Source organism: Streptomyces sp. WMMB 714, from assembly GCF_900090125.1.
Classification (GTDB): domain Bacteria; phylum Actinomycetota; class Actinomycetes; order Streptomycetales; family Streptomycetaceae; genus Streptomyces; species Streptomyces daqingensis.
The window spans coordinates 1-112,243 of the sequence record NZ_FMHJ01000016.1 but is presented as its reverse complement, the minus strand read 5'-3'; the positions used below and the strand labels follow the sequence as shown (position 1 = coordinate 112,243).

Genomic DNA, 112,243 nt, shown 5'->3' with positions numbered 1-112,243 from the left:
GGTGTAGTGGCCGCCCGGCCCGCCGCCGACCTCGGTTCCCCCGCCGTACGTCGCCAGCCGCGGCCACGAGTCGATGGCGATCCGCCAGCCCTGGTCGTCGGAGAGGTGCAGATGCAGCTTGTTGACCTTGTAGAGGGCGAGCTGGTCGATGTAGCGCTTGACCTCGTCCACGCTGAAGAAGTGGCGGGAGACGTCGAGCATCGCACCGCGGTAGCCGTACCGGGGTTTGTCGGTGATGGTGCCGCCCGCGACCTGCCAGGGCCCCGGCTGCTCCGTCCTCGCCTCGACGCGCGGGGGCAGCAACTGGCGCAGCGTCTGGACGCCGTGGAAGAGCCCCGCGGTGGTCGGCGCGCTGACGACCGCCGCCTGCTCGGTGACGTCCAGGCGGTAACCCTCGCCGCCCAGTGCGGACTTGCTCTTCCCGTCGTCCTCCAGTCTGAGCTGGATGCCGTCCGCGCCCGGCTTCGCGGTGACGGGCAGGGCGAATCCGGTGGACGGCCGCAGCAGTTCGGCGAGCCGGTCGCCGACCCCGCGCGCCTTCCGCGACGCGCGGTCCGTGCCCGCATCGCCCGCCGACGACGCGGAGCTGCCGGACGGGCCGTCGGAGGCGCTCTTCCCGGACGCGCCCGGGACCCGGATCACCGTCCGCTCGTCGATCGTGAAGGGAGCACCTTTCTCCTCAACGGACAGGGGTGCCGGGATGACCTGGCCCAGCGGCGTCGGCTCCTCCCCCGCGGGCCCGGACGGTTCCGCGGCAGCGGCCGGGTACGCGCCCGGCGTCGTGGCGGTGGCGGTGGCCGCGAGGAGGACGGCGCAGATCAGCAGTGGCCGGATTCGTCTCACGAGCGATCCCTTCGACGGGGCTTCGTCCATGGAGGCGCACGCGGCGGAGGCCGCATGGCCGGGCGTGTGCGTGGAGCGACGGGACGGTCACACTCGTACCGTGCGGCTACGGGCCGGTCAAGGTGTAGACCAGTTCGGAGCGCGGAGCCCGCTCCCTTCCGGCCCCGCCGTTCCAGGGCTTCCTCCCGCGCACCGCACCTTGATCGACACGCTTGCCCGAAATCGGGCAGGTTTCTTGCGTTCCTCGCTCCGAGCCCGCAATATCAAGATGTGCTCGAAGTCCGTACGCCCGTCCACGACGACCTCGTCGACCATCTGGTCCGCACCACGCCGCTGCACCGCGGCGAAGCGGCCCGGATCGTCCTGGACGTCCTGGCGTACTTCGACGAGACGACCGAGGAGTACGTACGCCGCCGCCATCGCGAACTGCAGTCCAGGGGCCGGAGAAACCCGGAGATCTTCGCCCTGATCTCGTCCGAGCTTCCACGCCGGGCGGTGGCGCCTCCGGAACTGTCCCTGCGGCAGCTGCGCCGCATCGTCTACGGATGACACCCCTGACCCGCACCCGGCGCGTACCGGGAGCAGCACCGCAGACACCGCAAGCACCGGCAAGAGCGGGCACACCCCGGGCCTGAGACCGCAGCAGCACCGCGCCCGGACGCACCGGCCCCGGCGGAGTCCGGGACCCCGGCCGGCAGAGGACCGGCGAGGACCGGCGGAAATACCGACAGACAGCAGAACGACAGCGAGCCACCATCCGGTGGACAGCGACGAGGGAGAGGCGACAGCCAACATGTGCGGAATCGTGGGATATATCGGTCAGCGTGATGTCGCGCCGCTCCTGCTCGAAGGTCTGCAGCGCCTGGAGTACCGGGGGTACGACTCCGCCGGCATCGCCATTCACAGCAGTGGCACGGGCAGGAGCGCGGGCCTGAAGACCGCCAAGACCAAGGGGCGGGTCCGCGACCTGGAGGAGCGGGTCCCCGCCCGCTTCGAGGGCACGACAGGGATCGCCCACACCCGCTGGGCGACGCACGGCGCGCCCAACGACGTCAACGCCCACCCGCACCTCGACGCCGCCGAGCAGGTCGCCGTCGTGCACAACGGCATCATCGACAACGCCTCCGAGCTGCGGGCCAAGCTCACCGCCGACGGCGTCGAGTTCGTCTCCGAGACCGACACCGAGGTCCTCAGCCACCTGATCGCCCGCGCGCAGGCCGACCGGCTCGAAGCGAAGGTCCAGGAGGCGCTGCGGCTCGTCGAGGGCACGTACGGCATCGCCGTCCTCCACGCCGACTTCCCCGACCGCATCGTCGTCGCGCGGAACGGCTCGCCCGTCGTGCTCGGCATCGGTGAGCACGAGATGTTCGTCGCCTCGGACGTCGCCGCGCTCGTCTCCCACACCCGCCAGGTCGTCACCCTCGACGACGGCGAGATGGCCACCATCAAGGCCGACGACTACCGCACGTACACCACCGAGGGCTCCCGCACCTCCACCTCGCCGGAGACCGTCGAATGGGCCGCCGAGTCCTACGACATGGGCGGCCACGACACGTACATGCACAAGGAGATCGCCGAGCAGGCCGACGCGGTGGACCGGGTGCTGCGCGGACGCATCGACGAGCGCTTCGCGACGGTCCACCTCGGCGGCCTGAACCTCGACGCCCGCGAGGCGCGCCGCATGCGCCGCGTGAAGATCCTCGGCTGCGGCTCCGCCTACCACGCGGGCATGATCGGCGCCCAGATGATCGAGGAGCTCGCGCGCGTCCCCGCCGACGCCGAGCCCGCGAGCGAGTTCCGCTACCGCAACGCCGTCGTCGACCCCGACACCCTCTACATCGCGGTCAGCCAGTCCGGCGAGACCTACGACACCCTCGCGGCCGTGCAGGAGCTCAAGCGCAAGGGCGCGCGGGTGCTGGGCGTCGTGAACGTCGTCGGCTCCGCCATCGCCCGCGAGACGGACGGCGGCGTGTACGTGCACGCGGGGCCCGAGGTGTGCGTCGTCTCCACCAAGTGCTTCACCAACACCGCCGTGGCGTTCGCGCTGCTCGCCCTCCACCTGGGCCGCATCCGCGACCTGTCCGTCGCGGACGGCAAGCGCATCATCGAGGGGTTGCGGCGGCTGCCGGGCCAGATCGACGAGATCATGCGTACGGAGGACGACATCAAGAAGCTGGCGGCGGACTACGCCGAGGCGAAGAGCATGATGTTCGTCGGCCGCGTACGGGGCTACCCCGTGGCCCGCGAGGCCTCGCTGAAGCTCAAGGAGGTCTCGTACATCCACGCAGAGGCGTACCCGGCCTCCGAGCTCAAGCACGGCCCGCTCGCCCTGATCGAGCCCGCCGTGCCGACGGTGGCGATCCTCCCGGACGACGAACTGCTGGACAAGAACCGCGCGACGCTGGAGGAGATCAAGGCCCGCAGCGGCAAGATCCTCGCGGTGGCGCACCAGGAGCAGGAGAAGGCGGACCACACGATCGTGGTGCCCCGCAACGAGGTCGAACTCGACCCTGTCCTGATGGGCATCCCGCTCCAGCTGCTCGCCTACCACACGGCGCTGGCGCTCGGCCGCGACATCGACAAGCCGCGGAACCTCGCGAAGTCCGTGACCGTCGAGTAAGGCGGCGGGCCCCCGTCCGCGGTCCTCTCCGGAGGACGCGGGACGGCGGTGGGCGGAATCCCGCGCGGGCCACCATCCACGCGGGATTCCGCCTCCCCTGCACCGGCGTCGCCCATAACGCCGGCGGGTTGCCGCCCCGCGGGACCGTCACCTCCCGCGCGGCGGCGCGCCGTTGGAGTCCGGGCGCGGATGCGCCCTGCGTCCTGTGCCACCTATATGCCCCTCACAAGCGCACAAGTCACCTCGTGAAGCGAGGAGATTCCGTGCTGGACAACTGCGAACTCGCCCCGCAGACAAGGGCATTCGAGGCATCCCGAGGGCGGGGACCGCTACGGGATCACCACGACCGGCCGCTCCGCACGCCGCGCGAGACGGCCCGCCACCGAGCCGAAGATGCGGCCCGCCAGACCGTGCGTGGACCCGACGACGATGGCGTCCGCCTCGTACTCGTGCCCCACCTCTTCGAGTTCGTGGCAGATGTCACCGCCGCGCTCGACGAGGATCCACGGAACCTCGGCCAGGTGCTCCGCACACGACAGTTCGAGGCCGAGGACCTCGGTGCGGTGGTCGGGGACGTCCACGAAGACCGGCGGCTCGCAGCCCGCCCACACCGTCGTCGGCAGCCGGTTGGCCACGTGCACGATGATCAGGCCGGAACCGGAACGGTGGGCCATCCCGATGGCGTACGCCAGGGCCCGCTCGCTCGACATGGAACCGTCGAACCCCACGACGACACCGTGCTGGAACGCCGGGTCGCACGAGTGGCGTGCTTCTTCCGCCGCTTCAGGAGTCGCTGTCGGATCGGCGACCTGCTTGCGGTCCGCTGGTTCGGGGATCTCTTTTCCGGCCATCGGTGTCTCGGCGAAGGGAGTCCTCTGTGCGGAGGGAGCGGCGGTTGACTTCGATCTTCCAAAGGGGAGACGGGAGGAGCTTCGGGCGCTGAGGGGAGAAGGAGCCCGCGGGGGTTCACGGACGCACAATCCCGGCCAAGGCCTCATCAGCCCCTTACCCGTAAGGGTACGACCGCACTCCCGCCTTGCCCAGAGGCGCCGGGAGGCACTGACCGTCACGGGCTGACCCCGGAGCATGCCTGAGGAAGTGCCTTCACGCAACGCCCCTCTGCGCCCCTTACCTCCCCCGCTCGCGCCGCCGTCGTCGGACAAGGCCGGGTGCGCTCACCGAAAGGCAGCGCCCCGCGACGTTCGGTGACCGCCCCGGCGCCCTCGCGTTAGCAGTGCGTGCCAGCACCCACCACAGGGACGGGCCGCCGGCGGCGCGTCCCCGCCGCCGCCCCGCGGCCCGGATACCGCAAGGATTCGGACACCCGCGTCCGACCCGACGAGACCCCCGACGAGGCTTCGGAGCGCGACCCCGAGGCCGCGGCGCACGCCTCCGCGGCGGCGGCTGAGATCGTCCGCTGGGGGACCTTCGCCTGCACCCTGGCCCCGCTCACCCTGCTCGTGTGCGGTTCGCCGTTGCAGACGGTTGCGTTGACCGCGGTCGGCCTGGCCGCGGTCAACGCGTCCTGCCGCGCGCTGCTTCGCTGCTCAGAGCGCATGTACGCCCGCCGGACGACCGGCCGTTGGCCCGTCGGCAGGCCCGAGCCGCACCGCGGACGCCACAGCCGCACCGGCACCGGCCTGCACAGAGGCGGACGGCACACCGGCCGTACCTGACCGTCCGGAACGCCCGACTTCGCACCGGCGCACGACAGTAGGCAGGGGCGCACACCGGGGGTGTGTCCGAATCACGCATGTGATCCCCACTTTTTTCGGCCAACTTTCGCCCCTACAAGGGCCGTTGACGGCGTGACAGCCCAACCGCCCACGACCTGCGCGGAAAGGACCGACGGGCACGTGTGGCCGCATCGGCAGCGGGGCAGGGACGGCATGCGCACTTCCCAGTGGCGTCACCGAATGCGACGCTTCGTGATCGAATGCTTCACGCCAAGTTGCCTTGTCGACATAGCGGCGGGTCTGGAACTCGTCCCGCCGACCTCGTGCGACACAGTAGATTCGATCTTGGCTATCGCCGCGGGGGAAACGTGCAGGACCGAGAAGGACGCGACGATTGAGGGGGGCTGACATCCGGTGAGCGTTCCAAAGAGCCATCAGGACTCGACGAACGGCCCGGCAACGACCCGCAAGCTGGCCGCACGGAGGCGCCGCGAGATCGTGGCGGTGCTGCTCTTCAGTGGCGGACCCATCTTCGAGAGCTCCATACCGCTCTCTGTCTTCGGCATCGACCGCCAGGACGCCGGGGTCCCCCGGTACCGGCTCCTGGTGTGCGCGGGTGAGGACGGGCCGCTGCGGACCACCGGCGGGCTGCAGTTGAGCGCCCCGTACGGACTCGACGCACTCTCCCGCGCCGGGACCGTCGTCGTACCGGCCTGGCGCTCCATCACCCAGCCGCCCCCCGCCGCGGCGCTCGAGGCCCTGCGCCGGGCGCACGAGGAAGGCGCCCGCCTGGTCGGCCTCTGCACCGGAGCGTTCGTGCTGGCGGCCGCCGGCCTGCTGGACGGACGTCCGGCGACGACGCACTGGATGTACGCGCCGACGCTCGCCAAGCGCTACCCGGCCGTCCACGTCGATCCGCGCGAACTGTTCGTGGACGACGGCGACATCCTCACCTCCGCCGGAACGGCGGCGGGCATAGACCTGTGCCTGCACGTCGTGCGCAACGACCACGGCGCGGAGGCCGCGGGTGCGCTCGCACGCCGCCTCGTCGTACCGCCGCGCCGCGGCAGCGGCATGGAGAGCGGGGGTCATCCACGCCATCTGGACCGCTCTTTACCCGAGGAGATCGGTGCGGACCCGCTCGCCGAGGTCGTGGCGTGGGCCCTGGAACACCTGCACGAGCAGTTCGACGTGGAGGCCCTGGCGGCGCGCGCGTACATGTCGCGCAGGACCTTCGACCGCCGCTTCCGCTCCCTGACGGGCAGCGCGCCGCTGCAATGGCTCATCACCCAGCGGGTGCTGCAGGCGCAGCGGCTGCTGGAGACCTCCGACTACTCGGTCGACGAGGTGGCGGGACGCTGCGGCTTCCGCTCGCCGGTGGCGCTGCGGGGCCACTTCCGGCGCCAGTTGGGCTCCTCCCCCGCCGCGTACCGCGCGGCGTACCGGGTCAGGCGTCCTGACAGCGGCAACGGAGGAGGGCACTCGGGAGGGCTCGGAGAGGGCGGACGAGCGGAGGGAGGCCAGGGAGGCTCCGGTACGGCGGGCGGTTCCGGCGGGACGGGCGGCGGCGCGCACAGCGCGGCGGGAGGCTCCACCGGCGGGACGCAGGGCGGCGGCACCGCGCACGGCATGGTTCCGCACCCCGGCCAGTACATGGCCCGCGACCTGCGGGACGCGGCCCGTCCGCACCGTGAGGCCCGGGACGCGCACCAGCCGCGGGAGCAGCGCGAGCACCGCGAGCCCCGTTCGGAGGCCGGGGAGCCGGGGAAGCCGGAATCGGACGCCTGGGCTCCGAGGCTCCCGGGACAGCGGGGCCGGGGCTGAGGGTGTCGACGTAGGGTGAAGCGCATGAATGACCGCATGGTGTGGATCGACTGCGAGATGACCGGCCTCTCGCTGGCCGACGACGCGCTCATCGAAGTGGCCGCCCTGGTCACCGACTCGGAGCTGAACGTACTCGGCGAGGGCGTGGACGTGGTGATCCGGCCTCCGGCACGTGCGCTCGCCTCGATGCCGGAGGTGGTCCGCGAGATGCACATCGCCTCCGGCCTCCTGGACGAACTCGACGAGGGCACGACGCTCGACGAGGCCGAGAAGCAGGTGCTGGCGTACGTGCGCGAGCACGCGCCGGAAGCGGGCCGTGCCCCGCTCTGCGGCAACTCGGTGGGCACCGACCGCGGCTTCCTCGCCCGCGACATGGCGGAGCTGGAGACGCACCTCCACTACCGCATCGTGGACGTCTCCTCCATCAAGGAGCTGGCCAGGCGCTGGTATCCGCGCGCCTACTTCAACAGCCCGCCGAAGAACGGCAACCACCGGGCGCTGGCCGACATCCGCGAGTCGATCGCGGAGCTGCGCTACTACCGGGAGGCGGTCTTCGTCCCGCCGCCGGGTCCCGACTCCGACACCGCCAAGAAGGTCGCCGCCAAGCACGTGGTGCCCCCGGCGTCCTGACCGGGACGGTGTTCCGGCCCCCGGCAAACCCGTGCGCAAGCATCCCGGCCGACCCTGTACACTCTTTCTCGGCCGGTGGGAAGCGCGCCGGTCCGTGGTGGATGTAGCTCAGGTGGTAGAGCACCTGGTTGTGGTCCAGGATGTCGCGGGTTCAAGTCCCGTCATTCACCCTTGAAGATCAAGGCCCTCGCCCGGGTTGCCGGGCGGGGGCCTTGTCGCGTGTGCGGCCCCGCCGGACGGACCCGGTCGGCTCGGTACGGGAGGGGCGCGGCGCCCTCCGAGGACCGGTCCGCCCTGAGCGGCACCGGGTACCCCCATGACCGCCGTACGGCGAGCGGCCGGCCGTGTCCAGGTCGAGGCAGAGGGGGTCGCCCGCGCCCGCGTACAGGTAGCGCCGCACGGGTGAGGGCGTCCGCCGTCGGCTCACCGCCGCCGGGCTGGAGATGCGGGCGCCGTCGCGCGGACCGAGCCTGAGGGAACCGGCGGTGGTCCGGGGAGGCCCAGGAGAGGACGCGACACCGATGGCAGGTACACACGGCCCGCAGGAGCCGCAGGAGCCGGAGGACCCGCGGGGGCAGGGGGAAAGGGACCACGACGGGCCGTTCGAACGTTTCGACCCGGTTCCGGGCTACGGGCCGACGAAGCAGTACCCCGATCCGTACTCCGGCCCCGTGACGGAGCGCCGCACCAACGGCTACGACCACGACCGGCGCCCGCCGCGCAGCGCACGCCGGCGCTTCAGCGCCGTGCGCCTGTGGGCGGGCGGGACCGCCGTCGCGCTCGTCGCGGCGCTGGCGGCCGCCGTGGCGATGCTGCTCGTACGAGGAGTGCTCGACATCCCGGTCTTCGCACCCGAGACGGAGGGGATGCTGGTGGCGGCCTCGACGTGGCCCCTGGCCCTCGGTGCGGCCCTGGCAGCGCTGGCGGCCACGGCGGTGCTGCATCTGCTGCTGCTGGCGACGCCGCAGCCCGGCCGGTTCCTCGCCTGGATCATCGCGCTCGGGACGGCGGCGGCGATGCTGGCGCCGTTCAACTCGACGGCGACCTGGGAGGCGAAGGGGGGCACCGCGGGCGTCTATCTGGTGATCGGCCTGGTCATCGGCACACTCATGTCGACAGTCGCACGCAGCGCCTCTTCCGGACGCGACTGAAGCGCGTCGCTCCCCCGGCCTTCTTGCGACCGCTCGCCGGCCACCGCGCTCCGTGGCAAGGTCCCCACCGGGACACCTCTCCGGTGGGGACCTCTTACTGGCTCGCCGCCGTCCCGCGCCCTAAGCGATCCGGACGCCGTGCCGAGCCAGGTACGTGACGGGGTCGACCTCGGTGCCGTAACCCCGCTGAGCGCGTACTTCGAAGTGCAGATGCGGTCCCGTCGACCGCCCGGTGTTGCCGGATTCGCCGAGCACGGTGTTCGCGCGTACGACCCGTCCCAGCCGGACCGTGATCTTCGACAGATGGGCGAACAGGACGTGCTTGCCGTCCTTCATGTGGACGATCACGGCCTTCCCGTACGACCCCGCCTCCCCCGCGAGTTCGACCCGCCCCGTCCCCACCGATCGCACGACCGTTCCCGGCGAAGCGGCGAAGTCGACGCCTGTGTGATGGCCTGCCGCCCAGCCGCCGGGAACTCCCCACCTGGCCGTCACGGGGGCGGCTCGGGAGATCGGGCGTGTGTAGTCGTCGACAGCGGGCTCGCTCGGCACCTGCTGTCCCTTGCGGACACTTCCGGCCTCGTGGGCCACCGGTTCCGCTCCGCGGTTTCCGCCGGCCGGCGCGGTGCCCGCGAAACCGCATATGGACACGGCCGCGGCGACTGCTCCTGTCAGTATTCGGCGGACGGTACCCGGCTCACGTCGCGTCTCTGAGGTCATACCAGGCAGCAAAGGGCAGCACCGGCAGGGCCGCACGCGGGAGTTGTCCGGAGGGGTGACCGGCTCACTCCCCGTCACATTCAGGGGCGGGCTTCCGGCGCGTACGGATTCCGCCCGCTACCGCGATCCCCCGCCGAGCGCGGCTCAGGACGAACCGCGCCGCACCAGTTCGGTGGGGAGCACCACCGAGCCCGCGGCCGCGCGCCGGCCGTCCCGCGTGGCGGCCCCGCCGGCCCCACCGGCTGAGGGGCCCCGCTCCCGCGCCATCAGGCCCAGAAGCGTCCGCACCATCGCACGTCCCATCTCCTCGATGGGCTGCCGGACGCTGGTCAGCGGAGGGTCCATGTGGCGGGCGACCGCCGAGTCGTCGAAGCCGACGAGCGCCACGTCGGCCGGAACGTCCCGCCCGGCTTCGCGCAGCGCCAGCCGGGCACCGGACGCCATCAGGTCGGAGGCGCAGAAGACGGCGTCCACCTCGGGGGCCCGCTCCAGCAGCTCGCGCATCGCGCGCTTGCCGCCCTCCTCGGTGAAGTCGCCGTGTGCGACGAGCCGTTCGTCGTCCTCACGGCCGGCGGCGAGCAGCGCGGCACGGTGGCCCTCGAGACGGCACTGGGCCACGTACATGTCGAGCGGGCCGGTGATCGTGGCGACGGCGCGGCGGCCACGGCCGATCAGGTGCTCGACGGCGATCTGCGCGCCGCCCACGTTGTCCGAGTCGACGTAGGGCACGGTCTCGGCGCCGCTGCGCCTGCCGCCCAGCACCGCGGGCATCCCCGACTCGACGAGCTGGTCGGGCAGGGGGTCGTCGGCGTGGACGGAGACGAGGAGCACTCCGTCGACGCGGCGGGCCGCCGCGTACTGAGCGAAGCGGTCCCGCTCGTGCTCGTCCCGGATGAGGGTGAGGAGCAACTGCATGGAGCTGTCGGCGAGTTCGGCGCTGACGCCGCGCAGGATGCCGGAGAAGTACGGCTCCGCGAAGAGCTTGGTCTCGGTCTCGGGCACGACGAGCGCGACGGCGTCGGCGCTCCCGGCGGCCAGCGCACGGGCGGCGCCGTTGGGCACGTAGCCGAGTTCGGCCACGGCCGCCTCGACCGCCGCCCTCGTGCGGTCGCTGACACTTGGCGAACCGTTGATGACACGGGAAACGGTGCCCCTGCCGACACCCGCGCGCGCGGCGACCTGTTCGAGGGTCGGCCTGGGCCTTCCCCTGCCCGCGGAACGGGACGTGCGTCCGAGGTGGGCTGCCGCCATCGATCCCTCCCCTCCCTGGTCGGGCCCTCGCCGTGGCGGCCGCCGCCCCTGCTGCTGCGGCCCGCCCGGCTCGGATCATTCAACTACACGAGGTACGGGGCACGTTGCCGCCGTATCTCTTGACACCCCGCCACCTCTCGTGGACTCTTCAACTCATCAAGTATGGGAGCGCTCCCATGATAGCCGCTCCCTTCACAGCCCGTAAGTACGGGAGGGGATGGCACAGCCATGCACACCAGCAGGAACACTTCCCCGCTCCACCGCACCAGCCACCTGCGGCACCGCCCGGGTTCCCGGCGCCTCACCGCCTCAGGGCTCGCCGCCGTGCTCGCCGCGGGTCTTCTCGCGGGCTGCGCGCAGGACGGCGGGGGCAGCGGCTCGGGGACGAGCGCGGACGGCAAGACCGTCGTCTCCGTCGGGGTCTTCGGCGTCTTCGGGTACAAGCAGGCCGGGCTCTACGACGAGTACGAGAAGCTCAACCCCGGCATCAAGATCAAGGAGAACTCGACGGAGCGGAACGAGGACTACTACCCCGCGCTGCTCAACCACCTGACGGCGAACAGCGGTCTGAGCGACATCCAGGCCGTCGAAGTCGGCAACATCAACGAGGTCGCGAACCTGCACTCGGACAAGTTCGTCGACATGGCGAAGGCGGAGGGCGTCGACAAGTCCGCCTGGCTGCCCTGGAAATGGGACCAGGCGAAGGCGGAGAACGGCAAGGTCGTCGGCCTCGGCACGGACATCGGCCCCATGGGCGTGTGCTACCGCAAGGACCTGTTCGAGAAGGCCGGGCTGCCCACCGACCGCAAGGACGTCGCCGAGCTGTGGGCCGGCGACTGGGCCAAGTACGTGGAGACGGGCGAGGACTACATGAAGGAGGCCCCGAAGGGCACGACCTTCACCGACGCCGCCGCGGGCCTCTACAACGGGTCGGTCTCCAGCTACGCCGTCAAGAACTACGACCGGGACGGCAAGCTGATCTACAAGAAGAGCGAAGCCGTCGAGAAGTCCTGGGACCTGGCCATGCAGGCCGTCGAGGGCAAAATGACCGGCAAGCTCAAGCAGTTCGACAAGGCGTGGGACCAGGCGTACGCCAACGGCACCTTCGCCTCCGTCATCTGCCCGCCCTGGATGCTCGGTTACATCAAGGAGAAGTCCGGGCCGAAGGGCGCCGACGCCTGGGACGTGGCCGCACCGCCGCGGCCCGCCAACTGGGGCGGCTCGTTCCTCACCGTCCCGGAGCACGCCAAGAACAAGGACGAGGCCGTCAAGCTGGCCAAGTGGCTGACCGCGCCGGAGCAGCAGGCGAAGCTGTTCGAGAAGCAGGCCAGCTTCCCCAGTTCGAGCAAGGCGCTCTCGCTCCCGGCCGTCGCGGACGCCGAGCACGAGTACTTCGACGACGCGCCCATCGGCGAGATCTTCTCCGACGCGGCGAAGGACATACCGACGGCCGTGCTCGGCCCGAAGGACCAGCTCATCCAGGAGAACATCGGCAACATCGGCATCCTCCAGGTCGAGCAGCAGGGCAAGTCGCCCGAGGAGGGCTGGAATTCGGCGGTGAAGAAGATCGATGACGCTGTCGAGGACTGAGCCCGCGACCGGCTCGCGGAAGCCGCCGGTCCGTCCCGCCGCGAGTGGCGGCGGCAGCCGCGCCGAGGAGCGCCGCAGCCGCCGCTACCGCCGGGACGCCCGGTGGAGCCCGTACGCCTTCATCGCCCCCTTCTTCCTGTTCTTCGCCGCCTTCGGCCTGTTCCCGCTGCTGTACACGGGCTGGGCGTCGCTGCACAACGTCTCGCTGCACGACCCCACGCACATGGAGTGGGCGGGCCTGCACAACTTCTCCCGGCTGTGGGAGGACGAGTTCTTCTGGAACGCCCTGCGCAACACCGCCACGATCGGCGTCCTCTCGACGGTGCCCCAGCTGGCGATGGCACTCGGCCTGGCCCACCTGCTCAACTACCGGCTGCGCGGCTCGATGTTCTTCCGCGTCGTCATGCTCACCCCGTACGCGACCTCGGTCGCCGCGGCGACCCTCGTCTTCGCGCTGCTCTTCGGGCGGGACTACGGGATGATCAACTGGGCGCTGGGGCTGGCCGGTTTCGAGCACGTCGACTGGGAGAACGGCACGTGGACGTCGCAGATCGCGGTGTCGAGCATCGTGATCTGGCGCTGGACGGGCTACAACACCCTCATCTACCTCGCCGCCATGCAGGCCGTACCCGACGACCTGTACGAGTCGGCGGCGATCGACGGGGCCTCGCGGTGGCAGCAGTTCTGGCACGTGACGATCCCCTCGCTGCGGCCGACGATCCTCTTCACCGTCGTCGTCTCCACGATCGGAGCGACCCAGCTCTTCGGTGAACCCCTGCTGTTCGGGGGCTCCCAGACGGGCGGCGGGTCGCACCAGTACCAGACGCTGGGGCTCTACCTGTACGAGCAGGGCTGGTTCAACTTCCACCTCGGCCGGGCCTCCGCCATCGCCTGGACGATGTTCCTGATCCTGCTGGTCATCGGCCTCGCCAACTGGCTGGTCGCCAGGCGCCTGCAGAGGAGCTCGAGCCAATGAGGGAGGTCGGCACGGTGCAGACGGAGACACGGAACCAGACGCCGGAACCGCCCACGGGCCCCGGCACGGCGCAGGGCACACCCGCACCGGGCGAGGGCCCGTCCGGCGGGCGCGGCGGCAGGACCGTCACGACGAAGCGGGCGGGCACCGCGGGCAGGCATCTGCACGCGGGGCGGCTGACCTACGCGGTCCTCTCGCTCTTCACGCTCGGTTCGCTCTTCCCGCTGGTGTGGACGGCGATCGCCGCGTCCCGCGACAACCAGCGGCTGGCCGAGACGCCGCCGCCCTTCTGGTTCGGGTCGAACCTCGTCCCGAACATGACCACCGCGTGGAACGACGCCAACATGGGCAAGGCGCTGCTCAACACCTTCGCGGTGGCCGGCACCGTCGCCGTCAGCACGGTCGTCTTCGCCACGCTCGCCGGCTACGCCTTCGCGAAGCTGCGCTTCCGCGCCAGGAACGCGCTGCTGCTGACGGTGATCGGCACGATGATGGTGCCGCCCCAACTCAGCGTGGTGCCGCTGTACATGGCGGTGGCGAAACTGGAGTGGGCGAACCAGCTGCAGGCGGTGATCCTGCCGTTGATGGTGAGCGCCTTCGGGGTGTTCTTCATGCGGCAGTACCTCGTGAACGCCCTGCCCACCGAACTCGTCGAAGCGGCCAGGGTGGACGGCGCGCACAGCCTCCGCGTCGTGTGGCACATCGTCTTCCCGGTGGCCCGGCCCGCGATGGCGGTGCTGGGGATGCTGACGTTCGTGATGGCCTGGAACGAGTTCTTCTGGCCGGTCATCGCACTCACCCAGGACAACCCGACCGTGCAGGTGGCGCTGACGGGACTGGGCCGGGGCTACATCCCGGACGAGTCCGTGATCATGGCGGGAGCGTTCCTGGGGACGCTGCCGCTGCTCATCGCCTTCGCCCTGTTCGGCAAGCAGATCGTCGGCGGCATCATGCAGGGCGCGGTGAAGGGCTAGGACGTGTCCTAGGGCCTGTCTGACACATGGCGCCGTCCGCCGCAGGCGGTGCTCGCGGCGGATGGTGCGTGCAGCCGCAAGGCGGAGGATCGCCCTCGTAGTGGGCTACTCGGTCGATGCGACAACGCAGCGGATGTGCGTGCCAGTCGTCGCGAGCAAGGCGAGATGTGTCAGACAGGGCCTAATACGTACCGGCGGCGGGGTCCGGGCTCCCCTATGGCCCGGGCGGGCCCGCCGCCGGCCGCGACCCGCCGCCCATGGCTCCGGCACACCTGTCCCGATGTGCGCCTCACCCCACTGACCGCACCTCTTCACGTCCTCGAATGGGAGCGCTTCCATGACCACGTCCCCCCTGTCCCCCGACGCCGCCCCGCAGCCCTCTCCGCAGTCCCCGGGCAGCGTCTCCCCCGCGGCCGGCCCGGCCGTGGCGGATCTCCGCTTCCCGTCGGGCTTCATGTGGGGCTCGTCCACCTCCTCGTACCAGATCGAAGGCGCGGCCGCGGAGGACGGGCGGACCCCCTCGATCTGGGACACCTTCTCGCACACCCCCGGCCGCACCGAGGGCGGCGACACAGGCGACGTGGCCTGCGACCACTACCACCGCTTCCGCGACGACGTCGCGCTCATGTCGCGGCTGGGACTGGGCGGTTACCGCTTCTCCGTCTCCTGGTCCCGCGTGCAGCCCACCGGGCGGGGCCCGGCCGAGCAGCGGGGCCTCGACTTCTACCGCTCCCTCACGGACGAGCTGCTGGAGGCGGGCATCACCCCCGTCCTCACCCTCTACCACTGGGACCTCCCGCAGGAGCTGGAGGACGCCGGCGGCTGGCCGGAGCGCGACACGGCGCTGCGCTTCGCCGACTACGCCCGCCTCGTCGCCGACGCGCTCGGCGACCGGATACAGCTGTGGACCACCCTCAACGAGCCCTGGTGCAGCGCGTTCCTGGGGTACGGCTCGGGCGTCCACGCCCCCGGCCGCACGGACCCCGCCGACGCGCTGCGCGCCGCACACCACCTCAACCTGGCGCACGGCCTGGCCACCCAGTCGCTGCGGGACGTCCTCCCGGCGTCCGCCGAGGTGATGGTCAGCCTCAACCCCGCAGCCGTACGCCCTCGTTCGGAGTCCGCCGAGGACCGGGACGCCGCCCGCCGCATCGACGCGCTCGCCACGCGCGTCTTCACCGGGCCGATGCTGCACGGCCGTTACGACGAGGACCTGCTCGCCGACACCGCGCGGATCACCGACTGGTCCTTCGTGCGGGACGGCGATCTGGCCGCCGCGCACCAGCCGCTGGACGGGATCTGCGTCAACTACTACACCCCGTCGGTGGTTTCGGCGGTCGAGCCCGACGAGGACGGGCCTGCCCCGGAGCGCCGCGACGGGCACGGCGCGAGCGAGCACTCGCCCTGGCCGGGCGCGGACCGCGTCGTCGCCTTCCACCAGCCGCCGGGCGAGCAGACGGCGATGGGCTGGAGCATCGACCCCGGCGGACTCACCGAGCTGCTGCACCGCTTCCACCGCGAGGCCCCGGACGTGCCGCTCTACATCACGGAGAACGGTGCCGCCTACGCCGACGAACCGGACGGCGAGGGCCGGGTGCACGACCCGGAGCGCATCGCCTACGTCCACGAGCACCTCGCCGCCGTGCACCGTGCGCTGGAGGAAGGAGTGGACGTGCGCGGCTACTTCCTGTGGTCGCTGATGGACAACTTCGAGTGGGCGTACGGGTACGGGAAGCGGTTCGGCATCGTCCACGTCGACTTCGCCACCCAGGTGCGCACGCCCAAGTCCAGCGCCCACTGGTACGCGGACGTGGCCCGTACGGGGCGGCTTCCGGCCCTGTGACCCCGGCGGGGAGTGGACGCAGGCGGGCGTAGGGCCCCGTGCCGGGCGGGATGTCCGGCACGGGGCCGCTCCGGCCGGGGGAGGGAGGACGGGTGGGGCGCAGGGATGTGGGGGGAAGGTCTGCGCCCCACCCTGACCGGGGGCGGCCTGGTGGCGTGCGGCCCTGAGGACCGGGCGGCACCACGGGCTCAGGACCGCGAACCGCGACTGCCTATCAGCCCGTGAAGGCCCTCGTGAAGTCGTTCTCTCCCTGCTCGATACTCGAACAGGTCGCATCCGCCTCGTCCTTGGGCCCTCCGGGGCAGGGCTTGTCGCGAGTGGCAGACCACATCGACAGCCACGCGAGGTTCTTCTCCCGGGCGAACTGCGCGACCTCGGCGGCGTCTTCGGGGGTGAAGACCTCCACCACGACGTCGTTGACACCGATCATCGGGGTGACCGCGACCGTCCGCCACGCCTCGGCGTCGTCCTCGATCCCCAGCGCCGTCTTCACCTGCGCCTGGGTCGCTGTGGCGGCTTCGAGTGCGTACTCGCCCATGTCGCCGTCGTAGGAAGGCCCGTAGTCCATCGCCATGATGTTGACGGCGGAGACGTCGACGCCGTTCGCCGCGGCGTTCTCCAGCAGCGCGGTACCTTCCGGCGTCAGGCCCTCGGGGAGCACCGGCAGGGTGACGGAGACGTCCAGGTCCGGGTGCGCCTCCTGGAGTTGTGCGATCGCCTGGGCGCGGCGGGTGTTCGCCGCGGTGTCGGGGAGGGCGGCGCCCTCGATGTCGAAGTCCGCCTTCTTCAGGTCGAACGCCTCGACGACCTCTCCGTACGCCTTCGCCAGCTCGTCGGCCGATCCGCAGACCAGGCCGAGTTCGGAGCCGCTCGCACCGCCGAAGGAGATCCGCACGTCGCCGCCCATGGCACGCAACTCCTCCACCTGCTGCGCCACGGCGTTGTCGCCCAGCTCCTGCACCCCTCCCCACTTGGGCGTGCAGCCGCCGCCGGACGTGACGAAGGCGAGGTTGTACTCCTTCACCCCTGTCTCCCCGGCGTTCCCGAGGAGGTCGTAGGAGGGTTCGAGCGAGACGTCGACGTACGGAGTGAACGCGCCCGCTGCCGTGCGGCTCCCGTCTGTACCGCTCGCCACCTGCGCGCCGCTGCGGTCCGCTCCGGCGGCGCTCGCGCTGCCTGCGGTCGTCAGCGCGGAGCCGAGGACCATGACGGCGACGGACACCACCGACGCGAACCTGATGCGGCTGGTGCGACCGATACGACTGGTGCGGCTGGTGCGGCGTCTGCCGCGCCGGGAGTGTGCTGATGCTGCCTCGTGGGTCATCCTCGACCGCCTCGTGTGGGGGGTGGGTGTGACTCGGACGAGGAGCAAGCTAGCGACGGCGACTCGGGCAATTCCCCCGTACCGGACGCACGCCGGAGGAGTTGAGCCACGCTTAAGCCACGGAAATGGCCTGGTTAGGGAAGGGCGGGAGCGGCAGGGTGAAGAAGCCGACACGTACCGTCAACGTCCGCCGGGGCGCCGCCCGTTCGGCCGGACACGTCCGTCCGCGGCTTAGCTGTCAGGTCATGGTGCCGCGCCGCGGCGAATACCTCAGCCGCCGCTCCGACTTGCGGCGCCCGCGGCGCCTGCCCGTCTCCTCCCCGGCCCCGTTCAGGGTCAGCCACACGCGCACTTCCGTACCCCCGAGCACCGAGGGGCCGATCCGCACGTCGCCGCCCGTCGACTCGGCCACCCTGCGCACGATGTCGAGTCCCAGCCCCGTCGAACCGGGTTTGCCGTCGCCGTGGCCGCGCAGCAGTGCCGCGTCCGGGTCCGCGATGCCGGGCCCGGCGTCCGAGACCAGCACGATCACCGAGTTGCTGGCGGCACCGCCGTGGTGCACGTCGACGGAGAAGGCCGTCCCCTCGGGGGTGTGCCGGAAGACGTTGCCGAGCATCGCGTCGAGCGCGGCGGCGAACTCGGCCCGGGCCACCGGCACCCGTACGGGGTGCTCCACACCGGCCAGGCGCGCCTCGCGGCCCTCGTCCTCGGCCAGCGCGGACCAGAAGGACATGCGGTCGCGTATCACCTCCGCCGCGTCGCAGGCCGCGGACTCCAGTCCGCCCGTCGACTGGGCGCGCTGCTCCCGCTGTTCGCGCGCGGTGCTGATGATCTGGTCGACCTCGCTCTCCAGCTTCGCGACGGCCTCGCGGGTGTGTGCCGCGGCGTCGCCGTCGCCGAGCGAGGCCGCGTTGAGACGGAGCACGGTCAGCGGCGTACGCAGCCGGTGCGAGAGGTCGGCGGCCAACTCCCTCTCGTTGGCCAGGAGTTGTACGACCTGATCCGCCATGGCGTTGAACGCCACGGCTGCGCTGCGCAGTTCACGCGGCCCCTCCTCCTGGACCCGCACGCCGAGCCGTCCCTCACCGAGGGAGCGGGCCGCGGCGGCCAGGCGCCCCGCGGGACGCACCATCAGCGTCCCCAGCCTGTCCGCGACGGCCACGGAGCCCAGGATCAGCGCGATCCCGACGCCCGCGATGATCAGCCAGGAGGTGGTCACACCGTGGGTGACCTCCTCGTTGGAGATGAACACCTCCACCACGGCGAACTCCCCGCTCGCCACAGCCGTCGGCCGCAGCAGCGTGTAGCCGCCGGGCACCTGGACCGTGGAGGCGCGTCCCTTGCGGCGGGCGGTCGCAACCTGCTCGTCGGTGGCCCGCTGCCTGCCGATCTCGACGGGCGGCCTCCCGGCCTCTCCGGTGGCGGTCTGCTTCGAGGACGTCGGCACGTGGACGGCGATCCGCCCGTCACCGCCCGCCTCCGTGCTGGCGACCGCGATCTCCAGCTGCTGCTTGTCCGTGGTGATCGCGAGCACCGGCCCCACCGTGGCGGCCTGACGCTCGGCGTTGGAGTACGCGCGGTCCCGCGCCGTCTCCTTCACCACCATCGCGAGGGGCACGGCGAAGGCGATCACCACCATGGCGGTGACGGCGAGGCACACCTTCACCAGTGCCCATCTCATGCCCGCGGTTCCTTCCTCATGGCTGCCGCTCCCTCGGCGCTTCCAGCTTCACGCCGACTCCCCGCAGCGTGTGCAGGTAGCGGGGCCGCGCGGCGGTCTCCCCCAACTTCCGCCGCAGCCAGGAGAGATGGACGTCGATCGTCTGGTCGTCCCCGTAGGACTGCTGCCAGACCTGGGCGAGCAGATCCTTGCGGGCCACCACGACACCCGGGCGTGCGGCGAGGAAGGCCAGCAGGTCGAACTCGCGCCGGGTCAGATCCAGCAGCGTCCCGTCCAGCTCGGCCTGCCGGCGCAGCGGGTCGATGACGAGCCCGCCCACCCGCAGCACCCCGGCGTTGTCACCGTGGCCGGATCCGTTCCCCGCCCCTCCTCCCCGCGAGCGGCGCAGCACGGCCGACATGCGGGCCGAAAGATGCTCGACGGAGAAGGGCTTGACGAGGTAGTCGTCCGCACCGTCGTTGAGCAGCCGGACGATCTCGTTCTCGTTGTCGCGCGCGGTGGCGATGATCACCGGTACGTCGGTGATGCCGCGGAGCATCTTCAGCGCCTCGGATCCGTCGAGGTCGGGAAGGCCCAGATCGAGGATGACGACGTCGAATCCGACCTGCGCCACCTCGCGCAGGGCCTCAAGTGCCGTACCGACGCTGCGCACCGCGTGCGAGGCGTCAGTGAGGTGCCGGATCAGAGCGGAGCGGACGAACTGGTCGTCCTCGACCACGAGCACACGAGCCATGGCGGCACGTTACGCCATCCTCCTTCCGAGTGAACGGGACAGCGCTATGGTGACCGGGATGGGACGACCACTGGTGCACGCGGCAGCGTGGTTTCTGGCCACGAGCGCGGCGGTGACACTGTCCTGGTTCGGGGTGCACACGGTCCTCGCCGGGACGGAGTACGACCCGCCGCGCACGCTGCCCCTGTCCGACGAGGCGTCGACGGCCCGCCCCGGTGCTCCCGGCACCCAGGAGCCGGAGCCCCCGCCCTCGCGTTCCCCGAAGCCGCCCCCGGGTTCGCATTCCTCGAAGCCGCCCGAGAAACCGTCCCCCAGCGGTACCGGCGGCACCGGAAAGCCGCAGCCGCAGCCCCCTCAGACCGAGGAGCCGGCGCCCGAGGGCGATGTCCGCGGCACCGATGTCCCGGGCGGACGCGCCGTGTTCGACATGAAGGACGACTACGCGACGCTCGTCTCGGCGACCCCGGACGACGGCTGGGACACGCAGGTCTTCAAGGACACCACGTGGATCCGGGTGACCTTCTCCAAGCACGGCGCCCCCTCCCATTCCGTGTTCTGCCGGTGGGACGACGGGCCGCCGCGCATCGAGACCTTCCAGGGCTGAACTCCGGCTGATCCACGGGGCCGAACCGGCGGCGCACGCACGCCTGCTTCCGGCCCCGCGTCCGGCCTCAGTCGAAGACGCCCTCGGGCGGCGTGGGTGAGGGGAGCGCCGTCGCGTCCGTGACGGCCGCGGCTCCGGCGGCGAACCCCTCCAGCGCGGCGCCGTGTTCGACCCTCGCCGACCGGGGGTCCGCCGCGGCGCGGCGCGTGAGTTCGGCGTACGGCAGCTGACCGTCCGCGCCGACGAGGATTCCGTTGCCGAAACGGCGCCCGCGCAGCACCGCCGGCTCACCGATCAGCGCGGCATGCGTGAACGAGGCCCGCACGGTGGCGACTTGGGAACGGAGATGCGCCGGCGGAGGGCGCCGCCCCCCGGTCCCGGCCTGCTCCCGCGCGTCGGAGGAACCCGGCCCGTCGGCGATGTTCGCGACGTACAGCCCGCCGGGCGTCAGTACCCGGCGCACCTCCTGGAGGAACTCGGCGCTCGTGAGATGGGCGGGAGTGCGGGCGCCGCTGAAGACGTCGGCGACGACGAGGTCCGCCCACTGTCCGGGAAGCTTCCCCAGCCCCTCGCGGGCGTCGCCGCCGCGCACCCGTATGCGCCAGCCGCGCTCCAACGGCAGTGCGTCGCGGACGAGTTGCGTCAGCGCGGTGTCCTGCTCGACAACCTGCTGCGTGGAGCGCGGCCGGGTCGCCGCGACGTAGCGGGCGAGGGTGAGGGCGCCCCCGCCGAGGTGCAGCACGTGCAGCGGACGTCCGGGCGGGGCGGCGGCGTCGATGACGTGGCCGATCCTGCGCTGGTAGTCGAACCCGAGGTACTCCGGGTCGGCGAGGTCGACGTAGGACTGCGGGGCGCCGTCGAGGAGCAGCGTCCAGCCGTCCGCGCGGTCGGGATCGGGCCGCAGCTCGGCGGTTCCGCCGCCGACGCGCTCCGTCAGCGCCTGCCGTGCCCGACGCCCCCGGCCGCCGCGCTCCTGGCCGCCGCCCTTTCCGGTACCGCCCCGGTTGCTCCTCGCCACACGGCCAGTATCGCCGAACGGGCTTCGTGTCCGGCGTGGTGGACCGTCCGCCACCGGCCCTCACCCTGTGGCAGGCGCCGGCCGGCGCGGGATCATCCGCGGCGGCCGCGCCTCGGCGCGGATCTCAGCCGCAGCTGTCGGCGGCCTTGATCGTGCGGGCCGCCTCACCGAGCGCGGCACGCAGCAGCGACGCGTCCGTGGCCACCCCGAAGGCGCCCTCGGGCGGCACGAGCCACCCGGCGTCCGGTGCGGGGAGTTCCTGCGCGGCCGTCCGGGGACGTCCGGGTGTCTGGGTGCAGGAGCTGCCGGGCAGGTCCCAGCACGCGGCGGTGCCCGGAGGTACGAGGAAGCCGAGGGTGTCGCCCGCTCCGTCGCACAGCACCGGGCCGAGTCCGTCCCGCAGCCGCAGGATGTCCACGGCCTCCAGACCCTGGCGCACGGGCACGGTCACCAGATCGCACGGCACACCGCCGGCGGCAGCTCGGACTACCGGGCCGCTCTCCTGCATCGAGACCCCTCCTTGGACCTGCTCCGCAGTGGTCATGCAGGGATAAACGTCTCGGAACGTCAACAGGTACGGCATATGACGCCCACAAAGGATGGCACTTCATGGCAGATCACGGGTGAGATATCCGGTTTGCCGCCGAACAGTGCGTGTTGACCATGTCACAGCCTGTACCGTCCGGCCATGGCGTCGTCACCTTCTGCGTCACAGGGCCCGCCCCGCGTGCCCAACACCGCGTTCCGGCGACTGCGCGGCACACGCTCGCCGGCCGAGTTCGCGGCCGCCGTGCGCCGGGCGGCGCGGGCCATCGGCGAACAAGTCGCTTGCGACGCCCGGTACATCGGGCGCGTGGAGGCCGGCGAGATCCGCTGCCCCAACTACGCCTACGAACGTGTCTTCCTGCACATGTTCCCGGGCCGCACGCTGACCGACATGGGCTTCGCCCCCCGAGAGGCCGTCCGCGGCCGGGGGGCACGCCCCGGAGAGGCTTACGGAGGTGACAATTCAGCGCCACAACTGACGCCCCGTCAAGGGCAATCCCGTACCCTCTTCGGCCACAGGAGCCCCTCTGGTCACACTGGCCCCAGCGACACCGGTTTCACCAGCGATGCCCCTGACGAGTGCCACAACTCGCCTGCCTGCCAGATCTGTTCAGAATGTCCCGAGATCCACGAGGAGAGCGACGTGCTACGTCGCGCGTTCATGATCAACGGCCCGGCGGCCGCCCTGGCCGCCATGCCCGCGACCACCGGCGGCCGCCCCTCGGCTGCGCGCCCGCACCGCCGCATCGGCGAATCCGAGGCCGAGAGCCTGGAGCACGCCGTACGCCGCATCCGCCTGCTCGACGACCGGCACGGCGCCGGCAACCTCTACCGGCAGGCCGGCGACTCGTTGCGCGCCGCCTACGAACTCCTCGACGCGGGCGTCCCGCAACGCCAGTCCGTCACCGACCGCGTCCATCACGGCGCCGGTGAACTCGCCATCTCCGTCGGCTGGTTGGCTCACGACTCGGACCGGTACGGCGACGCCCGCTCCCACTACGCCGAAGCGCTCGCCACCGCCCGGGTCGCCTCCGACCCCGCGCTGGAGGCCCACGCCTTCTGCAACACCGCGTTCCTCGCCCGCGACGCCGGCCGGCCCCGCGAGGCCGTACGCGCCGCGCAGGCAGGGCAGCAGGCGGCCAAACACCTCGGCTCGGCGCGGCTGTTGTCGCTTCTCACCATGCGGGAGGCGGGAGGCTGGGCCGGCCTGGGCGACACCTCCGCCTGCAACGAGGCTCTGGGCAGGGCGCACACCCTCTTCGACCGCGGCACCTCGGACACCGACCCCGCGTGGATGAGCTTCTTCGGCGAGGCCGAACTCGCGGGCCTCGAAGCGCAATGCCGCTCCGCGCTGCACGACTGGGAGCGCGCGGCGGAGGACGCCCGTCGCGCCGTCGACCTCCAGGACCCGCATTTCGTGCGCAACAAGGCCCTTTTCACAGCCGAGTTGGCGGGCGACCTCGCCGCGATGCGCCGCCCCGAGGAGGCTGCGGACGCCGGCAGCAAGGCCCTGGCGCTGCTCGGGCCCGTGCAGTCCTCGCGCATCAGCTCGATGCTGGACAAGACGGCGGAGCGGCTGCGCCCGTACGCCGGCGAGAAGACCGTCGGTGATTTCCTCGCCCGGCAGGAGAAGAACAGGCAGGAGAACAGGGTTCCCCGCCCGCGCACGGCCTGACGGTACGCGGCACGCGGCGCGACGAGCCGGCGGGCCCGGCGAGCGGTTCGCGGGCTCCGGCCTCAACGCTGAGGGGCCGCGGCCTGCGAGTGGCGGGTGCCGGGTGGCGGGTGGCGGGTGGCGGGCCCGGGGCGCGCGTCAGTCCAGGTGGCCCGTGTCGTTCCAGCGTTCGACGGCCGGCTTCCCGTAGGCCCAGCCCAGCACCGACAGCGACGCGGGCGAGAGCGTCAGGCAGTGGCCGAAGTAGGTCTCGTGCCCGAGCCAGCGGGCACCGAGGACGCGCAGCACGTGCCCGTGGGCGAAGAACAGCACGTCGCGGTCCGCCGAGCGCACCCACTCGACGACGCCGTCCACGCGTGAGGCGATGGCGGCGGGGCTCTCGCCCTCGGGGGCGCCGTCCCGCCAGATCAGCCAGTCGGTGCCCGTCCGCTCACGGATGTGCTTCGTCGTGAGCCCCTCGTACGCGCCGTAATCCCACTCCCTGAGCGCGTCCCAGGTGACGGCCCGGTCGCCGAAGCCCGCCAGGTCGCAGGTGTCGCGAGCCCTCGACAGCGGGCTGGTGCGCACCTCTGCGCCGGAAAGCCCGTCCCACGGCGGGTCGTAGAGGCGGCGGCCGAGGCGTTCGGCGTCGCGGCGCCCCGCGTCGAGCAGCGGGACGTCGGTCGTCCCCGTGTGCTGTCCGGTGGCCGACCACTCGGTCTCACCGTGCCGGACCAGCAGGATGCGCGCTGCCATGGGACTCCTCTTCCACCGTCGATGGGAACGTCCGGACGCCGTACGGGCGTTGGGGACCGCGCGGGCCGTCGCGACGCGCGGTCCGTGCTCGCCGCCCCTCGGCGCGCGGCACGGCCCCGCCCGCTTCTCCCATGGTGGCCGGAGCGCCGCCCGGCATGCCCGCGGGCGCGCGGAGGACGGACGCACCCGCTGTCCGCAACCGCCGAACGGGGCGTCGCGATGTCGCCTGTCAGCAGTGGATGCCAGACTTCCGCAGGTACTGCAGTCTTCTCCGAGGCGAACGCCGATGACCCACACCGACGGCAGCGCCGCACTGCGCCGGCGCCTCGCCGAGCTGCGCGGCGGTCCCGAAGTCCTGCCGCGCCCGCTGGACGCCCGCGCGCTGGCGGCCCTCGCCGCGAATCCGGGGTGCCGACGCCGGGCCCTGCTGGACGGCGCCGGGGTCGACAAGGCCGCGCTCGCACAGGCGTTGGGCGCCCCCGCCCCCTTCGGGCAGTCGCAGTTCGCCTTCGCGCGCGGCAATTCCTTCGAGGCGAAGGTCAAGGCGGACGGCGGTGCCGAGCTGATCCGGCTGCTGTGCGCGTCAACCGGCGAGACGCCACCCGATGCGGGCGCCGTCGCCGTCCCCGACCTCTCCGCGGACGGGCCCGCCGGGCGCACGGCACGCACCCGCGCGGCGCTGTTCCCGTCGGCGCACGCGCAGGATCCGCCCGCTACGCAGGATCCGCCGGCGCAGCCCCAGGAGGAGACGGCGGACGAGGGCGGTCCGGGCGGGTGGTCGCTGCTGTACCACCCGATGCTCGCGCTCGAGGTCGCCGGTTCGACGGCGTACCTGGAGCCCGACGCGATCGCTGTGCACCCCGACGGCAGCTGGACGGTCGTCGAGATCAAGTCCTTCCCGATCCTCGACGGTTCGGCCGACGCGGCGAAGGTCGGAGCGGCCGCGCGCCAGGCCGCCGTCTACGCGCTGGCCCTGGAGGAGGCCGCCCCCGGCGGTCAAGCCCCGGTCCGGGAGCGGGCGTTGCTGGTATGCCCCCGGGACTTCACGAACCTGCCGACCGCGCACGGCGTCGACATCCGCAGGCAGCGCGCCACGACGCGTCGCCAACTCGCCCGCCTCACGCGGCTGGAGGAGATCGCCGCCGAGGTCCCGGAGGGCACGGTCTTCGACCCGTCCCGTCCGGCGGAGCAGCTCTCATCGGCCGTCGAGTCGGTGCCCGCCGCCTACGCCCCCGAATGCCTCTCCAGCTGCGAACTCGCCTTCCACTGCCGCGAACGCGCCCGCGCGGCGGGGGCCGTCGAGTCGCTGGGCAGGTCGATCCGCGGCGAGCTCGGCGGCTTCACCACGATCGACGCCGTCCTGGAGGCAGCCGGCCTGGGCCCGGGGTCCGGGAGCGGCGCCCCGAACGGCGACGCGTCGCCGCGGGCCGCGGAGCAGGCCGCGGACGCGGACGGAGAGCGCGCCGATCCCCCCGGGTCGGCCCTGCGCCGCGCCGCCCGGCTCCGCTCCGAAGCGCTCGGGGAGGCGATGTGCTGACCGTCCGCCCCGGCAGCCGGACCGGGCGCTGTCTCCGTAAGGCGCGCCATCGGGAGGCGACGTGTCGCTGATGTCCGCGCTGGCGCGCATGGAGGCAGCGGCCGCGGGGCGCGCCCGGCCGCGTGCGACCGTCCGCCATCGGCATCTGGCCGAACGCCCCCTGGTCTTCGTGCCGTTGACCACTGCGGGAGAGGCCGGGGCGCCGCTCGGCGCTCTCGCCGGCACCGACCGCGCAGGCCCCGAACTGCTCGTCGTCCCCCAACCGCGCGACAGGGACCGGCGCTGGGCGTTCCTCGCCCGGCTGGCGGGAGTGCTCCTCCCCCACCTCGAATCCGCCCTGGACGACGTCGAGTTCGAGGAACGGAAGGAGACCGACCCCGAGACGGGCAAGAAGGTGACCGTCCAGGCCGAACTGTGCGTGGACGCACCGCAGTTGCTCGTGCCGAACGGGCCCGGCGTGGAGTTCGTCCGGCTGCTCGGCCGCTCGATGCGCTTCCGCCGCACGGCCGAGGACGACCCGGACGCCGCCTACCCCGCTCCGCCGCGCGTACCGCTCCTCGGGCGCTGGCTCACGCAGTACGGAGAGCGTGCCCGGGTCCCCGGATCGTGCCTGCTGATGTCCATGACGGAGCTGCTGTCGCGGCACTGGGCCACGGGCCAGAGCGCCCTGGAGGACCAGCACTTGGGGGCGCTGCTCGCGTGGATCGACCCGCCGGAGGGTCTGACGGGAGCCGAGGCGGCGCTGCGCGCGGAGACCGGACGGGACGCCGAGGGCCAGCTCCTGTGCCCGCCCGCCGGCCCGGCCACGGACCCCGCCTTCGACAACAAGCTCCTTGCGCCGGCCGTGGCCCGCTTCGACGCCGGGGTGCACGGCGCGGAGGAAGAGGTACGGGCGCTGATCGAGTCGCAGCTGAGGCCCACCTGGGAGGCGGTGTGGCGGGGCGTCGACCTGCTGCGCGGCCTGCCGGAGGGAGAGCGGGTGCCCGAGCGCTTCAAGCGCGACCGCTGGTCCTACACGGGCCACCGCGACCGCGTGCGCAGCGGCGAACCGCCCCAGCCCCGCCGCGACGACGCCGTCACGGCGGCCGCCAAACTCGCCGCGCGCGAGCAGGCGCAGGCCCGGCTGGAGGCCCAGGAGGCGCTCGACGACCCGCTGGTGATGGCCGAACGCCGCCTGGCGGGCGAGGCGTTCGAAGGGGAGGTCGTCGAGGTGGAGGTGGCCTGGTCGGAGGGGAAGCGGCCCATGCCGCGCCCCCTCGTCACCCTGCGGACCACCGACCGGCCCCACCTGAGCGAGGGCGGCAAGGTGCACCGGACGATGGACGAAGGCGCCCGCCAGAGCGCCGAGTTCGTCGACGGGCACGGCCCGGGCACGCTGACGCTCCGGCTGACGAACGGCATGGGCCGGAGCAAGGAGCCGGCCCCCGGCACGGTCCCCGAGAAGGGCGACCGCCTGTGCTGGACGCTCTTCGAGCACTCCCCGCGCGGCGGCCCGGGCCTGCCCGACGTGGAGGACACGCCCTGGACGCACGGCGGCCCGCCGTCCGAGAGCCCGCCTGCCGCGCCCGCTCCCACCGAAGCCGCCGGCTCTCCGGACTCCGGCAGCACGGCCGGTCCGGAAGGACGGGCCGGCGGGCGCACGGCCGCGCCCCTCCCGCTCCCCGACCCCGTCACCAGTGAGGACCTGCTGTGAGCGCGCCTCCCCGCCCCGCGGGCGCCGACCCGGCGGTCGGGCCGGCAGCCCCGGCCCGGTACCCCTCGGCCGACGCCGCTTCCCCGTCCGAGGCCGCCGCCGGGGCCACCGGAGCGATCCTCCACGACGCTCTGCACAGCGCCTCCCGCGGCGTCGTCGTGGACTCGCCGCCCGGCGCCGGGAAATCGACGCTCGTCGTACGGGCCGCACGCGAACTGGCCGCGACGGGGCGCCCGTTGATCGTGATCGCCCAGACCAACGCCCAGGTCGACGACCTCGTCGGCCGGCTGGCGGACGCCGACCCGGAGCTGCCCGTCGGCCGCCTGCACAGCAGCGAACCCCGCCCCTACGACCCCGCCCTGGACGAGCACGCCGCGGTCGTCACCTCGGCCAAGATCGCCGATCTCCGCGAGCTGCCGATCGTCGTGTCGACCGCAGCCAAGTGGGCCTGGGTGAAGACGGAGACGCCCTGGCCGCACGCGATCGTCGACGAGGCCTACCAGATGCGCTCCGACGCCCTGCTCGCCGTCGCCGGGCTCTTCGAGAAGGCCCTCTTCGTCGGCGATCCGGGCCAGCTCGACCCGTTCAGCCAGGTGGGTGCCGAGCAGTGGGCGGGGCTGACCTACGACCCGTCCGCGAGCGCCGTCACGACCCTCCTCTCCCACAACCCCGGACTGCCCCAGCACCGCCTCCCGGTCTCCTGGCGGCTGCCCTCCTCCGCGGCTCCCCTGGTCTCGGCGGCGTTCTACCCGTACACCCCCTTCCGCAGCGGCACGGGCCCCGGGGACCGCTCGCTCAGCTTCGGCGCCCCCTCGGACGGCACACCGGTGGACCGGGTGGTCGACGAGGCGGCGGCCTCCGGCTGGGGCCTGCTCGAACTGCCCTCCCGCACGACTCCGCGCACCGACCCGGAAGCCGTGGACGCCGTGGCCCGGGTCGTACGGAGCCTGCTGACCCGGCGCGGCGCCACCACGGACGAGCGCTCGGACGCGCCCACGCCCCTGACCGCCGACCGCGTCGCCGTGGGCACCGCCCACCGGGACCAGGCCGCGGCCGTCCGCGCCGCTCTGGCCGCGCTCGCCGCGGACGAGGACACCGCCGACGCGGGTCTCACGGCCGTCGCCGTGGACACCGCGAACCGGCTCCAGGGACGGGAGTTCGACGTGACGGTCGTCCTCCACCCGCTGTCCGGACGTCCCGACGCGACCGCGTTCCACCTGGAGACCGGACGGCTGTGCGTGCTGGCCTCCCGTCACCGGCACGCCTGCATCGTGGTCTGCCGGGCGGGCGTCCCCGAACTGCTCGACGAGCATCCCAGTACCGAGCCGGTCCAGCTGGGGGTCACGGTGAAGTTCCCCGACGGCTGGGAGGCGAACCACGCCGTGCTCTCCCACCTCGCGGCGCACTCGGTGCCGTGGGAGCGGTGAGCCCCGCGTGCGCCCTCGCTCGCGCCCGCGAGCCCGGAGGCCCTCTGCACACGGGCAGGGAAAGCAGGACAATGGTCGACGGCCACGACAGATGGAGGTAGCCACCATGCCCGAGCCGCATTCGGCTCCGGACCCGCGCGGGGGCAGTCCGCGCTTCCGCCGTCCGGCACCGCTGCTCTTCGAGCCCGCCGAGAAGCAGGGGGACGGCGAGCAGTTCTTCGACCTGGAGGCGATCAGCGACCCCCACGAGCTGCTGGAACGCTCGACGGAACTCGCACTCGCGTTCCGGGCGGCCGCCGACCGCGCCGTGGAGTTCCAGGCGATGGCCGCTGCGCAGCTCGCGGACCCCAAGCGCTTCGACAAGCTGTCGGACGCGGCCATCGCCGAGCAGGGCGACTGGGCCGAGGACTACGCCCGCAAGATGATCGAGTTCGGACGCGAGCTCCTCGCGGACCGCGGCCCCGAGTAGGCCCGTCCGGCGGGACGGGCGGTCCGGCCGGCGCGCACCGCGCCGGAACCAGCGGGGTCCGGACACGGCCCCGCGGTTCCAGTTCCCCGGCCCCGGACCGCGGCAAGCGCCGTCGCCCCGAAGCACCCCGTCGTAGGCAGGGGGCATATGCAGGGGGCGCAACCTACCCGAAACCGCTTGCCCCTGTCCGGTTTTCCCGAGACTGTTCAAAACACAACGGCATGTCCGGTAGATGTGTATGCCATGAGTGACTGGCAACGGGACACCACCCCCGAGCGCGTCGACCCCGTCGGCCACCCCGACGTCCTGGAGTTCGCCTCCACCAGCGCCACGCGGCACACCCCCGCCGACCGGGGCCCCTCCTTCGTCACGCCCGCCGGCGCCGACTGGCTCGCGTCCGCCAGCCTCTTCCCGGCGAGCGTGCACGCCCTGTGGCGGCACCGCCCCGACGCACCCCGGACCCTGCCCTGCGGCACCGTCTTCGACGTGGTGAGCACACCGCTGCTGCCCGGCCGCCGTCTTCTGGACCGCTTATGGACGAAGGGCCCGGGCACCGGTCCCGTGGCCGTCCACCGGGGCCGGGTGCTGCTGTTCGCCGCCCCGGGTACGGCCGGGAGGCTCGCGGCGCTCTCGAACTGGGGCGAGTGGCGGCGCCCGCCGGAGGCCGGCCCGGGCGCCGCATCCGCCCCGTCCATCACGTCCGTCACGTCCGTCACGTCCGCCCCGTGGAGTCCGCGCGGTGCCCGGGAGCCCGCCGTAGCAGAAACGTTCCCGTCGCTCATGTGCCACGGGCTCGGCGACTACGTGACGGTCCCCGGCCTGCTGCCCCCGGATGCCGCCGGCAGCGCGGAAGGCGGAGCGGGCTGTCCGGCCCGGGGCGCGGCGGCGGCGCGCTCCCGGTGGCTGGTGGCTCCCGACCTTCGCCGCCCGTGGCTGCCGGGAGCCGAAGTGCTCCTCCGTGCTTGCCTGCGCTCACACCGCGAACGGCTCACCCCGGCCGTCCAGCACCACGTACTCGCAGGTCGCGGCCTTGCTGCCGCCGAACAATCGATTTCAGGAACAGCGGACGGTGATGCTAAGGTCTACGACGTCAGCAGGCGCCGCTAGCTCAGTTGGTTAGAGCAGCTGACTCTTAATCAGCGGGTCCGGGGTTCGAGTCCCTGGCGGCGCACAGACAGTCGAAGGCCCCTCGCCGAGGCGGGGGGCCTTCGTCGTGCGCACCCGCTCCGGGACGCCCCAGCAGTGGCACGGCGGGGCGTCCCCGGAGCACTGGCCGACGGTGCGTCCCCGGCCAGGCCAGTGAGCGGGCGTGAGCGCGCATAGGCGGGCGTGTGCCGACGGTTCACGTGGTCCCGGTCCTGCGCGTGACCTTCACACGCCAGCCGCCCTCGGCGCTGTGGCCGGTGACCTCCACGCGGAGGCCGCCTCCGCGGTCCGTCTCGTAGCTCTCGCCCGGGCCGATCGGGGCGTCCGCCAGCGAGGGGTAGACCGAGCCGTCGCTGCACGCGTGCGTGCCGGGGTGGCCGTCGACCACCCGGATCGGGCCGTAGGTCGAGGCGCGGTCGCTGCGCACCCAGTACATGAGCACCCCGGCCGCACACAGGCCGCGGTCGTTGCCCTCCGAGTCGCGGGCCTCTATCGCCAGCGCCTCGTGGTGGCCGGTGCGCACCACCGCCAGCCGCCGGTCGCCCTTCCCGCCGAGGGGGTGCGCGGCGACGGGCTGCAGGTGGTGCGTACTGCTGCCCCGGTCGGCCGGCACGCAGCTCACGTTGCGCCGGGAGAGCCATCCGAGTTTCCACTTCTCCCAGGCGAAGAGGTCGGGGGCGAGTCCGAACTGGCTGCCCATGAGGTCCCAGTCGCCGACGTACGTGTCCCAGTCGGCCTTCCCCGAGGCGGGACGCTGGTAGAGGTCCGGGAGGTCGAAGACGTGCCCGGTCTCGTGGGCGAGGACGTGCCGGTCGGGCGGGCTCTGCTCGAAGACGGTGACGAGGCGGCGCAGGTCGGTGCCGTCGGCCTCTATGGGGTCGTCGAAGTTGACGACCTTCGTGGCGTCGGAGTCGACGCCGCGGGCGTCGGGGTCGGCCACGAGGTAGACCAGGTCGTACTTGCTGAAGTCGATGCGCGGGTCCGCGGCGGCTATCGCGTCGTGCAGGTACTTCGTGCGCTTGTCCGCCTCCCAGTCGCGCTCTATCCCGTACGAGCGGGACGCGGCCGGCATCGGTATCCAGCGCTTCACGGGGTGCGTCCTGAGCCGGAACTTGCCGTAGGAGGCGCGGGAGAAGAAGTCCGAGGTGCCCGGGAAGTGGTCGGAGGCCAGCTCCCCGGGGGTGACCTGGGGGCGGGAGTCCGGGAAGGAGAGGAAGAGCATCACGGCGTCGAGCCGCCGCTCGGGACGCGGGTACGCGGTGTCCCAGCTGTCCACGCCGAGGGAGTGGTGGGCGCCGGTCCGCGGGAGCGCGCATGGGGCGGCCACTGCGGCCGCGGTTATCGGTCCCGCGAAGAGCGCCATGCCTATGAAGGCGCAGAGGGCGGTGACGACGGCTCCCGCACGGCGCCACCCGCACCGCACGGAAGCGGCTCTCCGCGAACCGTGCTTCCGCAGTCGCGCCACGTTCCGACCTCACAGGGCAGGGAGTAGGACCCTTCAACCCTTGCCCGTAATGTCGTCTAAGTCCTGTTCCGTTAGACCAGGCGCGTGAGCGGCAATATGACTACCGTGCGTGATTCGCGGCGGTACACGATCAGAACCTTTCCCGCACCTTTGCAGGAACGGTCACCCTCGCGTCCCCCCTCCCGCAACACCCGCACCAACGACCCGGTGGGACGCCGTGGATGCTGGCTCCGCTCACGCCCGAACCTCTATGATCGGCACATTTCCAGCGCGGATCGCCACGAAGCGCTTCGGGCCGAACGCCCGGCTGATTCGCACGCGACGAGCCACCCGGCGGGAGCGATTGGTGAACGGACCCATCGAAGGACCGGGCAGAAACTCCGGCAGCGCCACCGGAAATCCTCCGCAGAAAATCACGGAACGTAGCCGTTCCCGTGGTGGCTGGCACAGCAGGGGCGAGTGGCGCGGGCGGAAGCGGGACAACGACTTCCGCGCCGCTTTCAACGCCGCGCGGCTCGCCATGGCGATCGTCGACCGCGACGGGCGGGTGGTCAGCGCGAACCAGGCGCTCGGCACGCTGCTCGGCGCCGCTCCGGAGTCGCTCGTCTCCGCCTCCATCACCGATCTGCCCTCGCTGGGGCTGGACAGCAGCGCCTTCCGGAGCGGAGGTGTGCTGTCGGGACGCGGCACGAGCGAGCCCACCACCGGCGGCGCGAACGGGAAGCCGCAGCGGGGCGGAGCCCGGAAGGAGAACGGGGACGGGAGCGGGAACGGGAGCGCCGCGTGCGGAACCGGAACCCCCCGGATGAGCTGCACCCGCCGGCTGAAGAACCACGACGGCCACACCCTCTGGGCCGAGATCACCCTCGTCCCGACCACGCACGACGGCGAGGCCCTGCTCTCGGTCGCCGACATCAGCGAACAGCGCGACCTGCGCGACCGGTTGCGCCACCTCCAGATGCACGACCCGGTGACGCGTCTGCCCAACCGCGCCCTCTTCTTCGAACGTCTCGCGACCGCCCTCTCCGAGACCGCGACCGGACGCGTCGGCATCTGCTACCTGGATCTCGACGGGTTCAAGGCGGTCAACGACACCATGGGCCACCGCGTGGGCGACGAACTGCTCGACGCGGTGGCCCAGCGCCTCGTCCAGTGCGCCGAGAGCGGCGGACAGCGCCACCTCGCGGCGCGGCTCGGAGGCGACGAGTTCGCGCTGCTCGTGGACGGTTCGACGGGCGAGGAGCAGCTGACGGCCCTGGCGGACTCGGTGCTGACGGCCCTCCAGCGGCCGTTCGACCTGGGCGGGCATCGGCTCACGGTCTCCGCCAGCATCGGAGTGGTGGAACGCGAGGCCGAGGGGACGGGGCCCACCGAGCTGATGCAGGCCGCCGACACGACGCTCTACTGGGCGAAGGCGGACGGCAAGTCCCGCTGGAGCCTCTTCGATCCCGAGCGGAACGCGCACCGCATGACGCGTCAGGTCCTGTCCTCCGGCCTGCGCGGTGCCGTCGAACGGGGCGAGTTCGTACTGGACTACCAGCCGATCGTGAGCCTCGAGGACGACACGCTGCGGGGCGTCGAGGCGCTCGTCAGGTGGCGGCACCCGCAGTTCGGCAAGCTCGGCCCGAATCGTTTCATCGGGCTGGCGGAGGAGAACGGCGCGATCGTTCCGCTGGGCCGCTGGGTCCTTGAGGAGTCGTGCCGCCAGGCCCGGAGCTGGATGCTCGGGCACGCCGGCCCGCCGATCTACGTCAGCGTGAACGTGGCCGTGCGGCAGGTGTGGGACTCCGACCTCGTCGCCGACGTACGCCACGTACTGGAGACGACCGGACTGCCGTCCGGGCTGCTGCAGTTGGAGCTGACCGAATCGGCGGTCATGGGCTCCGCGGGCCGGCCGCTGCAGGCCCTGCAGGCCCTGAGCGACATGGGCGTGCGCATCGCCATCGACGACTTCGGCACCGGCTATTCGAACCTCGCCTACCTCAGCCGCCTGCCGGTACGCGCACTGAAGCTGGACGGGTCGTTCGTGCGGGGCTTCCACGCTCCCCTGCACGCCAACCCGGCCGACGAGACGATCGTCACGGCTCTGGTGCGCCTCGCACACCAGCTCGGCCTGACGGTGACCGCCGAGTGCGTGGAGGACCAGGGCCAGGCGGACCGGCTGCGGCGCATCGGCTGCGACACGGGCCAGGGCTGGCACTACGCCAAGCCCATGCCCGCGCACTGCGTCTCGGCGCTGCTGCACTAGCGGCCGCGGGGCCCGGCACCGACCTGGTCGTATCGCGGGTCTCCTACGGGGCTCTCACCGTCCGGCGGCGCTTCCCTGGCGGACTTCCAAGGGCAAATCGTAGGCGTCGGCGAGGAGTTCGTACGAACGCACGCGGGCCGAGGGGGTGTGGACGTTGGCGGTGAGCATCAGCTCGTCGGCTCCGGTGCGCTTGACCAGGGCGTCGAGGCCGTCGCGTACCGCATCGGGGGTGCCGTGCGTGACGTTGGCCAGCCAGCTGTCCACGAAGTCGCGCTCCACCGCGCTGAAGGAGTACGCCTCCGCCTCCTCCGGGGCCGGCACGAGACCGGGCCGTCCCGTGCGCAGGCGCAGCATCGCCAGGGCGCCGGTGAGCACCTGGCGGCGGGCCTGGGCCTCGTCGTCGGCGGCGAGGGCGGCAGCGCCGATCAGCACGTACGGCTCGTCGAGCACCGCTGAGGGCCGGAAGCTCTCGCGGTAGAGCTCCAGCGCGGGCAGCGTGTTGCGCGCGGAGAAGTGGTGCGCGAACGCGAACGGCAAGCCCAGGCTGCCGGCGAGCTGGGCGCTGAAGCCGGACGAGCCGAGCAGCCACAGCGGCGGCCTGCCGGACGCTCCCTGCACGGGCCCCGGAACGGCGTGGATGCGGGCGTAGCGGTGGCCGTCCGGGAAGTCGCCGTCGAGGAAGTGGGTCAGCTCGGCGAGCTGCTGCGGGAACTCCTCCGCGCCCTCCTGGAGCCGGGACGTACGGCGCAGCGCCGCCGCCGTCGCCCCGTCCGTGCCCGGGGCCCGTCCCAGACCGAGGTCGATGCGGCCGGGGGCGAGGGCTTCGAGCGTGCCGAACTGCTCGGCGATGACGAGCGGTGCGTGGTTGGGCAGCATCACGCCGCCCGAGCCCAGCCGGATGCGGTCGGTACGGGCGGCGAGGTGGGCGAGGACGACGGCGGGCGAGGAGCTGGCGACGCCGGGCATGGAGTGGTGCTCCGCTATCCAGTAGCGGGTGAAGCCGCGCCGTTCGGCGAGCTGCGCCGTCTCGGCCGTGGCGGCCAGGGCGTCACGGGAGGTGTATCCGGCACCGACGTTCGCCAGGTCCAGGACGGACAGGGGGACGGGCGCGCTGCCCCGCGCCTCACCCCGGATGCTGCCGTCCCGGCCGGTGTGGCCGCTGTTCTCGCCGCTGCCGCCTGTGGCGCTGACGTCCTCCACGGGTTCCGCCCTCCGCTCGTTCGCCGGTCTTCTCGGAGGTCAACGGCGGGCGGCGCCGATCTCTTCCCGCCTGCCCGGTGTGCGCGGGAACAGGCGGACGCGCGGCCGCCGGGGCTCGGACCGTCGGGCGGCCCGAGCCCCGAGGCGGGCCGTCAGGTGAAGAGCCTGCCCAGCGCGGGACAGCGCACCTGGCGCTCCAGGAGCCGCAGCCCCTCCCAGGCGGTGACCTGGTTGGCCGTCAGGACGGGCTTCCCCAGCGCCTCCTCGATGTCCGGGATCCAGGCGGCGGTGTGCAGCGCCGTGTCGGGCAGCAGCACGGCCTGCGCGTCGGGGTGGTCGCCGCCCCGGGCGAGGGCGAGGACCTCCTCCCTGCCCCAGGTGCCGACCTCGGCGGCGGTGATGATGCCGCTCCCCCGCATGGAGACGACCTCGGCTCCGGCCGCCTTCAGAAAGGCGGTGAACAGCTCTCCGACGTCCTCGGGGTAGGTCGCGCCGATGGCGACGCGCTCCGCGCCGAGCTCCCGCACGGCGTGCGCGAAGGCGAAGGACGTGCTGGACGCGGGCAGGCCCGCCGTGGCGGACAGCTCCCGCACCTGCTCATGGGCGCCGTCCCAGCCGAAGACGAAGCTGGCGCTGGTGCACGCCCAGACGACGGCCTGCACGTCCTGCTGCTTGACCTCGTCGACCTTCGCGGCGAGCCGCTTGGTGGAGCCCATCTCGAGGAGGGCGTCGGCGCGGTGCGCGTCCTCTCCGATGTCGGTGTGCACGAGCGGCAGGCGGACGCCGGCTCCGGCGTCCGCGAGGATGCGCTCGAGCCGCGGATAGTCGTCTTCGGCCGAGAAGCCGGGGTAGAGGAATCCCACCGCCTGCGACTGGGATGCCGCCTGTGCCATCTACGCCTCCTGAGCGCTCTTGAGCCTCGCCGGGCGGCTGCCCGGCTGCTGTGACTGATCGGACCGGTTGATCGGAAGGGCGGCCGGACCGGCCGGACGCCTGCCCGGTGTGCTGTCGCGTCCGCACGGGCCGGCGGGGACTCGTGCGTGCCGACGCGGGCACGGACGGGCGCCGGACACGGTGTCCGGCGCCGTTGCTGTTGTCGTTCCCGGGACGCGCCGCGGACCGCGGCACGCCTGACCGGGGATCACACGGGCGGCTGGCCGCCGCCTCCCCACTCGTCGGTGAGGCCCGAGGGGTAGCCCTGCTCGTAACCCTCGAGGGGTTCGCCGCTCTCGGCACCCGCGGCGGCCAGAGCGGCCTCCGCCTCGACGGGGCGGGGTGCCTCCACCGGTTCGGGACCGGACGGCTCCGGAGCGGCGGCGGGCAGCGAGGGCGTCATCGCTGCGGGACCGCGGCGCGCGACCGGGTCCAGCAGCGCCTGGTAGGGCCCCACTGCTTCCTTGCCGATGCGGCGCAGCGCGTCCCACATCGTCACCTGGTTCGCGGAGAGGACGGGCATCCGCAGCTCCGCTTCGAGCTGCGGGATGACGTCGTACGTCGGCAGGTTGGTGCAGCTGATGAACAGGGCGTCCGGGGCGTCGGAGACCGCCTCGCGGGCCATGTCGACGACGTCCCGGTACGGCACCCGCCAGATCTCGCGGGTCAGCCCGAGATAGCTGCGGCCCGTGACGGACACACCGGCCTCGCCGAGGAACTCCTCCAGCGAGTCGGTGACGGACTTCGTGTAGGGGGTGACCAGAGCGACGCGGCGGGCGCCGATCTCCCGGAGAGCGCCGAGGAGAGCGCCGGACGTGGTCAGCGACGGGATCTCACCGGCCTCTTCCATGGCCGCCGTCATCGACTTCTCGCCCGTCATGCCTCCGACGAAGCTGCCGGAGGTGCATGCATAGGCCATGACTTCGGGGGACACGGCGCCCAGAGCCTGGACGCCCTCGCGCAGAGTCTCGTGCTCGCTGACGAGCCGGGCCTGGTCGAGGCTGACCTCGACGGGGACGAAAGGGGTTCGTGTCAGGTGCAATGACACGTCGTCGGGCACCCAGCGCCACAGCTCCCGGTCGAGAGCGAAGTCGAAGGGGGCCACGATTCCGACACCGCGTTGTGGCTGCGGTCCGCCGAGGAAGGAGACATCCATTAGCTGAGCCCCAAAGAACGGAGGGGTGGCCTGAGGCCGGAAGGGAAAAAACAGGAGCCGGCATTAGCCGGAACGCCGGGACAGATGCCTTCATTGACGACGGTAGTTTGCGCTACCTACCGTGGTCAATCCTTGCATCTGTGAGGAGTTCACGCCGTCGAGTTGAGCTGACTCGCCCAGTCAACCGCCCCCTCGTTTCGAAGTGGTTTCCTGCCAATGACCGAGCCTTGTCTCCTTGTCCTCGACGCCGACCCGCCGCCCCGGCTGGACCGGCTCTCGGGCCGCGCCCGGATCGTCCACGCGGACGAGAACACGCTGGCCGAGCACCTGCCCGCGGCCGACGTGCTGCTGGTGTGGGACTTCCTCTCCGACGCCGTGCGGGAGGCCTGGCCGGGCGGCGGCCCGAGGCCGCGCTGGGTGCACACGCCGAGCGCGGGGGTCGACCGGCTGCTGCCCGAACTGAGCGCGTCACCGGACACCGTCATTACCAACGCGAGAGGCGTCTTTGACCAACCCATTGCCGAATACGTTGCCGGTCTCACTCTTGCTATGGCCAAAGATTTCCGGGGGAGCTGGGAATTGCAGCGCCAGCGCCGCTGGCGGCACCGAGAGACAAAAAGAGTCGGGGGGACTCGGGCTGTTGTGGTCGGGTCCGGGCCAATTGGAAGGGCCGTCGGCCGGACTCTGAAGGCACTGGGTGTCGCGGTGGAGCTCGTCGGGCGTACGGAGCGGACCGGCGACCCCGACTTCGGCAAGGTGCATCCCGGGGACGCGTTGCACGGCTTGCTGGGCGACGCGGACTGGGTCGTGTGCGTGGCCCCGCTGACCGAGGAGTCGCGCGGCATGTTCGACGCGGCGGCGTTCGCCCGTATGAAGCCCGGCGCCCACTTCATCAACGTCGGCCGCGGCCAGCACGTCGTCGAGAAGGACCTGAAGAGGGCGCTCGTCGAGCACCGCATCGCGGGCGCCGCCCTCGACGTCTTCGCGGACGAACCCCTGTCCGCCGAGAGCGAGTTGTGGGACGTCCCGGGCCTGCTGGTCTCCCCGCACATGAGCGGCGACACGATCGGCTGGCGGGACGACCTGGCCGAGCAGTTCCTCGACAACTTCGACCGCTGGGAGGCCGGGGAGCCCTTGCTGAACGTCGTCGACAAGGAGCTGGGGTACGTCCCCTCCACCTCCTGAAACCCGGTCCGCGCGTGGCGGGTCCGGCCCTGGGCCGGGCCCGCCGCGCTCCGGCCGGTTCCGCCGTGCGGGCGCCCGCGCAGCCCGCGCGACGCCCGTCCCCCCCCCTCTCCGCACACCCCTCTCCCCTGCACCCCCTCCCTGCGCACGAGCCTCGCTCCCCGTACCGCTCACCCCCTCACGACCCCACGCCTCACGACGCCGTCGTGAGGTCCCGCAGGTCCTCACCCGAAAGGTCGCCATGTCGGATCTCAGCAGCCTCACCGCCACACAACTCGTTGCCGGGTACACGACAGGAGACTTCTCCCCCGTCGAGGTCACCCGTGCGGTGATCGAACAGGCGGAGAAGGTGCAGCCGTACGTCAACGCCTTCGTGGCCATCTACGGCGACGAGGCTCTCGAGCAGGCCCGCGAATCGGCGGACCGCTGGCGGCGCGGCGAGCCCAGGGGCCCGCTCGAAGGCGTTCCCGTGACGGTGAAGGACATCCTGCTGGAGCACGGCAGGCCGACGCTGCGCGGCTCCTGGTCCTCGTCCGCGGACGGCCCGTGGGAGGAGGACGCGCCCTCCGTGGCTCGCATGCGGGAGGCCGGCGCGGTCTTCGCGGCCAGGACCACGACGCCCGAGTTCGGCTGGAAGGGCGTGACGGACAGCCCCCGCCACGGCGTCACCCGGAACCCCTACGACACCTCCCGCACGGCGGGCGGCTCCAGCGGCGGCGGCTCGGCGGCGGTGGCGCTCGGCGCGGGGCCGCTGACGCTCGGCACCGACGCGGGAGGGTCGGTGCGCATCCCGGCCGCCTTCTGCGGGATCTTCGCCCTCAAGCCGACCTACGGCAGGGTGCCGATCTATCCCGCCAGCGCCTTCGGCACGCTCGCCCACGTCGGCCCGATGACCCGGGACGCCCGGGACGCCGCGCTGCTGATGGACGTGATCTCGCAGCCGGACGCCCGCGACTGGTCGCAGCTCGCCCCACCGGCCGGCTCCTTCCGGGAGACGGTGAAGGAAGGGGTGCGCGGGCTGCGCGTCGCCTACTCGCCCGACTTCGGCGGACGCGTCGAGGTCGACCCGGCGGTCGCCGCCGGCGTGCGCCGCTCGGTGGAGAAGCTGGAGGAGCTGGGCGCCGTCGTGGAGGAGACCGACCCCGGGTTCGACGACCCCATCGAGGCGTTCCACTCCCTGTGGTTCGCCGGGGCGGCCCGCGTCACCCAGTTCTTCACCGAGGAGCAGCGCGAGGCCCTGGACCCCGGTCTGCGGGAGGTCGCCGAGGACGGTGCCGCGCGCAGCGCCCTGGACTACCTGGCCGCGGTGGACGTCCGCATGGCGCTGGGCAAGCGGATGGGCGTCTTCCATGAGACGTACGACCTGCTCGTGACACCCACGACGCCCGGTACCGCCTTCGGCGCCGGGCTCGAGGTGCCCGAGGGCTCCGGGTACCGGCGCTGGACGGAGTGGACGCCGTTCACCTACCCGTTCAACCTGACACAGCAGCCCGCGGCCTCGGTGCCCTGCGGCGTCGACGCGGACGGGCTGCCCGCGGGGGTGCAGCTGGTGGCCGCCCGCCACAGGGACGATCTCGTGCTCCGGGCCGCGCACGCCCTGTACGAGGCGGGGGCCGCCGAGATCCCGGCGCCCGCACTGAGGGGCGCGGCCTCCTGAGCGCCCGGTCCGGGCGCCGCCCCTCGGGCGGCACCCGGACGGCCGCGAAGTGCCTTACGCCCTGCGGAAGTTGAGGGTCTCCCCGAGAGCTCCGGCCCGCCACAGGTCCTGGCACGCCTCGGCCATCTCGTCGAGACCCTCGACGACGGCTCCCCAGACGATGCCGGGCACCCAGCCGGCGTCGCCGTTGATGAGGAGGTTGTTGCGCTCGTAGAAGAGCGCGAGGTCGATCACGGTGGAGCGGGTGGCGTGGGCGGCCTGGCCGCCCCGCTGCTCCGCCGCCGCCTCGTAGCCGTAGGACGACGTGTTCAGCTGCGTGTCGGTGAAGGTGAAATAGCACAGATCGCCCGGAATGGGGGTGATCGTCGGGTTCTCCAGCGGCGGTTCCTCGGGGGCGAACGGCGGGATCAGCGCGTAGATCTCGTTGCGCGCGTACTTCGCGTGGTAGACGTCGCCGCCGAGCGGCAGCGCGTTCCACACGGCCTCGCAGGTGATCGGTGCGCGGTCGTCGAGGAGTTTGGCTGTGCAGCTCACTCCCCGCTTGTCCAACGACACTTCGATGAAGCGCTCGGCCATCGTGCCTCCGGGTGGTGCTGAGATGGATCGTTCCGTGTCAATGGTGGCGCAGCGGTCAAGCCCGCAACGACCAGGTCAAGGGCTGAAAACGATCCGCATATCTTCTGGTGGCCTGGGTAGCTGCGCGCCCATGGCTCCACCACGAGGGAACAACACGGGAAGTACCGGGAGAACCGGTAGAACTCTCGGTCGCCGTTCGCTGCTCGCCGGAGCGGCGTCACTGACGGCGGCCGGGACGCTGGGTGCCACCACGGCCTGCAGCCGGGTGTCCAGCGCCGGAACCAAAGACGGGGGCGATCTGCTGGAAAGACTGAGGGCACAGGGCACGGTCAAGCTCGGTATCGCCGGCGAGCAGCCGTACAGCTACATCGACACAGAGGGCGAGCTGACCGGTTCCTCGCCCGCCATCGCACGGGTCATCTTCAAGCGGCTCGGCATCGAGAACGTCCAGCCGCTGCCCACCGAGTTCAACTCGCTGATCGCGGGCCTGAACTCCCAGCAGTTCGACGTGGTCGCCGCCGGGATGTACATCAACCCCGACCGGTGCCAGCAAGTACTCTTCGCCGATCCCGAGTACGAGATGAGGGACGCCTTCATCGTCCGGAAGGGGAACCCCAAGGGGCTGCGCAACTACAAGGACATCGCCGAGAAGGGCGCCAAGATGGCCACCGGCGTGGGCTATGCGGAGATCGACTACGCGGTGGACGCCGGCGTCAGGAAGAGCGAGATCAAGCTCCTCCCGGACCAGCTCGCGGGTCTGCTCGAGGTCCAGGGCGGCCGTGCCGACGTCTTCGCGGGTACGGCGATCACCGTCCGCAACGTCGTGAAGCAGTCCAAGAGCGGAAGGACGGAGTACACCGAGGACTTCGTGCCCACCCTGGACGGCAAGCCCGACCTCGGCACGGGTGCCTTCGCCTTCCGCAAGAGCGAGAGCAACCTCCGTGACGCCTTCAACGAAGAGCTGCAGAAGATGAAGAAGAGCGGTGAGCTCTTCCGCATCATGAAGCCCTTCGGGTTCGTCGAGCAGGAGATGACGACCCAGACCGCGAAGGAGCGCTGCAAATGACGGACCTTACCTGGGGTCTGTGGGAGCTGCTGCTGAAAGGCGTCTGGGTCACAGTCCAGCTCACGTTCTTCAGCGCCCTGCTCGGAGCCGGCGTGGCGTTCGTGGTCGGGGTCGCACGCAGCCACCGGCTGCGCGTGGTGCGCTTCCTCTCCGGCGCCTACATGGAGATCTTCCGCGGAACCTCCGCTCTCGTCCTGATGTTCTGGATGTTCTTCGTCCTGCCCGTGGCCTTCGGCTGGCAGCTGCTCCCCATGTGGGCGGCCGTCCTGGCCCTGGGTCTGTCCTACGGGGCGTACGGGTCCGAGATCGTCCGCGGGTCGATGGCCGCCGTGGCCCCGGCCCAGCAGGAGGCGGGCATCGCGCTCAGCTTCAGCCCGTGGCAGCGGCTCACCAAGATCGTGCTGCCGCAGGCGTGGCCCGAGATGATCCCGCCGGCGAACAACCTGCTCATCGAGCTCCTGAAGGGCACCGCCCTGGTCTCGATCATGGGTGTGGCGGACACCGCGTTCGGCGCGATGCTGGTGCGCAACGCGACCGGTGAGAGCGCGCCCGTCTACACGATCATCCTGGTGATGTACTTCGTGCTCGCCTTCGTCCTCACCCGCGGCATGCGCGTGCTGGAGCGCCACGCCAAGGCGGGCATCGGGCAGGCCCCGCCGCCGAAGAGCCTCGGCGTACGGCGACAGGTGACCGTGCCGCGCCAGGCCGCCTCGAGTGACGTTCCCACCGCTGGAGGTGCCGCATGAACTGGGACTGGTCGGCAGTCGGCGACTTCATGCCGCGCCTGTGGGACGGCGTGCTGCTCACGCTCCAGGCGCTGGTGCTGGGCTCGCTCATCGCCTTCACGCTGGGACTCGTCTGGGCGATGGCCCAGCGGTCGAGCCTGAAGATCGTCTCCTGGCCGGTGACGGCCCTCACGGAGTTCATCCGGAACACTCCGCTGCTGGTGCAGCTGTTCTTCCTGTACTTCGTGCTGCCCGAGTGGAACGTGACCTTCTCCGCGCTGGTGACGGGCGTCATCGGCCTGGGTCTGCACTACTCGACGTACACCGCGGAGGTCTACCGGGCCGGTATCGACGGTGTGCCCGTCGGGCAGTGGGAGGCGTGCACGGCGCTGAGCCTGCCGCGCAGCCGCACGTGGAGCGCGGTGATCCTGCCGCAGGCGATCCGCCGCGTGGTGCCCGCGCTGGGCAACTACGTCATCGCGATGCTGAAGGACTCGCCGATGATCGCGACCATCGGTGCGCTGGAAATGCTGGGCCAGGCACGGCAGTTCAGTGCCGAGACCTTCCAGCCGACGGAGCCGATCACGGTCATCGGCGTCGTCTTCATCCTGATCGCCTACCCGGCATCCCTGCTTATGAGAGCCCTGGAGCGTCGACTTGTCCACTGACAGCAGCACCTCGAAGGAAACGAAGAACCCGGCCGCCGACGGCAGTGAACTGATCGAGTTCAAGGACGTCACGAAGCGCTTCGGCAGCAACGTCGTCCTCGACAACCTGTGCTTCAACGTCGCCTCCGGCAAGCACGTGACGCTCATCGGGCCGTCGGGATCCGGCAAGACCACGATCCTGCGGCTGCTGATGACGCTGCTGAAGCCCGAGGAAGGCACGATCAAGGTCGCCGGCGACTACCTCACGCACGAGGAGCGGGGCGGGAAGCTGGTCCCCGCGGGCGAGCGCCACAGCCGCGAGGTCCGCAAGAAGATCGGCATGGTCTTCCAGCAGTTCAACCTCTTCCCCAACATGAAGGTGCTGCGGAACATCACCGAGGCGCCCGTGCACGTGCTGGGCCTCTCCAAGGACGAGGCGGAGCAGCGCGCACGCGAACTGCTCGAACTGGTCGGTCTGACCGATCATGTCGACAAGTACCCGACGCAGCTCTCCGGCGGTCAGCAGCAGCGGGTGGCGATCGCCCGCGCGCTGGCGATGCGGCCGCAGGTACTGCTGCTGGACGAGGTCACCTCGGCGCTCGACCCCGAGCTGGTCGCGGGTGTGCTGGACGTCCTCCGCGACATCGCGCACACCACCGACATCACGATGCTGTGCGTCACGCACGAGATGAACTTCGCCAGGGACATCTCGGACGACGTGCTGATGTTCGACGCGGGCCGCGTCATCGAGTCGGGTTCGCCGGAGAAGATCTTCAGCGACCCGGAGCACGAGCGCACGCGCGAGTTCCTGAGCGCGGTGCTGTAGAACCGCCCGCCCAGCAACCGGCCGGGGCCCTGTCCGTACCTGCGGACAGGGCCCCGGCCCTTGCGCGGGACCCACTGGTCCGCATATGCCAAAAAGGCACAACGGCCCCCACCGGCAGCCCTGTTGGCCGCTATCGTGAGGATTACCGTGACCGCCCGCGACGGTCGCGACGCAAACGGTCACCCGCCAAGGAGGCCCGTCGTGGCGCTGAAGCCGGAGCACACCGCACCGTTCCACTCAGTGCGGTATGCGCTGCGCGTACTGGAGGCGATAGCCCGTCACCAGGACGGCGTCACCGAAGCCCACATCTCCCAGGAGACGGGCCTTCCGCCGGGGCTCCTGGCGCACCTGCTCTCGATGCTCTGCCGCGAGGCGTACGCGGAGCGCCTTCCGGACGGCACGTACGTCGTCGGCGAATCGCTCGTGCTCCTCGGCTCCGGCGGCGACCGCGAACGTGCCCTGGACGAACGCCTCCAGCGGACGCTCGCCGACCTGCGGGACACCGTCGGCGCGGCCGTCTACCTCAGCCGGTACAAGGACGGCGAGCTGGAGGTCACCTCCTACGCCGACAGCCCCATGACCCCCGCCGTCAACGAGTGGGTCGACTTCCGCTCCGCCCTGCACGCCACCGCGATCGGCAAGTGCCTCCTGGGCCAGCTCGACCACGACGGCCGCAGGGACCACCTCTCGCGGCACAGGACCGCCCGCCTCACGTCGCGCACCATCACGGACGAGCGCCTCCTGCTGAACACCCTGGACCGGCAGCCCCCGACCGTCCCCGTCCTGGACCTGCAGGAATACGCGGTGGGCACGGTGTGCGCGGCGGTGCCGGTCACGGCCGGCTCATCGGTCGGATGCCTGGCGCTGTCCCTGCCCGTCGAGAACGCGTACCGGCTGCGACGTGCCGCGGAGACGCTGAGCCGGAAGGCCGCTCCCGTCATGCTGTCGCTCGCGATCTGACCGTGGTCATGAGCACCCCCGCGGAGGGGGTAGTATTTTCCCCGTCGGCCCTCACCGGGCCGGACAGGCGCCGTTAGCTCAGTTGGTTAGAGCAGCTGACTCTTAATCAGCGGGTCCGGGGTTCGAGTCCCTGACGGCGTACAGCACAGAACGGAAGCCCTCCGCGCGAGCGGGGGGCTTCCGTCGTTTCCGGGGCGCTCCCGCGGCCGGCCGGTCCCGCCGCGGCCGCCGGCCCCGCCGTCCGCACGGCCGGGCGGCGACTGCCACTCCGCGCAGCACCCCCTCCCCCGCTGCCGCTCCCCGCGCCGGTCCGCTCTCCGGCACCTTCCCACCCCCGTACGGCATTGGTCTGGACAACTCCCGGAGCGACGCGCTAGGTTCCGACTTGGTCTAGACCGATCCGACAGCAACTCCTTTCCCCCACGAACCATCAGGAGCGACATGCGCAAGAGGATCACAGCGGCCGCCATCGGCACGGCGCTCGGCGTCTCGGCCGTGCTCTTCGCCGCCCCCGCACAGGGCCACGGCTTCGGCACCGACCCGGCAAGCCGCCAGGCGAACTGCGCCGACGGCACCGTCACCGGGTGCGGAGCCGTCGAGCACGAGCCCCAGAGCGTCGAAGGCCCCAAGGGCTTTCCCGAGACGGGCCCCGAGGACGGCGCCATCTGCTCGGGCGGCAACGACGCCTTCAAGGAGCTCGACGATCCCCGCAACGGCGACTGGCCCGCCACGGAACTCACGCCGGGCAGCGACCACACCTTCAAGTGGTCGATGACAGCGATGCATTCGACGACGGACTTCAGCTTCTACGTCACGAAGGACGGCTGGGACCCCGCCAAGCCCCTCACCCGCGCCGACCTGGAGGCCGAGCCCTTCCTCACCGTGCCCATGAACGGCGAGAAGCCGCCCGCGGAGTGGACCGGCGAGGGGAAGCTCCCGGAAGGCAAGTCGGGCCGGCACCTGATCCTGGGCGTGTGGACCATCGCCGACACGGCCAACGCGTTCTACGCCTGCTCCGACGTCGAGTTCTGACCCCGCGACGCCGCCCCGCACACACGCGGGAAGCGGACCGGCCCGGCCGCGCCCCACAGCGGCCGGGCCGGTCCGCTTCCCGGCGGGCAGGCCGATCCGCCTCCCGGCGGGCGCTGCGTGCGGAACGGCCCCCGGCCTGCGTCCGTACGGGCCACACCGCGTGGCGCCCCCGTGGACGATCCGCCAGACTCCCCCCATGCACCCGGTCACCCTCACCCCCAGGGCCCTGGGCCGTGCGCTCGTCGCACGCCAACTCCTCGCGGAGCGCTCGCAGATGAGCGCACTCGAAGCCGTCGAGCATCTGGTCGGGCTGCAGGCGCAGGCACCACGGCCGCCCTACTTCGCCCTCTGGTCGCGGCTCGCCGGATTCCGCGCGGAGGAGATGTCCGCGCTGCTGCGGGAGCGCGAGGCCGTACGGGCCGGCGTCATGCGCGGCACCGTCCACCTGGTCAGCGCCGCCGACTGCCTTCAGCTGCGCCCGCTCACGACGGGGATCTACGAGCGTCTGATGCGCAGCAACTACCGCAGACGGCTCGAGGGCCTGGACATGTGGGAGGTCGCCGAGGCGGGCCTGGAGCTCCTGCGGCAGCAGCCCCGCACGGCACGCGAACTGGCCCGGCTGCTCGGCGAGCGGTGGCCCGGCCGGGACGCCGACGCGCTGGCGCAGGCGCCGCGCGCCCTGTGCGACGTGGTGCAGATCCCACCGCGCGGGCTGTGGGGTGCCTCGGGGCAACCCACCTACGACACGATCGAGTCATGGCTGGGACGCCCCGTCTCACCGGAGCCCGACGTCGAGTCGGTGGTGCTGCGCTACCTGGGGGCGTACGGGCCGGCCTCCGTCCTGGACGCCCAGACCTGGTCGGGGCTCACCCGCCTCGGTGAGGTCTTCGAGAGGCTGCGTCCGCAGCTGCGGGTCTTCCTCAGCGAAGCGGGACGGGAGCTGTTCGATCTGCCCGAGGCCCCGCGGCCCGATCCCGAACTGCCGCTGCCCGTACGGTTCGTGGCCGAGTACGACAACCTCGTCCTCTCCCACGCGGACCGCACGCGCGTCATCGGCGACGAGGAGCGCGCCGCCATCGCGAGCCGCAACGGGCAGGTACCCGGCACGATCCTGGTCGACGGCATGGTGCGGGGGACGTGGAAGGTCCAGCAGCCCCGGAAGCGGGTGGCGGTGCTGACGGTGACGCCTCTGGGCCGCCGTCTCACAGCCGACGAGGAGCGGGCGCTGGCCGCGGAGGGCGAACGGCTGCTGGACTTCGCCGTGCACGGCGGCGAGGACGCCGGAGCAGGCCGGGGCGAGGACGCGGGAGCAGGCCGGGGCGAGGACGCCGGAGCAGGCCGGGGCGGCGAGGAGTTCACCGTCGCCTTCGCGTACCCGGCACCGGGTCCGGGTCCGGGACGGGCGGCGCGGCGGACAGCGTAGGCTGCTGCCGCGCGGGTCCGGCCGAACCGGGCCCGGGAGCCTGGCGAGTTGCCCGGAGACCGAGGCGGTACGGCCGCCCGACGCCGCGCCCGGTGTGCCTGCCGGCGGACACGTGAACGCTACATTCCGTCCCCTCCCGGCCACACAACCCGCCCACTTCGGTGACACCTCCGTCACAGAGATCGCGTCGAATCCCATCACACGGGGACGAACTTTCCTTTTTCGCCCTTGCGTTCGGCCAAGGAGTCGGAGAACCTACGCAGGTCTCCGACCGCCCGCGAAAGGCCCACCGGCACCTGGGGCACCGGAGACCGGCTCGTCTGCGGCCGGGCCGAAGATCCGTTCGGACGGCGAACCGGAAACCGGTCACATGGAACCGGCGGCCGTCCGCTCGCAGTCTCAGTACGAAGCAGCCGACGCCTGCCGCGCCCGGGGCCGCGGGAAAGGACGCGGGAAGCACGAGCACACGCAGACTGCTGCGTTCAGGGGGACGGACCCATGACCTCTACGAGGGACGGCGGCGGGCAGCCGGAGCCAGGGCACTCGGCCGACGACGACCCGACGCGGACGACGCAGCTGCGCATACCCCGCAACATCGGGCAGAAGGCCCGCGACACCCTCGGCCGCGGGCTGCGCTGGGCTCCCAAGGAGCTGCCGCGCTACGACTACGAGCACTACAGCCGGCTCGCCGGGCCGCTGACCCAGCCCGCCGCGGACAAGCCGTACCGCGTCAAGTACCGGAGCCTGCTGGCCGACGAGCCGCACCGGTTCAGGGCGGCCTTCCTGCTCGGTCTCGCACCGCTGCTCTCGGCGGGGCTGCTGTTCTGGCTGATGCAGCCGCAGCACTGGACGCAGCGCGACGACGGCGCCGTCTCGGACCTCGTCCTCAAGCTCGACATCGTCATGCTGGTCTCGATCGGCCTGATCGAGCTCTTCCGTACGCTCAACGTCCTCTCCAACGCGCACGCGACGCTCGTCGCGCGGGACCCGATACCCGTGGTGCCCGAGTCCGGCACCCGCGTCGCCTTCCTCACCTCCTTCGTTCCCGGCAAGGAACCGATCGAGATGGTGACGAAGACGCTCGAGGCGGCCGTGAAGATCCGCCACAGGGGCCTGCTGCACATCTGGCTGCTGGACGAGGGCGACGACCCGGAGGTGAAGGAGGTCTGCCGCCGGCTGGGCGTGCACCACTTCACCCGCAAGGGCGTGGCCCGCTGGAACAAGAAGAAGGGCCCGCACCGGGCGAAGACCAAGCACGGCAACTACAACGCCTGGCTCGCCGCCCACGGCGACAACTACGACTACTTCGCCTCCGTCGACACCGACCACGTGCCGCTGCCCAACTACCTGGAGCGGATGCTCGGTTACTTCCGTGACCCGGACGTCGGGTTCGTCATCGGCCCGCAGGTGTACGGCAACTACGACAACTTCGTCACCAAGGCCGCCGAGAGCCAGCAGTTCCTCTTCCACGCCCTCATCCAGCGTGCCGGGAACCGCTACGACGCGCCCATGTTCGTCGGCACCAGCAACGCGGTGCGGATCAAGGCCATCAAGGGCATCGGCGGGCTGTACGACTCCATCACCGAGGACATGGCCACCGGTTTCGAGATGCACCGGGCCAGGAACCCCGAGACGGGCCGCAAGTGGCGCTCGGTCTACACCCCGGACGTACTCGCCGTCGGTGAGGGCCCCAACGCGTGGACCGACTTCTTCACCCAGCAGCTGCGCTGGTCGCGCGGCACGTACGAGACGATCCTCAAGCAGTACTGGCGCGGCGTCTTCACGCTGCCGCCGGGGAAGCTCTTCAACTACACGATGCTGATGATCTTCTACCCGATCTCGGCGCTCAACTGGATCCTGGCAGCGCTGAGTTGTGCGCTCTTCCTGGGTCTCGGCGCCTCGGGCGTGCAGATCGACCCGACGGTCTGGATGGCGCTGTACGGCAACGCGTCCGCGCTCCAGATCGGCCTGTACATCTGGAACCGGCGGCACAACGTCTCCCCGCACGAGCCCGAAGGCTCCGGCGGGCTCGCGGGAATGCTCATGTCCGCGCTGTCCGCACCGATCTACGCACGCTCCCTCTTCGACACGGTGCTGCGGCGCAAGAGCAAGTTCGTGGTGACGCCGAAGGGCGACTCGGCGAGCCCGGACACCCTCTTCGGCACCTTCCGCATCCACCTCTTCTTCATCGTCGTCTTCGGCGGCTCGCTGGGCGGCTCCTTCTACCTCGGCCACGACCACCCGGCCATGATCACGTGGGCCGCGCTGGCGCTCCTGATCACGGCGGCGCCGATCATCGGCTGGCGCGTCACGGTGCGCGCCGAGAAGAAGAAGCGGAAGCAGCGCCGGCACCGGCACCGGCAGGGCGGCCCGGTCCCGCCGCCCGCCGCACCGGACCGGACGCCGACGCAGCCCGTACCACTGCACACCGCCCCTGGGGGACGTGAAAGATGAAGTACCGACCGAGCCGGCGCACGCGCCGTACGGCGATAGGCGCGGCCGTGGTCATGGTGATCGCGGGATTCAACGGGCCCGTGCTCTACGACCTCGCCTCGGAGCGATACCACGACTACACGATCAACAAGCCGGAGTACAAAGCCGAGAACGGGCACTGGAAGACCGTCGACGTCCCGAAGAAGTACCGCATCAACACGATCCACGCCGCGCTGCTGCACACCGGCAAGGTGCTGCTGGTGGCGGGATCGGGCAACGACGCCAAGCAGTTCAAGGCGAAGACGTTCCGCACCGTGCTGTGGGACCCGGTGAAGAACACCTTCAAGAACATCTCCACGCCCAACGACCTGTTCTGCGCGGGCCACACCCAGCTGCCCGACGGGAAGCTGCTGGTGGCGGGCGGCACACGCCGGTACGAGAAGCTCGGCGGCGACGTGAAGAAGGCCGGCGGCCTCATGATCGTCCACAACGAGAACCCGGACCGGGCCAAGACCCTCAAGGCGGGGACGCTCTTCACCGGACGCGAGAACGGCAAGACGTTCGAGGCCAAGGACAACGTCCTCGTGCCGCGCGCGAAGAAGAAGGCCGACCCGGTCACCGGGCAGGTCAAGGTCACCCCGAGCGTCGCCCGCGTCTACGTGGAGGCGGCCAGGAGGGGGAAGCAGTACCAGACCGGGACCGAGGACAACTACCGCATCCACGGCCTGCGCGGCGCCGACCGCAGGAACATCTACGGCATCGCGCAGAAGCTCTCCTTCGACAAGAAGGACTTCCAGGGGATCAAGGACACCTACGAGTTCGACCCGGTGGCCGAGCGCTACATCAAGGTCGACCCCATGCACGAGGCGCGGTGGTACCCGACGCTGACCACGCTGGAGGACGGCAAGGTCCTCTCGGTCTCCGGGCTCGACGACATCGGGCAGGTCGTCCCCGGCAAGAACGAGATCTACGACCCCCGGACCAAGAAGTGGGAGTTCCTGCCCCGGAAGCGCTTCTTCCCCACCTACCCGGCGCTGCACCTGACGTCCGACAACAAGATCTTCTACTCCGGAGCCAACGCCGGCTACGGACCCGCCGACAAGGGCCGTACGCCCGGCCTGTGGGACCTGGAGACCAACGGGTTCCGCAAGATCCCCGGCATGAGCGACCCGGATGCCCTCGAGACCGCCATGTCCGTACCGCTGCCGCCCAGCCAGAGCCGCAAGTTCATGGTGCTCGGCGGCGGCGGCGTCGGCGAGTCGAAGAAGGCCACCGAGAAGACCCGCATCGTGGACCTGCGCGAGGACTCCCCGCGCTTCCGCAACGGGCCGGACCTGTACGCCAAGGCCCGCTACCCCAGCAGCGTCGTCCTGCCCGACGACACCGTGCTGACGACCAACGGCTCCGGCGACTACCGGGGACGCAGCGAGAGCAACGTCCTCAAGGCCGAGGTCTACGACCCGAAGACCGACACGAAGAAGAGCGTCGCCGACCCCCTCGTCGGCCGCAACTACCACTCGGGCGCGCTGCTCCTGCCCGACGGGCGCGTGATGACGTTCGGCTCGGACTCGCTCTTCTCCGACGAGGCCAACACCAAGCCCGGCGAGTTCGAGCAGCAGATCGACATCTACACGCCGTCCTACCTCCACCAGAAGGGCGAGCGGCCGGAGTTGAAGCACGCGGGTCTGGCGGAGCAGAACGCCAGGACCGTGCGGCTGGGCGGTTCGGTCTCCTTCAAGTCCGAGGACGCGGCCAAGATCAAGAAGCTGCGGCTCATCCGGCCGAGCTCCTTCACGCACGTCACCAACGTCGAGCAGTCCTCCGTGGCGCTCGACTTCAAGCGGACCGCCGACGGTGTCACCGCCGAGATCCCCGGGGATCCCTCGCTCGTGCCGCCCGGCTGGTGGATGGTGACGGCCGTGGACGGCAAGGGGGTCCCGTCGAAGTCGGTGTGGCTGAAGGTCCCCAGGACCGCTGCGGCCCAGACGCCGACGACGACGCCGGTCTCGCCGTAGCCGTCCGGCGGTCCGGTCGACCGGTCCTCCGGTCACCCGGCCGTCCGGTCACCCGGTCCAGGATCTGCCGGATCTGCCGGAGCTGTCCGAGCCCCGTCGCGGCGCATCCGCGGCGGGGCTCCGGCATGCCTTCCTCAGAGGACCCTCAAGCTGCGGTAACGGTCCGGGCACGTCCCCCAGGTCGCGCGTCCTCTGCGATCCACATCACTTGCCCCGGTCGCTGTCCGTGATATGAACTGGCGATCCGACTTTGCTGCGCCTTTACCGTCAGCTCACCAAGCCTTACCGACAGTCGCTGACGGCCGCCGTGACCGGCCGAAGGGCGGGCGTCACCGGTCGGGATTTCCAAGCCGCTCCACTGCCGAAGGTGGCCCATGTCGCTCGACTCCATGACGCAAGACTTCGACAAGGCCGTGAACGATCTGTTCGATCCGGTCGCAACCTGGCTGAGTGAACTGGTCTTCTACGCTGTGCCCGTGGCCGGCGCCGAGCTGCCGCTCATCGTGGCCTGGCTCGTCGTCGCCGGACTGGTCTTCACCATGTGGTTCGGCGTGGTGCAGTTCCGCAAGTTCAAGCTCGCCGTCCAGGTCGTACGCGGAAAGCACGACGAGAGCGATTCACCGGGCGAGGTCAATCACTTCCAGGCGCTCACAGCAGCGGTTTCCGGCACGGTCGGCCTCGGCAACATCGCCGGAGTCGGGGTCGCCGTCAGCATCGGCGGCGCCGGCGCCACCTTCTGGATGATCCTCTGCGGGCTCCTCGGCATGGCCACCAAGTTCGTAGAGGTCACCCTCGGCGTGAAGTACCGGGAGGAGCACGCCGACGGCACTGTCTCCGGCGGCCCGATGCATTACCTGCCCAAGGGTCTCGCCGAGCGCTTCGGCCGCAACGGAAAGATCTTCGGATCGGTTCTCGCGGGCCTCGCCTCCGTCATGATCCTCTTCTTCGGCCTCTTCGGCGGCAACCTCTTCCAGATCAACCAGAGCTACGCCCAGCTCACCTCCACCACAGGCGGCGAGGACAGCTGGTTCGGCTCCTCGGCAGGCGCCCTCTTCTTCGGTGTACTGCTCGCCACGCTGGTCGGTGTCGTGCTCATCGGCGGCATCAAGTCCATCGCCTCCGTCACCAGCCGCCTCGTACCGGCGATGGCCATCATCTACGTCCTGGCCTGCCTGACGGTCATCCTGTGGAACGTCGGTCAGGTCCCCAGCGCGTTCGTCGACATCTTCGAGGGCGCCTTCGCACCCGAAGGCGTCGCGGGCGGCATCATCGGTGCCCTGATCATCGGGTTCCAGCGCGCCGCCTTCTCCAACGAGGCGGGGCTCGGCTCCGCGCCCATCGCGCACTCCGCCGTGAAGACGAAGCACCCCGCCAGCGAGGGCCTCGTCGCTCTGCTCGAGCCGTTCATCGACACGGTCATCGTGTGCACCATGACCGCCCTGACCATCGTCATCGCGAAGCCGGACAGCTTTACCTCCGCGGGCGAGGAGGTCGAGGGCGTGACTGTCACCTCCGACGCGTTCGCGTCAGTCCTGCCCTGGTTCCCGAACGTGCTGACGATCGCGGTGCTGCTGTTCGCCTTCTCCACTGTGCTGACCTGGGGCTACTACGGCCTCAAGGCATGGTGCTACCTCTTCGGGAAGAGCAGGACCAGCGAGACCCTCTTCAAGATCGTCTACAGCCTGTTCGCCGTGGCGGGCGCGCTGCTGTCCCTGGAGTCCCTGATCAGCATGGCGGACGCGTTCCTGTTCATGCTGGCCGTCTTCAACATCATCGGCCTGTACCTGCTCGCGCCGGTGGTCAAGCGGGAGCTCGACTCGTTCCTCGCGCACGTCCGAGGCGACCGCAGCAGTGCGGCGAAGGGAGCGGACGAGACCGAGGCGGCCGCCCCTCAAGGCTGACGCCTCACCCGAGGACCGCACACTTCCGGCCCGCACCGTTCGACGGTGCGGGCCGGAAGTACGAGAAGGCAGCAGGGGCCGGCCCGGTTCCGGACCGCGCAGGTCAGCGCTTGTTGCGCACCAGACCGAGTGCGTACTCCGGCCACCACTGGCCCGCCTTGGGGCCGCCCTTGCACTCGCCGTCCGACTCGCCGGGCCGCTTGATCCACAGGTAGCCGTCGATCAGCTTGTCACCGGTCTCCGCCGTCGGCGCCTCCCCCAGCGCACGGCCCGGCGGGTTGCACCACGCCTCCTCGTCGGCGCCGGCGCCCGCGACCGGCCCGTTGCCGTTGCGGCTGGTGTCGATGACGAACGGCTTGTTGCCGACCATCGGCGAGAACTTCCTGCCGTAGGCCGCGTTCGACTCCGTCGTCTGGTAGTTGGAGACGTTGAGCGAGAAGCCGTCGGCCTTGTCGATGCCGGCACGTTTCATCGGCTCGACGAGTCCGCCCGGATCCCTCACCCAGTCGGGGTTGCCGGCGTCCAGGTAGACCTTGGTACGCGGCAGGCTCTTCAGCTTGCCCACCGCCTCGTTGAGGAGCCGGAAGCGCTCCGGCTGGAACTGCTCGGGAGTGCACCCCTCCATCAACACGTGCGGAATCGCGTCCGGTTCGACGATCACCGTGGCCGCACGCTTCCCGATGCCCTTGACCACCTGGTCCAGCCAGGCGCGGTAGGCGCCCGCGTCCGGCGCACCGCCCTTGGAGTACTGGCCGCAGTCGCGGTGCGGCAGGTTGTACAGCACCAGCAGCGCCTCACGGTCCGCCTTCGCGGCGGCCCCCACCACCTTGCGCGTCTGACCGCCCGGATCCTCCGTGCCGATCCACTCGGCGACGGGCTGCTCGGCGATCTTCCGCATCTGCTCGGCCTGCCGGGCCTTGCCGTCCTCGCGGTAGGCGTCGGCCTGCCGCGCCGCGTTGCTCCGAGGGTCCACCCAGTAGGGCGTAACCGACTTCGGCCGCTGGCCCTGACCGCCGCCGCCCGCCGAGTCGCCGCCCTTCCCGGAACCCGGGTCGGAGGAGCAGCCGGACAGCAGCGCCGCCGCGAGGACGCACGCCCCGCCGGCAGCGAGCCGGGAACGGGCGGCGGTGCGCCGTGCGCCGCCTCCGGCCGTACGGGCTCCGGGCCGCGGACGTTCACTGTCGCTGCCGTACATCCCACTCCCCCTAGGGTCTGTCGTCCGGATCTCCGCGGACGGGCCGCGGCGTCGGATGCGGTGCATCACAGGGCGGAGGACATCCTCGTACTGGGCGTACTCGGACGGCTCCGGCAACGCAGCTTCGGTCCTCGGCTGCCGTCGCGGGCCCGCGGAGATTCACGACCGGATCGCCCATCGTGTCACAGCGCCCCCAGGGCTCGCGGGCCTCCCGGCCCGACGTTACCCGGCTGTTCCGGGCCCCGTCCGCCGGAAGCGGAACGGCCGTTCAGATCCGGTCGACGAGATCCGCGATCGAGTCCACGACCTTCGACGCCCGGTAGGGGAAGCGGTCGATCTCGTGCGGCCGGGTGAGGCCCGTCAGCACGAGGAACGTCTCAAGTCCCGCTTCCATGCCCGCCCTTACATCGGTGTCCATCCGGTCGCCGATCATCGCGGAGGTCTCGGAGTGCGCCCCGATGGCGTTCAGACCGGCGCGCATCATCAGCGGGTTGGGCTTCCCGACGAAGTACGGCTCCTGGCCGGTGGCCTTGGTGATGAGGGCGGCGACCGACCCGGTGGCGGGCAGCGCGCCCTCCGCCGAAGGGCCCGTCTCGTCGGGGTTGGTGGCGATGAAGCGGGCGCCCTCGTTGATCAGCCGGATCGCCTTCGTCAGCGACTCGAAGCTGTACGTGCGGGTCTCGCCCAGCACCACGTAGTCGGGCTCCGCGTCCGAGAGGACGTAGCCGATGTCGTGCAGTGCCGTCGTCAGCCCCGCCTCGCCGATGGCGTAGGCCGTGCCGCCGGGACGCTGGTCGTCGAGGAACTGCGCGGTCGCCAGAGCCGACGTCCAGATGTTCTCCGTCGGCACGTCCAGGCCGATCCGGCCCAGCCGGGCGTGCAGATCGCGCGGCGTGTAGATCGAGTTGTTCGTCAGGACGAGGAAGGGCCGCCCGGACTCCTTCAGCCGCTTCAGGAACGCCTCGGCGCCGGGCACCGGGACGCCTTCGTGCATCAGCACGCCGTCCATGTCGGTCAGCCATGACTCGATCGGCTTGCGCTCTGCCACCTGCTGCTCCTGACGGAGTCGGGTTCTGCCTGTCGTGGTGCCGGGCCGGGCACGCGGTACGACCGGGCGCGGCCACGTTCAGCCTACGGCTTCCCCGGGGCCCGGGTACGGCCGGGACAGCGCGGGAGCCCGGCCGAAGAGGGGAGCCAGGACCAGCTGCGCGGCACCGTCCGCGACCGTGCGCGCCCCCTCCGGGACGAGCTCCACCGGTACGTCGCCCGCACGGCCCGGCCCCGGCCCGGCACCCGCCCCCGGGCGGCCGCCCGGGGCACGGGCTCCGCCGCCCCGCACGCCGCGCAGCTCCGCCGCCACACCGTCGAGGTACGCCTGGGGCTCGGCCAGGACCGTACGCCCGCCCAGCAGCAACCGGTCCAGGTCGAGCAGCTCGACAAGGTTGGCGGCGGCCACCCCGAGAATGCGCGCCGCCTCGGCCGTGTCGCCCCGCCGTACCGCCTCCAGGCAGAGGGCCTCCGCGCATCCGCGCCTGCCGCACCGGCACGGAGGCCCGTCGAGGCGCAGCACCTGGTGGCCGAACTCGCCGGCGCCGGTGCGCCTGCCCCGGTGCAGCCTGCCGTCCAGGACGAGTCCGGCGCCGAGCCCCGTGCCGAGGTGGAGGTAGGCGAGGGTCTCCTTGCCGCGCAGCGCCAGTCCCAGGGCGGCCGCGTTGGTGTCCTTGTCGACGACGACCGGCATGCCCAGCCGCCGCGCGAGCTCGTCGCGGAGCGGATAGCCGGCCCATTCCGGGAAGCCGGTGACGTGCCGCAGCACGCCGCGGGAATGGTCCAGCGGGCCGGGAGCGGCCACCCCCACGCCGAGGACGCTTCCCCAGCGCCCGCCGGCACCCGTGGCAGCGGCGCCGTCGTCATCGGGGGCTTCGGCCTCGGCTTCGGCAGCATCAAGGGTGCCGGGGGCAGTGCGGGAAGGGGTGCCGGAGACGACATCGGAGACGGTGCCGGAGGCGGGCTGGTCGGCTTCCGCGTCCGCGTCCGCGTCGGCCACCGCGGCCTCGCCGGCCGTCTCTCCCGGGGGCCGCTCGGCCACCGCTCCGGTACCGGCACCGGCCGCCGGCCCCTGCTCCCGCCGGCCCTCCGCACGCGCCTCCCGCCCCGTATCGGTCCACAGCTCCCCCTCCTCCGAAACGGCCCGCAGCCGCTCGCGGCCGGACTCCTCCCCGTCCGGCGTCCGGGCGTCGCGTCCCGGCGGGCGCGGAGCGGCCCACACCTCGCCCGCCGACGCCTGCTGCCACAGCTCACCGCCCGCGACCTCCTCCGCGCTCGCGGCGGGGCGCTCGGCGGCGCCCGCCCCGAGCGCCGGCAGACCCGCGCCGATGAGGCCGTACACGGCGGACTCGACAGCGTCGAGCACCGTCTCCGCTCCCGCACCCAGGTCGAGGGGAGCCGTGCGTCCCGCGACGACGCTGCCCGACAGGTCGACGAGCACGGCCAGCAGATGGTCCCGGTCCAGATGTATGCCCACCGCGTGCCGCGCACCGGGGGCGAGCCTGAGAACCGTGCTCGGCTTGCCACCGGTCGAGGCACGCCTGCCCGCCTCGGTGACCAGCCCGTGCGACCGCAGACGCGCAGTGATCTTGCTGACGGCCTGCGGCGTCAGCCCCGAGCGCACGGCCAGTTCGCTGCGGCTTGCACCCTCCTGCCCCGCGATGCGCAGCAGACCCAGGACGCGGGCGGCGCTCGTCCCGTACGGCACGACGAGTTCGCTTCCGCCGTTCATGGCGGGTTCACTGGTCATGAGGTCATTGTGCGCGCGGCTTGCACTTACGCAACCGCGTTGCGAAAGTGTCCGCATGGACCGTACGGAAGAAGCCGCTCCCCCTCCCCTCCGCGTCGGGCTCATCGGCTACGGCCTCGCGGGCTCCGTGTTCCACGCACCCCTCATCGCCTCCACCGAGGGACTCGCGCTGGACACCGTCGTCACCGCGAACCCCGAACGGCGCGCGCAGGTGCACGCCGAGCACGGCTCCTCCATGCGTACGCTCGCCACGACCCGTGAACTCTTCGCCCGCGCCGGTGCTCTCGACCTCGTCGTCGTCGCCTCCCCCAACCGCACGCACTACACGCTGGCGCGGCAGGCACTGGAAGCCGGCCTCCCCGTCGTCGTCGACAAGCCCCTTGCCGGGACCGTCGCGGAGGCGCAGCAGCTGGCCTCCCTCGCCGCCGAACGCGGCCTGATGCTCTCCGCGTTCCACAACCGCCGCTGGGACAACGACTTCCGCACGGTCCGCGCGCTCCTCGCCGACGGGGCGCTGGGCGGCGAGGTCCGGCGCTTCGAGTCCCGCTACGAACGCTGGCGGCCCGAACTCAAGGGCGGCTGGCGGGAGTCCGGCGACCCCGCCGAAGCAGGCGGTCTCCTCTACGACTTGGGCAGCCACCTCGTCGACCAGGCACTGACGCTCTTCGGACCGGCCACCTCGGTCTACGCCGAGTCCGACGTCCGGCGCACCGGCGCCGAAGCGGACGACGACACGTTCATCGCACTCACCCACGCCGACGGCGTCCGCTCCCACCTGTGGGTGAGCGCCGTCGCCGCCCAACTCGGGCCGCGCTTCCGCGTACTGGGCAGCGAGGCCGCATACGTGAAGAACGGACTCGACCCGCAGGAAGCCGCCCTGCGGGAAGGCGCCCGGCCCGTGCCCGGCCAACGCTGGGGCGTGGAACCGGAGGCCGCCTGGGGAACGCTGGGGGATCTCGAGGCGCGGCGGCCCGTCCCCACGCTCGACGGCGACTACCCCGCGTACTACGCCGGAATCGTCACCGCCCTGCGCGAGGGCACACCGCCGCCGGTCACGGCGCACGAGGCCGTCGCGACGATCCGGGTACTGGAAGCCGCACGGACCTCGGCACTCGAGGCGCGCGTCGTCACGGCCGACCTCGCCTGAGCGCAGGGCGGTCCGGGCACGGGACGCACACCGCACACCGCACAGGGCAGTGCGCAGCGCGACGGGAGAGCCCGGGCCGCCGCCGGGCGGGACGGACCTGGGACGTGACGGACTCTGGACACGGCCTCGGGGCGGGACGGACCTCCGGGCCTCAGGCGTCCCGCAACTCCTGGCGCTGACGCCCCAGTCCGTCGATCTCCAGCTCCACCACGTCCCCCGCCCGCAGATACGGCTTCGGTTCCGGCGCACCCATGGCCACACCCGCGGGCGTACCCGTGTTGATGACGTCACCGGGCCGCAGCGTCATGAACTGGCTGAGATAACGCACCACTTCGGCGATCGGGAAGATCTGCTCGGCCGTGGTGCCGTCCTGCTTCAGCTCGCCGTTCACCCACAGCCTCAGCCCCAGCGCCTGAGGATCGGCGACCTCGTCCGCCGTCACCAGCCAGGGCCCCAGCGGATTGAACGTCTCGCAGTTCTTGCCCTTGTCCCACTGCCCGCCGCGCTCCAGCTGGAACGCGCGCTCCGAGACGTCGTTGGAGACCGCGTACCCCGCCACCGCCGCCGACGCCTCCTCGTCCGACGAGAGATAACGGGCCGTGCGGCCGATCACCACCGCCAGCTCCACCTCCCAGTCGGTCTTGCGGCTGCCCCGCGGCACCAGCACGTCGTCGTACGCACCGACCACGGTGTCCGGAGCCTTCATGAACAGGATCGGCTCCTCCGGAACCGCACCGCCCGTCTCCCGAGCGTGATCGTGGTAGTTCAGCCCGATGCACACGACCTTGCCGATCCCGGCCACCGGCGGGCCGACCCGCAGCCCCGACGGCTCCACCGCGGGCAGCTCACCGGCGGAGCCCGCCGCCTCGCGTACACGCCCGAACGCCGCGCCGTCGCCGAGCAACACGCCGTCGATGTCGCCGACGACAGCCGACAGGTCCCGGAGGACACCCGACTCGTCCAGCAGCGCCGGGCGCTCGGCACCCGCCGGTCCGACCCGCAGCAGCTTCACGATCTACTCCCGGAGTTGAGCACTTCCACGGCGCCGCACGGCAACCAGCCACGCGGCGCCGGTCTGTCGCAAAAGGAGCGGCCGATCCTCCAAGACGGAGTTCAGATCCACAACCCGGTGTTCACGTAGTGGACCGCCGCACGGCCGAAGCCCCCCGCGAGCGGCGTCCCCCGGTGCGCCCCGGCGACCGTTCCGAAGACCGTCCCGCCGGCCGCTCCGGCGTCCGGCCGCCCGCCGGACCGCCCGGCTGCCTCCCCGCCCCCAGCGCCGCACGCTCCACAGCCGTCCACGTCGTGCTTGTCACCACGTACAGCGCCGCGGCGAGCGGCACCACCGCCACCGTGATCAGCGTCCCGAAGGACAGCAGCGGAAGCAGCCGCCCCATGGCCGCCGCACCCGGCACCTCGGGCACCGCCTGCCCGGACCGGCCCGGAACCGCACGCCGTCCGGCCGTCGCGGAATCCGACCCCCCGCCGCTGCCGGCCGCCTCCGCCGCCAGCCTGCGCGTACGCACATACGTCCACGTCGACACCGCCGCGACCAGGACGAACAGCCCCACGTACACCAGACCCTGCGCACCGAGCAGACCGCCCGCGTCCAGAGCGTCCGGCCAGCGCCCGCCCAGCGGAGCACCCAGCAGGGTCTCCCCGAGCAACTCACCGTCCCGGGTGAAGAGGTAGTACATCGCGAAGAAGACAGGCAGCTGCAACAGCATCGGCAGGCAGCCCGCCACCGGCGAAGTCCCCTCCCTCGCCTGCAACTCCCCCACCGCGCGCCGCAGACGCTCCGGGTCGCCCCCGTGCTTGCCCCGCAGCTCCGCCAGCTGCGGGGCGAGCCGCGCCCGCACCCGCTCGCCCCGGACCGCCGCCCGCGCCAGCGGATGCAGCGCCAGACGCACGCACAGCGTGAACACCACGATGGCGGCAGCCGTCGCGGAAGCACCGAAGAACGGTGCGAGGCCTCCGGACAGTTGCGCCACGACAGAACTGAAGAAAGACATGCTGAGCCCTCCACGGGGTCTCGTCGTACCGGACCGGGTCACACACCGGCCCAGCAAGGGCCGGCGGAAGAGATCGGTGTGACGAGCCGCGCAGACACGCGGAAGGCTCAACGTGAGGCAGCAGCAGGTCAGTCGGCGCCGACGCCGACTGACGGGCCTACGGACCGGCAGGGCAGCCGGAACGGTCAGCCGACGGACAACCCACCGCCGGAGAGCGTCAGCGACAGCCTCCCGGCGCCACAAAGGCCCCGGGGGCCACTGCGCGAAGAAGCTGCCGGGCAGCCGGACACATTGAGGAGAAGAGCGCGTTACGCGGCCGTCGGAACCCGGCCGCCCGGCGCCCGGGGACGCGGACGCCCCGCAGCGTCCGGATCACGCTGCGGCAGGAACGCCGTACGCCGCTCCCGGTCCCGGATCGCCGTACGCACCCGGCCCGGTGGCACCCGCGGCGCGGAGAGGACCGCGGCGCCCACGAGAGTCCGGCACACCAGCATCACGGCCGCGGCCGTCGCGGCGGCGGTCAGCGCGGTGCTCAGGCCGGCCTCGGTGAACAGGTAACCCACGAGGGAGAGCAGCAGCGCGGAGAGATGCATGCGCCAAGCGCTCACAGTCCGGTAGACCACGCTCAGCCCCCTCTCATCCGCACGCCCCGCACACCGGCCGGTCCGGTCCGCAGGCCGACGCGAACTCGGCCTGCCCGTACGACAATAGCGCGTCGCCGCCGCAAACCACCGCCGCAAGCCACCGCCGCCCGGCCCGCCACGCCACGCACCCGCCGAGAGCCCGAAGCCGCCGAGTCGCCGAGCCGCCGACGCCGGGCGCACACCTGACCCCTCCCACCGCGGACCGGCCCCACCGCAGCCCTGGATAATCAAGCACATGAGCAGCAGCACCGACCCGCGCCCCCGCCGCCTCGTCCTCGCCACCCGGAACCCCCACAAGGTCACCGAACTCCAGGCGATCCTCACCGCCGAAGGACTCGACCTCGAACTCGTGGGAGCGGACGCCTACCCGGAGATCCCCGACGTCAAGGAGACCGGCGTGACCTTCGCCGAGAACGCTCTCCTCAAAGCCCGCACCCTCGCCCGGGTCACCGCGCTCCCCGCCGTCGCCGACGACTCCGGCCTCTGCGTCGACGTCCTCGGCGGCGCTCCCGGCATCTTCTCCGCCCGCTGGGCCGGACGGCACGGCGACGACAAAGCCAACCTCGACCTTCTCCTCGCCCAGATCTCCGACATCACGGACGAGCACCGGGGCGCGTACTTCGCCTGCGCCGCGGCCCTCGCCCTGCCCGACGGCACCGAACACGTCACCGAAGGCCGCCTCACCGGCACCCTGCGGCACACCCCCGCAGGAACGGGCGGCTTCGGCTACGACCCGATCCTGCAGCCCGACGCCGAGACCCGTACCTGCGCCGAACTCACCCCCGAGGAGAAGAACGCCATCAGCCACCGCGGCCGCGCCTTCCGCGCCCTGGCCCCGGTGGTTCGCGAACTGCTGGGGTGACGCCCGCGCAGCAGCGCGGACAGCCCCCGATGAGCGGGAGAGGCGGTGCCCGGCACGGAAAAACCCCACTCCGCGAAGGGAGTGGGGCCCGCTGTGCGCGAGGAGGGACTCGAACCCTCACGCCCTAGGGCATCGGTACCTAAAACCGACCCGTCTGCCAGTTCCGGCACTCGCGCTGCGCCGGACATCCTACTGCCGCGGAGCCTCTGCCGGCTGCGAGCCCCGGCGGCGGTTGCGCCCGCACCACGTCTCCGTGATCGCGTGGCAGTTGGGGCAGAGGTAGCGCAGGTTCTCCCGGCGGTTGTCGCGCCACTCGCCGTTGATGTGGTCGATCTGCAAGGTCAGACGGGCACCCGCCCACTCGCCGGGGTTGCCGCACTGAGCGCACGCGTAGACCACCCCGACCTCGTCGAGCGCACGGCGGAGCCGTTCGTGGTTGACGCGGGGCATGCCCTCCGGGCGGATGCGCAGCACGTCCCGCGCGATCCGGCGCGGCTGCGGCGGACGCGGCACCGTCCGGCGGCTGCGGGATTCGAAGTGGCCGGTGTCGAGGCCGAGTCGGGCGGTGCTCCGCCGTACCCGCCGGCGGTTCACCTCGTCGACGCGCATGCCCATGGCACGCAGCACGTCCGCGTAGTTGCGGCTCCGTGCGACGGCCCTGCGCAGCTCCTCCTCCGGGATCGCCACGCGGGAGTGGGAGAAGTGCGAGGTGTCGAGGCCGAGGGCCCGGACCGTCCGCCCCAGCGCCGCCCGGGAACGTCCGTCCTCGGGCACTCCGAGCCGGCGGGCCAGCTCGCGGAAGCTCCGCACGGCCCCGGCCGCCGACCGGATCTCTTCCTCGGAGAAGGGCACCTCGATGCGGCGTCTGCTGAGCGCCGGGATGTGGCCGGCGTCCACGCCGGACGCGGCGATCCGGCGCCGGATATGGGAGAGCGTTCCCGTGGAGGGCCTGGCCCCCAGCTTCCCGGCGACCTCCCGGAGCACCGTCGACGAGGCCACCGCTTCCGCGATCGCCTCGTCGGTGTACTTCCGCCACGGAGTGCGGCGCGCGAAGTGCCCGGTGTCCATGCCGTGCTGGGCAACGGCTCTCTGCAGGCTCCTCCGGCGCCCCCCGTTGTCCGGGAGGCCCAGGGCGCGCATCACGCCCGCCCAACTCGATGCCGCGGCCACCGCCTCGGCCAGCTGCTCCTTCGTGTACTTCCCCACCGACCGCCGCCCCCGCTGCCGTCCGTCCGCCCCTGGCGGCCGTGACGGGTGTCCGCACACCCCCACGCGTGCGGACACCCGTCGCGGCCTCGCACACATCAACGACGGGAGGCGCCCGCGGTTACGTCTATCGGGTCAATCACCGTTACCCGGCTCGCCCCCGTCACGGGCCGCTCCCCGGACGGCAGGCGGGCGGCACCGGGCCGAGTCAGATCTTCAGGTCCTTGATCAGCTTCGCCACGTGCCCGGTGGCCTTCACGTTGTAGAACGCCTGCAGGACCGCGCCGTCCTCGCCGACGACGACGGTGGAGCGGATGACGCCCGTGACCGTCTTGCCGTAGAGCTTCTTCTCGCCGAAGGCTCCGTACGCCTCCATCGTCTCCTTCGACGGGTCTCCGACGAGCGTGACCTTCAGGTTCTCCGTGTCCCGGAACTTGGCGAGCTTCTCCGGCTTGTCGGGCGAGACGCCGACGACGTCGTAGCCGGCGGCGGCGAGGACGTCCAGGTTGTCGGTGAAGTCGCAGGCCTGCTTGGTGCAGCCGGGAGTCAGGGCGGCCGGGTAGAAGTAGACGATGACCTTGCGGCCCTTGCGGTCGGCGAGCGAGACCGGGTTGCCGTCGGCGTCCGGGAGGGAGAAGTCGGGGGCGGTGTCGCCGGGCTGCAGTCGCTCACTCATCTGTGCTCCTTGTGTCTGCTTGGTCCGCCCCGAGGGTAGCCGGAGGAGTCCGGTGCCGGGGGTGCCGCGGGGCACGGGGCAGCGTGAGCTGACAGACTGTCCACCTGGCCCCGTCCGTTCGGCCGGGCCGGTTCGGGGAACGCGGAAGGTCGTACGTGTCCGTCGGGCCCCCGGCGGCCGACTGACGCGGGCGCGGCCGGTGTTGGCCGGACCAGTGACCGATCGAGAGACGGACGAGCGACGGAGGCAACGCGGTGTCGAATGCCAGGACTCCCGCGGACATCGAGGCGGACATCCTCAACAGGCGGCGCGAACTCGCGGCGACGCTTGACGAGATCGCCGTCCGCGTGCACCCCAGGACGATCGCGGGGGACGCCAAGGCGAAGGCCGCGGCGGCGGTGGACAGGACGGCGGGGCGTGCCTACGTGGCCGTCAACATGGCTTTGGCGGACGTGCGGGCGACGTTCGTCGACGAGAAGGGTTCGCCGCGGCTGGAGCGCGTCGTGCCGGTCGCGATCGTCGCGGTGACGCTCGTCGGGGGGCTGTTCGCTCTCTCGGCTCGGCGTCGGCGCGGCTGAAGCGCTGATATACGGTCTACACGTGAGTTCCGAGACGCCTACCGGACATGCGGGCCCCGGCACGAAAGCCGATGCGGCCACGACGCGCATGCCGGAACACGACAAGCTCCCGATCCGCATGCTGCACGACCGTGTGCTGGTGCGTACGGACATCGAGGAGGGCGAGCGCCGGTCCTCGGGCGGGATCGTGATTCCCGCGACGGCGGCTGTGGGCCGCCGGCTGGCCTGGGCCGAGGTGGTCGCCGTCGGCCAGAACGTGCGGACTGTGGAGCCGGGCGACCGCGTGCTCTACGACCCCGAGGACATGGCGGAGGTCGAGGTCCGCGGTGTCGCCTACACGCTGATGCGTGAGCGCGACCTTCATGCGGTGGCGGCCGAGCGGTTGCAGGGGTCCCAGGACTCCACGGGGCTCTATCTGTAGTCGGCGCAAGGGAGTCGGGCCGGCCGCGTGGAGTGCGGCCGGCCCGTTCACGTGCCGTGCGGAGGAGCAAGGGAGTCGGGCCGGCCGCGTGGAGTGCGGCCGGCCCGTTCACGTGCCGTGCGGAGGAGCAAGGGCCGGGCGGCCGGCGCGGCCGGAACCGGCCCGAGGATCAGTCCACGGTCCGGGCGGGTTCCTCTTCCCAGGGTTCGGTGCGGGCCGCGGCCTGCCCGCCCACTGTGTTGCCGCCCTGCCAGCCGTTGCCGCCGCCCGGGTCTCCCTGGGTGTCGCCGCCGTCGACGCCGCCCTGGTTGCCCTGGGTGTTGCCGCCTTCGAGCCCGCCGGTCGGCGGGGTGCCGGGGCCTGTGGGCGGTTCGCTGGGCGGGGTGGTGGGTGGGCCCGGGTCGGTCGGCGGCACGCTGGGGCCGTCGGTGGGCGGTCCGGACGTGCCGGGGTCGTCCGGCGGCTGGGACGTGCCGGGGTCGCCCGGCGGGGCGCTGGGTACGTCGCCGCCGTCGGTCTTGAGGTCGAAGTCGCGGACGGGTTCGCCTTCGAGCGCGGCTTTGGTGTAGTCGCCCCAGATCTCGGCGGGGAAGCCGCCGCCGTTGACGCGGGGGACGCCGGCCGCCCCGTAGAGGGGTTTCTGCTCACCGGTCTCGGAGTCCTGGCCCATCACGCTGATGACGGTGGCCAGTTCGGGGGTGTATCCGGCGAACCACGCGGCCTTGTCCTCCTCGGCGGTGCCGGTCTTGCCTGCCGCGGGACGCCCCGCGGCCTGGGCGGCGACGCCGGTTCCGCCCTGGACGACCTTGCGCAGCACGGCGGTCGTGGAGTCCGCGGCCTTGCGCGGCACTTCCCGTACGGGGTCGTGGCTGGGGAGTTCGATGACCTCGCCGCCCCGGGTGGCCTTCTCCACGAGGCTGTAGTGGCCCCGCTTGCCGTGGTTGGCCAGCGTCGCGTACGCCTGCGCCATGTCGGTGGTGGAGGCGGTGGCGACGCCGAGGGCGATGGATCCGTCCTCGGGCATGTTGGGGGTCTTCTCGGGGAGGCCGAGGTCGATGGCCGTCCGTTTGACCGTCTTCGGGCCGACGTCCACGCCCATCTGCGCGAACACCGAGTTGACGGACTTGTTCATGGCTTCGGAGACGGGGATCTGTCCGTAGGACTTCTCGTCCTCGTTCTCCGGCTTGTAGCCGGTGCCGTTGCCGTCGCTGACGACTTCGCGCTTGTTGGTCCCGTCGTAGACGGTGCCGGCGTTGATGGCGCGGCCGTCCTGCGTCCTGGATCCGTTCTGGACGGCGGAGGTGAAGATGAACGGCTTGAAGGTGGAGCCGACCTGGTAGTCGCGGCGGGTGGCGTTGTTGACGAACTGCTCGGTGTAGTCGATGCCGCCGTACATGGCGACGATCTTCCCGGTCTTCGGATCGACCGAAGTGCCGCCCGCACGCACGTACTTGTCGACCTTGCGGTCCTTGTCGAGCTTCGACATCAGCCGCTTCTCGACCGCGTCGCCCATGGCCTTCTGCCGCTCGGGGTCGAGGGTGGTGGTGATGCGGAAGCCGCCCGCGGCGAGCCGCCGCTCGTCGATGATCTCGTTGCCGATGAGGTAGTTCTTGACGGCTTCGACGATGTAGCCGCGCTGGCCCGACATGCCTGTGGACGGGCGGGCGGGGCTGGGTTCGGGGAACTGCAGCTTCTCGCTCTCGCCCCGTGTCATCCGTCCCGTTTTGACCATGCCGTCGACGACGTAGTGCCAGCGGGCGACGGCCCTCTTGCGGTTCTCCGGGTGGGCCTGGGTGTCGTAGGCGTTGGGCGAGTTGACGAGGGCGGCGAGGTAGGCGCCCTCGGCGGGGGTGATGTCGGCGATGTCCTTGCCGTAGTACGCGTGTGCCGCGGCCTGGATTCCGTAGGCGTTTCGCCCGAAGTAGCTGGTGTTGAGGTAGCCCTCGAGGATGTCGCTCTTGCTGACCTCGTTGTCGAGTTTCAGGGCGATGAAGAACTCTTTCGCCTTACGGGTCAGGGTCTGGTCCTGATCGAGGTAGTAGTTCTTCACGTACTGCTGAGTGATGGTGGAACCCGACTGTTTTCCGCCACCGGTAAGCATGTTCCAGCCCGCGCGGATCATTGCTTTCGGGTCGACCGCGGATTCCTCGAAGAACTCCCTGTCCTCCGCGGCCAGTACGGCGTCCTGGGTGGCCTTGGGGACCTGGGCGAGATGAATGTTCTCCCGGTTGATCTCACCGTCGCGCGCGATCTGGCTGCCGTCGGAGTAGAGGAAGACGTTGGTCTGGGCTGCCGCCGCCTTGTTGGGCTCGGGGATGCTCACGAGCAGATATCCGGCCACGAGTACGCCGATGACGAGCGTGAGTACGAGCATCACCCCGCCCAGCAGCCACCGCCACGTGGGGATGAGCCTGCGGAGCCCCGTCCTGCGTTTGCGGCCACTGGCCACGGCACCGCCGGACGCGGCGGCCTCGGGGGCGACGCGGGGCTGATGCCCGGGAGCAGGCTCCCGGTCCGGCGGGGGTTCCTGGCGGGCGGCGGGTGCCCCGGCGGGCGCGGAGGGGCCCGGAGCGGGCGCGGCAGGGCCGGAGGCGGGCGCGGCAGGGCCCGAGGCGGGCGGCGGCCCGGCGACCGCCCAACTGGGGACGGGGACTTCGCGTTCGGGGCGGGGGCCGGGGACGGGAGCCGCGGTGGGGGCATCGGCGGCGGGCTCCGCCGTAGCGGCGGTGTCCTCGGGGGCGTCCGCGGTGGGGGCATCGGCGGCAGGGGCGGCCGCGGTGGGGGCGGCGTCCTCGGAGACGTCCGCGGCGGGGGCATCGGCGGCAGGGGCGTCGGTGACGGGGGCGTCCGCGGTGGAGGCGGCCGTGGCGGGCTCCGCCGGGACGGGGGTCTCCCCGGCGGACTCAGCCGGGGTGGAGTCGGCGTCGGTTTCCGGAGCGGGAGCCGCGTCGGCGGCCGTGTCCGGAGCGTCCGCCGCGTCCTGGGCGGTGTCCGCGGCATCGGCGGGAACCACGGCATCGACGGCGTCGGGAGCGGGCCCGGGCTCGGCCCCCTTCGCGGCTGCGTCGTCGCTCGCGGGGGCGTCGGCGGCAGCGTCGGAGCCCGCACCGGCACCGGCGTCCGCACCATCGGCCTCAGCGCCGTCGGCCGCGTCCGCACCGCCTTCCGCACCCGCACCCGCGTCCGCGGCTTCCGCACCACCGGCGTCCGCGTCGTCCGCGGCCCCGTCGACGGGAGTCGGCTCATCGGCAGCAGCGGTCCCGTCGGAGGAACCGGCAGCCGGGTCCTGATGCTGAGCGTCCGGCTCGGCGCCGTCCGCCGTCCCGCCCGTGGCGGGCGTCTCGCCGGATGCGTCAGCGCCGCTGCCGGGGCCGGAGGCGGTTCCGGTTCCGGTTCCGGTTCCGGAATCCTCGGCGGAACGGTCTGCCGGGCCCTCTGCCGGGCCGGCGGTGCCCGGCTCCGTTCCGGGCCTGCTCTCCCCGCCCTCGCTCTTCGGCTCGTCGCTCATGTTTTCCGGGACCCCTCGTCCAATGTCGGGCGATTCACCTCGTACGCCCCATAGAACACTGCTACCTCGATCGCGCCGTTCACCGGGGGCCGTCGTACAGCGGAGCGCTCGGCTCCGTCACTGTACGTGCCGCCCGCGGCGGACCGTGCACGCGAATAATCCTTGGCTGCCCGCTGTGCCGGTGGGCTAGGCTCCCTCGTTTCGTAATCGTGAGGAAGTCACACAAGGGAAGACGGAGAAAGGCTTCGAAAGGATGCGCCTTCACGGCGTCTATTTCGCCGTGGCAGCCGGGAGTTTCCGGAGATATGCCACCTACCGGATCGCGACGGCGGCCGGTGTCTTCACGAACACCGTCTTCGGCTTCGTTCTCTCCTACACCTTTCTCGCGCTGTGGAGTGAGCGGCCTCACCTCGGCGGTTACGACCAGTCACAGGCCCTCACCTTCGTGTGGACGGGTCAGGCGCTTCTCGCCGCCGCGTCGCTGATCGGCGGCGGCTTCCAGGAGGAGCTCCAGGAGCGCATCCGCACCGGCGACGTGGCCGTCGACCTGTACCGGCCCGTCGACCTCCAGGCGTGGTGGCTGGCGGCGGATCTGGGGCGGGCGGCGTTCCAGCTCCTCGGCCGGGGCGCGGTGCCGCTCGCCGCGGGAGCGCTGGCCTTCGATCTGGCGCTGCCGGTATCGCCGTTGCGGTGGGCGGCGTTCCTCGGGTCGGTTCTGCTGGGGCTGCTCACGGGTTTCGGACTGCGCTACCTGCTGGCGCTGAGCACGTTCTGGCTGCTGGACGGTTCGGGGCTGAACATGCTCGGCACTCTGCTGAGTTCGTTCTTCTCCGGGATGCTGCTGCCGCTGACGATCTTCCCGGGCGAGTTCGGCGAGGTCGTCCGCGCGCTGCCGTGGGCCGCCACGCTCCAGGTCCCGGCGGACGTCCTCCTCGGCGAATACGAGGGTGCCGCGCTGCTCGGCGCGTACGGCTTCCAGGCGGTGTGGGCGCTCGTCCTGCTGGCGGCGGGACGTGCGCTGCAGTCGCTGGCCACGCGGAAGGTGGTGGTCCAGGGTGGCTGAGGTTCCGCTGGGCGGGGAGTCGCGGGCACCGTCCGCCCCGGTGGTGGACCCGCCGACGGCGGACCCGGCGGTGGACGTCCGGGAGTCGACGGCCGAGGGGTGGTGGGCCCGCCTGTGCTGGGGTGTCCGCGCGTACGGCTTCATCGCGGCGATGTGGATCCGCTCGACGATGGTCTACCGGGGCTCGTTCCTGATGATGGTGGCGGGCAGCGTCACCCTCACGGCGCTCGACTTCGCCGCCATCGTGATCATGTTCTCGCACGTGGGGGCGCTGGGCGGTTTCGCGCTGCCGGAGGTGGCGCTGCTGTACGGGACGTGCACCGCCTCGTTCGGCCTGGCGGATCTCCTCATGGGGTCCTTCGACAAGCTGGGGACCCGTGTGCGTGACGGGACGATGGACACGGTGCTGGTGCGGCCCGTCCCGGCTCTGGCGCAGGTCGCCGCCGACCGGTTCGCGCTGCGGCGGCTGGGCCGGGTCCTGCAGAGCGCGGCCGTGCTGGGCTGGGCGCTGGCGAACGCCGGCGTCGACTGGTCGGGCGGTTCGGTGCTGATGCTCGTGGTGACGCTGCTGAGCGGGGCCGCGATCTTCGCCTCGCTGTTCGTACTGGGCGGGGCGTTCCAATTCGTCGCGCAGGACGCGGCCGAGGTGCAGAACTCGTTCACGTACGGCGGTGTGACGCTGCTGGAGTACCCGCCGACGATCTTCGCGAAGGAACTCGTGCGGGGTGTGACGTTCGTGGTGCCGCTCGCGTTCGTCAACTGGCTTCCGGTGCTGCGGATCCTGGGGCGGGACGATCCGCTGGGCCTGCCGGGGTGGGTGGACTTCGTCGGGCCGGTGGTGGCCGCGGCCTGCTGTGCGCTGGCCGGTCTCGCGTGGCGTGCGGGGCTGCGGGCCTATCGGAGCACGGGCAGTTGAGCGGCGTTGCGGTGCACGCCGGCGAGTGGGGAGGGACGGGATGACGGACGACGGCTTCATCGTGCTGGAGGACGTGGAGAAGGTCTTCCGGGTGCGCCGCAGGACACGTGGCCGGCTGCGCCGCGAGCGGCACGAGGTGCGGGCGGTGGACGGCATCTCGTGTGCCGTGGCGCGGGGGGAGATGGTCGGGTACATCGGGCCGAACGGCGCCGGGAAGTCGACGACGATCAAGATGCTGACCGGCATCCTCACGCCCAGCGGGGGGCGTCTGCGGGTGGCGGGCATCGATCCCTCCCGTCAGCGTGCGCGGCTGGCCCGCCGGATCGGCGTCGTGTTCGGGCAGCGCACCACGCTGTGGTGGGACCTTCCGCTGCGGGACTCCTATGCGCTGATGCGCCGCATGTACCGCGTCCCCGAGGCACGCTTCCGGGCGAACCTCGACCGGTGCGTCGAGCTGCTCGATCTCGGCGGTCTCCTCGAAGTCCCCGTGCGTCAGCTGTCGTTGGGGCAGCGGATGCGCGGCGACATCACCGCCGCTCTTCTGCACGACCCGGAGGTGCTCTACCTCGACGAGCCGACGATCGGCCTCGACGTCGTGAGCAAGGCGACGGTGCGGCGTTTCCTGAGGGATCTCAACGCGTCGCAGGGCACGACCGTGCTGCTGACGACGCACGATCTGACCGACATCGAGCAGCTCTGCGAGCGCGTCATGGTCATCGACCACGGCCGCCTCATGTACGACGGCGCTCTCGGGGGCCTGCACGAGGTCGGCGAGAGCGAGCGGACCCTGGTGGTGGATCTGGAGAGGGAGTTGCCGCCGATCGAGGGCATCGAGGGGGCGCGGACGGTGCGGACGCGGGGTCCGCGCCAGTGGCTCGCCTTCCCCGCGTCGGCGAGCGCCGCCCCGATCGTCTCGCAGGTGGCCGACGCGTATCCGCTGGTCGATCTGTCCGTGCGGGAGCCGGACATCGAGGACGTCATCGCCCGTATGTACTCGGGTCGTTGAACCCGCCTCGGGCCGTTGATCGCGTTGATCGCCTCGGGTCGTTGGCTCGTCTCGGGCTGTTGAACCCGCCTCGGGCCGTCGAGCGCGGGGTGCGTCGGGTGCGGGGGTGCGTCAGGTGCGGGCGGGTCCGGAGCCCCTGAGCTCCTTCAGGTCGAGCGCCTCGGCCATCGCACGGTAGCCGTTGTCGCTGGGGTGCAGATGGTCGCCCGAGTCGTAGGCGGGGCGCAGCCGGCTGGGGTTGGCCGGGTCCCGCAGGGCGGCGTCGAAGTCGACGACGGCGTCGAAGACCTTGCCGGAGCGGATCTGCTCGTTGACCTGCTGCCGCGTGGCGTCCAGGTGCGGCCGGAAGCCGCGGTGTCCGCCGAAGGGTGTGAGGGTGCCGCCGACGACGCGCAGGCCGCGGGCGTGCGCCGCCTTCACCAACTGCCGCAGTCCGTCGACGATCTGGTCGGCGTTGTGCCGTCGCGGCGGCTTGATGATGTCGTTGAGGCCCATCTCTATGACGACTGCCTTCACGCCGGTTTGGGCGAGGACGTCGCGCTCGGCGCGTGTGAGGGCGCTGGGCCCGTTGTTGGGCGAGTAGCGGCTGCCGTCGACGAGGACGCGGTTCCCGCTGATGCCGCCGTTGAGGACGCTGTAGGAGGGCGCGTTGCGTTCGGTGCGCAGCCGTTCGGCGAGGAAGTCCGTCCAGCGGCGGTTGGCTCCGGGGCTGGAGGTGATGCCGTCGGTGATGGAGTCGCCGAGCACGGCGACGGCGCCACGTGCCTCGTTCGTCCACACGTCGACCGCGGTCAAGTAGCGCCAGTACGGGCTCTGCTGGGTGAACGCGGTGCCCGAGGTCTCGTCCGCGCGGTCGCCCTGTGCGACGTAGCTGGTCTGCCGCGCGTAGGGGTGGTAGGTCACGGGGCCGGAGGGGCTGGGCGAGTACGTCGTGACGAGGACGTCGGCGGCGTGGGGGACGTTGAGCCGCACGGGGTCGCTGGTGACTGTCCGGCCCGGGGCGATGGTGACGCTGCGGTCCTTGTCGAACGTCAGCCGCCGCATGGTGCCCGTGGCGGCGGTGGGGTTGCTGGGGGCCGCCGCGAGGGCGAGCGTCGCGTGAGTGACCGTCAGAGGCTTCGTGCCGTACAGGTTGGAGAGGGTGATGCGGGCACCGGTGCCGCCCACGGAGGTGTGGACGATGTTCCGTATCGACATCTTCGCGAACCCGGCCTGCGTTTCGGGCTCGGCCGCGACCGCGGGGGCGGACCATGTCCCCACCCATGAGCCCGAGGAGGCGGGTGCCGCGTCGTCGCGAGCGCCCTGGGAGGTGCCGTCGAGGCTGCCGTCGTCACTGCCGACACCGATGAAGACCGCTGTCGAGACAAGCACGACGATGGCCGCCAGTCCGGCCAGCAAGGCATAACCCATGTTTCTGGTCACGCTCGGTGTATCTCCTCGGGCAGGCGGAGCCCGAGGCTCCGAGTGGTCGCGGTGGCATGGTCCCACGATCGCGGCGGGGTCCTCCCACGGGGTCGGCCCAGGCCTGAGGGCGACTGCGTCGTCACCCGCACAGACAGACGCCGGAATGCCGGGCTTCGTTCCACCTGTCAGGCACCTTGGGACACTGTAGGGGGGACTGGCCGAACGGTGGAGTGGATGGATCGGGCAAAAGCGGGCGAGGTCTCTGCCGGGGACGACGGCGGAGTGAGAGCAATCACAGGCCGGGCGGACGCACTTCCGCCCGGCCCCAACGGGCGTACCCGGCAACCGACTTCGCCCGGCGGCGGCCCGGGCGGGGCTGCCCGCGGAGGCCCGCCGCCAGGTGGAGGGGGCGGCCGTGCGGGGGGCCCGCCTTCCGGGCCGGGGCCCGGCGGGCAGACCGGCGGGGGCGGCGGGCGCCGCACGAACCCCGGGGCGATGAACACCTTCACGGAGGCGGACGAGGAGCGCCGGCGGGGCGTGCGGCGCATGAAGACGATCGCCACGGGGGCCCTGCTGCTGATGGCGGCCGTCTTCGTGCTGGCCAAGTGGGCGCAGCACGAGGGTGCGGGCGCGTGGAGCGGTTATGTCGCGGCTGCCGCCGAGGCCGGGATGGTGGGTGCGCTGGCGGACTGGTTCGCGGTGACGGCTCTCTTCCGCCATCCGCTCGGGCTGCCCATTCCGCACACCGCGATCATCCCCACGAAGAAGGACCAACTCGGGCAGAGCCTGGGCGAGTTCGTGGGGGAGAACTTCCTCTCCTCCGGTGTCGTGCGGGAGCGGCTGCGTGCCGTGGGCATCGGCAGCAGGCTCGGTGCGTGGCTCGCCGACCCGGAGCACGCCGACCGTGTCACCGCCGAGTCGGCCACGGCGCTGCGCGGTGCTCTCGCCGTGCTGCGCGACTCGGACGTGCAGGCCGTCGTCGGTGAGGCCGTCACGCGGCGCGCGGACGCGCAGGAGATCGCACCGGGTCTGGGGTCGCTGCTGGAGCGGGTCGTCGTGGACGGAGGCCACCGCCGGCTGGTCGACCTGGTGTGCGCGCGGGCCGCGGAGTGGCTTGAGGAGCACAGCGATTCGGTCATGGAAGCGGTCACGGGTGGCGCGCCGGGCTGGACGCCCCGCTTCGTGGACCGGCGCGTGGGCGACCGCGTCTACCGGGAGTTGCTGCGTTTCGTCACCGAGACGCGGGACATGCCGGATCATCCGGCGCGTAGCGCCGTGGACCGGTTCCTGACGGACTTCGCCGCGGATCTGCGTTCGGACGAGGAGACGCGGGCCCGGGTCGAGCGTCTGAAGAGCGAGGTGCTGGCGCGGCGCGAGGTGCAGGACCTGATCGCTTCGGCATGGGCCGCGGTCCGCTCGATGATGGTCGCCGCCGCCGAGGACGAACGCAGCGAACTCCGCGTGAGGACGCGGGCGTCGCTGCTGTCGCTCGGCCACCGCATGGCGGCGGACGGACGCCTGCAGAGCAAGGTCGACGGGTGGATCGAGGACGCCGCGGTGTACGTCGTGACGACCTACCGGAACGAGATCACCTCGTTGATCACCGAGACCGTGGCGGGCTGGGACGCGGAGCACACCTCGAAGAAGATCGAGGCGCACATCGGCCGCGACCTGCAGTTCATCCGCCTCAACGGCACCGTGGTGGGCGCTCTCGCGGGTCTCGCGATCTACACGGTCGTGCGGCTGACCGGGAGTTGAGCCCGGGAGGCGGGGCGCGCGGCTGCCGTGGCCGCGCGCCCGCCCGGTACGGCTACTCGGGGCTGCAGACCTTGGTCAGTTCGTCGGCGGCCTTGCCCACGGGCCGGACGTCCGGGTCGCGGCCCGCCTCGACGGCCTTGCCCGCGTCCTCGACGGCCGTCCTCATGTGGTCCGCGGCCTTGCTGACGTCGGAGTCGCCCGTGCCCTCGTCGATCTTCTTGAGGCTCTTCTCTATGCGGTCGATCGACCTCTGGGCCTGTGTCGGATCCTCCGAGGCCTGGTCGGCGGCCTGCTGAAGGTCGTCGGCGGCTTCGGCGACGGTGACCGCGGTGTTGGCGCAACTGATCGCCTTGTCCACCGCGCTGCACCCGGTGAGCGCCAGGGACGACAACGCGACGACGCCGAGGACGGCCGGCACGAGGGAACGACGCACGGGAACCCCTTCTGTGTATGTGGACGGGCCGCACGGAATGACCCGCGCGGCCCGTACCCCCTTAGACGTGCGGCAGGCCCGTGAAGTTTCCTCTCCGCACACCGAATTTCGGCCGAACCGTCCGGCGGGGTGCGCCGCCCGCCCTGCCGGGCCCGGCCGTTGGCTCAGCCGCCGACCGCCTGCCGCTGCGCGCCGTCGAGTTGGAGGCAGCCCTTGACGGCGAGGTCGAGGAGCGCGTCGAGTTCCTCGCGCGCGAACGGCGCGCCCTCCGCGGTGCCTTGCACCTCGACGAAGCGTCCGTCGCCGGTGCAGACGACGTTCATGTCGGTCTCCGCGCGCACGTCCTCCTCGTAGCAGAGGTCCAGCAGCGGCACGGCGTCGACGATGCCGACGCTGACCGCCGAGACGGTGCCCTTCAGCGGCTGGGACTTTCCCTTGATCAGTTTCTTCCCCTGCGCCCAGCGGACCGCGTCGGCCAGGGCGACGTAGGCCCCGGTGATGGCTGCGGTGCGGGTGCCGCCGTCGGCCTGGAGCACGTCGCAGTCGAGCACGACGGTGTTCTCCCCGAGGGCCTTGTAGTCCACGACGGCCCGCAGGGAACGTCCGATGAGGCGGGAGATCTCATGCGTGCGGCCGCCGATCTTCCCGCGGACGGACTCCCGGTCGCCTCGGGTGTTCGTGGAACGGGGCAGCATCGCGTACTCGGCGGTCACCCACCCCTCGCCGCTTCCCTTGCGCCAGCGCGGTACCCCTTCCGTGACGCTGGCGGTGCACAGGACCCGGGTGTCGCCGAAGGAGATCAGGACAGATCCCTCGGCGTGCTTGCTCCAGTCGCGTTCGATGGTGACGGGGCGCAACTGGTCGGCCGTACGGCCGTCGATACGAGTCATGGTCCGAGCCTAGTCCGTAGCCGGAAGGCCCCGTTCAGCCGAACGGCCCATCAGCCGCGCACGGCTCACAGCATGTCTTCGATCTCTCCCGCGAGCGGGTCGGCGTCGGTGCCGATGACGATCTGCACGGCCGAGCCCATCTTGACGACGCCGTGGGCGCCGGCCGACCGCAGCGCGGCCTCGTCGACCAGCGAGGGGTCCTCGACCTCGGTGCGCAGGCGTGTGATGCAGCCTTCGATCTCGGCGATGTTGTCGAGGCCGCCGAGCCCGGCGACGATCTTCTCGGCCTTGCTGCTCATGTGTCTTCTCCTGGTCTGCGGGCCTGGTCCCCGGCGCCGCCGGCGCACTCCGCGGGAGTCTGCACCAGTATGCGGCAAGCCGTCCGTGACGCCCCGCCGGGCGCGGAACCGGACGCCGCCCGACCGCCGGCCGGCCGCCCCCAGGAGCCGCCGAGGACCGGACGTGCGGCGCTCGAGGCGCCCCGCAGATGATCCGTTTTCCCCCGGAACGCGTACATGCTAAAAGAGGTCTAAACCATTTACAGGGTCTGCTCCACACGGCGCGACCTCCCGCAGACCACTGGAGGAAGTTGATGACCACGGCATCCCAGGCCCCTGGCAGGGGCCGCGGCTCGGGCGCGATGGCCGTCGCCCAGCGCATCGGCCGCAGCCTCATGCTGCCGATCGCCACCCTGCCGGCCGCCGCCCTGATGGTCCGGCTGGGCCAGCCCGACATGCTCGGCCGCCCCGGCTTCCCGGCCTCCGTCAACCGCATCGCCGAGTTCCTCGCCGCGGGCGGCGGCGCGCTGATCGACAACATGCCTCTGCTGTTCGCGGTCGGCATCGCCGTGGGCTTCGCCCGCAAGTCGGACGGATCGACGGCGCTGGCGGCGGTGGTCGGCTACCTGGTCTTCAAGAACGTCCTGGAGACCTTCACGGACGGCAACCTCCCCAAGGTCGAGAAGGTCGTCGACGGCGAGGTGGGCACCGTCGCGCCTCCGGTGGACGCGGGCGTCCTCGGCGGCGTGATCATGGGTCTCGTGGTCGCCCTGCTCTACCAGCGCTACTACCGCAAGAAGCTGCCCGAATGGCTGGGGTTCTTCGGCGGACGGCGGCTCGTGCCGATCCTCTCGGCCTTCGCGGGTCTCTTCATCGGCGTGCTCTTCGGCTACATCTGGCCCGTGCTGGGCACGGGGCTGCACAGCTTCGGCGAGTGGCTCGTCGGCTCCGGCGCGGCGGGCGCCGGCGTGTACGGCGTGGCCAACCGGGCGCTGATCCCGATCGGCATGCACCACCTCCTCAACTCCTTCCCGTGGTTCCAGGCCGGCTCCTACAAGGGACAGCACGGCGACATCGCCCGCTTCCTGGCGGGCGACCCGAGCGCCGGCCAGTTCATGACGGGCTTCTTCCCGATCATGATGTTCGCGCTGCCCGCGGCCTGCCTCGCGATGTACCACTGCGCGCGCCCCGAGCGCCGCAAGATCGTCGGCGGCCTGATGATCTCGCTGGCCCTGACCGCCTTCATCACCGGTGTCACCGAGCCGATCGAGTTCTCGTTCATGTTCATCGCGCCGGTGCTGTACGCGATCCACGCCGTCCTGACGGGCATCTCGATGGCGCTGGTGTGGGCGCTGGGCATGAAGGACGGCTTCGGCTTCTCGGCCGGTGCCATCGACTTCCTGCTGAACCTGGGCATCGCCACCAACCCGTGGGGGCTGATGCTCGTCGGCCTGGCTTTCGCGGTGGTGTACTACGCGGTCTTCCGCTTCGCGATCGTCAAGTTCGACCTGCCCACACCCGGTCGTGAGGCGCCCGAACCCGCCGAGGAGGAGAAGGCGGAACGGCCCGCCCGGGGCAGGCCCGCACCGGCGCCGGACGCCGTGGCGGTGGGCGTCACGGACAACGTGGCGGACAAGACGATGGGGAAGCAGGACCAGCGGCCCTCGGCCGCCGCGAACCGGAGCGGCTCCGACGGACGCGACGGCGGCGACGAGGACGAGGGCAAGGACGAGGCCCCCGCGAGGATCTGACGTCCGCGCCGGGCCCTCCCCGCCCGGACACGCCCTTCGCGTCCGCTGCCGCACCGCGGCGGGCGCGAAGGCGCGGGGACCGGCGGAAGCAGAGGTACCGGGGCGGAGGTGCCGAGGCGGACGTATCGGAGCGGACGTATCGGGGCGGAGGCGCTGCTACAGCTCGTAGACGGCGCCGGCCCTGGCCAGCTCCACCGGGCCGCCGAACGCGTCCTTCGCGTCCCGCAGATTGACCTTGGCGTCCGTCCACGGCGGTACGTGTGTGAGGACCAGCTGCCCCACGCCCGCCGCCTGGGCGCACTCCCCGGCCTCACGCCCGTTGAGATGCAGGTCGGGGATGGCTTCCTTGCCGTGGGTGAAGGACGCCTCGCACAGGAACAGATCGGCTTCCGCGGCAAGATCGCACAGCGGACCGCACGGACCGGTGTCACCCGAGTAGACGAGGCAGCGTCCGCTGTCCTTGTGCACGACGCGGAACGCGTACGCCTCGACGGGGTGGGCGACCTTCTCCGTGGTGACGGCGAAGGGCCCCAGCTCGAACGAGCCCTTGGGCACGAGAGTGCGGAAGTCGAAGACCTCGCTCATCGCCGAGGGCGAGGGGGTGTCGCCGTACGCGCTGTCGAGGCGCTGCTCGGTTCCCTGCGGGCCGTACACCGGAATGGGTGCGCAACGGCCGCCCTCGTGCCGGTAGTAGCGGGCCACGAAGTAGCCGCACATGTCGATGCAGTGGTCGGCGTGGAGGTGGCTGAGGATGACGGCGTCCAGGTCGTAGAGCCCGATGTGCCGCTGCAGCTCGCCGAGCGCGCCGTTCCCCATGTCGAGCAGCAGCCGGTAGCCGTCCGCTTCGACCAGATAGCTCGAACAGGCCGACTCCGCTGAGGGGAACGACCCGGAGCAGCCGACGACGGTGAGCTTCATGAAGCAGTGACCTCCGTTGGCGGCTGTGGGGTTTTTCGAGCCTAAGCCGCCTTGCGCTGCCTGTGGTCTCAGGAGCGTGCTGGTGTGGGCGGAATCACCAGCGCGGGGTACGGTCGGCAATCTGTGCGGTATGCGCGGTCAGGGGTCCTGGAGGCGATGCGGACGTGGGCACTTGGTGGTGGCTCGCCCTGGGCGCCGTCGTGGCGCTCTCCCTGGTGGCGGCGCTGGTCGACGGGGGCGCCCGGCTGGGTCCGCGCCGTCGCGCGCGCCGCGGCGGGGTTCCGCTGCCGCACCGTGGTCCGCGTCCCGGCGAGATCTGGTGGACGCGTGAACCGCTGCTCGTGCTCGTGCTGGCGGTGCGGCTGGAGAGCGCCCGCGTGGTGCGCGTCACAGCCGAACGCCCGGGCGGGGCGGACCCGGAGGGTCCCTCCCGTGCGGGCCTGGCGCTCCCGCCCGGCACCGTCGCGGACACGCCGGGCCGTGTCAGCACGCTGCTCACCGACGACGTGAGGGACGTGGCGCTGCGGGAGTTCGCCCGCCGCGCCGGCGAGGTGGGCCCGGACACGTGGGACCAGGTGCGCCACCTCTCCGGCGGCGGCTGAACCCCCGGGCACCGGGCCGCTGCCGGCACCCGCCGGCAGTCAGTCGGGGCGGCCCGGCCACGGTGAAGTACCCCGCGCGGCAAGGGAGTTGCGGGGCTCAGGCCCAGAGCTGCCCCTGAAGCGCCTCGACCGCGGCGTCCGTCGACTCGGCCGTGTAGATGCCCGTGGAGAGGTACTTCCAGCCGCCGTCGGCCACGACGAAGACGATGTCCGCGCTCTCCCCCGCCCGTACCGCCTTGCGGCCCACACCGATGGCGGCGTGCAGGGCGGCACCGGTGGAGACGCCGGCGAAGATGCCTTCCTGCGCGAGGAGTTCACGCGTCCGGGTCACGGCGTCCTCCGAGCCGACGGAGAAGCGCCCGGTGAGCACGGACTCGTCGTACAGCTCGGGGACGAAGCCCTCGTCGAGGTTGCGGAGGCCGTACACCAGGTCGTCGTAGCGGGGTTCGGCGGCGACGATCTGGATGCCGGGCCGCTGTTCGCGCAGGTAGCGGCCCGCGCCCATGAGCGTGCCCGTGGTGCCCAGGCCCGCGACGAAGTGCGTCACCGACGGAAGGTCGGCGAGGATCTCCGGGCCCGTACCGGCGTAGTGGGCCGCGGAGTTGGCCTCGTTGCCGTACTGGTAGAGCATCACCCAGTCCGGGTTGGCCGCGGCGTGCTCCTTGGCGACCCGCACGGCGGTGTTCGAACCGCCCGCCGCCGGCGAGGAGATGATCTCGGCGCCCCACATGGCGAGGAGCTGCCGCCGCTCCTCGCTGGTGTTCTCGGGCATGACGCACACGATGCGGTAGCCCTTGAGCTTCGCCGCCATGGCGAGGGAGATGCCGGTGTTGCCGGAGGTGGGCTCCAGGATGGTGCAGCCGGGCGTCAACCGCCCGTCCTTCTCGGCCTGTTCGACCATGTGGAGGGCCGGACGGTCCTTGATGGAGCCCGTGGGGTTGCGGTCCTCCAGCTTCGCCCAGATCCGCACGTCCTCCGACGGCGACAGACGCGGGAGACGGACCAGCGGGGTGCCGCCGACGGCGTCCAGCGGGGAGTCGTAGCGCATCAGCGCCGCGTCCCCCGCGCCTCCGCGGCGCCGGAGCCGCCCGCGACCGCGGGGAGGATCGTCACGTTGTCGCCGTCGCCGACCTTCGTGGTGATGCCGTCGAGGAAGCGGACGTCCTCGTCGTTGAGGTAGACGTTCACGAAGCGGCGCAGCTCGCCGCCCTCGACGAGGCGGTCCTGGATCCCCGCGTGCCGGCTCTCCAGGTCCTCGAAGAGCTCCTTGATGGTGCTGCCCTCGCCCGCGACCGACTTCTCGCCGTCGGTGTAGGTGCGGAGGATGGTCGGGATGCGGACCTCGATGGCCATGGAGGGCTCCTGTGGATGTGGAGGCGGGCAGGACGGTACGGGAGTGCGTCGGCGGGATCGTGTATCTGCGGGGGCTGTGGCCGGGCGGCCGCGCCGGGCGGGCTCAGGCGCGGGCGTACGTGCCGCACGGGGAAGCCCCCAGTGCGCTGGCGAGGCGGCACAGGTCGACGTGCAGGCGCCCGACGAGCAGCGTGCCCGGGGTCTTCGAAGATGCACTCACGTCGTGGACAACCATGGGCTCATCGTAACGATTCCCGGTCGCCGGTCCCGATGTTCGTCCCATGATGCGGACGGAGGCGTCTCGGATGGCGATTCGTCCTGTTCTGTCCGGCACGTTCAGGACGCGCCCGCGATGTCGACGTCCTCCTCCGTGACCACTCCGTCCACGATGCGGAACGAACGGAAGGAGAACGGGCCCTCGTCGTTGCCGCACTCCGCGGTGGAGACCAGGACGTAGTGGGCGCCGGGCTCGTTGGCGTAGGTGATGTCGGTGCGGGAGGGGTAGGCCTCGGTGGCCGTGTGCGAGTGGTAGATCACGACCGGCTCCTCGTCCCTGTCGTCCATCTCGCGGTAGAGGCGCAGCAGATCGGCGGAGTCGAACTCGTAGAACGTGGGCGAGCGCGCCGCGTTCAGCATGGGGATGAAGCGCTCGGGCCGGTCCGTGCCCGCCGGTCCCGCGATGACCCCGCACGCCTCGTCCGGGTGGTCCTTGCGGGCGTGGGCGACGATCTTGTCGTGCAGCTCCTTGGTGATGGTCAGCATGCCGGGAAGGATATGCGGCCTCTGTCCGCTCCCCGAAGGCGGTGGGGCTGGGGCGTACGGGCCCGGTCCGCGCCGGGCGCCCGGCGCGGGCCCCACCTCGCGGCGGCGGGTGCGGAGACGTGCGCCGCACCCGCGCCGCGGGCCTCGTCAGCGGGGAGAGCCGCTCTCGAACGTGTCCGGATTGCGGGCCTTGATCGTGAAGTACGCGACGACGAGGCCGGCCCCCCACACCGGCGCCCCGTAGAGCGACACCCGGGCGTCCGGGTCGAAGCCCATGAGCACGACGACCAGCCCGATGAAACCCAGCGCGACGTAGCCGGCGTACGGGGCGAAGGGCGCCTTGAACGTCGACTCGGGAAGCCTTCCCCGATCGGCCGCCCGGCGGTAGCGCAGGTGCGAGGCGAGGATCATGACCCACGCCCACATGCCGGAGATGGTGGCGAAGGAGACGACGTAGTCGAAGGCCTTGGACGGCCACTGGTAGTTGATCCACACGCCCACGGTCATCAGCGCCGCGGAGAACGTCGTGCCCAGCAGCGGCAGCCCGTTGGCCGTCAGCCTGGTGAAGGCCTTCGGGCCCTGGCCGTTCAGCGCGAGGTCGCGCAGCATGCGGCCGGTGGAGTACATCCCGGAGTTGCAGGACGAGAGGGCGGCCGTCAGCACGACGAAGTTGACGATGGCCGCCCCGGCCGGGAGCCCGATCTTGGCGAACGCCGCGACGAACGGGCTCGTGCCCGGCTCGAAGGCCGTCCAGGAGACGACGGAGAGGATGACCGTGAGCGCCCCGATGTAGAACAGCGCGATCCGCCACGGCACGGTGTTGACCGCCCGCGGCAGGGACTTCGCGGGATTCACCGACTCCCCCGCCGTGACGCCGACGAGTTCGACCGCGAGGAACGAGAACATCACGATCTGAAGGGTCATCAGGGTGCCGCCGACGCCCTTCGGGAAGAAGCCGCCGTCTGCCCAGAGATGGCTCACGGACGCCGTCTCCCCGGCGTCGGAGAAACCGAGGGTGAGGACGCCGGCCCCGATGAGGATCATGCCGAGGATGGCGGTGACCTTGATCATCGAGAACCAGAACTCCAGCTCCCCGAAGAGCTTCACCGAGATCAGGTTCGCGCCGTACAGCACGAGCGTGAAGACGAGGGCGGACACCCACTGGGGGACGGCCGGCCACCAGTACTGCACGTACGTCGCGGCGGCGGTCACCTCGGTGATCCCCGTGACGACCCAGAACAGCCAGTACGTCCAGCCGGTGACGAAGCCGAAGAAGGGGCCGAGGAACTCGCGTGCGTACTCGGAGAAGGACCCCGAGACCGGGCGGTACATGAGGAGTTCGCCCAGCGCCCGCATGATGAAGTAGATGACGGCGCCCGCCAGCGCGTAGGCCAGGATCAGGCTCGGGCCCGCCTTGGTGATGGCCTTTCCGGCGCCGAGGAAGAGCCCCGTGCCGATGGCGCCGCCGATGGCGATCATCTGGATCTGCCGGCTGCCGAGCCCGCGCCGGTAGCCCTCCTCCGGAGGTGCGGAGCCGGTGAGTGTCCCGGTGCCGCCGCCCGTCGGAGCGCCGTGGCCGGAGACCTGCTCAGAGGTCATGAGTCGCGCCTTTCTCCCTACCGGCCCGGCCGTCCCGGACCGGTCCCGATGCCCCGCCGCGGGAGCCGTGCGCACGCCTGCGGCCGGCCGGCCCGGTGCTGCCGCCGCGGTGGGGCGGCGCCTCAGCGGCAGTACGCGGATCCGCCGGCCGGTTGCACACCTGCCGTAGACGGAATCAGCCCAAACCGGAACAACCGGGACCATCATCGGGGACGGCGCGGCGCTGCCGTGTGTCCGCCGCCGGGTCTTCCGGCTCCTCCCAGCGGACGGAGCAGCGGAACCGAGCGGCGCGGGGCGGCGCGGGGCGCGGCGGCGCGGGGTGGGGGCGCGGCGGGAGGGGGCGGACGCAGCGCGGACTGGCGGCCGACGCCCGGTCCCGCGTCGGGCCGGACACCCTCGCCGTACCGCTCCTGTCAGGGGAGCAGCGTCTCCACGAGCGTCTCCTGCAGGCCACCGAGCCAGAGGTAGGCCATGACCATCGGCTTGCGCGGGTCCTCGTCCGGCAGCGAGTAGAGCCCGCTGCCGTCATCGTCGTCCGTCACTTCGAGGCGCGCACCGATGGCGAGGCGGAGGTCGTTGAGAGCGCCGAGCCACTGACGCGACTCCTCCGGCTTCAGGGTGAGCACCGCGCCGGCGCCACTGCCTGCGCCCTGGGGGTACCTCCCGGGCCCGGAGGGCCCAGGGGGAGGATCGGGTGCCAGGGCGTCGAGCCCCCGGACCACGGCGAGGCCGTCCTCCCGCTTGCGCGCCCGCAGTTCGTTCTCGGTGAAGCGGCGGAACTCGGCGGCGGCGCGGCGCTCTTCGTCGCTCTCCGCCTGCGCGCCCGGCCCGCCGCCGTAGGCGTCCGGGAAAAGGCGCGCCAGGGCGGGGTCGGTGGGCGGCTCCGTGGGGCCGTCGGCGAGCAGCGCCGCGAACGGGTCCTCGCCCTCCGCGGGCTCCTCGCCCGGACCGATCAGCTCCAGGAGCTGGACGGCGAGGCTGCGCAGGATGGAGATCTCGATCTCGTCCAGCGCGATGGCGGCCCCGCCGTCGCCGGTGGGCTCGAAGTGGCCCGCCATCAGCGGTCCTGCTGGAGAGTCGCCCACAGCCCGTAGCCGTGCATCGCCTGCACGTCGCGCTCCATCTCTTCGCGGCTGCCGGTGGATACGACAGCCCGGCCCTTGTGGTGGACGTCCATCATCAGCTTCTTCGCCTTCTCCTTGGGGTAGCCGAAGTAGCTCTGGAAGACGTAGGTCACGTAGCTCATGAGGTTGACGGGATCGTTGTGCACGATCGTCGCCCAGGGCAGATCCGGCTCGGGGACCTCGGCGGGTTTCTCGGCCGACTCGGGCAGTTCGATCTCGGCGGGGGCGACACTCACAGGTCCCATGCTGCCACTCAGGGGCGTCGGGTGGCCAAACGACCCGGACCCGATATCGTCAAACTGACGAGATGTGCGGTACGCTCGGGCGTGTCCCGCCCCTCCCGGGGGCCCGCCGATGCGAGGAGTTCAAGTGACCATGGCCGACAGGGGACTGCCGGTGGCCGTGCCGTCGACGGCGCTCTTCACCGACCAGTACGAACTCACCATGCTCCAGGCCGCGTTGCGCGGCGGGACCGCCGAACGGCAGTGCGTCTTCGAGGTGTTCGCACGCCGGCTTCCGGAGGGCCGCCGCTACGGGGTGGTCGCCGGCACCGGCCGGGTCCTGGACGCGGTGGAGAACTTCTCCTTCGACGGGAAGGTGCTCGACTTCCTCAGGCAGCGCGGCATCGTCGACGAGCCCACGCTCGAATGGCTCTCCTCGTACCGCTTCAGGGGCGACATCCACGGCTACCCGGAGGGCGAGGTCTACTTCCCCGGCTCCCCCGTGATGCGGGTCCAGGGCACCTTCGCGGAGTGCGTACTGCTGGAGACGGTGGTCCTCTCGATCCTCAACCACGACTCCGCGGTCGCCGCCGCGGCGTCCCGCATGGCGGTCGCGGCGGGCGGGCGCCCCCTGGTGGAGATGGGGGCGCGGCGCACGCACGAGCTGGCCGCGGTCGCCGCGTCCCGGGCCGCCTACGTCGGCGGGTTCACCTCGACCTCCGACCTCGCCGCCGGGTTCCGCTACGACATCCCCACCGTCGGCACCAGCGCGCACTCCTTCACCCTGCTCCACGACAGCGAGCGCGGCGCCTTCACCGCGCAGGTCGACTCCCTCGGCAGCGGCACCACGCTGCTCGTCGACACGTACGACGTCACCGAGGCCGTAGGCGCCGCGGTCGACGTCGCGGGACCCGGCCTCGGTGCCGTGCGCATCGACTCCGGCGACCTGCTGCTGCTCGCGCACCGCGTCCGCCACCAGCTCGACGAACTCGGCGCGACGCGGACGAAGATCGTGGTCACCAGCGATCTCGACGAGTACGCCATCGCCTCGCTGGCGGCGGCGCCCGTCGACGCGTACGGCGTCGGCACCCAGCTCGTCACCGGCAGCGGCCACCCCACGGCCGCGATGGTCTACAAGCTCGTCGCCCGCGCGGACTCCGACGCGCCCGGCGCACCGCTGCGTCCCGTGGCGAAGAAGTCCATGGGCGGCAAGACCTCGCCGGGCGGCGCCAAATGGGCGGCGCGTCAGCTGGACGAGGACGGCGTCGCGATGGCCGAGGTCGTCGGCACGGGCGAGGTACCGGAGGAGCTGGCGGACCGTCTGCTCCAGGTGGAACTCGTCCGCGGCGGCAAGGTCGTCGCGAGGGAAGGGCTCGACGCCGTCCGCGACCGCCACAAGGAGGCGCTCGCCGGGCTGCCGATGTCGGCGATGCAACTCTCGCGCGGGGAGCCGGTGTTGCCGACGGAGTACGCCTGACGCACCGGGCGCCGGTGTTGCGCGGGTGACATCGTGTGCGTGGGACCTCCCGCGAAGGCCGCGCAGTCCATAGGGTCGGGCCCGACCGACGTTCCCGACCGCCCAGACCCCCCGAAAGGCATCACATGCACCGGGCACTGATCGTCGTAGACGTGCAGAACGACTTCTGCGAAGGCGGAAGCCTCGAGGTCAAGGGCGGTGCGGACGTGGCGGCTGCCATCACCGACCTGATCGGCGACGCCTCCACGGGCTACGACCACGTCGTGGCGACCCGCGACCACCACATCGAGCCGGGCGACCACTTCTCGGACAACCCCGACTTCGAGCACTCCTGGCCGCCGCACTGCGTCGCCGGGACCGAGGGCATCGGCTTCCACCCCAACTTCGCCCCCGCGGTGGCCGCCGGCTCGATCGACGCGGTCTTCAGCAAGGGCGCCTACACCGCCGCCTACAGCGGCTTCGAGGGCGAGGACGAGCACGGCGTCCCGCTCGCCGAGTGGCTGCGGCAGCGCGACGTGCGGGAGGTCGACGTCGTGGGCGTGGCCACCGACCACTGCGTGCGCGCGACCGCCCTGGACGCCGCCTCGGAGGGCTTCAGCACGCGCGTACTGCTGGGGCTCACCGCGGGCGTCGCCCCGGGAACCACGCAGCACGCCATCGAGCAGCTGCGCGAGGCCGGTGTGGACCTGACCGGCACGCCGGTGCTGGCCGACGGCTGAGCGGACGCCCGCGCACGCCCGAGCCCCCGCCATCGCGCGGGGGCTCCCGACGTGAGGGTGCGGCCGCGAGCGACCCGACAGGCGGCCCTGGCTGCTCCTGAGCCCGTGGGCCCCGGCAGAGGGGCCGGGAGGGGGCCGGAAGGAGCCGGAAGGGGCCCTAACCCGTACGGACCCGGTGCGGGGGACGCAGCAGGGACTCGATCGGGTGCCACGCCTCGCGGTCGTCGCCGGGCGTCATGCGCCAGACCAGGCCGTCGGGGTGGTGCAGCACCGCTGTGATCTCGTCCGCTGTGGGCGGCTCCGCGTTGCCGCGGAGGTAGACCGACCGCATGCCCAGGTTCCGCAGCCTGGTCAGGGCGCGAGCACGGTTGAGCGAGTGGACCAGCACACGGACGCGCGACTCGTCGCCGTACGGCCGCGACGAGACGGCACGCACCGTGTGCGGCTCGTCGGCGTGCGCCGACCAGCGGCGGCCCCGGCGCTCCAGACCGTCGTAGGCGCCGCCCGCGCGGCCCTGGCGCACGGCACCCGGCCCGGGCGCACGGTCCTCGGCGACCGCCTCCCGGCCCGCGTGCGGAGTCTCCCCCGTGACCGGTTCAGGCTGCCTGTGCAGCCGCTGAACCGGCACCGGCAGCGTCAGCGCGACGATCACGCTTCCGTCCGGCAGCTGGACGAATCCGCCTCCAGCCATGATCAACAACACCCCCGCGAGAACTGTTCCGGTGGACCTCCGCGAAGGTCCGTCACGTGCATCTAAACGCGATCGGCCGTCGCCCGCCAGGGGGGCAACGGCCGATCATGTTTTGACCTGCAACGATGCAAATTAATTTGTGGAAGGTCTCACCTGAAGGGTGATCGTCTTACCCGAGCGGGACTGCTTGAGGATCTTGACCTGGGTGTTGGTGTCCGGCACCTTCACCCCGGCCGTCGGGTTGGACTTGTACCAGTACGTCCCCTTGCGGTCGTCGAAGACCGAGACGCCCTTCTTGCCCTTGACCTTCACGGCTTCGCCGTCGTTGTGGAGAGTGATCCCCTTCGAGGCGAATTTACTGAACGGGGAGTCGTAGGCCTGCATGCGGTTCCGCAGCGGCTTGCCGTCCGACCACTTCTCCGGCTTGGCGTGGGCGTCCACCGGGAGGATCAGGCCCTCGCCGGGGTGCGCGGAGACGTTGTTGTCCAGCTGAGAGGTGTCCCAGAGCCAGAGCAGCAGCCCCTTCTCGTAGGCGTAGCGCTCGACCCAGTCGGGTCGCGTGGAGGCCCAACCGAAGTTGTACGGCCCGTACTTCAGCGCCTTGTCGTACGAGGAGTGGTTGCGGTTCTCGGCGAGGTAGAACTGCGCGTACGGCTTCGTGAAGGACTCGCCGATGCGCGAGAAGCCCTTCGTGGCCCAGCCGTTGTCGTCGTCGCCCTCGGCGCCGTCCTCGAAGACCTTCTCACCGTCGGCGGTGATGCTGATCGCGTCCGCGGCGAAGCCCTTCTGGGCCACCCCACCGTCCGTCAGATAACGGAAGCGAACATCAATCTTCTTCCCTGCGAACTCGTCGAGCGGGTACGAGAGATCGAGGTACGACTTCGACACCCCGGAGAGCGCCGGCTGGTCGCTGCCGTCCCGCGGGATGGGCTTGCCGTCGGCCGTTCCGTCGATCGGCGTCCACGTCTCGCCGCCGTCCTCGGAGACCTCGGTGTAGAGGAAGTCGTAGTTCTCCTCGATGTCCCACCAGCCCTGAAGGTCCAGCGACGCCTTGGACTTGCCGGTCAGGTCGACGCTGCGGCTGAGCGTGTTGCGCAGGTCGTCGCCGCTGCCGCTCCACCACTGCTTCTCGCCCTCGGCGGGCTTCGTGATGGTGGTGGTGACGTCCTTCTCGGGCAACTCGACTATGACGGCCTGCTTGTTCTTCGTCTGGTACGAGTGAGTGCCCAGCTTGTGCGTGGACTTGGTGGCGGCCTTCGCCTTGCCGTAGTCCAGCCAGCCCAACTGCAGCTTGTCCCAGGCGTTCATGTCGCCGGCGGAGTCGCCGATGGCGTCCTTGCCCTTGTTCAGCCAGGAGCCCACGGACATGATCGACCAGAAGCCGACCGAGTTCTCGCCCTCACCGGTGGTGTCGTAGTGGTCGGGCAGGCCCAGGTCGTGGCCGTACTCGTGGACGAAGACGCCCAGTCCGCCGTTCTCGGGCTGCGCGGTGTAGTCGCCGACCCAGATGCCGGTGTCGCCGATCTCGGTGCCGCCGGCCTTGTTCTCCTCGGGACCGGTCTTGCCCGCGTCGCTGCCGTACGCGTACCAGCGGTGAGCCCAGATGGCGTTCTCACCCTCGGCACCGCCGCCGGCCGACTCGTCCTCGCCCGCGTGGACGAACTGGAAGTGGTCGATGTAGCCGTCCGACTCGTCGAAGTTGCCGTCCTCGTCGTAGTCGTAGCGGTCCCACTTGTCGTACTCGGCGAGCTGGGCGGCGATCTCCTCGTCGGTCTTGCCGTCCGCCTTCTGGTCCTCGACCCACTGGTTCACGCCGTCGCGGACGGCGTCCCACACGGTCGGGCAGTTGGTGTCGCCGCAGTAGTTGGAGCCGTAGCGCGCCTCGTTGTAGTCGACCTTGACCCAGTCGGAGACGGCGCCCTCGACGGAGTAGCGGCCGGAGGACTGCTTCTCGTAGTAGCTCTTGACCGAGTCCTCGGTCTTGTCCGAGAAGTAGAGGTCCTGGAAGTGCTTCTGGTCGAAGTCCTTCTTCCAGTACGTCGAGTTGTCGTCCTCGCGCTTCGGCGCCGGGATCTTGTTGTGGACGGGGCCGGGCTCGCCGCCGTACTTCTCGTCGACCTTGTCGCCGAACTCGAGGAGGATGGTGAAGATCCTGTCGGTCTTCTCGCGCCCCAGCTCGACGTACTTGCCGCTGTCGAGCTTCGCGACCTTGGATCCCTTGCGGTCCACCAACTTGGCGTCGCCGCTGGCGACTTGCTCAAGGGCGGCCTGGCGCTGAGCGTCCTGCTCGGCGTCGAAGGGGCCCTTCAGATTGTCCTCGCTGTGCCCGGCCTTGCGCTGGCCCGGCGTGCCGGGCTGCAGGAGCCCGGACTGCATTGCGGGATGTGCGGACGCCTGCGGCGCGTCGGCCGGCTGGGCCTGGGCCGCACTCGCGGGTATGAGTGCGGTCGCGCCTATCGCGGCGACTGCCGTCGCCAGCGTGGCTGCTCTCGATCTCTTGGATCGCCGTCTGCCGTTCACCTCTGCGGTGCCCTCCCCTGTGGAGTGATGTGACAGGAGGTATTTCATAGCAGCAGAGGGAGAAAAGACAGACCCTGATGCACAGATTCGTCCCGCTCGACCAAGTACCCCCGTATGTCCATCAGTTGGGACGGCCCGAACCCCGTGCGACTGTGCGCCCCCTGTGCAACGCCGACGTGGCCGGGCTCACGCTTACCGTTGGGTGTGGCCGGGCATCCCGGTCGTAGAGTCTTACGAGAGCTTTCAGCGCCGGATCGATCGACCGGCCCACCCCCGATATGTCTCCCGAGGACGGATCACGCCATGCCGCGTCCGACCCCAGCACAGTTCGCCTACGGTTCGGTCACCGTCATCTGCTCGACCCTCGCGATGCTCCTGCTCTCCAAGTCCCCGTCGGGGGCCGGAGTCGCGGTGATCGCGGTGGCGGCTCTCTCCCTCGGCGTCGTGGTGGCCCTCACCGCACCCGGTACGGCGAGGTCCCGGCGGTCACACGGAGCTGCGAGCACGGGGCAGGCGCCTGCACGCGCCTCCACGGTCGCCGCGGGCTCCCGGGTGCACGCGCGGCACGGCACGGCGGCCCCGGCCGTCGCGGCGGGCCGCTCCGGCCGGGCCGGGCGCCGTCTCGCCGAGCCGTCCCTGCGTCACTGAGCGACTGCGGCCCGTCGGGCCGCCGGAGGGACGCGCGACGGTCCCTGCCGTCACGCGGCCCCTCGTCACACGTCCCGTCGTCACACGGGCTGCCGTCACACGGGCTGCCGTCACACGGGCTGCCGTCACGCGTCCCGTCGTCACACGGGCTGCCGTCACACGCGCTGCCGTCGCGAGTTCCGTCATGTGGCCGCGCGCCTTTCGCGGCGCGGTCCTGCGGCACGTGGCGACGCCGCACGGGCTCAGCCCGTCTCCACCACCACCGTCTTGGCCGCCTTGTCGTGCAGACACTGCCGGTACGGCTTGTCCCACGTGCAGAAGAGCACGTTGACCAGCCAGAAGAGGAAGCCGACGCAGGGGACGAGAGGCGGCACGTGGTAGACGAGCGTGCGCACCCAGCCCGGCAGTCCGCGCGGCACGTCGCCGTCGGCGAGCATCGCGACCCGGATCCTCATGAGCTTCTTGCCGACCGTCTGACCCGAGGTCGTCAGCATCAGGCCCTCGTAGACGAGGTACACCAGCGAGTAGATGCCCTGCTGCGTGTAGGTCCGGCCGTCGTCGACCGAGTTCCAGTCCCCCTGCGTGAGCCAGAAGACGAGACCGAGGGGGATGCCGATGAGCAGCGCGTCGATGATCCTCGCCAGCAGCCGCTTGCCGCGCGAGGCGAGGGGCGGCATGCCCGCGAGCGGATCGGCGGCGCCGCTCATGTCGCCGTAGGGGTTGCTGCCGTAGGGGCCGCCCGCGTAGTGCCCGTACGGGCCGCCGCCGTAGGGGCCGCCCTCCGGGCCCGCACCGCCGGGCGGCGGAGGCGGGCTGCCGTACGGGCCGCCGCCGTACGACGGCGGGGGCCCCGAGGGGCCGCCGGGCTTCTCCTCCGGCGGCTCCTGCGGGGCGTCCCGCTTGCGGAACGGGTCGGGGTCCGGCTGATCCGAGCTCATGGGCCGAGTGGAACGCGCGCCGGACGGCCCCGCATCCGGCGTGCGTCATCGGAGTGAGGCGCCTGGGACGCTCCGGAGTCCGGAGGGGCCGGGAGGCGGCCGGACGGGCGGTGCCCGCACGCGCGAAGGCGGCCGCGCAGGCGCCGCGGCGGTCCGCGGAGAGCCCGGCCGCCCTCGGAAGCCCTACAGCCGGATCTCCCCGGAGTCCTTCGAGACGAAGGTGCCGGCCAGCTTGTCGTGCCAGCACTGGCGCCACGGGCGGTCGAAGAGGCACCACATGACGTTGACGACGCCGACCACCAGAACCGACAGGGCGCCGTGCACCAGCCAGCGCGTGCACGCGCTGCGGAAGCCCGGCTTGTCCTGCTGCTCCATGGTCAGCACGCGCAGCCCGAACAGCTTCTTGCCCAGAGTGCGGCCCCAGCGGCAGGTCGGCAGCACCTCGTAGAGGAGGCCGAAGAGGACCAGCGCGCCGAGGACGGCGGCCAGGTAGACGCCCGTGGTGCCGTCGATCAGCCAGACCTGTTCCGTCCTGCCCGCCTGCCGGACGGCTTCGATCTTCGCCTCGATGTGGTCCACGGCCTGACCGGTGAAGAGGAAGGCGACACCGGCCCCCACGGCAGAGGTGAACAGGCCGTCGACGACGCGGGCGCCGAACCGCTTGCCCAGCGCGGCGGGACGGGCCTCCTGCTGGGCCGCCCGCAGGAACGGGTCCGAGACGGGAGGCCGCCACGGCGTGACGGGCTCGGCGCCGCCCTGCGGGGCGAAGGGCGCGCCCGGGGCGGGAACGCCGGGGGCGCCGGAGGCGTCGCCGCCCACGCCCTGGTTCCGGCCCGCGAGGTCCTGCACCTGCTGCGCCCAGGCGGGCTGCTGCGGGCTCTGGGGGACGGCGGGCGGGCCCTGCTGCTGCGGCGCGGCGGGGGCCGGGCCGGGCGCCTGCTGGACGGGAGGCTGAACCTGCGCCGGTGGCTGCGAGGGCGTCTGCGGCTGGGCCGGAAGCTGCGGCTGGGCCGGAGCGGACTGCGCGGGGGTGCTCTGCGCGGGCAGGGAGGCCGCCGACTGGTGTGCCTGGTCGTTCCTGCGCTGGGCCGCCACGTCCGAGCGGCGCAGCCCCACCGTGTGGTCCGGCACCGGGGCGGACGCGCCGGCCTGGCGGGCGCGCGCCGCGTTGCGCAGATCCTCGGCGCTCATCGCGCGCATCTGGAAGGTGCCCTCGGGGACCGGCGGCTGCTCGGCGCCGGGCGTGGCGCCCGCGGCGGGCCGTCCGGCGCTCCCCGCTCCCCCGCCGCTCTCCCCGCCCTCGGCGCCCGTGCCGGTGCCGACCGCATCCGCACCGCCGGACGGGCTTCCCCCCGCGGTTGCCTCCTCGGGGGAACGGCCCCATCCGCCACGGGGATCGGCGCTCGCGACACCCGAAGTGCCGTCCGCTGAGGCGGTTTCGCGCTCACCGCGGCCCCACGAGACGCGCTCCTCGCTCCGTCTCGCGAAGCCCTCCTGGCGGGAGGCGTCGGCCTGCCATGCGGAGGCGGGCTCGGGGCGGCGGCCGTGCAGGCGGCTCGGGTCGTCCCAGTCGAGCGTTTCGCCCTGCGCCTGTTCCACCTCGCCGCGGGGGCGAACTTCCGGGAGGGAGCTGCCACTTCGGGCCGGCGGCACCCGGCCGCCCGTCTCCGCGCCGCCGTTGCCGGGGTCTGTGCCGCTCTGTCCTGCGACGCCGGCGCCCGTGTTGTCCTCGTCGAGGAAGACGGGGCCCGTCTCCTCCGTGGGGGCGGGTTCCGCCCTGGAGGCGGGCGGCGCCGAGGAGATGGCCGTGGACGCCGCCTCGGCGGTCGGCGGCGAGGGCATCGGCTCGCCCTCGGCGGGTTCGGGACGGCTGGTGCCGGGCACCCAGGAGGACCCGTTCCAGTAGCGGATGTAGCCGGGGATGGACGGATCCGGATAGAAGCCGGGGGCAGGGCCGCCACCGGTCCCCGAGAGAGGCGCACTCATAGTCCAGGTCCCGTATCTGTTCGACCGTTGTGTCGTCGTGTTGCTTACGTGCTGTGCAGTTACCCCGCGCGGAGGCAATAGTGAAGCGTAGTGTCCACATCTACCAGACAGGGCAGACGACTTGCCCACCCCAGCTGGACGCGTACTCCCTCCACGGAGGAAGAATGAAGCGAAGACGCGTGACGAACCAATGCCCGGGCCCTCTCTTCCAGTGCACGCCACCTCAGGCTGCGCGCCTGGCCTCGTGATTGCGAAAGGGGCGCTCCGATGAACATGCTCGTCGAAAGCGAAGTGGAGATCCGGCTGGTGCTCTCCCGCGAGCGCAGCCTGCCCGTACACGCGCTGCTGACGTACCGCGCGGAGGATCCCTACGCCGTGCGCGTCGCCTTCCATGTGGGGCCGGGGGCACCGGTCACCTGGACCTTCGCGCGTGAGCTGCTGGTCGAGGGCGTCTTCCGGCCCTGCGGCGAGGGGGACGTGAGGGCGTGGCCGGCGAAGGTGCAGGGCCGCGACCTCGTCTGCGTGGCGCTGTCGTCGCCGGACGGGGACGCGCTGCTGGAGATGCCCTCGTCCGTGGTCTCGGGCTGGCTCGAGCGCACTCTGCGGCTGGTCCCGCCGGGGCGCGAGTCCGGCATCCTGGGCATGGACGCGGCCTTGAAGGGGCTCATGGAGACGGCGTCCGGCGACGACGCGCGCCTGCCGTCCGACGAGTCGGGTGATGCGGAGGTGTGACGCGGCACTCCCCGCAGTTCACTCGTTCGCGTCATCCGAAGCGGTCCCCGGCAGGGCCACGCCCCGCACGGCGCCGCAAGTCGCCGCTGCCGTACGGCTGTTGCCCTGGGGGACGCCGGGCACGGGACGCCCCTCACGGCCGGCGGTGCACCGGGCAGTCCTCCGTGCCCCGTGGGTGACGAGGGCGAGGGGCGTGCCCGCGCGGAGTCAGAACAGTTTGCCCGGGTTCAGCAGGCCCAGCGGGTCGAGGAGTTGCTTGATGCCGCGCTGCATCTCCAGCCCCACCGGGCCGAGTTCACGTGCCAGCCACTCCTTCTTCAGCACGCCCACGCCGTGTTCGCCCGTGATGGTGCCGCCGAGGTCGAGGCCGAGGGCCATGATGGCGTCGAACGCCTCGTGCGCACGCCGCGTCTCGTCCTCGTCGTCCGGGTCGAAGCAGACGGTGGGGTGGGTGTTGCCGTCGCCGGCGTGGGCGCAGACGCCGATCGTCAGGCCGTACTTCTCGCTGACCGCGGCCGTGCCCTCCAGCATGTCGGCCAGCCTGGAGCGCGGCACGCACACGTCGTCGATCATGGTGGTGCCGGGCAGCGCCTCCAGCGCGTAGTGCACGCTGCGCCTGGCCTGCAGCAGCATCTCCGACTCGGCCTCGGTCTCGGCCGGTACGACCTGCGAGGCGCCGGCGGCCTCGCACAGCTCGCCCACGGCGGCGAGGTCGGCCCCCGGGTCGTGCGTGTCGAACGCCACCAGCAGCAGGGCCTCGGTCGACTCGGGGAGCCCCATCTTCGTGAGGTCGTTGACAGCACGCAGCGTCGTACGGTCCATCAGCTCCATCAGGGACGGCACGTGGCCGCTCTCCATGACCCGGCACACGGCGTCGCCCGCCGCCGCCGCGGAGGGGAACTCGGCGGCCAGGGCGAGCTGCCGTGGAGGGCGGGGCCGGAGCGCGAGCACCGCCCGTACGACGACGCCGAGGCTGCCCTCGGAGCCGACGAAGAGCCGGGTCATGTCGTAGCCGGCGACGCCCTTGGCGGTGCTCCGGCCCGTGGACATCAGGCGGCCGTCGGCCAGGACGAGGTCCAGGCCCAGCACGTACTCCGCCGTGACTCCGTACTTCACGCAGCACAGGCCGCCGGCGGCGGTGCCGATGTTGCCGCCGATCGTGCACTGCTCCCAGCTGCTGGGGTCCGGCGGGTAGTGCAGGCCGTGCTCGTTGACGGCTCGCGTCAGCACGGCGTTGACGACGCCCGGCTCGACGACCGCTGTCCGGTCCGCGGGGTTGATCTCGAGGATCCGGTCCATCCGCAGCAGCGACAGGACGACGCAGCCGTCGGCGGCGTTGGCCGCGCCCGACAGGCCCGTTCGCGCGCCCTGCGGCACGACGGGGACGCGCAGCGCGGTCGCCGTCCGCATGACGTGCTGTACCTCCTCGACGCTGCGCGGCAGGACGACGGCCGCAGGTGTCCCGGCGGGGCAGAAGTCGGCCATGTCGCGGGCGTAGGAGGCGGTCACGTCCGGGTCGGTGAGGACGGCGTCCGCGGGAAGGCCCTCCCGCAGCCGTGCGGTCAGCTCGCTCATGCCTCTCACCCTCGCACCCGCGGGGAGCCGCGGGGAAGGCCGGGCGGAGCAGCCGCGGGAGGACGGAAGCGCAGGCCGGCGGGGGCAGGAGCGCGTACCGGCGAGCGGGGCGCCGCCGGGGCTCCTGGGAAGCGGCTTCCGAGCCGGAGGGGCCGGAGAGCGGTGCGGGCCGTACGGACCGGCTGCCCGGTCCGTACGGCCCGCTCGGGGCTCTGGCGGCGTCAGAGGTTGCCGCGCTTCTCCTGCTCGCGCTCGATGGCCTCGAACAGCGCCTTGAAGTTGCCCTTGCCGAAGCCCATGGAGCCGTGTCGTTCGATCATCTCGAAGAACACCGTGGGCCGGTCCTGGACGGGCTTGGTGAAGATCTGCAGCAGGTAGCCGTCCTCGTCGCGGTCGACGAGGATCTTCAGCTCCCGCAGCGTCTCCACGGGGACGCGGGTCTCACCGGCCCACTCGCCGAGCGTGTCGTAGTACGAGTCGGGGGTCTCCAGGAACTGGACGCCGGCGGCGCGCATCGCGCGCACCGTCGAGACGATGTCGTTCGTGGCGAGCGCGATGTGCTGGACGCCCGCGCCGCCGTAGAACTCCAGGTACTCGTCGATCTGCGACTTCTTCTTCGCGATCGCCGGCTCGTTGATCGGGAACTTGACCTTCAGGGTGCCGTCGGCGACGACCTTGGACATCAGCGCGCTGTACTCGGTGGCGATGTCGTCGCCCACGAACTCCTTCATGTTCGTGAAGCCCATGACCTTGTTGTAGAAGCCGACCCACTCGTCCATCTTGCCGAGTTCGACGTTGCCCACGCAGTGGTCGATCGCCTGGAAGTTGCGCTTGCCGGGCTCGACGATCGGCTGCGCCGGGGCGTAGCCGGGGAGGAAGGCGCCGTTGTAGCGGGACCGGTCCACGAGCGTGTGCCGGGTCTTGCCGTAGGTGGCGATGGCGGCGAGCACGACGGTGCCGTGCTCGTCGCTCTCCTCGTGCGGCTCGGCGAGGCCCTGCGCGCCCTGGGAGACGGCGTACTCGTACGCGGCGCGTGCGTCGGGCACCTCGATGGCCAGGTCGACGACGCCGTCGCCGTGGGCGGCGACGTGCTCGGTGAGGAACCGTCCCCAGTCGGTCGACGGCTTGATGACGGAGGTGAAGACGAACCGGGCGGAGCCCGATTCGAGCACGTAACTGGCGGTCTCACGGCTGCCGTTCTCCGGACCGGAGTACGCGACGAGTCTCATGCCGAAGGCCGTCGAGTAGTAGTGGGCGGCCTGCTTGGCGTTGCCGACGGCGAAGACGACCGCGTCCATCCCCTTCACCGGGAACGGGTCGGCCTGCCGGGCGTCCTCGTGCGATGCCGGCGCGGGAGCTGCGTGGGTCTCAGTCATGACTTCAGGCTCCCGCCGTTCCACAAGGTGCGCAATACTTCGCGTATTCACTGAGCACCTTGCATAGTGATCACCCGTATTACCCGGTCGATCTGTACAAGGTGCCCAGAAACTTGAACGCGGAGGGGGAAGCCTTGGGTATCGATCGACTCGACGGAAAGCTGCTCGAACTCCTCGCGGACGAACCGAGGATCGGGGTCCTGGAGGCGTCCCGGCGGCTGGGGGTGGCACGCGGCACGGTGCAGGCCAGGCTGGAACGGCTGAAGTCGGCGGGGGTGATCCGCGGCTTCGGGCCCGACGTCGACCCGGCGGCAATCGGCTACCCCGTCACCGCCTTCGCCACCCTGGAGATCAAGCAGGGGCAGGGCACGGACGTGCGGGCGCACCTCGACTCCGTACCGGAAGTGCTGGAGCTGCATACGACGACCGGGCACGGGGATATGCTCTGCCGCCTCGTGGCACGGTCCAACGCGGATCTGCAACGTGTGATCGACCGCGTCGTGGGCTTCGAGGGCATCATGCGCGCCTCGACGGCCATCGTCATGGAGAACCCGGTGCCGCTGCGGATCGTGCCGCTGGTGCGCCAGGCGGCCGAGGCCGCGGGCGGCGGGAAGCCTCTGTTGTGAACTCGTGACGCGTTGATCGCCCACCCGTGGGCAAAAGAGCACGCGGCGCGGCCGAACGGCAGGTGAACGGCGTTCGCGCGTACGAGGGGATCATGTCCGCCGTGTGTACGGCGGCGAGGACGGACGGAGACGCTGTGACGACGCGAGGGGCACCGGAGTGAGCTTCTGGGAGTATCTCGGCAACCGCCACATCCAGTTGCTGGCGGATTCGCTCCAGCACGCGAGCGCGGTCTTCCAGTGCATGGTCGTGGCGACCGTCCTGGGCGTCGCGATCGGCGTGCTGACCTACCGCAGCGAGTGGGCGGGCGACCTGGCCACCACGGCGGGGGCGACGATCCTGACCGTGCCGTCGCTGGCGCTGATCGGTCTGCTGATCCCGCTCGTCGGGCTGGGAGTGGCACCGACCGTCATCGCGCTGGTGCTGTACGGGCTGCTGCCCATCGTCCGCAACGCGATCGTCGGACTGCGCGGCGTGGATCCCGCCCTGGTCGACGCGGCACGCGGCATCGGCATGTCACGCGCGAGGCAGCTGCTGAAGGTCGAGCTGCCGCTCGCCTGGCCGCCGATCCTCACCGGCATCCGCGTCTCCACGCAGATGCTCATGGGCATCGCCGCGATCGCCGCCTTCGCCTCCGGCCCCGGCCTGGGCAACTCCATCTTCCGGGGCGTGGCCTCGCTCGGCAGCGCCAACGCCCTCAACCAAGTGCTCGCCGGGACTCTCGGCATCGTCGTTCTCGCCCTGCTCTTCGACGCCGCGTACGTGGTCGTCGGACGCCTGACCACCCCGAGGGGGATACGTGCCTGAGACATCCGCAGCGTCCGGTTCCGGGACGACACAGAACAACGGAACGGCCCGGGAACCCGGCGCGGCCGCGGAACCGGGCACCGCCGAGGCCGGCGCGTCCGGTGCGGCCAGGACCTCCGGCGCCACCATCCGCCTGGAGGGCCTGACGAAGCGCTACTCCGGCTCCTCGGCACCCGCCGTGGACGAGGTCGGCCTGGAGATAGATGCGGGCGAGACCGTCGTCCTGGTCGGCCCCTCCGGATGCGGCAAGTCGACCCTCCTGAAGATGATCAACCGGCTGATCGAGCCCACCTCGGGGCGTATCCGCATCGGCGACGAGGACGTCACCGACATCGACGCGGTGAAGCTGCGCCGCACCATCGGCTACGCGATCCAGTCCTCCGGGCTCTTCCCGCACATGACCGTCGCGCAGAACATCGCCCAGGTGCCGAAGATGCTGGGCTGGCCGAAGGAGAGGATCAAGGCGCGGGTCGCCGAGATGCTCGACCTCGTGGGCCTCGACCCCGCCGAGTTCCAGGGCCGCTACCCGCGACGGCTCTCCGGCGGGCAGCAGCAACGCGTAGGCGTGGCACGGGCGTTGGCGGCCGATCCGCCAGTACTGCTGATGGACGAGCCGTTCGGCGCCGTCGACCCCATCACGCGCGACCACCTCCAGGACGAACTGATCAGGCTCCAGCACGAGTTGCGCAAGACGATCGTGTTCGTCACGCACGACTTCGACGAGGCCATCAAGCTCGGCGACCGCATCGCCGTACTGCGCGAGCAGTCGCACATCGCGCAGTTCGACACCCCGGAGGCCATCCTCACCAACCCCGCCGACGACTTCGTCTCGGGCTTCGTCGGCGCGGGAGCGGCGCTCAAGCGGCTCAACCTCACGCGTGTACGGGACGTGGCGGTGGTCGACGTCCCGACAGCCACGGTCGACGAACCCCTGGAGCGCATCGCGGAGATGCTCGGCTCCGGCACGACGAACGAGGTGCTGCTGCTCGACCCGAAGCAGCGCCCGTACAAGTGGCTGCGGCGCGGCGACCTCACCCACGCCAAGGGCTCGCTGGCCCGCGCCGGCACCCTCGTGCACGACACCGTCACACGCGACGCGACGCTGCGCGACGCGCTGGAGGCGGTGCTCACCGACAGCGGCGGGCGCGTCGCGGTGACCGGCAGGCGCGGCGAGTACACGGGCGTCGTCGACCTGGAGACGCTGATGAACTGCGTGCACGAACTCCTCGACGCCGACCGGCTGGAGGCCATCAAGCACCGTCACAGCGTGAGCGGCGCGCAGGCCAAGCGCACGTACGCGGCGACGGAGGGCCTCACATCGTGAGCGAGAGCGAGACGGACGAGAGGGCGACGAAGGGGACGACGGCGGGCACCGCGACCGCCGAGGACCCGGCGGCGGACACCGCGGCGGATCCGGCCGAGGACCGCTCAGGGGTCGCCGCCCCCGCGGAGCCCTCCACCGAACTGCCCGCCGGTGAACGGCTCCGCGACCGGATCACCTGGCAGAAGCTGACGGTCCTGCCCGGCGTTCTCGCCCTCGTCATGCTGGGCACCTGGCTGTGGTTCCGCGACGCGCAGCTCGACACGATCACGCGCAACGCCCTCGCGGGCGACATCGTCCTGCTGCGGCTGCGCGACCACGTCGAGATGACCGCGATCTCCACGTTCTTCGTGCTGATCATCGCGATACCGCTGGGCATCGCCCTCACCCGCCCGCTGCTGCGCCGGGCGACGCCGGTCGCCATGGCCTTCGCGAACCTGGGGCAGGCCGTGCCCTCGCTGGGGCTGCTGGTGCTGCTGGTGTTCTGGCTCAACATCGGCCAGTCCACCGCGGTCATCGGCATGGTCGTCTACGCGGTGCTGCCGGTGCTGGCCAACACCATCACCGGGCTGCGCAACATCGACCCCGGGCTGACGGAGGCCGCCAAGGGCATCGGGATGTCCCCGATCGGCGTGCTGACCAAGGTCGAACTGCCGCTCGCCGTACCGCTGATCCTCGCGGGCGTCCGCAACGCCCTCGTCCTCAACGTCGGCACGGCGACGCTCGCCACCTTCATCGGCGGCGGCGGCCTCGGCGACCTGATCGCCTCCGGCATCACCACCCAGCGGATGCCGGTGCTGATGCTCGGCTCGATTCTCACCGTCGCCCTGGCCCTGCTGGTCGACTGGCTGGCCTCACTCGTCGAACTTGTGCTGCGCCCGCGCGGCTTGGAGGGATCGTCCTGATGCGCAGCTCCGGTCGTACGCAGGCACTCGCCGCCACGGTGGTCCTCGCCCTCACGGGGACGCTGAGCGGCTGCGGCCTGGTCAGCGGCAGCCCGATGAGCGACAGGGTGCAGCCGGGGAAGGTGGGGGCCGGGCGGCCCTTGGAGGGCGCCCAACTGACCGTCACGTCCAAGGAGTTCACCGAGCAGATCATCCTCGGCAAGGTCATGGGGCTGGTCTTCCGCGCCGCGGGCGCCGACGTGGTGGACCGCACCGCCGTACAGGGCTCCATCGGGGCGCGCTCGGCCGTCGAGACCGGCACGGCGGACGGCATGTACGAGTACACCGGCACCTCCTGGATCACCTACCTCGGCCACACCAAGCCCGTGGCCGACCCGAGGGAGCAGTGGGAGGCCGTACGCAAGGAGGACCGGGCCAAGGGCCTCACCTGGCTGGAGCCCTCCGAACTCGACAACACCTACGCGCTCGTCATCAACGACAGGCTTCAGAAGAAGTACGGCATCAAGACCCTCTCCGACGTGGCCGAGTTCTCCCGTAAGAACCCCAACGAGGCGAGCGTCTGCGTCGACAACGAGTTCGCCGCCCGCCAGGACGGGCTGAAGGGCATGGCGAAGAAGTACGGCATGCGCTTCCCCTCCGGGCAGACCCACAAGATGGCCGGCGGCGTCGTCTACACCCAGACAGCGAAGGGCAAGCCGTGCCTCTTCGGCGAGGTCGCCTCGACCGACGGACGTATCCCGGCGCTGAATCTGAAGCTCCTGGAGGACGACAGGAAGTTCTTCCCGAACTACAACGTCGCCCCGCAGATGAACAGCGAGACCATGAAGAAGCACCCGGAGATCGCCGGGCTGCTCGCCCCCATCACGAAGAAGCTCAACAACAAGATGGCGCAGGAGCTCAACGCCAAGGTGGACGTCGAGGGCCAGGATCCGCACGACGTCGCCAAGGACTGGCTCGTGAAGGAAGGCTTCATCAAGACCGGCTGACGGGCGCCGGGTCGGCCCCGCGGCAGGGTGCCGGGCTCAGCAGCCCGGCACCCTGCCGCCGTTCCTGAGCGCCTTCAGTGCGCCGAGCGCCCCGTCGAGATCGGTGACCGGCACCAGCCGCAGGCCCTTGGGGAGCTCGGCCTCCGCGTCGGCGCACTCGGCCTTCGGCACGAGGAAGACGGAAGCGCCGTCCCGCTTGGCCGCCTTCGTCTTCAGCGGCACCCCTCCGACGGGGCCGACCGTGCCGTCCGCCTTGATCGTGCCGGTGCCGGCGATCGTCCGGCCGCCGGTGAGGCCGCCGCCGCTGCCGTCGCCGTCGATCTTGTCGATGACGCCGAGGGAGAAGAGCAGACCCGCGCTGGGCCCTCCGACGTCGGCGAGGCGGAGCGAGACCCGCACGTCGCGGGAGGACCGGTGCAGTTGCCCCAGCGCCGCCTTGACCGCCGCCTGCTGGGACTGCCGCATCTCGTCCTGGTTGTGCTTCTCGACCTCTTCGGTCGTCTCACCCTCCGGGTAGACCGCTTCGCTCGGCATGACCGCCCGGTCCGTGCGGAACCAGCTGCTCAGCACCTGCGGCAGCCGCACCGTCGCGTCCGGCGGTGTCGCCGCGATGGTCGTCATCAGCAGCTTCCCGTCGTCCTCGCGCGACGCGGAGCGCCCGTCCGCACCGGAGACCGTGATGACCGGCTTGCTCTTGTTGTCGCCCAGCACGTTCGCGGTGAGCCCCGGCTGCGCGAGCGACATCGGCAGCGGAGCCAGCGCGGCCACGGCGACCAGCGCGGCGAACGGGACGGCACAGATCGCCAGCGTGCGCCCCCTCGCCGTCAGACGCAGCGGCGAGCGCACCAGGGAGACGAGCCGGGAGCGGATACCCGGGCGGGTGGCGGGTGTGTTCACCCCGGCAACCTAGCAATGCGCGCCGCGGCCGCTCCTCCCGGCCGGGGTTCCTCACCTCAGGGCGTCGGCGACCTCCTGCGCCGCCCGCACCACGCGCTCCCCGACCTTCTGAGGGACGGAGTCGGTGAGCATGACCACGCCGACGCTTCCCTCGATGCCGGTGACGCCCAGCACCGGCGCGGCGGCACCTCCGGCGCCCGCCTCCAACTCGCCGTGCGTGAGCACGAACCCGGGCCCGAGGTCCTTGTCGGGGCCGCGGCCGGCGAGGATGGCACGCCCCGCTGCGCCACGGTCCAGCGGGTGCCGGAAACCGGTGCGGTACGCCACGTGGTAGTCGGTCCAGCTCGGCTCGACGACGGCGACCGCCAGGGCCTCCGTGCCGTCGACGAGCGTCAGATGCGCCGTCGCTCCGATCTCCTCGGCGAGGGACCTGAGCGCCGGCAGCGCCGCCTCCCGCACCAGCGGGTGCACCTGCCGTCCCAGCCGCAGCACGCCCAGGCCCACCCGGGCGCGGCCGCCCAGATCGCGGCGGACGAGGGCATGCTGCTCCAGGGTGGCCAGCAGCCGGTAGACGACGGTGCGGTTCACGCCGAGCTTGTTGGACAGTTCGGTCACGGTCAGACCGTGATCGGTGTCGGCGAGCAGTTTGAGGACACGCAGTCCCCGGTCGAGCGTCTGGGAGGTCTCCGCGGTCACGACGCTCCTCTTCTCGGTGATCGGCAGCACGTGGGGTGAGGGGGGTCGCTGCCGGATGGGGCGTGGTGTGACCGGCAAACCTAGCGACCCGCACCGCTCACCGGAAGACTCTGTCCAGAATCCGGTCACATCTGATCAGCTTCGCACCCCTCAGATGACGCCCTGCGCGAGCATCGCGTCCGCGACGATCTCGAAGCCGGCGATGTTGGCTCCCGTCACGTAGTCGCCCGGCTCCCCGTACCGCTCCGCCGTCTCGTGGCAGGAGTCGTGGATGTGGCGCATGATCTCCGCGAGCCGCTGCTCGGTGTGGGCGAACGTCCACGAGTCGCGGGAGGCGTTCTGCTGCATCTCCAGCGCGCTGGTGGCCACGCCGCCGGCGTTGGCCGCCTTGCCGGGACCGAACGCCACACCCGCGTTCCGGAACACCTGCACGCCCTCGGGCACCGTCGGCATGTTCGCGCCCTCGGCCACGGCCTTCACCCCGTTCCGCACGAGCTGCACGGCGTCCTCGGCCGTCAGTTCGTTCTGCGTCGCACACGGCAGCGCCACGTCGCAGTCGACCGCCCACACGCTGCCGTCCGGGACGAACCGGGCGCTGGTGCCGCGGCGTTCCGCGTACTCGGCGATCCTGCCGCGCTCGACCTCCTTGACCTGCTTGAGGAGTTCGACGTCGAGGCCCTTCTCGTCGACGACGAACCCGGTGGAGTCGGAGCACGTCACGACCATGGCGCCCGACTTCTGCGCCTTCTCGGCCGCGTAGATCGCGACGTTCCCCGAACCGGACAGCGCCACCCGCTGCCCCTCCAGGTCCTCGCCGCGGGCGCGCAGCATCTCCCGGGCGAAGAGGACGCAGCCGTAGCCGGTGGCCTCCGTACGGGCCTGCGCGCCGCCCCAGCCGAGGCCCTTGCCGGTGAGCACGCCGGACTCGTAGCGGTTGGTGATCCGCTTGTACTGCCCGAAGAGGTAGCCGATCTCCCGCCCGCCGACACCGATGTCGCCGGCCGGCACGTCCGTGTACTCGCCGAGGTGCCGGTACAGCTCCGTCATGAACGACTGGCAGAAGCGCATGACCTCCGCGTCCGAGCGGTTCTTGGGGTCGAAGTCGCTGCCGCCCTTGCCGCCGCCGATCGGCATGCCGGTCAGGGCATTCTTGAAGACCTGCTCGAAACCGAGGAACTTCACGATCCCGATGTTCACCGACGGGTGGAACCGGAGACCGCCCTTGTACGGGCCGAGGGCGCTGTTGAACTCCACCCGGAAACCGCGGTTGACCTGCACGCGCCCCGCGTCGTCCACCCACGGGACGCGGAAGACGATCTGCCGCTCCGGCTCGCACAGCCGCTCGACGATCGCCTCCTCCCGGAACTCCGGCCGCCGCTCGAACAGCGGGCCCAGCGACTCCAGCACTTCACGGACCGCCTGGTGGAACTCGACGTCGCCGGCGTTCCGCCGCATCACCTCCCGGTAGAGCGGCTGCAGTGTCTCCCAGCGGTCCGGTGCCATGTGTGAGGTCTCTCCTTCTGCGCGCGTGAAGGCCCCCGGCGGTGGTGGATCCACCCCGGTCCGGAACATCCGGCCGGGCCCCCCGGCGGGTCTTCCCAGGCCAGGGCACCTGCAAGCGTGAGAGTCCCCACACGAGAGCCGCCTCGCCGTCGACCGCGGACAGAGTGAAATCCCCGACGCGGGAACGCATCGCCACCCGACCCGGGGAGAGCCGCCGGACGACGGGAGGGGACTGGACGCGCAGGCACCCCCAACGACGCCCCCGCACCCCAACGACGCGCACGCGCCCCAGCGACCACCGCGAAACGTGCGCGTGCCCGTGCGACTCGCCTCCGGCGGGTCACCGCATACGCACGGCCCACTCACGCACCTTCGCGATCCGCGCCTCGATCTGCCCCGCCGTCGCCTCGGCGCTCGGCGGCCCGCCGCACACACGCCGCAGCTCGTTGTGGATGACGCCGTGCGGCTTGCCGCTCTGATGCACGTAGGCGCCGACGAGATTGTTCAACTGCTTGCGCAGTTCCAGCAGTTCCTTGTGCGTGACGACGGGCCGCCGGTCCGCCGGCAGCTCCAGCAGGTCCGCCTCCTCGGCCGGCCGCTTCCTGCTGTGGGATATCTGCCGTGCCTGGCGCTTCTGGAGCAGCGTCTGCACCTGCTCCGGTTCGAGCAGCCCCGGAATCCCCAGGTAGTCCTGCTCCTCCTCGCTGCCGGGGTGCGCCTGCATGCCGAACTCGGCGCCGTCGTACATGACCCGGTCGAAGACGGCGTCGGACTCCAGCGCCTCGAAGGGCAGTTGGTCGCCGTCGCCGGTGTCCTCGTCCTGTTCCCCCTCCGCTTCCTTCAGCAGGTCCGCCTCCTCGGCGTACGGGTCGTCCTCCGCGGCCTTCTTCGGCTTGTCGAGGACGTGGTCCCGTTCGACCTCCATCTCGTTGGCGAAGCCGAGCAGCGAGGGGATCGTGGGCAGGAACACGGACGCCGTCTCGCCGCGCCTCCTGGACCGTACGAACCGGCCGACCGCCTGCGCGAAGAACAGCGGCGTGGAGATCGTGGTCGCGTACACCCCGACGGCCAGCCGCGGCACGTCGACCCCCTCGGAGACCATGCGGACGGCGACCATCCACCTGTCCTGCGAGCCCCGGAAGTCCTCGATGCGCTGCGAGGCGCCGCTGTCGTCGGACAGGACGAGCGTGGCCTTGGCCCCGGTGGCGTCGCGCAGCAGCTTCGCGTACGCGCGTGCCGAGTCCTGGTCGCTGGCGATGACGAGGCCGCCCGCGTCGGGGATCGACTTGCGCACCTCGCTCAGACGCCGGTCGGCCGCGCCCAGCACGGCGGGCATCCACTCGCCGTGCGGGTCCAGCGCCGTGCGCCATGCCTGCGAGATCGCGTCCTTGGTCATCGGCTCGCCGAGCCGCGCCTCGATCTCGTCGCCCGCCTTGGTGCGCCACCGCATGTTGCCGCTGTAGGAGAGGAAGATGACGGGCCGTACGACGCCGTCGCCGAGCGCGCTGCCGTAGCCGTAGGTGTAGTCGGCGACCGACCGCCGCACGCCGTCCGTGCTACCGGGGGCCTCGGCGTAGTCCACGAACGGGATGGGGTTGGTGTCGGAGCGGAACGGGGTGCCTGTGAGCGCGAGCCGGCGCGTGGCGGGTTCGAACGCCTCCTGGCAGGCCTCGCCCCAGGACCGGCTGTCGCCCGCGTGGTGGATCTCGTCGAGGATGACGAGCGTCTTGCGGTGCTCGACGCGGTTGCGGTGCAGCATCGGCCGCACGCCGACGCCCGCGTACGTCACCGCGACGCCGTGGTACTCCTTGCTGAGCGGTCCGGCGCTGTAGTCCGGGTCCAGCTTGATGCCTATCCGCGCCGCCGCCTCGGCCCACTGCTTCTTCAGGTGCTCGGTCGGTGCGACGACGGTGACCTGCTGCACGACGTGGTGGTGCAGCAGCCATGACGCCAGCGTGAGCGCGAAGGTCGTCTTGCCCGCGCCGGGGGTGGCGACGGCGAGGAAATCGCGTGGCTGCTGCTGGAGATACGCGTCCATGGCGCCTTGCTGCCAGGCGCGCAGCTTGCTCGCGGTGCCCCAGGGCGCACGCCCCGGGAAAGCCGGCGAGAGGTGGTGGCTGGAGGCGGATGCGCTGGTAGTCACGGTCTCCGGGAGGGTCGGGGCGGCGGCGAAACGACCGGTTCAGCCTACCCGCGCCGCGTCCGCCGTCTGCGGGGAGCCCGGCTCGCGGCCGGCGTGCGGACACGTCCCGGCGGCCGTGACCGCACCCCCGGCCGGAGCACCGCTCCTGCCCAGCCCAACCCCCGTGCCCGGCACGAGGGTTGGGACGCGTCCTTGCCGTCGCCCGTGCCGCCGCTCCTCGCGCCTCAGGCGGTCAACAGCACCCCACCGTAGGAGACACCCGCGATGACCACCCACGAGAAGAGACCGAGCGCGGCGACGCGGCCCCCCGTACGTGCCAGCGTCGGCAGGTGCACGGCGCTGCCGAGGCCGAACAGGGCGGCGGCCAGCAGCAGTTCCTGCGCGGTGTGCGCCGCTTCCAGCGCGCCCGCGGGAAGCCATCCGGTGGTGCGCAGCGCGACCGCGAGGACGAAGCCGGCGACGAACAGGGGTACCAGGGGCGGGCGGCGGACCTCCCCACCGTCACCACCGCTGCCGTCACCGCCGCTGCCCCCTGCCGGAGCGGCGGCACGGCGGGCCCGTACGGACAGCACGACCGCGGCGACCAGCGGAGCGAGCAGCGCGACCCGCATCAGCTTCACCAGCACGGCCTGGCCGAGCGCGTGGGGACCGGCGGTCTGCGCCGCGGCCACCACCTGCCCGACGTCGTGGACTCCCGCGCCGACCCAGCGGCCGAACTGGCCGTCGTCCAGGCCCAGAGGATGGTGCAGCAGCGGCAGCAGCGCGATGGCGAGCGTGCCGCACAGCGTGACGAGCGCGACCGAGGCGGCCACGTCACGCTCCTCGCTCCTGCGCACCTCGCTGACGGCGCAGATCGCGGAGGCTCCGCAGATGGAGTAGCCGGTGGCGATGAGCAGCGGCTGGTCCCCGGGGAGGCCGAGCCGCCTGCCCAGCCACTGCGTGCCGAAGAACGTCGTCGCGACCACGACGACCACCATGGCGACGGTGGCCCAGCCGAGGCCGAGGACGTCGCCGACGCTCAACTTCAGTCCCAGCAGCACCACTCCGAGCCGCATCAGCCGCTTCCCCGCCAGCGAGAGGCCGGGTCGCGCCGCACCGCGCACGAGAGGACGTACCAGGGGCACGTGGGCGGCGAGGATGCCGAGCACCACGGCAGCGGTCAGCATCGGCACCGGCGGCAGCAGCATGTGCACCGCGACGGCGGCCGCGACACCCAGTGCGGCGAGGGCCAGTCCGGGCAGCATGCTCGGCGGCGTCGCGGATTGCGCGGGCCGTGCGGGTGGCCGCGGCCGCTCCGGTCCCGCGGAACCACCGGCGCCGGTCGTCCGGGCGCCGGCCCCGGGCGCCTTGCGCGGCGCGTTCCCGCCGTCGCCGCGGACGCCCGTACCGGTGTCGGAGGACGCGTCGGGACGCTCCCCCAGCAGCGACATCAGCGGTCCGCCGGCAGCTCGTACACCCGCCGGACGCTGCTCCCCAGCCGGGAGATGTCGGCCCCGTACACGTGGATCGAGATCGCCTTCTCCTGGCAGCCGTTCCACACCCGGTGGATGTCCCCGGGGGGCGCGAAGCCGCACACGGCGCCGGTGGGGTTGACCACGTCCTCGGTCGCGACGAGCCGCGCGCTGCCTCCCGGCTCCTCCGCGGGAAGCAGCCGGTAGCGCCGCTCGTGCTCCTCGCCGCGGTGAACTCCCGTGACGCACCAGGACACATGGTCGTGCACGGACGTCGCCTGACCGGGCAGCCAGACGAGCGCCACGACGGAGAAGCTCCCGTCGGACTCGGCGTGCAGCAGATGCTGGCGGTAGCGCTCCGGGTCGCCCTCCTGCTGCGCGGGCGTGAGCAGGCCGTCGGGGCCCTCGCGGCCCAGGTGCGGGGCGAGCTTCTCGCCGACGAGGTAGGCCGTGATGTCGGGCGCCATGCCGCGCCCCACCACCTCGCGCACCTCCTCCACGAAGGCGTCGAGCCGCGCCGAGGTCGGTGCCTGCGTGCTCCTGCCGGTGGCGCTCGCGGTGTGGTGCGTCGTCGAAGTGGCCATGACGGCAGAGTGCTGCCGCGGAACCATCACGTCCAACGACGGTTTGTTGCCTCTTCCCCAACCAGCGCTTATGGACGAGGAGTCGGCGTCGCGGGGTTCCACGCCGTGCGGTACGCCCCCGACTCCGCGGGGCGTGCCCGCGGACCGGGTCGGAGCAGCGGACGGGTCCGTGCGGCGGAGCGGGTCCCGGTCAGCAGCCGACCCGGTTCGCCGACACCGTCCTGAGCTCGTCCAGCACCAGGGCCGTGGCCGGTATCTCCAGGTGCTCGCGCAGCACGTACGCGGAGACCTGGCGGCGGGACGCGGGATCGAGGGCGCGCCCGGTGACCTTGCGGTGGACGAGGAACGACAGCACGAGCCCCGGCATCATCGCGATGCCGAGCCCCTCCGCGACGAGGCTCTGGACGACGAGGGTGTCGTCGGTGGTGAACGCGATGTCCGGTGCGAAGCCCAACTCGGCGCACTCGTGCAGGAAGTTGGCCCTGCAGCGCAGGCACCCGGCGATCCAGCGCTCGTCCGCGAGCTCGGCGAGCTTGACTGCGCGGCGCCTCGCCATGGGATGCCCGGACGGCAGGAGGACCGTCAACTGGTCCTCCATGAGCGGGATTTCGATCAGTTCCTCCGGGACCTGCTCGTGCAGCCCGGGATAGGTGAACGCCAGGGTCACGTCGCATTCGCCGTCCACGACCCGGCGCAGCGAGTCCGGCGGCTCGCCCTCCTGCAACTCGACGCGTACAGCGGGGTGTTCGGCGGCCAGCCGGGCGAGGGCCTCCGGGACGAGAGTGGCCGCGGCGCTGGGGAACGCGCACATCCGGACCCGTCCGGCACGGAGCCGCGTGATCGCGGACATCTGGTGCTGTGCGGCGGAGATGCGTTCCAGGATCTCCCCGGCGTGCCTCTCCAGCGCCTCCCCCGCCTCTGTGAGCCTCATCCTCCGGCCGGCCCGTATGAACAGCGGCGTGCCGACCGACCGTTCGAGGGCCTTCATCTGCTGCGTGATGGCGGGCTGGGTGTAGCCGAGGGTCCGCGCGGCCGCCGAGTACGAACCGGCGCGCACCACTTCGTGGAACGTCCGTATGTGCCGCGAGTCGAACATGCCTGAACCATAAGCAGAATTTGGGTCGGCCCACCACGACGGCGACGCGGCCTCGTGCGCGGGGGTCGCCCAGGCGCCGGGCGTCGGCCGTCACCACCACCGGGCGCCGTGGACGGCACGCAGACCGGCGGGAACCTTCTCCCCGCGGCGCACCCTCTCCAGCAGCTCCACGTAGCCGCGCCGCGCGAGAGTGCCTGACGCCGACGCACCGCGGCCCGTCGCGACGGCCGAACCGCGCTCCCCCGAGAGCTGCACGAGGTCGCCGCCCACGATCGCGGACACGTAGTCGTCGAACTCCTCCAGCAGGTCGTCCGATCCGCTGTCGCATGCGTCGCAGCCGCAGTCCGGCAGCGTCCGGACCGCCACCGCCGGATCACCGGCCCCGATCGTGACGCTGACGTCGGGTTCGTCCTCCACCGCCCTGAACCCGAGGACGAGCGGGAGAGCCGACTCCGCAGAAGGGCGCACCCGCACCACCCGTTCCGGCTCCCCGTCCGGGCAGTCCGGCCACGTACCCTCTCCACCGCGCTCGGCCGCGGCGAGGCCCAGACCCGTCAGGGCATCCGCCCACGCCTCGCCGCGCGCCCGGAGAATGCGGTACTTGCCCGGGTCCTCGCACCGCGAGTACTCCTCCTCCAGCGGATCCTGCCCCCAGGAACGGGGGTTCGGCCACGGAGGCGTCGCCACCCCGGTACGGGTGAACGCCTCGTCGACCGCGTCGAGAATCCGCTGTGCATCCATACGGCGAAGCTACGGCTCCCGCGCCCGCCCGCACATGTGGTTTTCCGACCCCTGCCCGTGTTCCGGAAGCCGCGGATTCACAGGCGTACCGGAGGATCACGAGGAGTGACCCCGTGGCGTCGCGAGGAGTGGCCCCGTGACGGCAGCGGCCTCTAGGGCGTGTCTCAAAGTAGCGTCGTCCGGCCGTAGGCCGGGGGGACGCGGTGTCTGGTGCGTGCGTTCGCAAGGCGGAGGGTGGGGGCACCTCCCAGGCCGCGAGGCCGAGGGGGAGAGAGCGCAGCGGGCTGCGCCGACGACCGACAACGCAGGCAGCGTGCGTGCCAGGCACCGCGGCCCAGACGGGACTTTGAGACACGCCCTAGGTGTTCTGTCCATGGAGGTTGGTGACGGTGATCACCGGTAGGTGATCTTGAAATGGGTGAGGGCCTTCTGGCCTGGTGTGTAGCGACGAAACCGCACACCTGGCGACCAGGAAGGCCCTCATGCCGCACCGTAACGCACCGTTGACCGAGACCGGACGGCTGCGTCTGGCCCGCTGTGTGGTCGAGGAGGGCTGGCCTCTGCGGCGG

General features: G+C 71.6%; 99 protein-coding genes and 4 tRNA genes (1 of these 103 cut by a window edge). 52 read left to right on the top strand and 51 right to left on the bottom strand.

What is annotated here, in order from left to right:
• On the bottom strand, window positions 1–873 hold the 5' portion of the coding sequence (locus tag H181DRAFT_RS25245; protein WP_045866729.1) for a beta-N-acetylhexosaminidase. It extends 858 nt beyond the left edge of the window; the window shows 873 of its 1,731 coding nt (coding positions 1–873); the start codon lies at window positions 871–873; the stop codon falls past the left edge of the window.
• 240 nt (window positions 874–1,113) lie between these two features.
• Here H181DRAFT_RS25245 and H181DRAFT_RS25240 point away from each other — a divergent pair, with 240 nt between their 5' ends.
• The gene (locus H181DRAFT_RS25240; protein WP_045866728.1) at window positions 1,114–1,392 is read left to right on the top strand and encodes a hypothetical protein; all 279 of its coding nucleotides are present in this window, start codon (window positions 1,114–1,116) and stop codon (window positions 1,390–1,392) included.
• Window positions 1,393–1,636: 244 nt separating this feature from the next.
• A complete protein-coding gene (gene glmS, locus H181DRAFT_RS25235; RefSeq protein WP_045866727.1) occupies window positions 1,637–3,463 on the top strand; it encodes a glutamine--fructose-6-phosphate transaminase (isomerizing) in 1,827 nt (608 codons plus the stop codon).
• Window positions 3,464–3,792: 329 nt separating this feature from the next.
• On the opposite strand, the gene H181DRAFT_RS25230 is transcribed toward glmS, so the two are convergent.
• Window positions 3,793–4,314 carry a universal stress protein gene (locus H181DRAFT_RS25230; protein WP_045866726.1) on the bottom strand — a complete coding sequence of 174 codons (522 nt, stop codon included), beginning with the start codon at window positions 4,312–4,314 and terminating at the stop codon, window positions 3,793–3,795.
• 387 nt (window positions 4,315–4,701) lie between these two features.
• Between H181DRAFT_RS25230 and H181DRAFT_RS30295 the strand changes: the two genes are divergently transcribed.
• The 5 genes from H181DRAFT_RS30295 (at window position 4,702) to H181DRAFT_RS29020 (ending at window position 8,744) form a co-directional block, all read left to right on the top strand.
• On the top strand, window positions 4,702–5,139 hold the full coding sequence (locus H181DRAFT_RS30295) for a hypothetical protein (RefSeq protein ID WP_368073296.1): 438 nt from the start codon (window positions 4,702–4,704) through the stop codon (window positions 5,137–5,139).
• Window positions 5,140–5,553: 414 nt separating this feature from the next.
• Window positions 5,554–6,963, top strand: a complete 1,410-nt coding sequence (locus H181DRAFT_RS25220; RefSeq protein WP_045866725.1) for a helix-turn-helix domain-containing protein — start codon at window positions 5,554–5,556, stop codon at window positions 6,961–6,963.
• A 24-nt stretch (window positions 6,964–6,987) separates the two neighbouring features.
• Window positions 6,988–7,593, top strand: coding sequence for an oligoribonuclease (gene orn, locus H181DRAFT_RS25215; protein WP_045866791.1), 606 nt, complete (start codon window positions 6,988–6,990; stop codon window positions 7,591–7,593).
• A gap of 97 nt (window positions 7,594–7,690) precedes the next feature.
• Window positions 7,691–7,763, top strand: a tRNA-His gene (locus H181DRAFT_RS25210).
• A gap of 351 nt (window positions 7,764–8,114) precedes the next feature.
• Complete coding sequence (locus H181DRAFT_RS29020; protein WP_107068844.1) at window positions 8,115–8,744, top strand: DUF6069 family protein; 630 nt, start codon at window positions 8,115–8,117, stop codon at window positions 8,742–8,744.
• 120 nt (window positions 8,745–8,864) lie between these two features.
• Here H181DRAFT_RS29020 and H181DRAFT_RS25200 read toward each other — a convergent pair whose 3' ends face one another.
• Together H181DRAFT_RS25200 and H181DRAFT_RS25195 are read right to left on the bottom strand one after the other, a co-directional pair.
• Complete coding sequence (locus H181DRAFT_RS25200) at window positions 8,865–9,335, bottom strand: M23 family metallopeptidase (protein WP_045866789.1); 471 nt, start codon at window positions 9,333–9,335, stop codon at window positions 8,865–8,867.
• A gap of 273 nt (window positions 9,336–9,608) precedes the next feature.
• Window positions 9,609–10,715, bottom strand: a complete 1,107-nt coding sequence (locus H181DRAFT_RS25195) for a LacI family DNA-binding transcriptional regulator (RefSeq protein WP_045866724.1) — start codon at window positions 10,713–10,715, stop codon at window positions 9,609–9,611.
• Window positions 10,716–10,943: 228 nt separating this feature from the next.
• On the opposite strand from H181DRAFT_RS25195, the gene H181DRAFT_RS25190 reads away from it, so the two are divergent.
• The 4 genes from H181DRAFT_RS25190 to H181DRAFT_RS25175 all read left to right on the top strand — a co-directional run bounded on the left by H181DRAFT_RS25190 (window position 10,944) and on the right by H181DRAFT_RS25175 (window position 16,098).
• The gene (locus H181DRAFT_RS25190) at window positions 10,944–12,305 is read left to right on the top strand and encodes an ABC transporter substrate-binding protein (protein ID WP_078895959.1); all 1,362 of its coding nucleotides are present in this window, start codon (window positions 10,944–10,946) and stop codon (window positions 12,303–12,305) included.
• Entirely contained in the window at window positions 12,286–13,281 is a 996-nt protein-coding gene (locus tag H181DRAFT_RS25185; RefSeq protein WP_045866723.1) for a carbohydrate ABC transporter permease, read from the top strand. The genes H181DRAFT_RS25190 and H181DRAFT_RS25185 overlap by 20 nt, the downstream gene beginning before the upstream one ends.
• Entirely contained in the window at window positions 13,278–14,255 is a 978-nt protein-coding gene (locus H181DRAFT_RS25180; protein WP_074468042.1) for a carbohydrate ABC transporter permease, read from the top strand. The genes H181DRAFT_RS25185 and H181DRAFT_RS25180 overlap by 4 nt, the downstream gene beginning before the upstream one ends.
• 337 nt (window positions 14,256–14,592) lie before the next feature.
• Window positions 14,593–16,098, top strand: a complete 1,506-nt coding sequence (locus tag H181DRAFT_RS25175) for a glycoside hydrolase family 1 protein (RefSeq protein ID WP_078895958.1) — start codon at window positions 14,593–14,595, stop codon at window positions 16,096–16,098.
• A gap of 214 nt (window positions 16,099–16,312) precedes the next feature.
• Here H181DRAFT_RS25175 and H181DRAFT_RS25170 read toward each other — a convergent pair whose 3' ends face one another.
• From H181DRAFT_RS25170 to H181DRAFT_RS25160, 3 genes are all read right to left on the bottom strand, one after another.
• The gene (locus H181DRAFT_RS25170; protein ID WP_045866722.1) at window positions 16,313–17,422 is read right to left on the bottom strand and encodes a chitinase; all 1,110 of its coding nucleotides are present in this window, start codon (window positions 17,420–17,422) and stop codon (window positions 16,313–16,315) included.
• Between the two features lie 238 nt (window positions 17,423–17,660).
• Window positions 17,661–19,103, bottom strand: a complete 1,443-nt coding sequence (locus H181DRAFT_RS25165; RefSeq protein ID WP_045866721.1) for a HAMP domain-containing sensor histidine kinase — start codon at window positions 19,101–19,103, stop codon at window positions 17,661–17,663.
• Between the two features lie 16 nt (window positions 19,104–19,119).
• A complete protein-coding gene (locus H181DRAFT_RS25160; RefSeq protein WP_074468041.1) occupies window positions 19,120–19,836 on the bottom strand; it encodes a response regulator transcription factor in 717 nt (238 codons plus the stop codon).
• A gap of 58 nt (window positions 19,837–19,894) precedes the next feature.
• Here H181DRAFT_RS25160 and H181DRAFT_RS25155 point away from each other — a divergent pair, with 58 nt between their 5' ends.
• A complete protein-coding gene (locus H181DRAFT_RS25155) occupies window positions 19,895–20,440 on the top strand; it encodes a hypothetical protein (RefSeq protein ID WP_045866785.1) in 546 nt (181 codons plus the stop codon).
• A 67-nt stretch (window positions 20,441–20,507) separates the two neighbouring features.
• Here H181DRAFT_RS25155 and H181DRAFT_RS25150 read toward each other — a convergent pair whose 3' ends face one another.
• Together H181DRAFT_RS25150 and H181DRAFT_RS25145 are read right to left on the bottom strand one after the other, a co-directional pair.
• Window positions 20,508–21,458: a spermidine synthase gene (locus H181DRAFT_RS25150; RefSeq protein WP_045866719.1), complete on the bottom strand. Its 951-nt coding sequence runs from the start codon at window positions 21,456–21,458 to the stop codon at window positions 20,508–20,510.
• A gap of 124 nt (window positions 21,459–21,582) precedes the next feature.
• Window positions 21,583–21,966: a hypothetical protein gene (locus H181DRAFT_RS25145; RefSeq protein ID WP_045866718.1), complete on the bottom strand. Its 384-nt coding sequence runs from the start codon at window positions 21,964–21,966 to the stop codon at window positions 21,583–21,585.
• A 180-nt stretch (window positions 21,967–22,146) separates the two neighbouring features.
• On the opposite strand from H181DRAFT_RS25145, the gene H181DRAFT_RS25140 reads away from it, so the two are divergent.
• Window positions 22,147–23,679, top strand: coding sequence for an NsdA family TPR-like regulatory protein (locus tag H181DRAFT_RS25140; RefSeq protein WP_045866717.1), 1,533 nt, complete (start codon window positions 22,147–22,149; stop codon window positions 23,677–23,679).
• A 138-nt stretch (window positions 23,680–23,817) separates the two neighbouring features.
• Here H181DRAFT_RS25140 and H181DRAFT_RS25135 read toward each other — a convergent pair whose 3' ends face one another.
• Entirely contained in the window at window positions 23,818–24,414 is a 597-nt protein-coding gene (locus tag H181DRAFT_RS25135) for a histidine phosphatase family protein (protein ID WP_045866716.1), read from the bottom strand.
• A 286-nt stretch (window positions 24,415–24,700) separates the two neighbouring features.
• Between H181DRAFT_RS25135 and H181DRAFT_RS25130 the strand changes: the two genes are divergently transcribed.
• From H181DRAFT_RS25130 to H181DRAFT_RS25105, 6 genes are all read left to right on the top strand, one after another.
• The gene (locus H181DRAFT_RS25130) at window positions 24,701–25,951 is read left to right on the top strand and encodes a hypothetical protein (protein ID WP_045866715.1); all 1,251 of its coding nucleotides are present in this window, start codon (window positions 24,701–24,703) and stop codon (window positions 25,949–25,951) included.
• 61 nt (window positions 25,952–26,012) lie between these two features.
• Complete coding sequence (locus H181DRAFT_RS25125; RefSeq protein ID WP_254666964.1) at window positions 26,013–27,644, top strand: hypothetical protein; 1,632 nt, start codon at window positions 26,013–26,015, stop codon at window positions 27,642–27,644.
• Window positions 27,645–27,760: 116 nt separating this feature from the next.
• Window positions 27,761–29,071 (top strand): AAA family ATPase, encoded by a 1,311-nt coding sequence (locus H181DRAFT_RS25120; protein ID WP_254666968.1) that lies wholly within the window; start codon window positions 27,761–27,763, stop codon window positions 29,069–29,071.
• Between the two features lie 106 nt (window positions 29,072–29,177).
• Entirely contained in the window at window positions 29,178–29,540 is a 363-nt protein-coding gene (locus tag H181DRAFT_RS25115) for a hypothetical protein (protein WP_045866713.1), read from the top strand.
• A 243-nt stretch (window positions 29,541–29,783) separates the two neighbouring features.
• A complete protein-coding gene (locus H181DRAFT_RS25110) occupies window positions 29,784–30,647 on the top strand; it encodes a bifunctional DNA primase/polymerase (protein ID WP_107068843.1) in 864 nt (287 codons plus the stop codon).
• A tRNA-Lys gene (locus H181DRAFT_RS25105) sits at window positions 30,638–30,711 on the top strand. The genes H181DRAFT_RS25110 and H181DRAFT_RS25105 overlap by 10 nt, the downstream gene beginning before the upstream one ends.
• Window positions 30,712–30,882: 171 nt before the next feature.
• Here the strand turns inward: H181DRAFT_RS25105 and H181DRAFT_RS25100 are convergent.
• Window positions 30,883–32,049 (bottom strand): M6 family metalloprotease domain-containing protein, encoded by a 1,167-nt coding sequence (locus H181DRAFT_RS25100; protein ID WP_078895957.1) that lies wholly within the window; start codon window positions 32,047–32,049, stop codon window positions 30,883–30,885.
• A 448-nt stretch (window positions 32,050–32,497) separates the two neighbouring features.
• Between H181DRAFT_RS25100 and H181DRAFT_RS25090 the strand changes: the two genes are divergently transcribed.
• Entirely contained in the window at window positions 32,498–34,399 is a 1,902-nt protein-coding gene (locus H181DRAFT_RS25090) for a putative bifunctional diguanylate cyclase/phosphodiesterase (RefSeq protein WP_045866710.1), read from the top strand.
• A 54-nt stretch (window positions 34,400–34,453) separates the two neighbouring features.
• On the opposite strand, the gene H181DRAFT_RS25085 is transcribed toward H181DRAFT_RS25090, so the two are convergent.
• The 3 genes from H181DRAFT_RS25085 to H181DRAFT_RS25075 form a co-directional block, all read right to left on the bottom strand.
• Window positions 34,454–35,533 (bottom strand): LLM class flavin-dependent oxidoreductase, encoded by a 1,080-nt coding sequence (locus H181DRAFT_RS25085; protein WP_045866783.1) that lies wholly within the window; start codon window positions 35,531–35,533, stop codon window positions 34,454–34,456.
• A 218-nt stretch (window positions 35,534–35,751) separates the two neighbouring features.
• Window positions 35,752–36,492: a maleate cis-trans isomerase family protein gene (locus tag H181DRAFT_RS25080; protein ID WP_045866709.1), complete on the bottom strand. Its 741-nt coding sequence runs from the start codon at window positions 36,490–36,492 to the stop codon at window positions 35,752–35,754.
• Window positions 36,493–36,740: 248 nt separating this feature from the next.
• Window positions 36,741–37,688 carry a maleate cis-trans isomerase family protein gene (locus H181DRAFT_RS25075; protein ID WP_045866708.1) on the bottom strand — a complete coding sequence of 316 codons (948 nt, stop codon included), beginning with the start codon at window positions 37,686–37,688 and terminating at the stop codon, window positions 36,741–36,743.
• Window positions 37,689–37,904: 216 nt separating this feature from the next.
• Here H181DRAFT_RS25075 and H181DRAFT_RS25070 point away from each other — a divergent pair, with 216 nt between their 5' ends.
• Both H181DRAFT_RS25070 and H181DRAFT_RS25065 read left to right on the top strand, forming a co-directional pair.
• Window positions 37,905–38,873, top strand: a complete 969-nt coding sequence (locus tag H181DRAFT_RS25070) for a D-2-hydroxyacid dehydrogenase (RefSeq protein WP_045866707.1) — start codon at window positions 37,905–37,907, stop codon at window positions 38,871–38,873.
• Between the two features lie 241 nt (window positions 38,874–39,114).
• Window positions 39,115–40,530, top strand: coding sequence for an amidase (locus tag H181DRAFT_RS25065; RefSeq protein ID WP_045866706.1), 1,416 nt, complete (start codon window positions 39,115–39,117; stop codon window positions 40,528–40,530).
• 54 nt (window positions 40,531–40,584) lie between these two features.
• Here H181DRAFT_RS25065 and H181DRAFT_RS25060 read toward each other — a convergent pair whose 3' ends face one another.
• The gene (locus H181DRAFT_RS25060) at window positions 40,585–41,106 is read right to left on the bottom strand and encodes a DUF3830 family protein (RefSeq protein WP_045866705.1); all 522 of its coding nucleotides are present in this window, start codon (window positions 41,104–41,106) and stop codon (window positions 40,585–40,587) included.
• A gap of 130 nt (window positions 41,107–41,236) precedes the next feature.
• On the opposite strand from H181DRAFT_RS25060, the gene ehuB reads away from it, so the two are divergent.
• The 11 genes from ehuB (at window position 41,237) to H181DRAFT_RS25005 (ending at window position 54,134) form a co-directional block, all read left to right on the top strand.
• Complete coding sequence (ehuB, locus tag H181DRAFT_RS25055) at window positions 41,237–42,172, top strand: ectoine/hydroxyectoine ABC transporter substrate-binding protein EhuB (protein WP_074468040.1); 936 nt, start codon at window positions 41,237–41,239, stop codon at window positions 42,170–42,172.
• Window positions 42,169–42,918 (top strand): ectoine/hydroxyectoine ABC transporter permease subunit EhuC, encoded by a 750-nt coding sequence (ehuC, locus tag H181DRAFT_RS25050; protein WP_045866704.1) that lies wholly within the window; start codon window positions 42,169–42,171, stop codon window positions 42,916–42,918. The genes ehuB and ehuC overlap by 4 nt, the downstream gene beginning before the upstream one ends.
• Entirely contained in the window at window positions 42,915–43,565 is a 651-nt protein-coding gene (ehuD, locus tag H181DRAFT_RS25045) for an ectoine/hydroxyectoine ABC transporter permease subunit EhuD (protein WP_045866703.1), read from the top strand. The genes ehuC and ehuD overlap by 4 nt, the downstream gene beginning before the upstream one ends.
• The gene (ehuA, locus tag H181DRAFT_RS25040) at window positions 43,555–44,370 is read left to right on the top strand and encodes an ectoine/hydroxyectoine ABC transporter ATP-binding protein EhuA (protein WP_045866702.1); all 816 of its coding nucleotides are present in this window, start codon (window positions 43,555–43,557) and stop codon (window positions 44,368–44,370) included. Before ehuD ends, ehuA begins: the two co-directional genes overlap by 11 nt.
• Window positions 44,371–44,571: 201 nt before the next feature.
• The gene (locus tag H181DRAFT_RS25035; protein ID WP_045866701.1) at window positions 44,572–45,330 is read left to right on the top strand and encodes an IclR family transcriptional regulator; all 759 of its coding nucleotides are present in this window, start codon (window positions 44,572–44,574) and stop codon (window positions 45,328–45,330) included.
• Window positions 45,331–45,397: 67 nt separating this feature from the next.
• A tRNA-Lys gene (locus H181DRAFT_RS25030) sits at window positions 45,398–45,471 on the top strand.
• A 300-nt stretch (window positions 45,472–45,771) separates the two neighbouring features.
• Window positions 45,772–46,362: a lytic polysaccharide monooxygenase auxiliary activity family 9 protein gene (locus H181DRAFT_RS25025; protein ID WP_045866700.1), complete on the top strand. Its 591-nt coding sequence runs from the start codon at window positions 45,772–45,774 to the stop codon at window positions 46,360–46,362.
• A 196-nt stretch (window positions 46,363–46,558) separates the two neighbouring features.
• The gene (locus tag H181DRAFT_RS25020; RefSeq protein ID WP_074468039.1) at window positions 46,559–47,785 is read left to right on the top strand and encodes a winged helix DNA-binding domain-containing protein; all 1,227 of its coding nucleotides are present in this window, start codon (window positions 46,559–46,561) and stop codon (window positions 47,783–47,785) included.
• A gap of 498 nt (window positions 47,786–48,283) precedes the next feature.
• Entirely contained in the window at window positions 48,284–50,239 is a 1,956-nt protein-coding gene (locus tag H181DRAFT_RS25015; protein ID WP_045866699.1) for a glycosyltransferase family 2 protein, read from the top strand.
• Window positions 50,236–52,233, top strand: coding sequence for a radical copper oxidase GlxA (locus tag H181DRAFT_RS25010; RefSeq protein WP_045866698.1), 1,998 nt, complete (start codon window positions 50,236–50,238; stop codon window positions 52,231–52,233). The genes H181DRAFT_RS25015 and H181DRAFT_RS25010 overlap by 4 nt, the downstream gene beginning before the upstream one ends.
• Before the next feature lie 374 nt (window positions 52,234–52,607).
• Window positions 52,608–54,134 (top strand): alanine/glycine:cation symporter family protein, encoded by a 1,527-nt coding sequence (locus H181DRAFT_RS25005; protein WP_045866697.1) that lies wholly within the window; start codon window positions 52,608–52,610, stop codon window positions 54,132–54,134.
• A 103-nt stretch (window positions 54,135–54,237) separates the two neighbouring features.
• Here the strand turns inward: H181DRAFT_RS25005 and H181DRAFT_RS25000 are convergent, their stop codons facing one another.
• The 3 genes from H181DRAFT_RS25000 to H181DRAFT_RS30075 all read right to left on the bottom strand — a co-directional run bounded on the left by H181DRAFT_RS25000 (window position 54,238) and on the right by H181DRAFT_RS30075 (window position 58,126).
• Entirely contained in the window at window positions 54,238–55,329 is a 1,092-nt protein-coding gene (locus tag H181DRAFT_RS25000) for a glycoside hydrolase family 6 protein (RefSeq protein WP_045866696.1), read from the bottom strand.
• A 268-nt stretch (window positions 55,330–55,597) separates the two neighbouring features.
• On the bottom strand, window positions 55,598–56,377 hold the full coding sequence (locus H181DRAFT_RS24995; RefSeq protein ID WP_045866695.1) for an HAD-IIA family hydrolase: 780 nt from the start codon (window positions 56,375–56,377) through the stop codon (window positions 55,598–55,600).
• Window positions 56,378–56,455: 78 nt separating this feature from the next.
• Window positions 56,456–58,126, bottom strand: coding sequence for an ROK family transcriptional regulator (locus H181DRAFT_RS30075; protein WP_254666963.1), 1,671 nt, complete (start codon window positions 58,124–58,126; stop codon window positions 56,456–56,458).
• Window positions 58,127–58,181: 55 nt separating this feature from the next.
• Here H181DRAFT_RS30075 and H181DRAFT_RS24980 point away from each other — a divergent pair, with 55 nt between their 5' ends.
• Window positions 58,182–59,273 (top strand): Gfo/Idh/MocA family protein, encoded by a 1,092-nt coding sequence (locus H181DRAFT_RS24980; protein WP_045866693.1) that lies wholly within the window; start codon window positions 58,182–58,184, stop codon window positions 59,271–59,273.
• A gap of 151 nt (window positions 59,274–59,424) precedes the next feature.
• Here the strand turns inward: H181DRAFT_RS24980 and H181DRAFT_RS24975 are convergent, their stop codons facing one another.
• From H181DRAFT_RS24975 to H181DRAFT_RS24965, 3 genes are all read right to left on the bottom strand, one after another.
• Window positions 59,425–60,285 (bottom strand): fumarylacetoacetate hydrolase family protein, encoded by an 861-nt coding sequence (locus tag H181DRAFT_RS24975; RefSeq protein ID WP_045866692.1) that lies wholly within the window; start codon window positions 60,283–60,285, stop codon window positions 59,425–59,427.
• 121 nt (window positions 60,286–60,406) lie between these two features.
• Window positions 60,407–61,285: a YidC/Oxa1 family membrane protein insertase gene (locus H181DRAFT_RS24970; protein ID WP_078895955.1), complete on the bottom strand. Its 879-nt coding sequence runs from the start codon at window positions 61,283–61,285 to the stop codon at window positions 60,407–60,409.
• Window positions 61,286–61,593: 308 nt separating this feature from the next.
• Window positions 61,594–61,878, bottom strand: coding sequence for a DUF6412 domain-containing protein (locus tag H181DRAFT_RS24965; protein ID WP_045866691.1), 285 nt, complete (start codon window positions 61,876–61,878; stop codon window positions 61,594–61,596).
• Window positions 61,879–62,164: 286 nt separating this feature from the next.
• Between H181DRAFT_RS24965 and rdgB the strand changes: the two genes are divergently transcribed.
• Window positions 62,165–62,791, top strand: a complete 627-nt coding sequence (rdgB, locus tag H181DRAFT_RS24960) for an RdgB/HAM1 family non-canonical purine NTP pyrophosphatase (RefSeq protein ID WP_045866690.1) — start codon at window positions 62,165–62,167, stop codon at window positions 62,789–62,791.
• A gap of 94 nt (window positions 62,792–62,885) precedes the next feature.
• Here rdgB and H181DRAFT_RS24955 read toward each other — a convergent pair.
• From H181DRAFT_RS24955 to bcp, 3 genes are all read right to left on the bottom strand, one after another.
• Window positions 62,886–62,967 (bottom strand) — tRNA-Leu (locus tag H181DRAFT_RS24955).
• 13 nt (window positions 62,968–62,980) lie between these two features.
• Window positions 62,981–63,997, bottom strand: coding sequence for an HNH endonuclease signature motif containing protein (locus H181DRAFT_RS24950; RefSeq protein WP_045866689.1), 1,017 nt, complete (start codon window positions 63,995–63,997; stop codon window positions 62,981–62,983).
• Window positions 63,998–64,205: 208 nt separating this feature from the next.
• On the bottom strand, window positions 64,206–64,673 hold the full coding sequence (gene bcp / locus H181DRAFT_RS24945; RefSeq protein WP_045866688.1) for a thioredoxin-dependent thiol peroxidase: 468 nt from the start codon (window positions 64,671–64,673) through the stop codon (window positions 64,206–64,208).
• A gap of 254 nt (window positions 64,674–64,927) precedes the next feature.
• Here bcp and H181DRAFT_RS24940 point away from each other — a divergent pair, with 254 nt between their 5' ends.
• Together H181DRAFT_RS24940 and H181DRAFT_RS24935 are read left to right on the top strand one after the other, a co-directional pair.
• The gene (locus tag H181DRAFT_RS24940) at window positions 64,928–65,251 is read left to right on the top strand and encodes a DUF3618 domain-containing protein (RefSeq protein ID WP_045866687.1); all 324 of its coding nucleotides are present in this window, start codon (window positions 64,928–64,930) and stop codon (window positions 65,249–65,251) included.
• A gap of 88 nt (window positions 65,252–65,339) precedes the next feature.
• On the top strand, window positions 65,340–65,672 hold the full coding sequence (locus tag H181DRAFT_RS24935) for a GroES family chaperonin (protein WP_045866686.1): 333 nt from the start codon (window positions 65,340–65,342) through the stop codon (window positions 65,670–65,672).
• Between the two features lie 169 nt (window positions 65,673–65,841).
• Here the strand turns inward: H181DRAFT_RS24935 and H181DRAFT_RS24930 are convergent, their stop codons facing one another.
• A complete protein-coding gene (locus tag H181DRAFT_RS24930; protein ID WP_254666967.1) occupies window positions 65,842–68,121 on the bottom strand; it encodes a transglycosylase domain-containing protein in 2,280 nt (759 codons plus the stop codon).
• Window positions 68,122–69,433: 1,312 nt separating this feature from the next.
• Here H181DRAFT_RS24930 and H181DRAFT_RS24925 point away from each other — a divergent pair.
• The 3 genes from H181DRAFT_RS24925 to H181DRAFT_RS24915 all read left to right on the top strand — a co-directional run bounded on the left by H181DRAFT_RS24925 (window position 69,434) and on the right by H181DRAFT_RS24915 (window position 72,165).
• Window positions 69,434–70,243 (top strand): ABC transporter permease, encoded by an 810-nt coding sequence (locus H181DRAFT_RS24925; protein ID WP_045866684.1) that lies wholly within the window; start codon window positions 69,434–69,436, stop codon window positions 70,241–70,243.
• Between the two features lie 151 nt (window positions 70,244–70,394).
• Window positions 70,395–71,159 (top strand): ABC transporter permease, encoded by a 765-nt coding sequence (locus H181DRAFT_RS24920; protein ID WP_078895967.1) that lies wholly within the window; start codon window positions 70,395–70,397, stop codon window positions 71,157–71,159.
• Between the two features lie 40 nt (window positions 71,160–71,199).
• Entirely contained in the window at window positions 71,200–72,165 is a 966-nt protein-coding gene (locus tag H181DRAFT_RS24915) for an ABC transporter ATP-binding protein (RefSeq protein WP_045866683.1), read from the top strand.
• A 111-nt stretch (window positions 72,166–72,276) separates the two neighbouring features.
• Here the strand turns inward: H181DRAFT_RS24915 and H181DRAFT_RS24910 are convergent, their stop codons facing one another.
• Complete coding sequence (locus H181DRAFT_RS24910; protein WP_045866682.1) at window positions 72,277–73,575, bottom strand: SGNH/GDSL hydrolase family protein; 1,299 nt, start codon at window positions 73,573–73,575, stop codon at window positions 72,277–72,279.
• Between the two features lie 228 nt (window positions 73,576–73,803).
• On the opposite strand from H181DRAFT_RS24910, the gene H181DRAFT_RS24905 reads away from it, so the two are divergent.
• Window positions 73,804–75,327 (top strand): DUF445 domain-containing protein, encoded by a 1,524-nt coding sequence (locus H181DRAFT_RS24905; RefSeq protein ID WP_254666962.1) that lies wholly within the window; start codon window positions 73,804–73,806, stop codon window positions 75,325–75,327.
• 52 nt (window positions 75,328–75,379) lie between these two features.
• Here H181DRAFT_RS24905 and H181DRAFT_RS24900 read toward each other — a convergent pair whose 3' ends face one another.
• The 3 genes from H181DRAFT_RS24900 to H181DRAFT_RS24890 form a co-directional block, all read right to left on the bottom strand.
• Window positions 75,380–75,760 carry a hypothetical protein gene (locus H181DRAFT_RS24900; protein WP_045866680.1) on the bottom strand — a complete coding sequence of 127 codons (381 nt, stop codon included), beginning with the start codon at window positions 75,758–75,760 and terminating at the stop codon, window positions 75,380–75,382.
• A gap of 164 nt (window positions 75,761–75,924) precedes the next feature.
• Window positions 75,925–76,650, bottom strand: a complete 726-nt coding sequence (gene rph / locus H181DRAFT_RS24895; RefSeq protein ID WP_045866679.1) for a ribonuclease PH — start codon at window positions 76,648–76,650, stop codon at window positions 75,925–75,927.
• A gap of 65 nt (window positions 76,651–76,715) precedes the next feature.
• On the bottom strand, window positions 76,716–76,949 hold the full coding sequence (locus tag H181DRAFT_RS24890) for a PTS sugar transporter subunit IIB (RefSeq protein ID WP_045866678.1): 234 nt from the start codon (window positions 76,947–76,949) through the stop codon (window positions 76,716–76,718).
• A gap of 293 nt (window positions 76,950–77,242) precedes the next feature.
• Between H181DRAFT_RS24890 and H181DRAFT_RS24885 the strand changes: the two genes are divergently transcribed.
• Window positions 77,243–78,679, top strand: coding sequence for a PTS transporter subunit EIIC (locus H181DRAFT_RS24885; RefSeq protein WP_078895953.1), 1,437 nt, complete (start codon window positions 77,243–77,245; stop codon window positions 78,677–78,679).
• 156 nt (window positions 78,680–78,835) lie between these two features.
• On the opposite strand, the gene H181DRAFT_RS24880 is transcribed toward H181DRAFT_RS24885, so the two are convergent.
• The gene (locus H181DRAFT_RS24880; RefSeq protein ID WP_045866677.1) at window positions 78,836–79,597 is read right to left on the bottom strand and encodes an MBL fold metallo-hydrolase; all 762 of its coding nucleotides are present in this window, start codon (window positions 79,595–79,597) and stop codon (window positions 78,836–78,838) included.
• 164 nt (window positions 79,598–79,761) lie between these two features.
• Here H181DRAFT_RS24880 and H181DRAFT_RS24875 point away from each other — a divergent pair, with 164 nt between their 5' ends.
• The gene (locus tag H181DRAFT_RS24875; RefSeq protein WP_045866676.1) at window positions 79,762–80,199 is read left to right on the top strand and encodes a hypothetical protein; all 438 of its coding nucleotides are present in this window, start codon (window positions 79,762–79,764) and stop codon (window positions 80,197–80,199) included.
• A 97-nt stretch (window positions 80,200–80,296) separates the two neighbouring features.
• Here the strand turns inward: H181DRAFT_RS24875 and H181DRAFT_RS24870 are convergent, their stop codons facing one another.
• The 7 genes from H181DRAFT_RS24870 to clpS form a co-directional block, all read right to left on the bottom strand.
• Window positions 80,297–81,247: a PLP-dependent cysteine synthase family protein gene (locus tag H181DRAFT_RS24870; protein WP_045866675.1), complete on the bottom strand. Its 951-nt coding sequence runs from the start codon at window positions 81,245–81,247 to the stop codon at window positions 80,297–80,299.
• Window positions 81,247–81,552, bottom strand: a complete 306-nt coding sequence (locus tag H181DRAFT_RS24865) for a MoaD/ThiS family protein (protein ID WP_045866674.1) — start codon at window positions 81,550–81,552, stop codon at window positions 81,247–81,249. The genes H181DRAFT_RS24870 and H181DRAFT_RS24865 overlap by 1 nt, the downstream gene beginning before the upstream one ends.
• Before the next feature lie 103 nt (window positions 81,553–81,655).
• Window positions 81,656–81,787, bottom strand: coding sequence for a putative leader peptide (locus tag H181DRAFT_RS24860; protein ID WP_368073294.1), 132 nt, complete (start codon window positions 81,785–81,787; stop codon window positions 81,656–81,658).
• Between the two features lie 101 nt (window positions 81,788–81,888).
• Window positions 81,889–82,314 (bottom strand): M67 family metallopeptidase, encoded by a 426-nt coding sequence (locus H181DRAFT_RS24855; RefSeq protein WP_045866672.1) that lies wholly within the window; start codon window positions 82,312–82,314, stop codon window positions 81,889–81,891.
• Window positions 82,315–82,461: 147 nt separating this feature from the next.
• On the bottom strand, window positions 82,462–83,913 hold the full coding sequence (locus tag H181DRAFT_RS24850) for an amino acid permease (protein WP_045866671.1): 1,452 nt from the start codon (window positions 83,911–83,913) through the stop codon (window positions 82,462–82,464).
• Between the two features lie 413 nt (window positions 83,914–84,326).
• Entirely contained in the window at window positions 84,327–84,971 is a 645-nt protein-coding gene (locus H181DRAFT_RS24845) for a DUF2017 domain-containing protein (protein WP_045866670.1), read from the bottom strand.
• A complete protein-coding gene (clpS, locus tag H181DRAFT_RS24840; RefSeq protein WP_045866669.1) occupies window positions 84,971–85,282 on the bottom strand; it encodes an ATP-dependent Clp protease adapter ClpS in 312 nt (103 codons plus the stop codon). Before clpS ends, H181DRAFT_RS24845 begins: the two co-directional genes overlap by 1 nt.
• Window positions 85,283–85,406: 124 nt before the next feature.
• Between clpS and H181DRAFT_RS24835 the strand changes: the two genes are divergently transcribed.
• Both H181DRAFT_RS24835 and H181DRAFT_RS24830 read left to right on the top strand, forming a co-directional pair.
• Entirely contained in the window at window positions 85,407–86,735 is a 1,329-nt protein-coding gene (locus H181DRAFT_RS24835; protein WP_107068841.1) for a nicotinate phosphoribosyltransferase, read from the top strand.
• 125 nt (window positions 86,736–86,860) lie between these two features.
• Window positions 86,861–87,454, top strand: a complete 594-nt coding sequence (locus H181DRAFT_RS24830; RefSeq protein WP_045866667.1) for an isochorismatase family protein — start codon at window positions 86,861–86,863, stop codon at window positions 87,452–87,454.
• Window positions 87,455–87,611: 157 nt separating this feature from the next.
• Here the strand turns inward: H181DRAFT_RS24830 and H181DRAFT_RS30070 are convergent, their stop codons facing one another.
• Together H181DRAFT_RS30070 and H181DRAFT_RS24820 are read right to left on the bottom strand one after the other, a co-directional pair.
• Window positions 87,612–87,890, bottom strand: a complete 279-nt coding sequence (locus tag H181DRAFT_RS30070; RefSeq protein ID WP_074468045.1) for a hypothetical protein — start codon at window positions 87,888–87,890, stop codon at window positions 87,612–87,614.
• A gap of 387 nt (window positions 87,891–88,277) precedes the next feature.
• Window positions 88,278–90,521: an immune inhibitor A domain-containing protein gene (locus H181DRAFT_RS24820; protein ID WP_254666961.1), complete on the bottom strand. Its 2,244-nt coding sequence runs from the start codon at window positions 90,519–90,521 to the stop codon at window positions 88,278–88,280.
• A gap of 447 nt (window positions 90,522–90,968) precedes the next feature.
• Here H181DRAFT_RS24820 and H181DRAFT_RS24815 point away from each other — a divergent pair, with 447 nt between their 5' ends.
• A complete protein-coding gene (locus tag H181DRAFT_RS24815; protein WP_045866665.1) occupies window positions 90,969–91,313 on the top strand; it encodes a hypothetical protein in 345 nt (114 codons plus the stop codon).
• Between the two features lie 242 nt (window positions 91,314–91,555).
• Here the strand turns inward: H181DRAFT_RS24815 and H181DRAFT_RS24810 are convergent, their stop codons facing one another.
• Together H181DRAFT_RS24810 and H181DRAFT_RS24805 are read right to left on the bottom strand one after the other, a co-directional pair.
• Window positions 91,556–92,251 (bottom strand): RDD family protein, encoded by a 696-nt coding sequence (locus tag H181DRAFT_RS24810; RefSeq protein WP_045866664.1) that lies wholly within the window; start codon window positions 92,249–92,251, stop codon window positions 91,556–91,558.
• Between the two features lie 183 nt (window positions 92,252–92,434).
• Window positions 92,435–94,237, bottom strand: a complete 1,803-nt coding sequence (locus tag H181DRAFT_RS24805; RefSeq protein ID WP_045866663.1) for an RDD family protein — start codon at window positions 94,235–94,237, stop codon at window positions 92,435–92,437.
• Between the two features lie 267 nt (window positions 94,238–94,504).
• Between H181DRAFT_RS24805 and H181DRAFT_RS24800 the strand changes: the two genes are divergently transcribed.
• Complete coding sequence (locus H181DRAFT_RS24800; protein WP_045866662.1) at window positions 94,505–94,969, top strand: SsgA family sporulation/cell division regulator; 465 nt, start codon at window positions 94,505–94,507, stop codon at window positions 94,967–94,969.
• A 207-nt stretch (window positions 94,970–95,176) separates the two neighbouring features.
• Here the strand turns inward: H181DRAFT_RS24800 and H181DRAFT_RS24795 are convergent, their stop codons facing one another.
• Both H181DRAFT_RS24795 and hppD read right to left on the bottom strand, forming a co-directional pair.
• Window positions 95,177–96,544: an FAD-binding oxidoreductase gene (locus H181DRAFT_RS24795; protein ID WP_045866661.1), complete on the bottom strand. Its 1,368-nt coding sequence runs from the start codon at window positions 96,542–96,544 to the stop codon at window positions 95,177–95,179.
• Between the two features lie 221 nt (window positions 96,545–96,765).
• Complete coding sequence (gene hppD / locus H181DRAFT_RS24790) at window positions 96,766–97,920, bottom strand: 4-hydroxyphenylpyruvate dioxygenase (protein ID WP_045866660.1); 1,155 nt, start codon at window positions 97,918–97,920, stop codon at window positions 96,766–96,768.
• A 134-nt stretch (window positions 97,921–98,054) separates the two neighbouring features.
• Here hppD and H181DRAFT_RS24785 point away from each other — a divergent pair, with 134 nt between their 5' ends.
• The 5 genes from H181DRAFT_RS24785 to H181DRAFT_RS24765 all read left to right on the top strand — a co-directional run bounded on the left by H181DRAFT_RS24785 (window position 98,055) and on the right by H181DRAFT_RS24765 (window position 102,563).
• Entirely contained in the window at window positions 98,055–98,546 is a 492-nt protein-coding gene (locus H181DRAFT_RS24785) for an Lrp/AsnC family transcriptional regulator (protein WP_045866659.1), read from the top strand.
• Window positions 98,547–98,703: 157 nt separating this feature from the next.
• The gene (locus H181DRAFT_RS24780) at window positions 98,704–99,351 is read left to right on the top strand and encodes an ABC transporter permease (RefSeq protein WP_045866658.1); all 648 of its coding nucleotides are present in this window, start codon (window positions 98,704–98,706) and stop codon (window positions 99,349–99,351) included.
• A gap of 127 nt (window positions 99,352–99,478) precedes the next feature.
• The gene (locus H181DRAFT_RS24775; protein ID WP_074468044.1) at window positions 99,479–100,675 is read left to right on the top strand and encodes an ABC transporter ATP-binding protein; all 1,197 of its coding nucleotides are present in this window, start codon (window positions 99,479–99,481) and stop codon (window positions 100,673–100,675) included.
• Window positions 100,676–100,815: 140 nt separating this feature from the next.
• A complete protein-coding gene (locus H181DRAFT_RS24770) occupies window positions 100,816–101,577 on the top strand; it encodes an ABC transporter permease (protein WP_045866775.1) in 762 nt (253 codons plus the stop codon).
• Window positions 101,577–102,563 (top strand): glycine betaine ABC transporter substrate-binding protein, encoded by a 987-nt coding sequence (locus H181DRAFT_RS24765; RefSeq protein ID WP_045866656.1) that lies wholly within the window; start codon window positions 101,577–101,579, stop codon window positions 102,561–102,563. The genes H181DRAFT_RS24770 and H181DRAFT_RS24765 overlap by 1 nt, the downstream gene beginning before the upstream one ends.
• Window positions 102,564–102,599: 36 nt before the next feature.
• On the opposite strand, the gene H181DRAFT_RS24760 is transcribed toward H181DRAFT_RS24765, so the two are convergent.
• From H181DRAFT_RS24760 to H181DRAFT_RS24725, 8 genes are all read right to left on the bottom strand, one after another.
• A complete protein-coding gene (locus H181DRAFT_RS24760) occupies window positions 102,600–103,391 on the bottom strand; it encodes a S16 family serine protease (protein WP_045866774.1) in 792 nt (263 codons plus the stop codon).
• Between the two features lie 120 nt (window positions 103,392–103,511).
• Window positions 103,512–104,156, bottom strand: coding sequence for an IclR family transcriptional regulator (locus H181DRAFT_RS24755; protein ID WP_045866773.1), 645 nt, complete (start codon window positions 104,154–104,156; stop codon window positions 103,512–103,514).
• Between the two features lie 150 nt (window positions 104,157–104,306).
• Window positions 104,307–105,659 (bottom strand): NADP-specific glutamate dehydrogenase, encoded by a 1,353-nt coding sequence (gene gdhA / locus H181DRAFT_RS24750; protein WP_045866655.1) that lies wholly within the window; start codon window positions 105,657–105,659, stop codon window positions 104,307–104,309.
• 340 nt (window positions 105,660–105,999) lie between these two features.
• The gene (locus H181DRAFT_RS24745; protein WP_045866654.1) at window positions 106,000–107,802 is read right to left on the bottom strand and encodes a DEAD/DEAH box helicase; all 1,803 of its coding nucleotides are present in this window, start codon (window positions 107,800–107,802) and stop codon (window positions 106,000–106,002) included.
• Window positions 107,803–108,026: 224 nt separating this feature from the next.
• Complete coding sequence (locus H181DRAFT_RS24740; RefSeq protein ID WP_045866772.1) at window positions 108,027–109,046, bottom strand: YeiH family protein; 1,020 nt, start codon at window positions 109,044–109,046, stop codon at window positions 108,027–108,029.
• Window positions 109,047–109,231: 185 nt separating this feature from the next.
• A complete protein-coding gene (locus tag H181DRAFT_RS24735) occupies window positions 109,232–109,837 on the bottom strand; it encodes a cysteine dioxygenase family protein (RefSeq protein ID WP_045866771.1) in 606 nt (201 codons plus the stop codon).
• 190 nt (window positions 109,838–110,027) lie between these two features.
• Entirely contained in the window at window positions 110,028–110,933 is a 906-nt protein-coding gene (locus H181DRAFT_RS24730) for a LysR family transcriptional regulator (RefSeq protein WP_045866653.1), read from the bottom strand.
• 90 nt (window positions 110,934–111,023) lie between these two features.
• Window positions 111,024–111,674: a DUF6226 family protein gene (locus H181DRAFT_RS24725; protein WP_052708720.1), complete on the bottom strand. Its 651-nt coding sequence runs from the start codon at window positions 111,672–111,674 to the stop codon at window positions 111,024–111,026.
• Window positions 111,675–112,243: the final 569 nt, after the last annotated feature.

Bases quoted from the DNA above. Each gene is read 5' to 3' on its own strand.
- glmS (WP_045866727.1), top strand. From the start codon at position 1,637: ATGTGCGGAATCGTGGGATATATCGGTCAGCGTGATGTCGCGCCGCTC.
- H181DRAFT_RS25230 (WP_045866726.1), bottom strand. From the start codon at position 4,314: ATGGCCGGAAAAGAGATCCCCGAACCAGCGGACCGCAAGCAGGTCGCC.
- orn (WP_045866791.1), top strand. From the start codon at position 6,988: ATGAATGACCGCATGGTGTGGATCGACTGCGAGATGACCGGCCTCTCG.
- H181DRAFT_RS29020 (WP_107068844.1), top strand. From the start codon at position 8,115: ATGGCAGGTACACACGGCCCGCAGGAGCCGCAGGAGCCGGAGGACCCG.
- H181DRAFT_RS25195 (WP_045866724.1), bottom strand. From the start codon at position 10,715: ATGGCGGCAGCCCACCTCGGACGCACGTCCCGTTCCGCGGGCAGGGGA.
- H181DRAFT_RS25190 (WP_078895959.1), top strand. From the start codon at position 10,944: ATGCACACCAGCAGGAACACTTCCCCGCTCCACCGCACCAGCCACCTG.
- H181DRAFT_RS25185 (WP_045866723.1), top strand. From the start codon at position 12,286: ATGACGCTGTCGAGGACTGAGCCCGCGACCGGCTCGCGGAAGCCGCCG.
- H181DRAFT_RS25180 (WP_074468042.1), top strand. From the start codon at position 13,278: ATGAGGGAGGTCGGCACGGTGCAGACGGAGACACGGAACCAGACGCCG.
- H181DRAFT_RS25175 (WP_078895958.1), top strand. From the start codon at position 14,593: ATGACCACGTCCCCCCTGTCCCCCGACGCCGCCCCGCAGCCCTCTCCG.
- H181DRAFT_RS25170 (WP_045866722.1), bottom strand. From the start codon at position 17,422: ATGACCCACGAGGCAGCATCAGCACACTCCCGGCGCGGCAGACGCCGC.
- H181DRAFT_RS25165 (WP_045866721.1), bottom strand. From the start codon at position 19,103: ATGAGATGGGCACTGGTGAAGGTGTGCCTCGCCGTCACCGCCATGGTG.
- H181DRAFT_RS25160 (WP_074468041.1), bottom strand. From the start codon at position 19,836: ATGGCTCGTGTGCTCGTGGTCGAGGACGACCAGTTCGTCCGCTCCGCT.
- H181DRAFT_RS25155 (WP_045866785.1), top strand. From the start codon at position 19,895: ATGGGACGACCACTGGTGCACGCGGCAGCGTGGTTTCTGGCCACGAGC.
- H181DRAFT_RS25145 (WP_045866718.1), bottom strand. From the start codon at position 21,966: ATGCAGGAGAGCGGCCCGGTAGTCCGAGCTGCCGCCGGCGGTGTGCCG.
- H181DRAFT_RS25140 (WP_045866717.1), top strand. From the start codon at position 22,147: ATGGCGTCGTCACCTTCTGCGTCACAGGGCCCGCCCCGCGTGCCCAAC.
- H181DRAFT_RS25135 (WP_045866716.1), bottom strand. From the start codon at position 24,414: ATGGCAGCGCGCATCCTGCTGGTCCGGCACGGTGAGACCGAGTGGTCG.
- H181DRAFT_RS25130 (WP_045866715.1), top strand. From the start codon at position 24,701: ATGACCCACACCGACGGCAGCGCCGCACTGCGCCGGCGCCTCGCCGAG.
- H181DRAFT_RS25115 (WP_045866713.1), top strand. From the start codon at position 29,178: ATGCCCGAGCCGCATTCGGCTCCGGACCCGCGCGGGGGCAGTCCGCGC.
- H181DRAFT_RS25110 (WP_107068843.1), top strand. From the start codon at position 29,784: ATGAGTGACTGGCAACGGGACACCACCCCCGAGCGCGTCGACCCCGTC.
- H181DRAFT_RS25100 (WP_078895957.1), bottom strand. From the start codon at position 32,049: ATGGCGCTCTTCGCGGGACCGATAACCGCGGCCGCAGTGGCCGCCCCA.
- H181DRAFT_RS25080 (WP_045866709.1), bottom strand. From the start codon at position 36,492: ATGGCACAGGCGGCATCCCAGTCGCAGGCGGTGGGATTCCTCTACCCC.
- H181DRAFT_RS25075 (WP_045866708.1), bottom strand. From the start codon at position 37,688: ATGGATGTCTCCTTCCTCGGCGGACCGCAGCCACAACGCGGTGTCGGA.
- H181DRAFT_RS25070 (WP_045866707.1), top strand. From the start codon at position 37,905: ATGACCGAGCCTTGTCTCCTTGTCCTCGACGCCGACCCGCCGCCCCGG.
- H181DRAFT_RS25065 (WP_045866706.1), top strand. From the start codon at position 39,115: ATGTCGGATCTCAGCAGCCTCACCGCCACACAACTCGTTGCCGGGTAC.
- H181DRAFT_RS25060 (WP_045866705.1), bottom strand. From the start codon at position 41,106: ATGGCCGAGCGCTTCATCGAAGTGTCGTTGGACAAGCGGGGAGTGAGC.
- ehuB (WP_074468040.1), top strand. From the start codon at position 41,237: ATGGCTCCACCACGAGGGAACAACACGGGAAGTACCGGGAGAACCGGT.
- ehuC (WP_045866704.1), top strand. From the start codon at position 42,169: ATGACGGACCTTACCTGGGGTCTGTGGGAGCTGCTGCTGAAAGGCGTC.
- ehuD (WP_045866703.1), top strand. From the start codon at position 42,915: ATGAACTGGGACTGGTCGGCAGTCGGCGACTTCATGCCGCGCCTGTGG.
- H181DRAFT_RS25025 (WP_045866700.1), top strand. From the start codon at position 45,772: ATGCGCAAGAGGATCACAGCGGCCGCCATCGGCACGGCGCTCGGCGTC.
- H181DRAFT_RS25020 (WP_074468039.1), top strand. From the start codon at position 46,559: ATGCACCCGGTCACCCTCACCCCCAGGGCCCTGGGCCGTGCGCTCGTC.
- H181DRAFT_RS25015 (WP_045866699.1), top strand. From the start codon at position 48,284: ATGACCTCTACGAGGGACGGCGGCGGGCAGCCGGAGCCAGGGCACTCG.
- H181DRAFT_RS25010 (WP_045866698.1), top strand. From the start codon at position 50,236: ATGAAGTACCGACCGAGCCGGCGCACGCGCCGTACGGCGATAGGCGCG.
- H181DRAFT_RS25005 (WP_045866697.1), top strand. From the start codon at position 52,608: ATGTCGCTCGACTCCATGACGCAAGACTTCGACAAGGCCGTGAACGAT.
- H181DRAFT_RS25000 (WP_045866696.1), bottom strand. From the start codon at position 55,329: ATGTACGGCAGCGACAGTGAACGTCCGCGGCCCGGAGCCCGTACGGCC.
- H181DRAFT_RS30075 (WP_254666963.1), bottom strand. From the start codon at position 58,126: ATGACCAGTGAACCCGCCATGAACGGCGGAAGCGAACTCGTCGTGCCG.
- H181DRAFT_RS24980 (WP_045866693.1), top strand. From the start codon at position 58,182: ATGGACCGTACGGAAGAAGCCGCTCCCCCTCCCCTCCGCGTCGGGCTC.
- H181DRAFT_RS24970 (WP_078895955.1), bottom strand. From the start codon at position 61,285: ATGTCTTTCTTCAGTTCTGTCGTGGCGCAACTGTCCGGAGGCCTCGCA.
- H181DRAFT_RS24965 (WP_045866691.1), bottom strand. From the start codon at position 61,878: ATGCATCTCTCCGCGCTGCTGCTCTCCCTCGTGGGTTACCTGTTCACC.
- rdgB (WP_045866690.1), top strand. From the start codon at position 62,165: ATGAGCAGCAGCACCGACCCGCGCCCCCGCCGCCTCGTCCTCGCCACC.
- bcp (WP_045866688.1), bottom strand. From the start codon at position 64,673: ATGAGTGAGCGACTGCAGCCCGGCGACACCGCCCCCGACTTCTCCCTC.
- H181DRAFT_RS24935 (WP_045866686.1), top strand. From the start codon at position 65,340: ATGCCGGAACACGACAAGCTCCCGATCCGCATGCTGCACGACCGTGTG.
- H181DRAFT_RS24925 (WP_045866684.1), top strand. From the start codon at position 69,434: ATGCGCCTTCACGGCGTCTATTTCGCCGTGGCAGCCGGGAGTTTCCGG.
- H181DRAFT_RS24920 (WP_078895967.1), top strand. From the start codon at position 70,395: ATGTGGATCCGCTCGACGATGGTCTACCGGGGCTCGTTCCTGATGATG.
- H181DRAFT_RS24915 (WP_045866683.1), top strand. From the start codon at position 71,200: ATGACGGACGACGGCTTCATCGTGCTGGAGGACGTGGAGAAGGTCTTC.
- H181DRAFT_RS24910 (WP_045866682.1), bottom strand. From the start codon at position 73,575: ATGGGTTATGCCTTGCTGGCCGGACTGGCGGCCATCGTCGTGCTTGTC.
- H181DRAFT_RS24905 (WP_254666962.1), top strand. From the start codon at position 73,804: ATGGATCGGGCAAAAGCGGGCGAGGTCTCTGCCGGGGACGACGGCGGA.
- rph (WP_045866679.1), bottom strand. From the start codon at position 76,650: ATGACTCGTATCGACGGCCGTACGGCCGACCAGTTGCGCCCCGTCACC.
- H181DRAFT_RS24890 (WP_045866678.1), bottom strand. From the start codon at position 76,949: ATGAGCAGCAAGGCCGAGAAGATCGTCGCCGGGCTCGGCGGCCTCGAC.
- H181DRAFT_RS24885 (WP_078895953.1), top strand. From the start codon at position 77,243: ATGACCACGGCATCCCAGGCCCCTGGCAGGGGCCGCGGCTCGGGCGCG.
- H181DRAFT_RS24880 (WP_045866677.1), bottom strand. From the start codon at position 79,597: ATGAAGCTCACCGTCGTCGGCTGCTCCGGGTCGTTCCCCTCAGCGGAG.
- H181DRAFT_RS24870 (WP_045866675.1), bottom strand. From the start codon at position 81,247: ATGCGCTACGACTCCCCGCTGGACGCCGTCGGCGGCACCCCGCTGGTC.
- H181DRAFT_RS24865 (WP_045866674.1), bottom strand. From the start codon at position 81,552: ATGGCCATCGAGGTCCGCATCCCGACCATCCTCCGCACCTACACCGAC.
- H181DRAFT_RS24860 (WP_368073294.1), bottom strand. From the start codon at position 81,787: ATGGTTGTCCACGACGTGAGTGCATCTTCGAAGACCCCGGGCACGCTG.
- H181DRAFT_RS24855 (WP_045866672.1), bottom strand. From the start codon at position 82,314: ATGCTGACCATCACCAAGGAGCTGCACGACAAGATCGTCGCCCACGCC.
- H181DRAFT_RS24850 (WP_045866671.1), bottom strand. From the start codon at position 83,913: ATGACCTCTGAGCAGGTCTCCGGCCACGGCGCTCCGACGGGCGGCGGC.
- H181DRAFT_RS24845 (WP_045866670.1), bottom strand. From the start codon at position 84,971: ATGGCGGGCCACTTCGAGCCCACCGGCGACGGCGGGGCCGCCATCGCG.
- clpS (WP_045866669.1), bottom strand. From the start codon at position 85,282: ATGGGACCTGTGAGTGTCGCCCCCGCCGAGATCGAACTGCCCGAGTCG.
- H181DRAFT_RS24830 (WP_045866667.1), top strand. From the start codon at position 86,861: ATGCACCGGGCACTGATCGTCGTAGACGTGCAGAACGACTTCTGCGAA.
- H181DRAFT_RS24820 (WP_254666961.1), bottom strand. From the start codon at position 90,521: ATGCAGTCCGGGCTCCTGCAGCCCGGCACGCCGGGCCAGCGCAAGGCC.
- H181DRAFT_RS24815 (WP_045866665.1), top strand. From the start codon at position 90,969: ATGCCGCGTCCGACCCCAGCACAGTTCGCCTACGGTTCGGTCACCGTC.
- H181DRAFT_RS24810 (WP_045866664.1), bottom strand. From the start codon at position 92,251: ATGAGCTCGGATCAGCCGGACCCCGACCCGTTCCGCAAGCGGGACGCC.
- H181DRAFT_RS24805 (WP_045866663.1), bottom strand. From the start codon at position 94,237: ATGAGTGCGCCTCTCTCGGGGACCGGTGGCGGCCCTGCCCCCGGCTTC.
- H181DRAFT_RS24800 (WP_045866662.1), top strand. From the start codon at position 94,505: ATGAACATGCTCGTCGAAAGCGAAGTGGAGATCCGGCTGGTGCTCTCC.
- H181DRAFT_RS24795 (WP_045866661.1), bottom strand. From the start codon at position 96,544: ATGAGCGAGCTGACCGCACGGCTGCGGGAGGGCCTTCCCGCGGACGCC.
- hppD (WP_045866660.1), bottom strand. From the start codon at position 97,920: ATGACTGAGACCCACGCAGCTCCCGCGCCGGCATCGCACGAGGACGCC.
- H181DRAFT_RS24765 (WP_045866656.1), top strand. From the start codon at position 101,577: ATGCGCAGCTCCGGTCGTACGCAGGCACTCGCCGCCACGGTGGTCCTC.
- gdhA (WP_045866655.1), bottom strand. From the start codon at position 105,659: ATGGCACCGGACCGCTGGGAGACACTGCAGCCGCTCTACCGGGAGGTG.
- H181DRAFT_RS24740 (WP_045866772.1), bottom strand. From the start codon at position 109,046: ATGCTGCCCGGACTGGCCCTCGCCGCACTGGGTGTCGCGGCCGCCGTC.
- H181DRAFT_RS24735 (WP_045866771.1), bottom strand. From the start codon at position 109,837: ATGGCCACTTCGACGACGCACCACACCGCGAGCGCCACCGGCAGGAGC.
- H181DRAFT_RS24730 (WP_045866653.1), bottom strand. From the start codon at position 110,933: ATGTTCGACTCGCGGCACATACGGACGTTCCACGAAGTGGTGCGCGCC.
- H181DRAFT_RS24725 (WP_052708720.1), bottom strand. From the start codon at position 111,674: ATGGATGCACAGCGGATTCTCGACGCGGTCGACGAGGCGTTCACCCGT.